Source organism: Flintibacter hominis, from assembly GCF_014287965.1.
Lineage (GTDB): Bacteria > Bacillota > Clostridia > Oscillospirales > Oscillospiraceae > Lawsonibacter > Lawsonibacter aceti.
Map to the genome: position 1 here is coordinate 399,069 of NZ_JACOPO010000001.1, position 114,602 is coordinate 513,670.

General features: G+C 53.0%; 108 protein-coding genes, 3 tRNA genes, 4 pseudogenes and 1 riboswitch (2 of these 116 cut by a window edge). Of the genes and pseudogenes, 83 read left to right on the top strand and 32 right to left on the bottom strand.

From position 1 onward, the window contains the following. Positions 1-14: the end of a hypothetical protein gene (locus H8S11_RS01885; protein WP_186851987.1), read on the top strand. It extends 157 nt beyond the left edge of the window; 14 of the gene's 171 nt are visible here — the last part of the coding sequence; its start codon lies beyond the left edge, outside the window; its stop codon occupies positions 12-14. Positions 15-109: 95 nt separating this feature from the next. On the opposite strand, the gene H8S11_RS01890 is transcribed toward H8S11_RS01885, so the two are convergent. Beyond that, on the bottom strand, positions 110-1,438 hold the full coding sequence (locus H8S11_RS01890) for a sodium-dependent transporter (RefSeq protein WP_147571411.1): 1,329 nt from the start codon (positions 1,436-1,438) through the stop codon (positions 110-112). Between the two features lie 124 nt (positions 1,439-1,562). Here H8S11_RS01890 and H8S11_RS01895 point away from each other — a divergent pair, with 124 nt between their 5' ends. The 9 genes from H8S11_RS01895 to H8S11_RS01935 all read left to right on the top strand — a co-directional run bounded on the left by H8S11_RS01895 (position 1,563) and on the right by H8S11_RS01935 (position 9,327). Next, a complete protein-coding gene (locus tag H8S11_RS01895) occupies positions 1,563-1,997 on the top strand; it encodes a DUF5655 domain-containing protein (RefSeq protein WP_147571410.1) in 435 nt (144 codons plus the stop codon). A 79-nt stretch (positions 1,998-2,076) separates the two neighbouring features. Beyond that, a complete protein-coding gene (locus H8S11_RS01900) occupies positions 2,077-3,459 on the top strand; it encodes a DUF512 domain-containing protein (protein ID WP_186851988.1) in 1,383 nt (460 codons plus the stop codon). Between the two features lie 172 nt (positions 3,460-3,631). Then, positions 3,632-4,957, top strand: a complete 1,326-nt coding sequence (der, locus tag H8S11_RS01905; protein WP_186851989.1) for a ribosome biogenesis GTPase Der — start codon at positions 3,632-3,634, stop codon at positions 4,955-4,957. 2 nt (positions 4,958-4,959) lie between these two features. Then, entirely contained in the window at positions 4,960-5,649 is a 690-nt protein-coding gene (locus H8S11_RS01910) for a glycerol-3-phosphate acyltransferase (protein WP_147571407.1), read from the top strand. A gap of 136 nt (positions 5,650-5,785) precedes the next feature. Then, positions 5,786-6,787, top strand: coding sequence for an NAD(P)H-dependent glycerol-3-phosphate dehydrogenase (locus H8S11_RS01915; protein ID WP_147571406.1), 1,002 nt, complete (start codon positions 5,786-5,788; stop codon positions 6,785-6,787). A 131-nt stretch (positions 6,788-6,918) separates the two neighbouring features. Continuing rightward, positions 6,919-7,314 carry a spore cortex-lytic protein gene (locus H8S11_RS01920; RefSeq protein ID WP_147571405.1) on the top strand — a complete coding sequence of 132 codons (396 nt, stop codon included), beginning with the start codon at positions 6,919-6,921 and terminating at the stop codon, positions 7,312-7,314. 9 nt (positions 7,315-7,323) lie between these two features. After that, complete coding sequence (locus H8S11_RS01925) at positions 7,324-8,571, top strand: peptidoglycan-binding protein (protein WP_147571404.1); 1,248 nt, start codon at positions 7,324-7,326, stop codon at positions 8,569-8,571. Then, complete coding sequence (locus H8S11_RS01930) at positions 8,568-9,137, top strand: peptidoglycan-binding domain-containing protein (protein ID WP_147571403.1); 570 nt, start codon at positions 8,568-8,570, stop codon at positions 9,135-9,137. Before H8S11_RS01925 ends, H8S11_RS01930 begins: the two co-directional genes overlap by 4 nt. A gap of 113 nt (positions 9,138-9,250) precedes the next feature. Beyond that, a tRNA-Pro gene (locus H8S11_RS01935) sits at positions 9,251-9,327 on the top strand. A 30-nt stretch (positions 9,328-9,357) separates the two neighbouring features. Here H8S11_RS01935 and H8S11_RS01940 read toward each other — a convergent pair. From H8S11_RS01940 to H8S11_RS01960, 6 genes and pseudogenes are all read right to left on the bottom strand, one after another. Further along, entirely contained in the window at positions 9,358-9,732 is a 375-nt protein-coding gene (locus tag H8S11_RS01940; protein ID WP_186851990.1) for a recombinase family protein, read from the bottom strand. Positions 9,733-9,746: 14 nt separating this feature from the next. Beyond that, positions 9,747-11,234, bottom strand: coding sequence for a recombinase family protein (locus H8S11_RS01945; RefSeq protein ID WP_243200888.1), 1,488 nt, complete (start codon positions 11,232-11,234; stop codon positions 9,747-9,749). Beyond that, a complete protein-coding gene (locus tag H8S11_RS13835; RefSeq protein ID WP_243200889.1) occupies positions 11,155-11,448 on the bottom strand; it encodes a recombinase family protein in 294 nt (97 codons plus the stop codon). The genes H8S11_RS01945 and H8S11_RS13835 overlap by 80 nt, the downstream gene beginning before the upstream one ends. Before the next feature lie 143 nt (positions 11,449-11,591). Further along, a pseudogene (locus H8S11_RS01950) lies at positions 11,592-13,250 on the bottom strand (VirD4-like conjugal transfer protein, CD1115 family); the annotation flags it as partial. Then, a complete protein-coding gene (locus tag H8S11_RS01955) occupies positions 13,247-13,735 on the bottom strand; it encodes a PcfB family protein (protein ID WP_186851991.1) in 489 nt (162 codons plus the stop codon). The pseudogene H8S11_RS01950 and the gene H8S11_RS01955, both read right to left, overlap by 4 nt. Positions 13,736-13,995: 260 nt before the next feature. Beyond that, positions 13,996-14,898 carry a DUF6017 domain-containing protein gene (locus tag H8S11_RS01960; protein WP_186852156.1) on the bottom strand — a complete coding sequence of 301 codons (903 nt, stop codon included), beginning with the start codon at positions 14,896-14,898 and terminating at the stop codon, positions 13,996-13,998. 423 nt (positions 14,899-15,321) lie between these two features. Here H8S11_RS01960 and H8S11_RS01965 point away from each other — a divergent pair, with 423 nt between their 5' ends. After that, positions 15,322-16,566, top strand: coding sequence for a hypothetical protein (locus H8S11_RS01965; protein WP_186851992.1), 1,245 nt, complete (start codon positions 15,322-15,324; stop codon positions 16,564-16,566). 2 nt (positions 16,567-16,568) lie between these two features. After that, complete coding sequence (locus tag H8S11_RS01970) at positions 16,569-17,123, top strand: hypothetical protein (RefSeq protein WP_186851993.1); 555 nt, start codon at positions 16,569-16,571, stop codon at positions 17,121-17,123. A gap of 81 nt (positions 17,124-17,204) precedes the next feature. On the opposite strand, the gene H8S11_RS01975 is transcribed toward H8S11_RS01970, so the two are convergent. After that, positions 17,205-17,399, bottom strand: coding sequence for a helix-turn-helix domain-containing protein (locus H8S11_RS01975; protein ID WP_186851994.1), 195 nt, complete (start codon positions 17,397-17,399; stop codon positions 17,205-17,207). Between the two features lie 899 nt (positions 17,400-18,298). Further along, positions 18,299-18,757 (bottom strand): GP88 family protein, encoded by a 459-nt coding sequence (locus H8S11_RS01980; protein ID WP_186851995.1) that lies wholly within the window; start codon positions 18,755-18,757, stop codon positions 18,299-18,301. 267 nt (positions 18,758-19,024) lie between these two features. Between H8S11_RS01980 and H8S11_RS01985 the strand changes: the two genes are divergently transcribed. Both H8S11_RS01985 and H8S11_RS01990 read left to right on the top strand, forming a co-directional pair. Next, a complete protein-coding gene (locus H8S11_RS01985) occupies positions 19,025-19,396 on the top strand; it encodes a nucleotide pyrophosphohydrolase (RefSeq protein WP_436233170.1) in 372 nt (123 codons plus the stop codon). Further along, positions 19,390-21,180: pseudogene (locus tag H8S11_RS01990) on the top strand (DNA/RNA helicase domain-containing protein). The gene H8S11_RS01985 and the pseudogene H8S11_RS01990 overlap by 7 nt, the downstream one beginning before the upstream one ends. Before the next feature lie 54 nt (positions 21,181-21,234). Here the strand turns inward: H8S11_RS01990 and H8S11_RS02000 are convergent. Then, positions 21,235-23,067 carry a DNA/RNA helicase domain-containing protein gene (locus H8S11_RS02000; RefSeq protein ID WP_186851998.1) on the bottom strand — a complete coding sequence of 611 codons (1,833 nt, stop codon included), beginning with the start codon at positions 23,065-23,067 and terminating at the stop codon, positions 21,235-21,237. Positions 23,068-23,176: 109 nt separating this feature from the next. Beyond that, positions 23,177-23,374 carry a helix-turn-helix domain-containing protein gene (locus H8S11_RS02005; protein ID WP_186851999.1) on the bottom strand — a complete coding sequence of 66 codons (198 nt, stop codon included), beginning with the start codon at positions 23,372-23,374 and terminating at the stop codon, positions 23,177-23,179. A 168-nt stretch (positions 23,375-23,542) separates the two neighbouring features. Here H8S11_RS02005 and H8S11_RS02010 point away from each other — a divergent pair, with 168 nt between their 5' ends. The 6 genes and pseudogenes from H8S11_RS02010 to H8S11_RS02035 all read left to right on the top strand — a co-directional run bounded on the left by H8S11_RS02010 (position 23,543) and on the right by H8S11_RS02035 (position 28,029). Next, positions 23,543-23,932 carry a hypothetical protein gene (locus tag H8S11_RS02010; protein ID WP_186852000.1) on the top strand — a complete coding sequence of 130 codons (390 nt, stop codon included), beginning with the start codon at positions 23,543-23,545 and terminating at the stop codon, positions 23,930-23,932. Between the two features lie 135 nt (positions 23,933-24,067). Beyond that, positions 24,068-24,319, top strand: a complete 252-nt coding sequence (locus H8S11_RS02015) for an SEL1-like repeat protein (protein WP_186852001.1) — start codon at positions 24,068-24,070, stop codon at positions 24,317-24,319. A 635-nt stretch (positions 24,320-24,954) separates the two neighbouring features. Beyond that, a complete protein-coding gene (locus tag H8S11_RS13840) occupies positions 24,955-25,194 on the top strand; it encodes a DUF3991 domain-containing protein (protein WP_243200912.1) in 240 nt (79 codons plus the stop codon). 755 nt (positions 25,195-25,949) lie between these two features. Next, a complete protein-coding gene (locus tag H8S11_RS02025) occupies positions 25,950-26,153 on the top strand; it encodes a hypothetical protein (RefSeq protein ID WP_186852002.1) in 204 nt (67 codons plus the stop codon). A 727-nt stretch (positions 26,154-26,880) separates the two neighbouring features. Further along, complete coding sequence (locus H8S11_RS02030) at positions 26,881-27,576, top strand: type IV secretory system conjugative DNA transfer family protein (RefSeq protein ID WP_186852003.1); 696 nt, start codon at positions 26,881-26,883, stop codon at positions 27,574-27,576. Positions 27,577-27,772: 196 nt separating this feature from the next. Continuing rightward, a pseudogene (locus H8S11_RS02035) lies at positions 27,773-28,029 on the top strand (helix-turn-helix domain-containing protein). A gap of 698 nt (positions 28,030-28,727) precedes the next feature. On the opposite strand, the gene H8S11_RS02040 reads toward H8S11_RS02035, so the two are convergent. Then, positions 28,728-29,516: an FCD domain-containing protein gene (locus H8S11_RS02040; RefSeq protein ID WP_186852004.1), complete on the bottom strand. Its 789-nt coding sequence runs from the start codon at positions 29,514-29,516 to the stop codon at positions 28,728-28,730. Positions 29,517-29,878: 362 nt separating this feature from the next. On the opposite strand from H8S11_RS02040, the gene H8S11_RS02045 reads away from it, so the two are divergent. The 12 genes from H8S11_RS02045 to H8S11_RS02100 all read left to right on the top strand — a co-directional run bounded on the left by H8S11_RS02045 (position 29,879) and on the right by H8S11_RS02100 (position 40,576). Then, entirely contained in the window at positions 29,879-30,895 is a 1,017-nt protein-coding gene (locus tag H8S11_RS02045) for an aspartate-semialdehyde dehydrogenase (protein ID WP_186852005.1), read from the top strand. Continuing rightward, on the top strand, positions 30,895-31,863 hold the full coding sequence (locus H8S11_RS02050) for an amino acid kinase family protein (RefSeq protein WP_186852006.1): 969 nt from the start codon (positions 30,895-30,897) through the stop codon (positions 31,861-31,863). The genes H8S11_RS02045 and H8S11_RS02050 overlap by 1 nt, the downstream gene beginning before the upstream one ends. 26 nt (positions 31,864-31,889) lie before the next feature. After that, positions 31,890-33,065, top strand: coding sequence for an NAD(P)/FAD-dependent oxidoreductase (locus tag H8S11_RS02055; protein ID WP_186852007.1), 1,176 nt, complete (start codon positions 31,890-31,892; stop codon positions 33,063-33,065). A gap of 14 nt (positions 33,066-33,079) precedes the next feature. Continuing rightward, a complete protein-coding gene (locus H8S11_RS02060) occupies positions 33,080-33,364 on the top strand; it encodes a (2Fe-2S)-binding protein (RefSeq protein WP_186852008.1) in 285 nt (94 codons plus the stop codon). A gap of 36 nt (positions 33,365-33,400) precedes the next feature. After that, positions 33,401-34,276 (top strand): 4-hydroxy-tetrahydrodipicolinate synthase, encoded by an 876-nt coding sequence (dapA, locus tag H8S11_RS02065; RefSeq protein WP_186852009.1) that lies wholly within the window; start codon positions 33,401-33,403, stop codon positions 34,274-34,276. A 13-nt stretch (positions 34,277-34,289) separates the two neighbouring features. Next, positions 34,290-34,619 (top strand): (2Fe-2S)-binding protein, encoded by a 330-nt coding sequence (locus H8S11_RS02070; RefSeq protein WP_186852010.1) that lies wholly within the window; start codon positions 34,290-34,292, stop codon positions 34,617-34,619. Continuing rightward, on the top strand, positions 34,612-35,712 hold the full coding sequence (locus H8S11_RS02075) for an NAD(P)/FAD-dependent oxidoreductase (RefSeq protein WP_186852011.1): 1,101 nt from the start codon (positions 34,612-34,614) through the stop codon (positions 35,710-35,712). The genes H8S11_RS02070 and H8S11_RS02075 overlap by 8 nt, the downstream gene beginning before the upstream one ends. A 98-nt stretch (positions 35,713-35,810) precedes the next feature. Then, the gene (locus tag H8S11_RS02080; protein WP_243200890.1) at positions 35,811-36,227 is read left to right on the top strand and encodes an NADH-quinone oxidoreductase subunit I; all 417 of its coding nucleotides are present in this window, start codon (positions 35,811-35,813) and stop codon (positions 36,225-36,227) included. 146 nt (positions 36,228-36,373) lie between these two features. Beyond that, entirely contained in the window at positions 36,374-36,874 is a 501-nt protein-coding gene (locus H8S11_RS02085; protein ID WP_186852013.1) for a flavin reductase, read from the top strand. 209 nt (positions 36,875-37,083) lie between these two features. Then, positions 37,084-38,433, top strand: a complete 1,350-nt coding sequence (locus tag H8S11_RS02090; protein WP_186852014.1) for a TRAP transporter large permease subunit — start codon at positions 37,084-37,086, stop codon at positions 38,431-38,433. Between the two features lie 72 nt (positions 38,434-38,505). Further along, on the top strand, positions 38,506-39,183 hold the full coding sequence (locus H8S11_RS02095) for an aspartate/glutamate racemase family protein (RefSeq protein ID WP_186852015.1): 678 nt from the start codon (positions 38,506-38,508) through the stop codon (positions 39,181-39,183). Between the two features lie 115 nt (positions 39,184-39,298). After that, positions 39,299-40,576, top strand: a complete 1,278-nt coding sequence (locus tag H8S11_RS02100; protein WP_186852016.1) for an aspartate aminotransferase type Ic — start codon at positions 39,299-39,301, stop codon at positions 40,574-40,576. Positions 40,577-41,503: 927 nt separating this feature from the next. On the opposite strand, the gene H8S11_RS02105 is transcribed toward H8S11_RS02100, so the two are convergent. Next, positions 41,504-42,271: an IclR family transcriptional regulator gene (locus H8S11_RS02105; protein ID WP_147572036.1), complete on the bottom strand. Its 768-nt coding sequence runs from the start codon at positions 42,269-42,271 to the stop codon at positions 41,504-41,506. A 380-nt stretch (positions 42,272-42,651) separates the two neighbouring features. Between H8S11_RS02105 and H8S11_RS02110 the strand changes: the two genes are divergently transcribed. The 6 genes from H8S11_RS02110 to H8S11_RS02135 all read left to right on the top strand — a co-directional run bounded on the left by H8S11_RS02110 (position 42,652) and on the right by H8S11_RS02135 (position 48,955). Further along, a complete protein-coding gene (locus H8S11_RS02110; RefSeq protein ID WP_147572037.1) occupies positions 42,652-43,149 on the top strand; it encodes a TRAP transporter small permease in 498 nt (165 codons plus the stop codon). After that, a complete protein-coding gene (locus H8S11_RS02115; RefSeq protein WP_147572038.1) occupies positions 43,146-44,450 on the top strand; it encodes a TRAP transporter large permease in 1,305 nt (434 codons plus the stop codon). The genes H8S11_RS02110 and H8S11_RS02115 overlap by 4 nt, the downstream gene beginning before the upstream one ends. A 47-nt stretch (positions 44,451-44,497) precedes the next feature. Further along, the gene (locus H8S11_RS02120; RefSeq protein WP_186852017.1) at positions 44,498-45,529 is read left to right on the top strand and encodes a TRAP transporter substrate-binding protein; all 1,032 of its coding nucleotides are present in this window, start codon (positions 44,498-44,500) and stop codon (positions 45,527-45,529) included. Between the two features lie 95 nt (positions 45,530-45,624). Further along, complete coding sequence (locus H8S11_RS02125) at positions 45,625-46,263, top strand: aspartate/glutamate racemase family protein (RefSeq protein ID WP_147572040.1); 639 nt, start codon at positions 45,625-45,627, stop codon at positions 46,261-46,263. 51 nt (positions 46,264-46,314) lie between these two features. Next, positions 46,315-47,751 (top strand): dihydroorotase, encoded by a 1,437-nt coding sequence (locus H8S11_RS02130; RefSeq protein ID WP_147572041.1) that lies wholly within the window; start codon positions 46,315-46,317, stop codon positions 47,749-47,751. 7 nt (positions 47,752-47,758) lie between these two features. Then, positions 47,759-48,955, top strand: coding sequence for a Zn-dependent hydrolase (locus H8S11_RS02135; protein WP_147572042.1), 1,197 nt, complete (start codon positions 47,759-47,761; stop codon positions 48,953-48,955). 569 nt (positions 48,956-49,524) lie between these two features. On the opposite strand, the gene H8S11_RS02140 is transcribed toward H8S11_RS02135, so the two are convergent. From H8S11_RS02140 to H8S11_RS02170, 7 genes are all read right to left on the bottom strand, one after another. Further along, positions 49,525-49,941: a sporulation initiation factor Spo0A C-terminal domain-containing protein gene (locus H8S11_RS02140; RefSeq protein WP_186852018.1), complete on the bottom strand. Its 417-nt coding sequence runs from the start codon at positions 49,939-49,941 to the stop codon at positions 49,525-49,527. A 146-nt stretch (positions 49,942-50,087) separates the two neighbouring features. Next, the gene (locus H8S11_RS02145; protein WP_186852019.1) at positions 50,088-50,516 is read right to left on the bottom strand and encodes a hypothetical protein; all 429 of its coding nucleotides are present in this window, start codon (positions 50,514-50,516) and stop codon (positions 50,088-50,090) included. 14 nt (positions 50,517-50,530) lie between these two features. Continuing rightward, positions 50,531-51,388, bottom strand: a complete 858-nt coding sequence (locus tag H8S11_RS02150) for a DUF4367 domain-containing protein (RefSeq protein WP_186852020.1) — start codon at positions 51,386-51,388, stop codon at positions 50,531-50,533. 79 nt (positions 51,389-51,467) lie between these two features. Beyond that, complete coding sequence (locus H8S11_RS02155; protein WP_186852021.1) at positions 51,468-52,004, bottom strand: RNA polymerase sigma factor; 537 nt, start codon at positions 52,002-52,004, stop codon at positions 51,468-51,470. Between the two features lie 22 nt (positions 52,005-52,026). Next, positions 52,027-52,365 carry a helix-turn-helix domain-containing protein gene (locus tag H8S11_RS02160; RefSeq protein WP_147572047.1) on the bottom strand — a complete coding sequence of 113 codons (339 nt, stop codon included), beginning with the start codon at positions 52,363-52,365 and terminating at the stop codon, positions 52,027-52,029. 415 nt (positions 52,366-52,780) lie between these two features. After that, positions 52,781-53,896, bottom strand: a complete 1,116-nt coding sequence (locus tag H8S11_RS02165) for a M20/M25/M40 family metallo-hydrolase (RefSeq protein WP_186852022.1) — start codon at positions 53,894-53,896, stop codon at positions 52,781-52,783. Between the two features lie 71 nt (positions 53,897-53,967). Then, positions 53,968-54,843: a DUF4397 domain-containing protein gene (locus H8S11_RS02170; protein ID WP_186852023.1), complete on the bottom strand. Its 876-nt coding sequence runs from the start codon at positions 54,841-54,843 to the stop codon at positions 53,968-53,970. Between the two features lie 467 nt (positions 54,844-55,310). On the opposite strand from H8S11_RS02170, the gene H8S11_RS02175 reads away from it, so the two are divergent. From H8S11_RS02175 to H8S11_RS02225, 11 genes are all read left to right on the top strand, one after another. Then, positions 55,311-56,096: a PhzF family phenazine biosynthesis protein gene (locus tag H8S11_RS02175; protein ID WP_186852024.1), complete on the top strand. Its 786-nt coding sequence runs from the start codon at positions 55,311-55,313 to the stop codon at positions 56,094-56,096. Beyond that, positions 56,096-56,527 (top strand): DUF3887 domain-containing protein, encoded by a 432-nt coding sequence (locus tag H8S11_RS02180; protein ID WP_147572051.1) that lies wholly within the window; start codon positions 56,096-56,098, stop codon positions 56,525-56,527. The genes H8S11_RS02175 and H8S11_RS02180 overlap by 1 nt, the downstream gene beginning before the upstream one ends. Positions 56,528-56,550: 23 nt before the next feature. Then, positions 56,551-59,235 (top strand): alanine--tRNA ligase, encoded by a 2,685-nt coding sequence (alaS, locus tag H8S11_RS02185; RefSeq protein ID WP_147572052.1) that lies wholly within the window; start codon positions 56,551-56,553, stop codon positions 59,233-59,235. Between the two features lie 3 nt (positions 59,236-59,238). After that, positions 59,239-59,781: a hypothetical protein gene (locus H8S11_RS02190; RefSeq protein WP_186852025.1), complete on the top strand. Its 543-nt coding sequence runs from the start codon at positions 59,239-59,241 to the stop codon at positions 59,779-59,781. A 393-nt stretch (positions 59,782-60,174) separates the two neighbouring features. Beyond that, positions 60,175-60,678 (top strand): RNA polymerase sigma factor, encoded by a 504-nt coding sequence (locus tag H8S11_RS02195; protein WP_262670378.1) that lies wholly within the window; start codon positions 60,175-60,177, stop codon positions 60,676-60,678. Next, positions 60,665-61,705 carry a hypothetical protein gene (locus H8S11_RS02200; RefSeq protein WP_186852026.1) on the top strand — a complete coding sequence of 347 codons (1,041 nt, stop codon included), beginning with the start codon at positions 60,665-60,667 and terminating at the stop codon, positions 61,703-61,705. The genes H8S11_RS02195 and H8S11_RS02200 overlap by 14 nt, the downstream gene beginning before the upstream one ends. A gap of 66 nt (positions 61,706-61,771) precedes the next feature. Then, positions 61,772-62,110, top strand: coding sequence for a histidine triad nucleotide-binding protein (locus H8S11_RS02205; protein ID WP_186852027.1), 339 nt, complete (start codon positions 61,772-61,774; stop codon positions 62,108-62,110). An 11-nt stretch (positions 62,111-62,121) separates the two neighbouring features. After that, positions 62,122-62,295, top strand: coding sequence for a DUF4250 domain-containing protein (locus tag H8S11_RS02210; protein WP_186852028.1), 174 nt, complete (start codon positions 62,122-62,124; stop codon positions 62,293-62,295). Between the two features lie 301 nt (positions 62,296-62,596). Further along, positions 62,597-63,532 carry a LysR family transcriptional regulator gene (locus tag H8S11_RS02215; RefSeq protein ID WP_147572059.1) on the top strand — a complete coding sequence of 312 codons (936 nt, stop codon included), beginning with the start codon at positions 62,597-62,599 and terminating at the stop codon, positions 63,530-63,532. A gap of 89 nt (positions 63,533-63,621) precedes the next feature. Next, a riboswitch (ZMP/ZTP riboswitch) is annotated at positions 63,622-63,713 on the top strand. A gap of 53 nt (positions 63,714-63,766) precedes the next feature. Beyond that, complete coding sequence (locus H8S11_RS02220; protein WP_186852029.1) at positions 63,767-65,431, top strand: formate--tetrahydrofolate ligase; 1,665 nt, start codon at positions 63,767-63,769, stop codon at positions 65,429-65,431. 10 nt (positions 65,432-65,441) lie between these two features. Then, entirely contained in the window at positions 65,442-66,263 is an 822-nt protein-coding gene (locus H8S11_RS02225) for a formate/nitrite transporter family protein (protein ID WP_147572061.1), read from the top strand. 147 nt (positions 66,264-66,410) lie between these two features. Here H8S11_RS02225 and H8S11_RS02230 read toward each other — a convergent pair whose 3' ends face one another. Together H8S11_RS02230 and H8S11_RS02235 are read right to left on the bottom strand one after the other, a co-directional pair. Then, the gene (locus H8S11_RS02230; RefSeq protein ID WP_186852030.1) at positions 66,411-66,773 is read right to left on the bottom strand and encodes a hypothetical protein; all 363 of its coding nucleotides are present in this window, start codon (positions 66,771-66,773) and stop codon (positions 66,411-66,413) included. 2 nt (positions 66,774-66,775) lie between these two features. Next, a complete protein-coding gene (locus H8S11_RS02235; protein ID WP_243200893.1) occupies positions 66,776-67,525 on the bottom strand; it encodes a helix-turn-helix domain-containing protein in 750 nt (249 codons plus the stop codon). A gap of 453 nt (positions 67,526-67,978) precedes the next feature. Here H8S11_RS02235 and epsC point away from each other — a divergent pair, with 453 nt between their 5' ends. From epsC to rbr, 3 genes are all read left to right on the top strand, one after another. Further along, positions 67,979-68,653 (top strand): serine O-acetyltransferase EpsC, encoded by a 675-nt coding sequence (gene epsC / locus H8S11_RS02240; RefSeq protein ID WP_147572071.1) that lies wholly within the window; start codon positions 67,979-67,981, stop codon positions 68,651-68,653. A 57-nt stretch (positions 68,654-68,710) separates the two neighbouring features. Continuing rightward, positions 68,711-70,156 (top strand): cysteine--tRNA ligase, encoded by a 1,446-nt coding sequence (gene cysS / locus H8S11_RS02245; RefSeq protein WP_186852031.1) that lies wholly within the window; start codon positions 68,711-68,713, stop codon positions 70,154-70,156. A 230-nt stretch (positions 70,157-70,386) separates the two neighbouring features. After that, the gene (gene rbr, locus H8S11_RS02250) at positions 70,387-70,923 is read left to right on the top strand and encodes a rubrerythrin (protein WP_147572073.1); all 537 of its coding nucleotides are present in this window, start codon (positions 70,387-70,389) and stop codon (positions 70,921-70,923) included. 48 nt (positions 70,924-70,971) lie between these two features. Here rbr and H8S11_RS02255 read toward each other — a convergent pair whose 3' ends face one another. Further along, positions 70,972-71,685 (bottom strand): coiled-coil domain-containing protein, encoded by a 714-nt coding sequence (locus H8S11_RS02255; RefSeq protein ID WP_186852032.1) that lies wholly within the window; start codon positions 71,683-71,685, stop codon positions 70,972-70,974. Positions 71,686-71,936: 251 nt separating this feature from the next. Between H8S11_RS02255 and H8S11_RS02260 the strand changes: the two genes are divergently transcribed. The 4 genes from H8S11_RS02260 (at position 71,937) to H8S11_RS02275 (ending at position 75,612) form a co-directional block, all read left to right on the top strand. Then, a complete protein-coding gene (locus H8S11_RS02260) occupies positions 71,937-72,806 on the top strand; it encodes a class I SAM-dependent methyltransferase (RefSeq protein ID WP_147572075.1) in 870 nt (289 codons plus the stop codon). Positions 72,807-72,953: 147 nt separating this feature from the next. Beyond that, positions 72,954-73,799 carry an energy-coupling factor transporter ATPase gene (locus H8S11_RS02265; RefSeq protein WP_147572076.1) on the top strand — a complete coding sequence of 282 codons (846 nt, stop codon included), beginning with the start codon at positions 72,954-72,956 and terminating at the stop codon, positions 73,797-73,799. 130 nt (positions 73,800-73,929) lie between these two features. Beyond that, the gene (locus tag H8S11_RS02270) at positions 73,930-74,802 is read left to right on the top strand and encodes an energy-coupling factor transporter ATPase (protein ID WP_186852033.1); all 873 of its coding nucleotides are present in this window, start codon (positions 73,930-73,932) and stop codon (positions 74,800-74,802) included. Beyond that, positions 74,803-75,612 (top strand): energy-coupling factor transporter transmembrane component T family protein, encoded by an 810-nt coding sequence (locus tag H8S11_RS02275; protein ID WP_186852034.1) that lies wholly within the window; start codon positions 74,803-74,805, stop codon positions 75,610-75,612. It begins immediately after the preceding gene. Here H8S11_RS02275 and H8S11_RS02280 read toward each other — a convergent pair. Then, positions 75,543-75,878 carry a hypothetical protein gene (locus tag H8S11_RS02280; RefSeq protein ID WP_186852035.1) on the bottom strand — a complete coding sequence of 112 codons (336 nt, stop codon included), beginning with the start codon at positions 75,876-75,878 and terminating at the stop codon, positions 75,543-75,545. The two genes, H8S11_RS02275 and H8S11_RS02280, sit on opposite strands and share 70 nt — an antisense overlap. Before the next feature lie 93 nt (positions 75,879-75,971). Here H8S11_RS02280 and H8S11_RS02285 point away from each other — a divergent pair, with 93 nt between their 5' ends. The 5 genes from H8S11_RS02285 (at position 75,972) to H8S11_RS02305 (ending at position 81,374) form a co-directional block, all read left to right on the top strand. Further along, positions 75,972-76,193, top strand: coding sequence for a helix-turn-helix domain-containing protein (locus H8S11_RS02285; RefSeq protein ID WP_147572080.1), 222 nt, complete (start codon positions 75,972-75,974; stop codon positions 76,191-76,193). A 41-nt stretch (positions 76,194-76,234) separates the two neighbouring features. Beyond that, a complete protein-coding gene (gene truA / locus H8S11_RS02290) occupies positions 76,235-76,987 on the top strand; it encodes a tRNA pseudouridine(38-40) synthase TruA (RefSeq protein ID WP_147572081.1) in 753 nt (250 codons plus the stop codon). Between the two features lie 42 nt (positions 76,988-77,029). After that, positions 77,030-78,199 carry a DUF5711 family protein gene (locus H8S11_RS02295; RefSeq protein ID WP_186852036.1) on the top strand — a complete coding sequence of 390 codons (1,170 nt, stop codon included), beginning with the start codon at positions 77,030-77,032 and terminating at the stop codon, positions 78,197-78,199. Between the two features lie 29 nt (positions 78,200-78,228). Continuing rightward, positions 78,229-78,924 carry a CvpA family protein gene (locus H8S11_RS02300; protein ID WP_186852037.1) on the top strand — a complete coding sequence of 232 codons (696 nt, stop codon included), beginning with the start codon at positions 78,229-78,231 and terminating at the stop codon, positions 78,922-78,924. A gap of 137 nt (positions 78,925-79,061) precedes the next feature. Then, positions 79,062-81,374, top strand: coding sequence for an ATP-dependent Clp protease ATP-binding subunit (locus H8S11_RS02305; RefSeq protein ID WP_186852038.1), 2,313 nt, complete (start codon positions 79,062-79,064; stop codon positions 81,372-81,374). Between the two features lie 74 nt (positions 81,375-81,448). Here the strand turns inward: H8S11_RS02305 and H8S11_RS02310 are convergent, their stop codons facing one another. Beyond that, complete coding sequence (locus H8S11_RS02310; RefSeq protein ID WP_186852039.1) at positions 81,449-82,990, bottom strand: copper amine oxidase N-terminal domain-containing protein; 1,542 nt, start codon at positions 82,988-82,990, stop codon at positions 81,449-81,451. Positions 82,991-83,228: 238 nt separating this feature from the next. On the opposite strand from H8S11_RS02310, the gene leuS reads away from it, so the two are divergent. The 6 genes from leuS to H8S11_RS02340 all read left to right on the top strand — a co-directional run bounded on the left by leuS (position 83,229) and on the right by H8S11_RS02340 (position 88,599). Beyond that, positions 83,229-85,652, top strand: coding sequence for a leucine--tRNA ligase (leuS, locus tag H8S11_RS02315; RefSeq protein ID WP_186852040.1), 2,424 nt, complete (start codon positions 83,229-83,231; stop codon positions 85,650-85,652). Between the two features lie 152 nt (positions 85,653-85,804). Further along, entirely contained in the window at positions 85,805-85,987 is a 183-nt protein-coding gene (gene rpsU, locus H8S11_RS02320) for a 30S ribosomal protein S21 (protein ID WP_023348912.1), read from the top strand. Positions 85,988-86,252: 265 nt separating this feature from the next. Next, positions 86,253-86,328: transfer RNA gene (locus H8S11_RS02325), tRNA-Ala, on the top strand. Between the two features lie 40 nt (positions 86,329-86,368). Next, positions 86,369-86,444 (top strand) — tRNA-Ala (locus H8S11_RS02330). Between the two features lie 430 nt (positions 86,445-86,874). Further along, positions 86,875-87,801, top strand: coding sequence for a nucleotidyltransferase family protein (locus H8S11_RS02335; RefSeq protein WP_186852041.1), 927 nt, complete (start codon positions 86,875-86,877; stop codon positions 87,799-87,801). A gap of 39 nt (positions 87,802-87,840) precedes the next feature. Next, entirely contained in the window at positions 87,841-88,599 is a 759-nt protein-coding gene (locus H8S11_RS02340; RefSeq protein ID WP_186852042.1) for a creatininase family protein, read from the top strand. A 114-nt stretch (positions 88,600-88,713) separates the two neighbouring features. Here the strand turns inward: H8S11_RS02340 and H8S11_RS02345 are convergent, their stop codons facing one another. Further along, positions 88,714-89,763 carry an aldose epimerase family protein gene (locus H8S11_RS02345; RefSeq protein ID WP_186852043.1) on the bottom strand — a complete coding sequence of 350 codons (1,050 nt, stop codon included), beginning with the start codon at positions 89,761-89,763 and terminating at the stop codon, positions 88,714-88,716. A 157-nt stretch (positions 89,764-89,920) separates the two neighbouring features. On the opposite strand from H8S11_RS02345, the gene H8S11_RS02350 reads away from it, so the two are divergent. The 13 genes and pseudogenes from H8S11_RS02350 (at position 89,921) to H8S11_RS02405 (ending at position 104,181) form a co-directional block, all read left to right on the top strand. Next, complete coding sequence (locus H8S11_RS02350) at positions 89,921-90,955, top strand: LacI family DNA-binding transcriptional regulator (protein WP_186852044.1); 1,035 nt, start codon at positions 89,921-89,923, stop codon at positions 90,953-90,955. 131 nt (positions 90,956-91,086) lie between these two features. Further along, the gene (locus H8S11_RS02355; RefSeq protein WP_186852045.1) at positions 91,087-92,388 is read left to right on the top strand and encodes a galactokinase; all 1,302 of its coding nucleotides are present in this window, start codon (positions 91,087-91,089) and stop codon (positions 92,386-92,388) included. Between the two features lie 26 nt (positions 92,389-92,414). Next, complete coding sequence (galE, locus tag H8S11_RS02360) at positions 92,415-93,404, top strand: UDP-glucose 4-epimerase GalE (protein WP_186852046.1); 990 nt, start codon at positions 92,415-92,417, stop codon at positions 93,402-93,404. 36 nt (positions 93,405-93,440) lie between these two features. Further along, positions 93,441-94,931 (top strand): UDP-glucose--hexose-1-phosphate uridylyltransferase, encoded by a 1,491-nt coding sequence (galT, locus tag H8S11_RS02365; RefSeq protein ID WP_186852047.1) that lies wholly within the window; start codon positions 93,441-93,443, stop codon positions 94,929-94,931. Positions 94,932-95,203: 272 nt separating this feature from the next. Continuing rightward, entirely contained in the window at positions 95,204-96,742 is a 1,539-nt protein-coding gene (locus H8S11_RS02370) for an amidohydrolase family protein (RefSeq protein WP_147572098.1), read from the top strand. 264 nt (positions 96,743-97,006) lie between these two features. After that, entirely contained in the window at positions 97,007-97,654 is a 648-nt protein-coding gene (locus H8S11_RS02375) for an aspartate/glutamate racemase family protein (RefSeq protein WP_243200915.1), read from the top strand. 261 nt (positions 97,655-97,915) lie between these two features. Next, positions 97,916-99,355: a sodium:solute symporter family protein gene (locus H8S11_RS02380; RefSeq protein WP_147572100.1), complete on the top strand. Its 1,440-nt coding sequence runs from the start codon at positions 97,916-97,918 to the stop codon at positions 99,353-99,355. 114 nt (positions 99,356-99,469) lie between these two features. Continuing rightward, the gene (locus H8S11_RS02385) at positions 99,470-100,663 is read left to right on the top strand and encodes a Zn-dependent hydrolase (protein ID WP_186852049.1); all 1,194 of its coding nucleotides are present in this window, start codon (positions 99,470-99,472) and stop codon (positions 100,661-100,663) included. Between the two features lie 23 nt (positions 100,664-100,686). Then, a complete protein-coding gene (allB, locus tag H8S11_RS02390) occupies positions 100,687-102,069 on the top strand; it encodes an allantoinase AllB (RefSeq protein ID WP_207721878.1) in 1,383 nt (460 codons plus the stop codon). Positions 102,070-102,225: 156 nt separating this feature from the next. Further along, entirely contained in the window at positions 102,226-102,996 is a 771-nt protein-coding gene (locus H8S11_RS02395; RefSeq protein WP_147572102.1) for an IclR family transcriptional regulator, read from the top strand. Positions 102,997-103,079: 83 nt separating this feature from the next. Then, complete coding sequence (locus H8S11_RS02400) at positions 103,080-103,328, top strand: TIGR04076 family protein (protein ID WP_147572103.1); 249 nt, start codon at positions 103,080-103,082, stop codon at positions 103,326-103,328. Positions 103,329-103,419: 91 nt separating this feature from the next. Next, positions 103,420-103,539, top strand: a pseudogene (locus H8S11_RS14150) (4Fe-4S binding protein); the annotation flags it as partial. Between the two features lie 3 nt (positions 103,540-103,542). Beyond that, positions 103,543-104,181: a nitroreductase family protein gene (locus tag H8S11_RS02405; RefSeq protein ID WP_240287246.1), complete on the top strand. Its 639-nt coding sequence runs from the start codon at positions 103,543-103,545 to the stop codon at positions 104,179-104,181. 260 nt (positions 104,182-104,441) lie between these two features. Here the strand turns inward: H8S11_RS02405 and H8S11_RS02410 are convergent, their stop codons facing one another. The 5 genes from H8S11_RS02410 to H8S11_RS02430 all read right to left on the bottom strand — a co-directional run bounded on the left by H8S11_RS02410 (position 104,442) and on the right by H8S11_RS02430 (position 109,759). Beyond that, the gene (locus H8S11_RS02410) at positions 104,442-105,995 is read right to left on the bottom strand and encodes a tripartite tricarboxylate transporter permease (protein ID WP_240287247.1); all 1,554 of its coding nucleotides are present in this window, start codon (positions 105,993-105,995) and stop codon (positions 104,442-104,444) included. A 12-nt stretch (positions 105,996-106,007) separates the two neighbouring features. Then, positions 106,008-106,442, bottom strand: a complete 435-nt coding sequence (locus H8S11_RS02415) for a tripartite tricarboxylate transporter TctB family protein (protein ID WP_186852051.1) — start codon at positions 106,440-106,442, stop codon at positions 106,008-106,010. A 116-nt stretch (positions 106,443-106,558) separates the two neighbouring features. Then, positions 106,559-107,599 carry a tripartite tricarboxylate transporter substrate binding protein gene (locus tag H8S11_RS02420; protein ID WP_186852052.1) on the bottom strand — a complete coding sequence of 347 codons (1,041 nt, stop codon included), beginning with the start codon at positions 107,597-107,599 and terminating at the stop codon, positions 106,559-106,561. Between the two features lie 419 nt (positions 107,600-108,018). After that, positions 108,019-108,693 (bottom strand): RraA family protein, encoded by a 675-nt coding sequence (locus H8S11_RS02425; protein WP_186852053.1) that lies wholly within the window; start codon positions 108,691-108,693, stop codon positions 108,019-108,021. A 46-nt stretch (positions 108,694-108,739) separates the two neighbouring features. Beyond that, the gene (locus H8S11_RS02430) at positions 108,740-109,759 is read right to left on the bottom strand and encodes a C-terminal binding protein (RefSeq protein ID WP_186852054.1); all 1,020 of its coding nucleotides are present in this window, start codon (positions 109,757-109,759) and stop codon (positions 108,740-108,742) included. A 179-nt stretch (positions 109,760-109,938) separates the two neighbouring features. On the opposite strand from H8S11_RS02430, the gene H8S11_RS02435 reads away from it, so the two are divergent. The 3 genes from H8S11_RS02435 (at position 109,939) to H8S11_RS02445 (ending at position 113,214) form a co-directional block, all read left to right on the top strand. Then, the gene (locus tag H8S11_RS02435; protein WP_186852055.1) at positions 109,939-110,868 is read left to right on the top strand and encodes a LysR family transcriptional regulator; all 930 of its coding nucleotides are present in this window, start codon (positions 109,939-109,941) and stop codon (positions 110,866-110,868) included. Positions 110,869-111,182: 314 nt separating this feature from the next. Further along, positions 111,183-112,040, top strand: a complete 858-nt coding sequence (locus tag H8S11_RS14155; RefSeq protein WP_186852056.1) for a MurR/RpiR family transcriptional regulator — start codon at positions 111,183-111,185, stop codon at positions 112,038-112,040. A gap of 226 nt (positions 112,041-112,266) precedes the next feature. Beyond that, positions 112,267-113,214, top strand: a complete 948-nt coding sequence (locus H8S11_RS02445) for a hydroxyacid dehydrogenase (RefSeq protein ID WP_186852057.1) — start codon at positions 112,267-112,269, stop codon at positions 113,212-113,214. A 958-nt stretch (positions 113,215-114,172) separates the two neighbouring features. On the opposite strand, the gene H8S11_RS02450 is transcribed toward H8S11_RS02445, so the two are convergent. Then, positions 114,173-114,602: the final stretch of a M20 metallopeptidase family protein gene (locus tag H8S11_RS02450; RefSeq protein WP_186852058.1), read on the bottom strand. 764 nt of this gene lie beyond the right edge of the window; only the last 430 of its 1,194 coding nucleotides appear in the window; the start codon falls outside the window, past its right edge; it ends in the stop codon at positions 114,173-114,175.

Genomic DNA, 114,602 nt, shown 5'->3' on the forward strand with positions numbered 1-114,602 from the left:
CTGTTGCTCGTTAAAGAAGCGGCCTCCACATTTGTTTTCCCCATTTGGTCAGAGAGCCGGGACACAAGCCTGTGTTCCGGCTCTCTGTATTTGTGAGTGGGGAGAGCGTTCAACCAATACTGCCGAAGACAGCCCCCAAAACCAGAACCAGCAGGGTAACGCCGCAGAACAGATATTTTGCCATTGGATAGAACCAGGACCCAAGAGGCTTGTGGCGGGCCAGGTTTACCTGCTTGAGTACATAGTCCTTGCCGCATATCCAGAAGAACATGACCGCGGCCAGCAGGGCGCCGATGGGGCAGATATAGATGGAGCACACGTCCATCCACTGGGAGACGATAGGGGCGATGAGCAGGCCCACTCCAATGCCGATGGCCCCGATGATGCCGACGGCAGCGGGCCTTGGCAGGTGGAACAGCTCCTGGAGGGTGGCGGTGGGGGCCTCAAACAGATTGACCAGAGAGGTCAGAGCAGCGAAAACCACCGCGACAAAGAATACCACCAGGATGACTGGCCCGCCGGGGATTCCGCGGATCACATTGGGGAGGTAGATGAACATTAGGCCCGGACCGCTCTCGTTGAGCTGCTGGCCCGCCACCGCCATTGCGGGAATGATGACCAGAGCGGCCAACAGGGCGGCACAGGTGTCAAAGAGGGCCACCATCTTGGCGTCAGAGGGGATGTCGGAGTCAGGGCTCAAGTAGGAGCCGTAGATCAGTGTTCCATTGCCGGCAATGGACAAGGAGAAAAATGCCTGGCCCAGGGCATAGACCCATACCCAGGGGTCCAGGAGCCCTTCAGGGCGGAGGACGAAGATGTACTGATAGCCGGCGGAGGAGCCGGGCAGAGTGACCAGGTAGACGGCCAGACCGATAAACAGTAGAAAGAACAGGGGCGTCATGACTTTATTGGCCTTCTCGATGCCCCGGCCCACGCCGAAGGCCATGATGGCGATGGTGACCGCCATGCCGGCGATCTGCCAGCCCAGGTTTCCAGAGGCGGTGGCGCCAAAATTGGCGCTGAAGGCGTCTACTCCGTCCAGGGCGGACAGAGCGCCGGTGATGGACTGGGCGGTGTACTTGAAGATCCAGCCGGTGACCACAGAGTAACCGATGGCCAGGGCCAGGGATCCCAGGACCGGGATAAGGCCCAGTAGCTTGCCAGGCTTATCGGTGCCGAAGCGCAGCTTGGTGGCCTCGCCAAAGGCGTGGACAGGACCGGACCGGGTGGCCCGGCCGAAGGCCATCTCCCCGATGACGCCGGTGGAGCCGATGATAACCACAAAGATCAGATAGGGGATCAGGAAGGTGGCTCCGCCGTATTTTGACACCCGAGCCGGAAAGAGCCAGATGTTGCCCATGCCGACCGCGGAGCCGATACAGGCCAGAATGAAGCCCCACTTAGAGCCCCAGGAATCTCGTTTCTTCTCATGTTTCATGGATGTTCGATCACGCCTCTCTCTTTTTGACAGGGAAGGTCCTGCGCAGATGTAAGCATACCATATTATAGGAAAAAAACAAAGGGGTGAATTTTCGTTGACAGAGGGGAGGGATTGGGATAGGATGGAAGTAAAAGGTGCCCAAATTGAGAGAACGGAGGATGGAGCGGTGAACGACCTCTCGGTGGACCTGTTTTTTATGAAACAGCCTGAGCTGCTGCCCCTCTATTTGGAGATTGAGAGGGCTGTCCGGGATAGGCTGGGTGACTTTGAAGTGGTGGTACAGAAGAGCCAGATCACCTGGAAAGGTCCAGGCTCTTTCGCCGCCCTATGGCTGCCCCGGTGGAAAAGGCCGGACGGGCGGATCTATGTGGGGCTGTCTTTTTTTCTGGAATTTCAGGTGGAAAGCCCCCGCATCCCCTACTCGACAGAGCCCTACCCCAACCGCTGGACCCACCACACCTCGGTGGCCGATCTTGGCGAGCTGGATGAGGAGCTAATGGGCTGGCTCTATCTGTCCAAGGAATTTTCCGGGCGCAGGCGGCGGAGAAAGAGCTGAAAATCTTGCAATACCGGGCAACCTATTGTAAAATGATTCGAACGCCCTACGATAGACCCCATAAGGAAGGTGAGCATCCATGAGCATGACGGCTGTGAAGTCAGTAGACCCTAGAAGTCCGGCCCACCGGGCGGGTATCCGGGTGGGCGAAACGCTGACCCACATCAACGGCCACATGATCGTGGACGTGCTGGACTATAAATTTTACAGCTATGATCCCAGGCTGGAAGTGACCCTCCGGGAGCGAGACGGCTCCACCCGCACCCTGCGGATCCGCAAGGGGGAGGGGGAGGACCTGGGGCTGGAATTTGAGACCTATCTGATGGACCGGGCCCGCTCCTGTGCCAACAACTGTATCTTCTGCTTTGTGGACCAGATGCCCCCTGGGATGCGACCCTCTCTCTATTTTAAGGACGACGATGCCCGGCTGTCCTTCCTGATGGGCAATTACCTCACCTTAACGAACCTGTCCCCTCGGGAGGTGCAGCGGATTATCGACCTGCGGATCTCCCCCATCAACGTGTCCGTCCACACCACAGACCGGGCGCTCCGGGCGGAGATGCTGAAGAACCGGCGGGCGGGGGAGAGCATCGATATCATGGAGCGGTTTGCCCAAAACCACATCACCATGAACTGCCAGATCGTATCCTGCCCCGGCATCAACGACGGCCCCGCTCTGGATAAGACATTGCATGACTTGGCGGGGATGTATCCGGCGGTGAACAGCATCTCGGTGGTCCCCGTAGGCGTGACGAAATACCGGGAGGGGCTGTATCCCCTGTCCATTTACAACACAGAGACCGCCGGAGCGGTCATCGACCAGGTGGAGGGCTTTGCCGCCCGCCATCTGGAGAGGGCGGGGACCAGGCTGGCGTGGTGCTCGGATGAGTTTTATCTCCTGGCTGGCCGGGAGCTCCCGCCGGAGGAGTATTTTGAGGAGTTTACCCAGCTGGACAACGGGGTGGGGATGCTCACCCTGCTCTCCCGGGAGTTTAGCCGGGCGCTGGACCTGATGGAGCCGGAGGAGATGGCGGGCGCCACCCCGTTTTCCATCGCCACCGGGGTGTCCGCCGCCCCATATTTGGAGAGATTGATTTCCCAGGCCAGGGAGAAATGTGGTACAATAGAGGGCAGGGTCTATCCCATCGTCAACCACTTCTTTGGAGAGACCATCACGGTGGCCGGACTGGTCACCGGAGGCGATCTGATCCATCAGCTCAAGGGGCGGGAGCTGGGAGAGCGCCTGCTGATCCCGGCCAATATGCTCCGCTCCGGGGAGCGGGTCTTTCTGGACGACGTGTCGGTGGACGATGTGGAGCGGGAACTTGGTGTTCCTGTTACGGCAGTGGAGCAGGACGGCTATGAGCTGTGCGACGCAATCTGCGGACTGGAGATTACCCCTATGGCCCAACGCCAGAGCCAGGAAGAAACAGAATACTATCAATACAATCAAAGAGTGTAGCGGGGAGCCGAATGTGGAAAGACCGGCATATTTCAGGCCGCCCCTCGCCGCCGCGAAGGCCGCTTCTCCCATAACGACGTCTGGGCATTTTTTGCTGCATTCTCTTGCGCCTCCTCCCCACATCAAACCCGATTTGCTGGGCTTTGATAGGGGCATATGAAAGGATGATTACATGAAACCTCTTGTTGCTATTGTAGGCAGACCAAATGTCGGTAAGTCCATGCTCTTTAACAAGTTGTGCGGCCAGCGGCTGTCTATCGTGGAGGACACCCCCGGCGTCACCCGGGACCGGCTGTACGCCCAGTGTGAGTGGAGAAATCGCACCTTTGATATTGTGGATACCGGCGGCATCGAGCCGGGCACCGACGACCAGATCCTGGCCTTCATGCGGGAGCAGGCGGAGATCGCCATCTCCACCGCCACGGTCATTGTCTTTGTGTGCGACATCAAGACCGGAATGACCGCCTCCGATCAGGAGGTGGCCAATATGCTCCTCCGATCGGGCAAGCCGGTGATCTTGGCAGTCAATAAGGCAGACCAGACCGGGCGGGAGAACCCGGATATCTATGAATTTTATAACCTTGGGCTGGGCGATCCCATTGCCGTGTCCGCCCTCCATGGCCACGGCACCGGCGATCTGCTGGACGCCTGCTTCCAGTTCTTCCCCGAGGAGGAGGACGAGGAGGAGGACGACGACGTCATCAAGGTGGCAGTTATCGGAAAGCCCAACGTGGGAAAATCCTCTCTGGTCAACCGCATTTTGGGAGAGGAGCGGGTCATTGTATCCAACGTGGCAGGCACCACCCGGGATGCTGTGGACAGCGCGTTTGAGAACCAGCACGGAAAATATCTCTTTATCGACACCGCCGGGATGCGGAAGAAGTCCAGGGTGGATGACCGGATCGAGAAGTTCTCCGTCCTGCGCTCCACCATGGCCATCGAGCGCAGCGATGTGTGCCTGATCATGATCGACGCCCAGGAGGGAGTCACTGAGCAGGATACCAAGGTGGCCGGATTGGCCCACGAGGCGGGTAAGGCGTGCATTATTGTGGTCAACAAGTGGGACGCCATCGAGAAGGACGGCAAGACCATGGACAAGATGCGTCAGGAGGTCATGCGGGACCTGTCTTATATGACCTACGCCCCTATTGTCTTTATTTCCGCATTGACCGGCCAGCGGGTGGACCGGCTCTTTGAGCTTATTAACTATGTCAACGACCAGTCCGCCATGCGCATCACCACTGGAATGCTCAACTCGGTCCTGGCCGACGCCACCGCCCGGGTCCAGCCTCCCACAGACAAGGGGCGGAGGTTGAAGATCTATTATATGACACAGGTGGGCATCCGTCCGCCCCACTTCGTCTGCTTCTGCAACGACGCCCGGCTGTTCCACTTCTCCTATCAGCGATATCTGGAAAATCAGATCCGCTCCACCTTCGGCCTGGAGGGCACCCCTGTCCGGCTGACCGTGCGGCAGCGCAGCGATAAGGAGGAGTGATAATGGGTTCCGCGATTTTATTTTTCCTCACCCGGATGGATTTTTGGATCGTGGCAGTCATCTCTTATTTCTGCGGCTGCTTCAATGGGGCGGTGATCGTATCCAAATATATCCTGCGGGACGACGTGCGAAACCACGGAAGCGGCAACGCGGGGCTGACCAATTTCTACCGTACCTTCGGCGGCCCATTGACCTTTGTGGTTATTCTCACCGATGTGCTAAAGGCAGTGGTGGCCATTCTGATCGCGGTTAAAATTGGCGGCGGATATGACCCGCGCATCATGCCGGACTTCCCTTTGGATGGTGCTACGGTCGCCTATTATGTAGTCCTGTTCAAGTATTGGGCGGGCCTGTTCTGCCTGTTGGGCCATATGTTTCCCTGTATGTTCCACTTCAAGGGGGGTAAGGGCATCCTGTCCGGAGGAACCATCGCCATCATGATCGACTGGCGGATCGCTCTGGTCGTGTGGGGCGGCTTTCTCATCCTGGCCGTCCTCACTCGATATGTGTCCCTGGGTTCGGTGTGGGCTGGGGCCTCCTTCCCTGTGGCCACTTGGTTTGTTTACCAAGACTGGGTCATCACCCTGTTGGGGCTGCTGCTCGGCGGGCTGGTGGTCTATATGCACCGGGCCAATATCAAGCGGCTGCTCTCCGGAACGGAAAATAAGTTTTCTCTGCGTAAAAAGAAATGATATGACCGCGGGGGCGGCCCCATGGAGCTGCCCGCCCGGGGGCGCATCGTGCTGTGCCCCTACGAAATGAGACCGTGAACTGGAGGGCCGTCGTGGACACTGGCCCCTACAATATTACATTGGGAGGTAAACTCTGATGAAGATCACCGTAGTAGGCAGCGGCGCCTGGGGGACTGCCCTGGCCCTGCTGTTACTGGAAAACGGAAACGATGTCACTCTCTGGTCTTATCACCAGGAGGAGTCTAACCGGATGCGGGACACCCATGAGAACCCCATGCTCAAGGGAGTGCCTCTGCCGGAGGAACTGAAACTGACCACCGACCTATCCTCGGTCAAGGGATGTGGTCTGGTGGTGCTGGCGACGCCCTCCTTCGCCGTTCGAGCCACCGCAGCCCAGCTGCGGGAGCTGGTGGACCCAGGGACCATTGTTGTATCAGTGTCCAAGGGGATTGAAAAGGATACCTCGCTCCGTCTGAGTCAGGTCATCGAGGAGGAGCTTCAGGGCAAATGCCCTGTGGTGGTGCTGTCTGGGCCCTCCCACGCGGAGGAGGTGGGGCGCCGTATCCCTACCGGCGTGGTGGCGGCGGCGGACGAGCTGTCTGTAGCCCAAAAGGTCCAGGACCTGTTCATGAACCCCCGCTTCCGTGTCTATACCAGCGATGATAAGGTGGGCACCGAAATCTGCGCCGCCCTGAAGAACGTCATCGCCCTGTGCGCTGGCTGCTGTGACGGGATGGGCTATGGGGACAACACCAAGGCCCTGCTTATGACAAGGGGACTGGCCGAGATGGCCCGGCTGGGCGTGGCCCTGGGGGGCAGAAAGGAGACGTTTACCGGCCTGGCTGGCGTAGGCGATCTCATCGTCACCTGTACCTCCATGCACTCCAGGAACCGCCGGTGCGGTATCCTGTTGGGCCAGGGCAAAGAGATTCATGAGGCCATGCAGGAGGTGGGCGCCGTGGTGGAGGGCTACTACGCTGCTGCTAATGCCCAGGCCCTGGCGGAAAAGGCCGGAGTGGAGATGCCGATTGCCCAAGCCGCCTATGAGGTGCTCTACCAGGGCCGAGATGTCCACGCGGTCATCACGGACCTGATGGGCCGCGCCAAGCGGTCCGAACTGGATGAGAGCTGGAGCTAAGATCAAAAGCTAAAAGCCGCCTGTTTTTATAACAGGCGGCTTTTTTTACCACCCCGAAGCACAACGACCTGTACGCCGACATAGTATGGGGAAAACAGAAGCGGGCAGAACCCGCGGACAGGAGGGCGCATATGGACGATATTGGTACATTGATTATCAGGGTTTATACCTCGCGGGCACAGATTCCAATTAGCGGAGCCACCGTGGTGGTCACCCATGAGGGGAAGGGGGGCAGGCGGGAGCTGCTCTCCCTCCAGGTCACGGACAGCAGCGGAGCCATTCTGCCGCTCCAGATATCGACTCCGCTGCTGGGAGAGAGTACCGCCCCGCATACAGATGGCCCCGTCCCATTTGCCATATGCAGCGTGTGGGCGGAGCATCCCGGATACGCTATGCTCCAGGTAGATGGAGTCCAGATATTCCCAGGGGTGGAAACGACCCAGGACATGGAGCTGATCCCGCTGGCCGAGGGCCAGTCCAGCCTCCAGGTAAGGGACCAGCGGGAGATCACCGCCCAGAGCCTGTGAGGTGGAACAATGCCGGTCATCATCACTCCTTATATCCCAACCAACATTACGGTCCATCTGGGGCTGCCCAGCCAGTGGGCGGAAAACATCACGGTCAGCTTCCCGGACTATGTGAAAAATGTGGCCTCCAGCGAGATATACCCTACCTGGGAGCTGTCGGCCATCCGGGCCAATGTGTTGGCAATCATCTCCTTTGCTCTCAACCGGGTGTACACGGAGTACTACCGTAGCCGGGGCTATGAGTTTGATATTACCTCCACCACCCAGTACGACCAGAAATTCATCCGGGGGCGCAACTTCTTTGACAGCATCAGCCGGGTAGTGGATGAGATCTTTAACGACTATATCCGCCGTCGGGGGTTTGTAGAGCCTTTGGCCGCCAAATTTTGCAATGGGACCACCAGCACCTGCGACGGACTGTCCCAATGGGGCAGCCAGGACATGGCGAAGCAGGGAGCAAACTCTATGGAGATCCTCTACCGCTACTACGGCGACGATATCGAACTGGTGGTGGAAGCGCCGATCCAGGATATGACTCGCTCCTATCCCGGCTACCCCCTGCGGTTGGGGTCAGCGGGGGAGGAGGTCGTAGCGATCCAGACCATGATTAACCGCATCTCGCAAAATTATCCCGCGATTCCCAAAATTAGGCCGGTTACCGGCGCTTTTAATGAGAAGACAGAGGAGGCCGTCAGAAAATTCCAGCGGATATTCAATTTAACCGCGGACGGAATCGTGGGAAAGGCAACCTGGTATAAAATGGTCTCTCTCTATGTGGGTGTCACCAAACTGGCTGAACTTATCAGCGAGGGCCAGACCTTTTATGGGATCGAGTTCCAGTTCCCTGGGACTCTGCGGGAGGGGGATACTGGTCCTGAGGTCCGAGTCCTGCAATATATGCTGGCCGTGATGGCGCAGTTCGACGAGGCGTTGCTGCCCATCGAGGTAGACGGGGACTTTGGACACAACACAACCCAGGCTGTCCGGCAATACCAGGGCCTGGTTGGGCTTACGATTGATGGGGTGGTTGGGGAGGTCACTTGGAACTCCATCTATGGCCACTTTGCTCTGGCGGACCAGTTCATGCGCCGGGATATGGTCCGTTTCCCCAGAACAGCCACTGAGATTATGCCGGCCTCGGTTATCAATGTAGGCTCGGATGCCAGCAGCTATGCCGACACCCCACGGGTCGGGCAATTTCCAGGGGAAACTGTGCGGTTTGGCCAGACGGACCGGAGAGGAGAGGTGTTGGTATGACACGAGATGAACTGGAGCGGGAATTGCTGGCACAGCCGGTCAGAAGTCTGCAGTATATGCTGCGGAGGCTGTCGCTGCAATATCCCTTCCTGCCTGAGATTGTGGCGGATGGTGTGTTTGGCGAACGGACTCTGGAGGCGGTGATGCTCTTTCAACGGGAGCTCCATCCTCCAGTGACCGGCATGGTGGACGAGGAAACTTGGAACGACATCCGGGAGCGGTGGATCCTTCTCGAGCGGAAGCTGGCAGAGCCCCGGCCGGTGCGCCTGTTCCCCGGACAGGAAGCCCGGGTCTATCCAGGAAATGAGCAGGAGTTCCTAATCATTCCACAGGCGATGCTCCGAATACTGGCCCGATATTTCGATGGGATTACGGCAGATCAGGCAGACGGGCTTCATGGGCCTGCTTCGGTGGCCAATACCCGCTGGCTCCAGAGGGCGGCGGGGCTAGAGGAGAGCGGGATCATGGACCGGCAGACCTGGGAATTGCTGGGCCGCCTGTACGAGATGTTTGTGGTCAAAGAGAGAAAACAGCAGGACAGCAGCCGCTATCAGGGCAGGGGGTGAGCTCCCTGCCCAAAAAATAAAATGAAAAAAGTTGAAAAAGGGGCTTGCTTTTTTTTCTCCGGTATGCTAATATATACAAGCTGTCTGACTGATGAAAATTCTGGCAGCTCTTTCCGGGTGTGGCGAAGTTTGGTATCGCGCTTGAATGGGGTTCAAGAGGCCCCGAGTTCGAATCTCGGCACTCGGACCATGCGGAGTGTCCTTATAGGATTTGAGTATCCTACAAAGGACACTCCGCATTTTTTATTGTTAAAATTGGGGCGGCACCGTTTTCATCGAACAGCAGCCAATCCCGGATGCACAGGAGCTTTACCTTGTGCCGGGTGAGCAGGTCAATGTAGCTTTTGGTCATGCCCCACTCCCGGCCTATCCGGGTCAAATTATGGACTAACTCCACATCTACCTTGCCAGCGACCACGGCATCGGTCACTTTCTGGAGCGCCGGGCGGTCTAATGTGAGCCCGCTGCCGTATTCGTCCGCAGCGCCGATGATGGTATATCCCGCCTGCTTTGCGTAGAGCTGGAGCAGAAACCGCTGGTGTTCCAATGCGAAAGAATCGTCATGGGCGACACGGCAATAGAGAAATGCCCTCATATCCCACACCACCTTTACACCGCCGGGGCGTAGCTTAATGCTACGCCTTTTCTCGTTTCCAGCAGAATATCCCGCTCGGGGATTTTCCGGCGATCCGGCACCTCAAAGGCACCGATGCAGTTGTAGTGGATCGTCACCCGCTGATTGGTAACACCGTCCTCCTTGACCGCAGGATAGGCCTCGATATATTCAATGAGTTCGGCAACCATGCGCTTGGTGATGGTGGTCGCGTCGGTGTAGCGGTGCACCGTTTCCAAGAAGGTGTCTACATCCATCCGCTTATCTTCTAGCTTTTTCAGCTCCAGCCGCAGCGCCTTGATTTTCTTGGCGTTTTCGCCTTGCTCCTGTTCGTACCGCTTGGACATTTTGGCGAACCGGGCATCGTCGATCTTGCCGGAAACATTGTCCTCATAGAGCCGTTCAAAGAGCATATCCAGCTCCCCGTCCCGGGCCAGCAGCCCGTCCAGCTCCCGCTTCTTGCGTAGCCGGTCATTTTCCGCTATCTTGGCGGAACGGCCCACCATCGCCTTGATAAAGTCGTTTTCGTACTCGTTGGCGAAGCAGGCCAGCCGGTGTACCTCGTAGAGCACGACCTGCTCCAAGAAGTCCAGCCGGATATAGTGGGTAGACGAGCATTTGCGGAGCCCGGAATTGTGGTTCTGGCAGCTAAAGAACTTAATATCGTGGTTGCCTTGGTTAAAATGGAAATTCAAATTGCCGCCGCACTCCGGGCATTTCAGATAGCCGGAAAAGACGCTGGGCTCTTGGGTAACAGTGGGGCGCTTGCGCCGTGTCCCGGCTTTTAACGCCTGTACCTTTTCCCAAGTTGGTCGGTCAATGATAGGCTCATGGACATTGAGGAAGATTGCCCGGTTCTCCTCCGGGTTCTCAATCCGGCGCTTCATTTTATAGGATTTGGAATAGCTTTTGAAGTTGATGACATCACCGCAGTATTCCTGCGTGGTCAAAATCTTCTTGATTGTGGTGTGTCCCCATTTTGTGGGCTCCACGGTACTTTTGGAGCCGCCTCTGCTTGTACCCCTGCTGCGCCAGTAGTAGGTCGGGTTGACGATCCCATCCGCACCGAGGGCGGCGGCGGTTTCAGCCAGCCCGTAACCGTCCAGCGCCATGCGGTAGATACGGCGTACCACCTCAGCGGCCTCCGGGTCAATCACCCAAAAACGGGGATCGTCCGGGTTCTTTATGTAACCGTAGGGCGGCGGTGAAAGCGGAATCCCAGCGTTGCCCTTCATCTTGTTGACGATCCGGCGCTTCTTGGAAATGTCTTTGGCGTAGTATTCATTCATAATGTTTTTGAACGGGGTGAAATCATCTTCGCCCTCGTCGCTGTCCACGCCATCGGAAACGGCCACCAGCCGCACATCATGGAGCGGGAAAAATTCCTCGGTGAGCTTGCCCACCTCAATGTAGTTCCGGCCCAGCCGGGAGAGGTCTTTCACAAACACCGCCGAGATGTACCCGGCCTCGATTGTGGCGATCATTTTCTGAAAGCCGGGGGCGCTTCATGGTAGTGCCGGTGATCCCGTCATCCACGAAAAAGATAGTGTCCGTGTAGCCCTTGTCCTTAGCGGCCTTTTGAAGTATTTTCTTTTGGTTCTGGATGCTGTTGGACTCGCTGTCCATATTATCGTCACGGCTCAGTCGGCAGTAGAGAGCGGCTGTGCCGGTAGAGATTTTCTTGCTTGACTGTTTCAAAATATCCTCCTTCCTGCAATCAAGCAAGAGGTTCTTATCTATGTATATTATACCTCTGCCGACTGCCCGTGTTAAGGATGTCGATGGAACAGTTAAGCTGGCTCCAAATCGGCCAGCATCAGCTTCAACAGGATGTCACGCATGGACTCGCCTTTGTCCTTGTAGATGGGGTGCTGCTTCAAATCGTACTTCTTGGAGTAGAACGGGGGCAGGCCCCGGAGCTGCAAGATGCACCTGTCGCCGGGCATGGTGGCAAGCTCGCTGGGGGTCATCAGCTCCCGGCCCAACCGCTGGTTGTTCTGGCTGTAACTTTCCGACTGGCCCCGTGTCCGCCCATCCGTCTGCATGGAGATCGTGGCCTTACCCAGCCAGTTTTCAGATATTTCTTTGATGGTGCTGGACTCACGGCCACCCAAAAACACCACGCTGTCCATGTTGCCGAGGATGGTTTCAGCGTTCTTGTCATAGATGGCCTTGCATTGGGCCAACTGCTGATAAAAGAGCGTCAGACTGACCTCCCGGGAGCGGATAACGGCCACCAGCTTTTCAAGGTTTGGCACCTGTCCCGTGTTGGCCGCCTCGTCCCACAGCACCCGCACATGATGGGGTAGGCAGCCTCCGTGAACATTGTCCGCCCGTTCACACAGGAGATTGAACATCTGCGAAAAGGCCAGCGCCACCAGAAAATTGTAGGTGCTGTCGGTGTCGCTGATACAGAAGAAAGTTGCCGTGCGCCTGTCGCCCATGCGGTCAAGCTCCAGCTCGTCATAGGACATGATCTCCCGGAGCTGGGGGATGTCAAAGGGGGCCAGCCGGGAGCCGCAGGAAATCAAAATGCTTTTTGCCGTTTTGCCGCTGGCCAACTTGTATTTCTTGTACTGTTTCACCGCAAAGCAATCCGGCTTGCGCTGCTCCAGCCCCTTGAACATATAGTCCACGGCGTTGAGAAAGTCCTCGTCATCCTCCTTTACTTCCATGCCGGAGATCATGTCAACCAGCGTATTCATGTTGCGCTCCTCCTCGGAGCCCTCAAAAATGATGTACCCCAGCAGGGCGCAATACAAAAGCGTTTCGGCCTTCGTCCAGAATGGATCGCCTTCTTTGCCCTCGCCCTTGGTGTTGGAGATCAGGGCGTTTACAAACTTCAAGATGTCCGCTTCATTTTTGATGTAGGCCAGCGGGTTATAGTGCATGGACTTTGAAAAATCTATGCTGTTGAACACCTTGATCTTGTACCCCCGCTGCTGGAGAAAGTGGCCTACTTGCCCGAGAACACCTCCTTTCGGATCTACACAGACATACGAGGAATGAGCTTGGAGCAGCTGGGGCGTGAGCCAGAAGCGGGTTTTGCCGGAGCCGGACGAGCCGATGACACAGGCGTTGAGGTTGCGGGCGTTGGCCGGATTTTTGGGCCGGGTATTGATGGTGAGCAGCTCCGTCCCGGTGAGAATGACATTGTTTTCAAACTTGGGATCGACAAAGGGCTTGATGTCCTTTTCCGTTCCCCACCGGGCGCTGCCGTACTCGATGCCCTTGCGGTATTTGCGGGCGTTCTTGCCTTTGGCATACACCGCCAGCCGAACAATGACCGCCCCGGCGATACCTGCCAGCAGGTCCAGCGGATGCAGGCTTGGTGTCGCATAAGAAAACGCCGCTGTAAAGCCCTGGCTTAAATTCAGGAACTTTTCAGAGGCGTCAAGGCCGGGCGCAAGGCGCACCGCCTGGCAGAGCTTATCAAAGAGATAGACGAACAGCAAATACGGGAGGTTGAGGAGCAGTTTCTTTTTCCAGTCAACCGTCATAATTCCACACCCCGGTCTCTGGTCTTGACCTTCTCCCGCTGGCGGTGCTGGGCTTTGGCCTGCTGCTTTGCCTGCTCCAGTTCCTTGCGGATGGAGGGCTTTTTCTCTTTCTCCAGGTTCTTTGCGGAGAACTCCCGGAAGGCCGCCGTGATGACGTCGGCATCCCGGCCCTTGAAGAACACCAGATAGCGGGGTATCTCTCCGCTGGTGTCCTTTTTCAGCGCGAAGTCAATGCCGTACTTCTTGGCGGTGGCGGAAAAAGCCCGGATGTTTTGGTCGGTGATCTCGATGTTGGAAACGCCGGTGTTGTGCTTCATAAGCTGCCGGATGGTCTGCTTGCCGTGGTGCAGCTTCGTCTTGTGGCCGGTCACTCCTTTCTGCATCTCGTCCAGCACCTTTTTCATAGCCTGTTGCAGCATCCCGGCTGATAGCTTGGTGGCCTCCACACAGAGGGCAACGGTGCGCTGGGTGACTTCTTCCTGCATATAATCACTTCCTCTCAGTTTGAAAAATGTTCTCAGTATGTTATGATTAAAACATACTGGAGAAAAAGGGGGTGATGCTTTATGTCAACTACGGGTTCACGTCTGGAAGTATTAAGTACGCTTGCCGGATTCATCAGCTCGTACCTCGCTCTCATGCGAGGTGTAGTACAGCAACGCAGAGCAAAGCATCATTTTTTCTGTTTGTCAGCATTTAATTGCTGTTGAATATGAACCCCAATTCCTTCAGCAGAACTGGCAGCTCATTGAGCTGCCAGTTTGTTTTTTCCGCCATATAGGTCGTGGTTTACCAGGGACGCATAGTAGCTGTTGATGGTGGCCGGGGCGTTATACAGGGCAGCCAGCAGATATTTCTTGATGTTGCGGACATAGGTGGTGTTCTCCCGCATCCGGTCCAGCACATACTCGATGTGGGAACTATTCAGCTTCAGGAACCGGGATTTGACCACCTCCGCCGGATAGTCGTCCCCGGCAATGCGGATCGTCTCCCTGCGGGAACATACAGTATCCACCATGAGCTCCACCAACTCATTCAGCATATCCCGATCCAGCCGGTCATCCCGGCATAGATAGTCATACTCGATATTCTCCAAAATCAGCTCCCGATAACTCTCTCGCTCCCGCATCCAGTCCCGTCCGGTCCGTTTGACCCCTGCGGGGGCTTGGGGGCTTGATTGGATAGGATTTGATCCTTCCGTACTTGGTGAATCAGTATTTTGTTCTTCAGGATTTCTTTTCTCTTTATTTAATTGCGGCCGGTTTTCCAGACATGGGTTATCCATATCCGGGTTTTCCGTATCTGGACAAGCCGTATCCGGCTCGTCCTCACACGGCTGGCCCGTGTCCGGGGGATGGGGTGTCTCGTAGATGACATACTCTACATCCACGATCTTGCCCTTGCTGTCTCGCAGCCGATTGCGGATTATGTACCCGGCCCGTTCCAGCTCCTTTAGGGCTGATCCAATGCTGTCCGTTCCTTCCTTGCAGATTTTGGCCAGGCCCCTGGTGGTGTAGTTCCAGTCCTCCGGCAAGGACAGCATCATGGAGAGCAGCCCTTTGGATTTTAAGGACAGTCCCGCGTTCCGCAGGTGGTGGTTGGACATCACCGTGTAGTCGCGGGTTTTCTCAATGCGAAATACCGCCATCATATCACCTTCTTTCGACGGTTAGGAAAAGTGTTTGTTTTCGGGGAAAATACGGCCTCTACGCCGCCCGGATAACCCGGAGGGGAAAACCTATGGGCGGTGACCTTTGGGCTGACTGTAGAGGAAAAAACATGGGATTTTCGACTCCTTTCAGGGCAGTGTTGATTGGTTAGTATATTAGGTTGTTTATGATCACTAATAAAACAAACTTTAATAATAAAGATGCTATAGAAATATACCTATAGCATCTTTGCTCTATATATTTAAAGCAATCCACAGAGTACTATGTTGCTTCGGTTTGAAAACGATGATATGATATATAATAACTATAGAATATAATTGGTTGAGTACATTTGACGGTTCTTTTTCGTAAAATTAGCAAACACTCGACTTAACATTTTAATAGGATTAGGAGTTTTAAAAATGAATATTAAATATCCACCTAAACCATCAACTATTAAGGAAAGTATAAAAACAGCGGTAGAAAATTTTTGTAAAACATTTCATCCGATCGAACAAGATATATATATTTTCCAGGATGAAATTACAAAGGCTCTGTTTTGCGAATGTCACATTATGGCAAGTTCTGTCGTTTCATTAGGCACTATTGATGTTCCTCTAGATGCCGAAAATCAATCTGAATACAGAGCAAATCGTGATGTAGTTGAGGATAATGCGGCATTTCTTCAAATGAAAGATGATGCACTAAATAAAAGAAGTTTTAGTAATATTGTTGCTGAATACGATACTACATTTGACAAAGAACATCCTTTAAAAATAATTGGAGGTCAGCATCGGTTTATAGCTATATCTGAGGCTCTAGAAAAAGGAATTGATCAAATTCACGGGGTAAAGGTATATTTTGGTCTTAATACTAATCAACGTCTTGATGTCCAGCTTATTTCAAACACAAATATTGCTGTTTCTACAGATCTCCTAGATAGAATGTTAGAAACAGTAAAAGGTCCCCAACTTAGAATGTGGTGTCAAAAAGCAGGGCTATTAAACGAGCATGAAGACTTTGCGGATAAAAAACAACGCGGAAGCCGCATTACTGTTCGTAGTGCCAGAACATTTATCATGAGTTACTATGAAGGAACAAAAATAACCTCCCGGGATTTTTCTAATAAAAGGACAACACCGATATTAGCAAAAACAGGTGGAGTAGACGATGAATGGGAGCATTTAAAAAGCATTCATCCTGAGATGTGGGAAGATAAGAAACTGCTAGCAGCCGGAAAAGCATTCTCTGAATTGGTTCAAAAACAGAAATCCGTTTTTACAAAAGAAGATGGGAAAATTTCAAATCGTGACTATGCCGATAAAGCTTCAAGTTATGCTATTGTTGCTGCTTGGGCATTTGTTGCAGGTGTTCTAAGTGACAATAAAACTCGGCTGGACCGGCATTACGCTCTTTCTAAGGTCGAAAAGACTGATCCTCTCAATGCCAAAGTTCTCGCGCGTGCAAAACACAAAACTGATCCAGACAATTACAGGGGTTTAGGTACACGAACAGATGCAAAAGAACGAGGCCGTTTAGCTGAATTGTTTTTTTTGCAAGCTGAAAAAGGAAGCGGAATTACAAAAGAACTGGCAGATGCTGCTATTAAAAAGTACTATGCTAAGCAAGCACTGCTAGAGGCTCAAGAGGCAGAGAGCAAGGTGTAATTATGACCGATTTTGATTCATTTTCAGACCAATTATTGGAAGAATCAAAGGCACTTCTGGAAAAAGCTAAAACAGATGAGCCTTTTACTCAAAGCGCGTATTTACATTCAAGTCTCTTGCTAGCTATAAGTGCCCTAGAGGCTTGTATCAACTCTATTGTTGAAGAAATACTAATTGAACCTTATAGGACACGATACACGGTATATGAGCAGGCATTGTTACTTGAAAAAGACGTTAGATTTGATCGCGGAGAATATATCCTTAGCAATGGATTGAAAATTTCCCGTATTACTGATCGAATCGAGTTCCTTTATTATAAATATACCGGCAAAAAACTAGATAGAACTTATCCCTGGTATGCAACTCTAAAGCAAAGCATTGATTTGCGAAATAAACTTGTTCATCCGAAGGAGAACATACAGCTTACAATAAAACAAGTTGAAATGTCTATTTTATCAGTAGTCAACACAATAGATGAACTGTATAAAGCAGTTTATCAACGCAAATTTCCTGCCGTTGATAGAGGCATTGCATCTAAATATACTATTGGCGACTAGTAGAATCGGGCGTTCAAATACTACTAATAAAAATGGCTATAGAAGATTCTATAGCCATTTTCTTTAATCAGCTACTTTATTCTATACATCCTCCATCTTCAACCAATCCTCAAAGGACTTTCTGGAGATGCGGATCATGTTGCCGATGCGGATCGTCTTGAACAATCCGGAGTTGGCGAGTTTATAGGCCGAAGCGCGGCCGATACCGAGAATGGCTGCGATGTCATTCACGGTGTATGTTCTGCTTTGGGGCGTTCCTTTTTCGTTGGTGCTCATAAAATGATCCTCCCTGCTAATAGCATTTTGAAATGGCCCCTGGAAGCCCTCTGTCACAAGGGGTTCCTGCTAATACCTTGCTAATACGACATTTGAAAAGCCGTTGTAAGGCAGCATATTTCAGGGGAATTTGTGCAAATTGACCTGCCTCCAAGCAGCACAATTTACGAAGAAACAACACGGGAAGATATGATATGAACAATTTACGAAATGGTACGCCGTACTCCTAACGGCTTCGAACGATTAACGGTCTCTTTATCTAAAGTACTTTAGTCCTCTCCTTTTTCCACAGTAACGTAAAGCACTGTATTTTACTAAAGCATCCCTGCAGTACGATATAGAATCTGCATACACAGCTCTTTAACATCGCACATATTTTATAGACAGTAGGTTCAATTTCCGAATTCTTGTCTGCATAATGAGTGCACAACACAAATAGAAGCGCGTGGCATATTGATGGCCATACGCTTCTATTTGATCTTTATTCATTCATGATTGGCTATAGGCACGCAGCATTACAGAGCTGATATTTCCTGCCCGAAGACTCTTTTGCTTTCAGCACAAACGATACGGGTTTTCCTTATCTTGCTACAGCGGCAATGTCACAGTCATCTAAATAGCATTTCATTCCACATTCATTACAAGTTCTTCCCTCATGCAATCTGCATATTTTCAGAGTTTCTGTCTCCTGTGGCAAGTCATCTTCTTTTTCGTACACGGTGTAATATCGCAAACCTTGTTTACGCAAAGCTTTTGCAATTTTCATTTTTCGAGGCTGCTCCAATGTGCTTTTGTAAACCTTTCCGCCATAGTTGTGAATTCGCATTACGCTATACATAAACTTGATATTAATATCCTGTAGATTACAGTCGTTCTTTACCAGGAATTGGTTTAGAATTTCAATGCTTTAGGGTATAAGCCATAAAATGGACATGCTTTTGATTCTGAAAGTGGTTGGCGATTGTGACCCATTTCTCTAGATAATCCACACTGTAAAAGTCCCCACTCTCATGGATTCGGTAGATAATTTGTATGCCCTGGGTACGATTCATATTCATATAGTATTGAATCGCACCCTGAATCTGTTTTTGCACCTTATCTACTAAGTCATCACATCGTGTGGCCTGGCAATTTTTTTCTCTTCCGCTATACACAATTTTTTCGCGTCCTTTTTGCCTTCGGTAGGCGTAGCAAATCTCTTTACAGATTTCCGGAGCTTCAACGCAAATATTAGGGCATGCCTTATTAATATTTCCTTGATTATTACGAACCGAGATTGCCGGTATGTTAAAAATGCGAACAGCATAAAGCGGAGTACTCGGTAGGAATTGGTTCCCATTAGCAAAAAAGCCAGCCATTATACAGATTCCCATCCTTACAGTTTGTACAAATACTTTTAATACTAATGATAGCTTGACTATGCTCACCATCCGTTTGTCGTACTAATTATAGCATAAAAGGATTCCGGCTCAAAACGATTTTCACAGGCTGTCTGTTCTCGTTTCAAGCGTGGATGTGGTCCACGGCTTGCCGCATTCCAAGAGCATATTCCAGTGACTATGAGATCGAGGTTGCGACATATTGATGCCAGCAGGAATTCATGATACCATATCCATATATATTTTGTGATCGAGGTGAGGGCCATGTCGCCGGAAACTATTCAGATGATTCTTGATTTCAGAGACCGTCGAAATTGGAAACAGTTTCACAATCCCAAGGATCTGGCACTGTCCATTTCTCTGGAAGCCGCAGAGCTTTTGGAGATCTTTCAATGGAGCGGTTCTGATTTGGAGTGCACAAGTAAGCGCAATCAGATTGCAGAAGAACTCGCAGATGTGATTAACTACTGTGTCCTGATGGCTGACCGGTGTGGTTTGGATTTGGACGAAATCGTGCAGAAAAAAGTTCAAATCAATGAGAAAAAGTACCCAGTGGATAAAGCATACGGGAAGAGCGGCAAGTATACAGAATACCAGAAGGGAGACGAGAAATGCTGATTTATGTCTGCACAAAAGCACAATTTCTGAAAGATGTTTCCAGCGGCAGGATTGTTTCCATTCTCGAAGAGGCCTTCCGAAGAAAAGGGCTGCTTCATGACAATGACCGGGAATCCACCGCCTGGGAAAACTCACTTTCCGCTGTGGCCAATGTTTTGAATACCAAAGAGCTCCCCAATGATTTGCAGATTGCAGTAGAATATCAGATTCCCCAAACATCCAAGCGAGTCGATCTGGTGATTGCCGGAGAAGATATAGAAAGCCGGCCTCATTTGATTTTAGTGGAACTGAAACAGTGGACAGAAGCATTGGAGACAAGGCAGCTGGGGATTGTAAAAGCCTTTACAGGCGGACAGATTCGAGCTGTAGCGCATCCCTCTTACCAGGCATTCTCGTACGCCAAGACGTTGGAGAATTTCAATACAGCCATTCAGGAGCACCAGATTGGACTTCATCCATGTGCTTATCTGCATAACTACAGTCCTTCTAAGCGGGAGCAAATTTTTGCCTCGCAATATCAGGAAGTTCTTGATGCTGCACCTGTTTTCATCAAACGGGAAGAAACAAAATTCAGAAAATATCTTCTCCAATGGGTTCAGCGGCCCCCCAGAGAAGATATCCTTAAAACAGTAGATCAGGGAGAGATCCGGCCATCCAAAGCGCTGCAGGACGACCAGAAACGTACGATCATCATTGAGGGCGGCCCTGGTACCGGAAAAAGTGTGGTAGCCGTCCGGCTTCTGGTGGAGCTGATTTCAAGGCGAGGTCGGAACGCTCAGTATGTGACGAAGAATGCGGCTCCTCGAAATGTGTATTTCAAGGAATTGCGCCAGGAGCAGTATACGCTGGAGTATATCAAAAATTTGTTCAAAGGTTCGGGAAGCTACGTAAATTGCCCCAAGAATGCCTTTGACTGCCTGATTGCGGACGAGGCACATCGTCTGAATGAAAAATCCGGGATGTACCGGAGCAAGGGAGAAAACCAGATTAAGGAGATTATTGCAGCTGCTAAAGTCAGTGTTTTTTTCATTGACGAGGATCAAATCGTTACCACCAGCGACATTGGCTCTGTAGATGAAATCAAAAAGTGGGCTCGTAAATGCGGAAGCCAACTGTTTCGTCTGGAAGGTGGAGAGGATACACTGAAGTTGACCTCTCAGTTCCGCTGCAACGGAAGCGAGGGCTACATTTCATTCCTCAACGATGTGCTGGAGATTTCCTCCACCGCTAACTATGACGGATTTGATGGGGACTATGAGATCCGTGTTTATGAGGACGTCTGCCAGATGCGGGAAGATCTTCGACAGAAAAATTTGATCAACAATAAAGCACGGATGGTGGCCGGATACTGCTATCCCTGGCCCAGCAAGAATTCCAATGATCCCTCCATCTATGATATTGAACTGGAAGGCGCCTTTCGTGCCCGTTGGAATTTTAACTCCACAGATACCTGGGCCATTGATTCTGATTCCTTTGATTAGGTAGGGTGTATCCACACCGCCCAAGGCCTAGAGTTTGACTATGTGGGTGTGATTATCGGGCTGGATCTTCGGTACGAAAACGGGCATGTGATTACAGATCCATCCAAGAGAGCCAAGAGTGATCAGAGTTTGAGAGGTTTGAAAAAACGTCCCAATCCAGAGCTTGCAGACAGGATCGTACGAAATACCTACAAAGTCCTCTTGACCAGGGGGCAGAAGGGCTGTTATATCTACTGCCAGGACCCTGCTTTGCGGGACTATATGAAAAAACGGATAGAGAAAATGAATCTTCCGGAAGCCTGATATAAAAGAGGAGCAGGAACTGCTGCGCAGTTTCTGCTCCTCTTTTATATTGCTTTAGAAATCCAGAACCTTTCGGACATGATCCCGTGTCACTGGGTCCCGGAACCAAATATGGACGCTGCTCTTAGCTCGGGTAAGCAGCACCCGGTATGTATTCAGCACCAGTTCCACGATCTCCTGCTCACTGGCCTGACTGCTTCGGATCGCAGTCACAAATGCTGTATCACAGTTTCTGCTCAGATCGATGCACCAATCGTGGATATCTTCATCCCAGCGGAGGTCATCCCACCAGATCACACCAGTATCGTCAAATTCCAGGCCCTGTGCCGTGTAGATACAGCCTACCTGGTCCAGATATTCCTCTTTTTCTCCTACATACCATCGGTACTGTTCTTCTTTTGGCTGTGGATTCCATGGTTTCTTGAAATCTCCTGCAGCTTGTCTGATATGAATATCCTTTATTCTTGTATCAAAGCTCCACTTCCAGCAGAAGGGCGCATACCATTTCACATGGCGGCCCGCTGACCACAGGTCATGGAGGTATCTGTCCAGATCGTTCAGATCCTCCCAGCAACGCAGCTCCAGCGCAGACTGCCGCTTCAACGGCTGCTTCTGGCGGTCATAAAAGAGCTTATCCAGGTCGGAGACATAGCTGCCCAGGTACCCCGCCCGCTTTTGAGATGCCAAAGAGTAGGTGGCGCAGGAAATGCCGTGCGCCTGAGCAAACCGCCGAAAAGCATCCGCCGTCCCCTCTTCCGTTATACGGATCCGCTGCCGGTCGTCCTGCAGTACCACCACCATATTGGCCTTTTGAAACAGGCTGGTCATCGTGGATTCCAGCTGTTCAATCCGATGAGCCTCATCTACAACAACCAGATCCCGTCCCGGCGGGACCGCATCCAGATAGGCGGGCGGCACACCTGAGGCGCCCGCAATGACCAGAGAGAGTGTACGGCTTCTGGGCAGCGCAAAGATGCAGCCGCCCCGGTTCTGCCAGGAAGGGCCGAATTTCTGACAGTAGGCATAAATGGCGTGCAATCCCACCACGGTTTTCCCAGTACCAGGCGGGCCCGAGATGATCATCAGATGCTTGCCGAACTGCGGACTATGGAGCTGATCGATCATACCGCAGATCTTGCGGTTGACCTCGATCTGGTCATCCAGCATGGCTGCGTTTTCTTTTTTCTCCAATACTTTCCTTAAATCCTGAAAGCCGATCTGCCCCAGCACATAGGTGCCGGTAAGAAACTGTTCCACCACCTCCGGCTTCGGCTCGGAAGAGAACAAGCTTCTCAAGTCCGCAGCCAGCAACGCCTCTTCCCCTTTGGTGTAGGTTTCATGCCGCAGTGGCTCATATGCCTGATAACTGCCCTGGAAGAGCTGCTCCTTATCCTTAAAATTATGGAGGAATTGACGGCATCGCACATCCATCTTCCCATCTGCCACATTACTGTGGTTCATCCGCAGATGCTTGGCGTAGGTCAGCGTCTGCTGGACAGGATGGAGCCTTTCCTCAAAACGGTTTTCCGCTCGGGACAGACAGATAGAGACACTGCTCTCCCGCCCTGCCGCATTTTCTTCTATAGCGCTCCACTGCTTGAGTTCGATGATCAGCACCAGCGGCTTTCCCGTTGTTTTCCCTTCCCCCAGGAGCACGGCGTCGATGCGGCTGCCAATTGGGGTCTGATATTCCAAAACCAATGTCAACGCATCCAGTCCTGCCTGATGCAGAACCTTGACCAAAATCGGAATTGAGTTCTCCCAGGATCTGTATTCTGATTCGGAAGGGTTCCCCTGGGATTCTCGTAGATGGTCGGCAATTTCCTTCCCGCTCATCGAATAGAGCACCCCTACGGTGCTGATATAACTTCCATCTGTTCTGTCCATAACACCCCTCCTTCTGACTGGATCGCTGTTTTTTTGATTATATCACGAATGTTTAGTGGATGCATCCCGCATTCTTTTATAGCACTCCTAGTTCTATTTTTGGAGGAAGTTATAAGTCAAATTGATTCAGCCACTCGTCGAAGGACTTTCTGGAGATCCGGATGGCTGTGCCAATGCGTACGCTTTTGAAGTACCCTTTCTTGACCAGGGTATAGGTAGATGACCGCCCGATATGGAGGACCGTTGCAATCTCTTCCACCGTATAGGCGCGGGTCTGGGGCTGCAATTCTTTCTCTTTTTGTTCCATGATTTTACCTCCTGATATGTCGCCGGATGGGCCGTTTTGATGCCGTTATGCCGGGCAGCAAATCCTCCTTCCTGCTAATTTCTTGCTAATACGACTTTTGAAAAGCGGTTAAAAGCAGGGGATTATAGGGACAATTTGCGATTAGGTGTATCCGCCGTACAGCATGATATGAAACGAGAAGAAACTGTAGAGGAAGTAGAGAAGAACACAGAATGGGAACGCCATACTCCCCGGCTTCCCCTCTCCCGGCAGAAAGAATTCAAGCAGATTCGAAACACGGTGATCGAGGAGACGCTGCGGCTGAACGATGATGCCGCTGCCTTTGACCCAACGGTGCCAGAGGAGTTTCTGTCTGAGCAGAACATACCGGAAGCTAATCCGGTCGGGGAGGCATCCCCAGAATCTGAGTTGCCTGTGGAGACGGGAGATATCGGAGAGGACTCGGGAGAGACCCTAAAGCACAGAGGCAGGCCCAAGCTCTCCAGCGCTATAGACGGAACAGTACCAGGAGGCACGCCGGTTTTTGTTCGGCGGAGAGGGACAGCCCCCGGATTTTGACCGGACCTTTTGCTTATTCCTGAAAGAGGCCCAAATGGGCAATACCATTTCCATGCATGATCTGCGCCGGATGTTTGAGGACGGGCTGGGCCGGGAGAAAGACAGGAGCAGGACTACAAGTACGCCCAATACTCTTTGGCCAGCCTGTACGCACGGGGACAGGGAGTGGAACAGAAAAATCAGACAGTATGCCTGCGCTACAAAAAGGCAGCGGAACAGGACGACAATCCTGCCGCCTGTGTGCTGGCGAAAGACGCTTCTGACGCGGCGAGATGGTTGAAACGGTCGACAGAGGCCGGGAACCAGCTTGCCCAATACCGGCTGGGCAGGCTTCGCTTCAGGGTGAGAATGTCCCCAGAGAGAACGCAGAACCAGTCCGCTGGCTGACCGCCTCTGCGGAGCAGGGGAACCAATACGCACAGTATGCCCTCGGCAAGCTCTATCTGATGGGAAAGGAGGTGACTCGGCGAAGGCCGCCGCCTGCTGGTTTGCTCTTTCTGTAGCTCAGGGAAACGAATATGCCCAATATTTCCTGGACACATGGATGACGGGCCATCCATACTCTCCTGCGCCACCCGGTTCCTGCACCACCTGAGCGGAATATTCTAGGAACAGACTCAAGAGGGCCCGTCAGGGCACCCACGCTTACGGACTGCAAGCTCAGGCAGCAAATCCGGGAAAACAAAATGACCATGGGGCACAAGCCCGATGACCATGAGGACGCTGAGATCAGCATAAGGTGATGCCTCCTTATCCCAACCTTGAAAATCTTGGGAGGTGACCAACTGTATGACCTATATCCGTTTTACCGAAGAACAAAAGTATCGTGCCAGTTCTGTGGACCTGGGGGAGTTTCTGCGGCGGCAAGGCCAAGCCTATGAACCGGCACCCAGGAAGAGAGAAGAACCAAAAAAGGAATTCATCCAACCGCCAGCTGGTCGGAAGATGCGGCGTCTGTACGCCTATTTCCTGAAAAAGCGCCTCATTGACCGGGAGGTACTCAAATCTTTGCCTGGGTCGGACTGGTCAATGAGGACGAAAAATATCACAACGCCGTGTTCACCGGAAAGGACGAATACGGCGTTGGCCGTCGTACCCAAAAGCGGAGTACTAACGACAACGGCAAGACCTTTCACATCAATGTGAAGGGTAGCGATTCCCGATACGGCTTCCTCTGGAACGGGACCAGAGACCGGATTTATGTGTTTGAGACACCCATCGATCCGCTCTCCTTTTTGACCCTGTATCCAAACGACTGGTAGCAACACAGCCATGTGGCCCTGTGTGGTGTGGGAGAACAGGCGATGCTCTGAATGCTGGAGCAGGCGCCGGAAATACGGCGTCCTATCCTTTGACTGGATCATGATGCGGCTGGCATTGAGGCCGAGGGGTGCCTGACGGAGATCCTGCCGGTCGGGGGTATCAGGCGGCCGTCCTTCAGCGGGCATGCAAGGATTGAAATGAGGATCTCAAAGCCGGACATGATTTGGAGGCCCAGGGTGCGGAGGAACATCCCCAGCTGATAGTGGTGCTGGAGACCTACGAACGGATATGCACACTCGGGCAGGAGGTGAAGCTGGACCGCCTGAAGCTTGAAGTTCCAAGCTTGCTTGAACAGTACCGTTCCCGCCTGCGGATGGGGCGGTTTGATTAGGCTATAGGCTGCATGGAACGGGCGTCTGCGCTGGCTCTTGCGGTATGTAGCAGGGAACTGGGGCAGATGGGTCGAGCAGTGGAAGTATATAATTTGGACATAGAACTGTGCGGGCGCATCCCCGCCCCCATCAGAACTGCGGTGCGCTGCAAAACCGTCATAGAGAGCTTGCAGTCCAAGTCTGGAGTGTTCTCGACATGGCGGAAGCAACGGGGATTCGTACACAGGAGGTACGGAAACGCTGGTTGACAGATGGCTGAATCTGGCGACGTCCTTTGCCAAGGTCCCCGTTCAATATTGAAGCACAGCAACTGAAACAGTAAGAACCACAAAAGGCTCCGCAAATGGAAATGGGGTGAATCTATGACAACACAATTGATCCCGCTGATCCTGCTGGGCGGTGAAGCTTCCCAGCTCATCGGGGCGACGGTGCCCGCTGGGCTACCAGGCAGGAACTCCGCAAGACCTACCGGCATATCCTGTTTCAGCCGGTTCACTGGCGCCAGGGCAAAGACCTGCCCACTGCTCAGGGGCTGGTTCTGGGATGTGTGGGCGGCAGAGATTTGAAGAGACACGGAAAACGGGTAGAAAAGGAACACTCCCTTCGGAAAGGAACAGAAGCTCTGCCGAGGAAGAAGCCGAAGTGGAAACGGACAAGCAAACCACTCCAGGCCATCGTGGATACTGACGACATCCATTGCCTCATGATCGGCGCCAGTGGCGTGGGTAAGACCGCCTTCTTCCTATATCCCAATCGCGAATACAACTGCACTAGCGGTATGAGCTTTCTGGCGCTGGATACTAAGGGGGATTTGGCCCGCAATTATGGGACCATTGCCCCCAATGCTACGGCTATCAGGTGGCGGTTATCGATCTGCGTAATCCCACACAATCGGGCGGCTGCAATCTGCCGACCCTCATTAACCACTATATGGACGTCTGCCGTAAGGAGGGAAAAACTTGGCTACATACGCCAAGGCGGAGAAGTACGCCAAGATTCTAGAAAAGGTCATCATCAACCCAGAGGGGACGCCTCCAACTATGGGTAGAATGCCTGCTTTTACGATGCGGTGGAGGGGTTGCTTACCACTGTCATCCTTCTGCTAGCGGAGTATCTGCCGCCAACAGAAAAAGACCTGCGGGGGAGGAGGCACATCGTCAGCGTGTTCAAGCTGGTGCGGGATCTACTGTCCCCCAGCAAGACCAAGGGGAAAACATCCTCATGGATAAACTGCCGGACACCCACAAAGCCAGGTAGTTTGCCGGAGCGGCCCCGACCACTGCGGAGCGGTCCATGAATTGCGTCATGTCTACCGTCCTCTCCCGTCTCAACGCCTTCCTGGACTTGGAGCTGGAGCAGGTCCTCTGTTTTGGCAGCGTCATCAACACCGAAGATTTCGCCTCGAAGAAGTCTGCCATCTTTTTGATTCTTCCGGAAGAAAATCCCAGCAAAAATTTTATGACGGACCTCATGATCCAGACGCTCTCCCGTGAGCCGTTCTCTGTGGAGGACGAAAATATCAGGAAGCTGAAAAACCGGGTGGTCCTCTTCTGCGATGAGCTGGGTACTATGCCCACCTTTGACATTCTGCCCCTGTTCTGCGCGGGACGATTCTGGAAGCTGACTCTTGTCCCCATCATCCAGTCCCTCGCACAGATGGAAAAAACTATGGTCGTGAAGGGACAGAGATCATTCAGGACAACGTGTAGGATACGATTTTCGGCGGTTTCGTCCCCAACTTCCAGACAAGCCGAGGTACTGTCCAAGGCGCTGGGCAGCCGCACCGTTATGAGCGGGTACATTAGAAAGGGGAAAAGTGACCCGAGGCAGATGATTCAGATGATGGAGCGTCCCCTTATGACTCCTGATGAAATGAAGTCCATCCCCAAGGGCCGCTTCATCGTCATGAAAGCCAGCACTCACCTCATGAGAACCCGTCTGCGTCTGCCCCTGGAATGGGGGAAGCTATACAGCATCCCTGAGAAGTAGCCCGTCCCGTTGCTTATGCCAACAAGAAGGAGCTGGAGCTTGCCATCATGCGCCGACATCATGTGCGGATGCCTAAGGCAGGCGATGCGGCGCTGGGAGCCAGCAAAGCGGCTGCCACACGAGGACATCAGGCCGATTCTTTAGCAGACCATCACAGCGAGGAGACACCTAAATAGGCAGAAAAGCCTATGTCCGTATGGCTTATTTTCAGAACATCTACCATTCCGACCTGAGCCACAGGGCCAGAGCGGTCTATATGTATCTCAAAGATCACGCCGACAGTGAGGACCGGCGCTGACCGGGGGATCCGGACCATAGACGCTGAACTGGGTCTTTCCCGCTCCACGGTCAAGCGGACACTGGACAATCTCTACAAGAGCTGGATTGATTGCCAGAGAGCTGCGCTGGCGGGAGAATGGGAGCCTCAGCTCCAATCTATATCGGCTACTGTGAACAGAAAAAAGTCCACCACCAGAGGGGGACTTCGCCCTGGCGGTGGACCGAGGGCGGGTTCATGGTGAACCTGCCAGAACGTCCAACTCTAAGGGGAGACTAAGACAGAGAAAAACTTAAAAATGGTACCCATAAAAAGGACGGCACTCTGACAAAAGAGCAAATACTGTAGACACTGCCTTGACAAAGGTCGAAATCATCGTACAAAATAGGACGGAGGCCATGGGGATGGGTGGAAAATAACTGCTAAATTTGTTCCAAGCGGTATTCGTCTGGAGAAATATAAGCCCTAAGAAAGAATCCAAATATGTTGGAAGTAAACAGATTTGATACCTAGCACCTTGTGCTGAACTTCACAAAATCAGTGGAACCTGTTTTAAACGGGACGGGTGTCCGAAATTTTCAAAGGCATCGCCAGAAACACAAGAAAACTGGGCTAAAAAAATTATACATTATGTTATTAAATCCAAAGGTGTAAATGTTGATTGTTTCTATATAGCAAACCTTCTTTATCTGTAAACAAGCGGATAGAGCGTATCGTACAAGATTTAGATTTAAGCCTCATGGCCTGGATTCTGATCCATACGAGCATCACAATTTTCTCATCATTTTTAGATGATGATTGCATGGCCGCAATTGTTACAAGCGGAGCAGAAACTGCCGATGCTATGGTGATCTATCTAACATCCGTGTTTTACTTAGTCAATATGAGGAGTAGAAAGTGTATTGATCAACGTTGGAGTATCCCCCAGTTCACTATCTTTCTGTTCTGTTGAAAAATGATCCCAATATGTATTTAATCCCTCAATCATACTCTCAATGTGCTGTACCATTACATTTTCCGCACGTACGGAGTCGTGGGCTTTGAGTGCATTCAAAATGTCTTGGTGTGTGGTGGAATAATCAAATTTTTTTCGAATATTGGCAAAAGTAGATGTTTGCTGCCCATAGGGAAAAAGCATGGAGTATAGGCTGGCCAGAATCTCATTGCGGGAAGCATAGGCGATTCCTGTGTGGAATTCTACATCGCCCTGCGCGATATACTCCAGGTTCTCGCTGTGGTGTGCAACATTATCCAAGATGGATTGCAGCCGGTTAAGTTCTATATCCGTGATATTTTTTGCTGCGAGCCGGGCTGTTTCCCGTTCAATTGCCCGACGGGCCTGAAGAACAGATATGAAATTGGCTAAATCCTGTTTCATAACCACAGATTCTAGGACCTGTTTTTGGTTATTCATATGGTCCGAAAAATAAAAAGAGCTGAGTTTTTTTCTGCCTGCATCCGTAATCGAACGTCCGGTATTGGTGACCTTTTCAAGATATCCAGCACATTCCAATGAATTGAGTAGACGGCCCACTGTAGCTGAGCTGGTATAGATCCCCTTTTCTTTCAAACGCTCTGATAGTGCCCAGGAACCCATAGGACCAGGGGATTTATCTATGATTTCTAAGATGGCAACCATCTTATCGTTCAAAGTGTAATCCAAACTAGTATCTCCTCTCAATCTTCTTACTGATTAAATATAATGAGCCTGGTATCTACATTGTACTTTGTATTTCTTGCTTTGGAGCCCATCACGAAAACTGCATATGCGTATTGATTTAAAAGTATAACATAGAAAATGCGGTTTTTCTATGTTTTATATTTAGAAAGACTTTTGGCAAAAGAGAGAATTTTGTTGGCTTTTTTTGTTTGTTATGCTTAATCTTATCGGGGAATCTAAAAAATTTTTCGGAGCTATTGATAAAATAGATTAAATCATATATAATCACTAATCATAAGATGAGTAGTTAATTGGAAAGCAAATAAAAAGTTAATAGAATTTGACTAAAAGGAGTGCAACCAATTATGAAAGAATACTGTGTAGCGGTTACTGGCGCACTGGGTGCAGTCGGTCAGGAGATGCTGAGCATCCTGGAGAGCAGACAGTTCCCCATCAAGAAGCTCAAACTTCTGGATATTGCAGAGAATGTCGGAAAGACCGTTAAGTTCTGCGGAAAAGAGGTTTCTGTCGAGCTTTCAGAACCCAATGCATTTAAAGAAGTGGATATCGCACTGTTTGCCGTCTCCGACAACGTCAGCAAAAAACTGGCCCCTGAGGCTGTGAAAAACGGCGCTATCGTGATCGATAATTCCTCTACTTGGCGAATGGATCCAGAAGTTCCTCTGGTTGTTCCTGAGGTCAACCCGGAGGTACTCCGCCAGCATAAGGGTATCATTGCCAACCCGAATTGCTCCACGATTATTGCGATGGTACCTCTGAAGCCGTTGCATGAGTTTGCGGGACTAAAGCGGATCATCGCTTCTACTTATCAAGCTGTTTCCGGCGCCGGAATTGCGGGCATTGGCGAGTTGAAGGACCAGAGCCGTAACGTTCTGGACAACAAGCCAATCGCACCCAAGGTCTTTGCACACCAGATTGCCTTTAATCTCATTCCTCATATCGACTATTTTGAGGAGAATGCATATACTCACGAAGAAATGAAGATGTTTCGAGAAGGCCGAAAGATCCTGGGGCTTCCTGAACTGATGGTAAACTGCACCTGTGCGCGTGTCCCTGTGGTCCGTAGCCACTCTGAGTCTATCACTATCGAAACTGAGCGTCCTATTACTCCGGATCAGGCCCGCGAAGTTCTGAATAAGGCACCTGGTCTGAAAGTAGTGGACCGCCCAGAGAATAACGAATACCCCATGCCGGTAGATACCGCTAATCAGGACCTGATTTTTGTAGGACGCATCCGTGAGGATATCTCCAGTACGGGGAATGGTCTTACCTTCTGGTGCTGTGGAGATCAAGTGAGAAAAGGGGCCGCCTTGAATGCCGTCCAAATCGCTGAGACCATAATCAAAATGGAGTTGATTTGATGAAACCCATAGTCGTCTTAAAATTTGGAGGTACCTCCGTGGCCGCGGAAGCAGGTCGGCGTGCTGCGGCCAGACATATCGGTGAACTGCGCCGCCAGGGCTGCGATACAGTAGTCGTCGTTTCTGCTATGGGACGCCGCGGAGATCCCTATGCTACGGATACTCTGTTGGATCTAATGGACCGACAGCGTGCCCCTGTACATACCCAGGATATGCTGGCAAGCTGTGGAGAGACCATTTCCGCCTGCATATTCGCCCAAACATTAGAAGAACTTGAGATCCCTGCATGGCCAATGAACGCCTTTACTGCGAATATTTGGAGTGGTAGTGAGTATGGATCTGCCGAAATTTCAGGTATGGATACCAGAAAAGTCATGGATATTCTGCAAAAAGGCCGCGTTCCGGTTATTACCGGCTTCCAAGGCGTTTCCCCAGGCAATGAGATTACCACATTAGGACGCGGGGGAAGCGATACCTCTGCTGTAGCGATTGGGGGCTTTTTAAAGGCTAGGGAGGTCCAGATTTATACAGATGTTCCTGGTGTGGCTGTGACGGATCCCAGAATAATTAACGATGTTCGGTATTTGCCGGAAATCAGTTATGAGGACTGCCTCCTGCTAGCTGAGTGCGGATCTAAGGTGGTCCATCCCCGAGCGGTCCGGGTTGCTAAGGAAAAGAGAATCACACTTTGGGTGAAGTCCACATTCAATAATCAGGCGGGAACTCGCATTGGGCCTGTTCAAAAGCCGATTACTGGCCTCATCGGGATCGCAGGTGCTGATCGCGGCGATGGCGAAAGAATCATTAGTTATCTCTCACGCGGCGTAGAAGTTTCCTGTATCATACCGGAGCACTGTACATTTATTTCAGAGAAAGAGACAGCAGATGGTGGCCGTTTAGTGCAGTTTAGTACAGATGAAGCTAGGGCCCAGGATGTAATCCGTGCGATCTATCAAAATTATACATGATATGATTTGGAGTAGGAGGAGATACAGTGAACATTAAAAAAGATGTCTGCGTGATTGGAGGCGGGTTGATGGGCTTAAGTACAGCCTATTACCTGTCAAAAGCCGGGAGATCTGTTGTTGTCCTTGAGAAAAAGGAGATTGGAGCAGGCGCATCGGGCGCCTGCGACGATATGATCCTTCTTCAGTCAAAGAAGCCTGGCATCGCGCTTACTTTGGCTATGGAGAGTCTGGAAATGTACCGTGGTTTGTCCGATGAGTTGGAATATGACCTGGGATTTCAGAGCCGGGGCGGAACAGTTTTGATTGAGGATGATCGTCAGTTGCGGGTTATGGAGGACTACGTAAAGCAGCAGCAGAGCTATGGTCTGAAGGTCGATATCATTGACAAAAAGACACTAAAGACCTACCAGCCCCATGTACGTGCTGATATTGTTGCCTCTACATATAGTGCGGAGGACTCGCAGGTAGATCCGCTTCGTATGATGCGGGCGCTGGTCTATCAGGCTGGCCGACGAGGGGTAGAGATTTTGAGAGGCCAGGAGGTCACTGCCTTGGATAATAAGGGCGGCCACTGGTGTGTCTCTACAGGAGCGGGCGAAACAGTTGAGTGTGACGCTGTGGTAAATGCCGCGGGGGCCTGGGCCAGTCAGATTGGTGCCCTTGTAGGAATCAATGTCCCTATCCGTCCCCGGAAAGGCCAGCTTGCTATTACAGAACAGATTCCTGCCCTTGGCAAGACCAACGTCTGGACTTCGTCTTACATTGCCTCCAAGATTGATAAGTCCCTGATGCCAGACCGCGGCCCCTATGCCAAAGAAATCGGTCTTGGTTTCTCCTTTACCCAGACACATGAAGGCAACTACCTCATTGGCAGCACCCGTGAGGATGCTGGATACGACAAAACAACCTCTGTCCGGGCAATCGCAACCATTATCCAACAGGCAAAAGAGTACTTCCCTGTGCTAAATAACGTAAATATTATTCGGACCATAGCTGGCTTCCGGCCTTATAGCGCAGACGGCAATTCCATTGTTGGCCCAGTCGACGGCCTACCAGGATTCTTTATTGTCGCTGGCCATGAGGGCGACGGTGTGGCTCTGACTCCAATTATGGGTAAGACCATGGCTGATATGGTGCTTGGTCGAAATCAGGATGCTCGTTTTGACCAGCTAAATCTGCGGCGGTTTGGCAAAGAAAGCTAAAGGAGGATACAATAATGGATAGCAAAGACGAGATCATCTGTCGGTGCCAAGAGGTCACCCGTGGTGAGATCGAGAGGGCCATTGAGATGGGTGCTACCACCATGAACGAGTTGAAGCGTTTCACCCATGCGGGTATGGGACTGTGCCAAGGACGTACTTGCCGGAGGCTGGTAGAGCGGATCTTGGCAGAAAAAACAGGAAAGCCGCTCTCTGAGATCGAGCCGTCTACCTACCGCTCGCCAGTCCGTCCGGTAAAATCGGAAATCTTTACCACCGATGACAGTGCGCCCTCTAAATAAGGTACAGCTAAGAATAATAAAGGAGTGTAATTGAGAATGAATGATTGGGGAAGATTGATTACTGCAATGGCGACTCCGATGAAGGAGGACCATAAGATCGATTTTGATGCGACTGCCAGATTGGCCCGTCAGTTGGTAAAAGAGGGTACTACTGCTATTTTGGTCGCTGGAACTACCGGGGAGGGTCCCACTGTCACTGCTGATGAAAAGATGGAGCTGTTTCGTCTGGTCAAGAAGGAAACCAATGTTCCTGTTATTGCTGGCGTAGGGACCAATAATACTACGACAACAATCGAGAACTGCCTTGCCGCGGAGGCTTGCGGTGTAGATGGCCTTCTGGTCGTCGTACCCTTCTACAATAAGCCAAATCAGGCGTCTCTGTATGCTCATTTTCAGGCGGTGGAGCAGACCGTACACAGCCCCATTATGCTCTACAATGTCCCTGGACGTACTGGTACCAACATGAGCGCCGAGACCACAATCAGACTTTCCAAGCTCCCGAAGATCACCGCGGTCAAAGAGGCGTCTGGAAACCTTAGCCAGATGACAGAGATTCTGTGCGGCGTGGATCCGGAGTTCCGCGTTTATACCGGAGAAGATGCCCAGACGCTCGCCTCCCTGAGCATTGGCGCGTACGGTGTCGTGAGTGTGGCCTCTCAGATAGCCGGTCCCCAGATGGATGAGATGATTAAAAGCTATCTGAAGGGCGATGTGGAAAAAGCTGCTGCCCTACATCAGAAGCTGTATCCTCTGTTTAACGACCTATTTATGACTGCTAACCCGATCCCCGTAAAAGCCGCTTTGAACCTTCGCGGGTTTGGTAGCTCCCAGCTTCGTCTCCCCTTGACCGCCGCTTCCAGCGAAGTAATCGCCACAATGAAGAAGGATATGAAGAACCTGGGCGTTCTGTAAGGAGGTATGTCCAATGAAGAGGGTTACAGAGCATCCAATTCTGGGAAATGCGCCAGAACGAAAAACAGTTCATATCTATGTTGATGGAACGCCTTATGAGGCTCAGGAAGGAGAAATGATTGCCGCTGCTTTACTGGCATTGGGGATCTCTACGTTCCGTTATACCGAGCATAACCACAAGCCACGGGGCATTTACTGCGGAATTGGCAGATGCACCGACTGTATTATGACAGTAGATGGTGTCCCTAACGTCCGAACCTGTATTACCCCGGTTCATGATGGTATGCATATCCAAACACAGATTGGGAACGGAAAGTGGCAGGAGGGGAACAGCAATGATTGATAGGAGACTTGTTGTGATCGGTGCCGGCCCTGCTGGACTCTCTGCGGCAATCGAAGCAGCTAAAACAGGTTGCCCGGTTTTGCTAATCGACGAAAATGCGCGTCCCGGCGGTCAGCTTTTCAAGCAGATTCATAAGTTCTTTGGCTCTCGGGCTCACCATGCTGGGACCCGTGGCTACTACATCGGCACCGAACTGTTGGAAGAAACCCAGAAGCTGGGCATCGAAGTCTGGCTGAACAGTGAGGTGTGCGGCATCGAAAACGGCAATGAGATCTGGATCGTCCGGGATAAGAAAAAAAATGTGCGCGTTCGGGCAGAAAAAATCATTATTGCTACTGGTGCGACAGAAAACGCTGTTACCTTCCCTGGCTGGGATATTCCTGGTGTAATGGGAGCAGGAGCCGCTCAAACGATGATCAATGTAAATCGAGTGCTGCCCGGTGAGAAGATCATTATGGTAGGATCGGGCAATGTGGGCGTTATTGTTTCCTATCAGCTACTCCAGGCTGGGGCTGATGTGGTCGCTATTGTTGAAGCTGCGCCAAAGCTGGGGGGGTATGGCGTTCATACTGCCAAGGTCTGCCGTGCAGGCGTCCCCTTCTACACTTCCACTACAATTAAAGAGGCCTTCGGTGATAAACGCGTTGAGCGCGTTGAGCTGGTGGATTTGGATGACCATTTCCAGCAGATTCCTGGGACTGAAAGAATGCTGGAAGCGGACACAGTATGTCTGGCCACTGGGCTGACCCCCTTGACAGAGTTGGCATGGATCGCGGGGTGCCAATTTGATTTTGTGCCTGCGCTGGGCGGAAATCTTCCTATCCATAACAAAGAAATGCGTACTACAATGGAAAATATCTATGTGGCGGGCGATATCGCTGGCGTAGAGGAGGCCAGTACTGCTATGGAGGAAGGAAAACTAGCGGGTATTAATGCAGCCGCCGCATTGGGATATCTCAGTGCTGATGAGGCGGTGAAGCGGTCTGATGCCGTTTGGAACAGCCTGGATGCGCTCCGATGCGGCTATTTTGGCCAGCGCCGCAAAGATTCCAAAGACTACATGTTGAAAAAGGGAACTGAGGTGATTGGATGAATTGCAATGGTTGTAAAAAGTGTGGCCTGAAACTGACCGGGGCACCTTCTCTGGAGGAATTGAAAGTTGCAGGGCGGTTTCCCTCTGAGGAGGAGCGCATGAAGGGACCTTTGGCTGTAATCGAGTGTATTGAAGAAATTCCCTGTAATCCCTGTGAATCTGCTTGTCCTCAAGACGCGATCCATGTAGGCAATCCCATTACAAATTTGCCTGCTATCGACTATGATAAGTGCATTGGATGCGGGATATGTATCGCATGCTGCCCTGGGCTTGCTATTTGTGTCAGAGACTATACCTACAGTAGCAGCGAGGCCACCATTTCTTTCCCCTATGAGTATCTGCCTATCCCAGAAAAGGGGCAGGCGGTTAAGATGGTGGACCGTCAGGGCCAGGTCGTGTGCGACGGAATCATCCTTCGGGTGAACAATGCACCTGCCAATCACAGCACCGCTGTTGTTACTGCTGTATTTCCTAAGGAGTACTATGAGCAGGTTATCTCTATCCGTCGGCTTTAAGCTCTTATGGGACCTGTGGGTCCACAAGTAAGTGTTGCAAATGGAACTTCAGGTGTAGCCAGAACAGCAAAATTCCTATCCCCGTTTGATCTTAATGCGCGGATAGGAATTTTATTTAATCTTAACCAAGCAAAAGGAGTCTAAACATGAGAAAAATTCGTCCTGAAGAACTGACACAAAACGTCTTTGGTTTAATTGGCGATACTTGGATGCTGGTGAGCGCCGCCAGGGACGGCGTAGCGAACACGATGACTGCATCCTGGGGCGGTCTCGGTGTGCTCTTTGGGAAAAAAGTTGCTTTTCTCTTCATTCGGCCCCAGAGATATACCAAAGAGTTTATTGATGCTTCCGAAACTCTTTCATTGACATTTTTGAATGATTCATGGAAAAAAGAACTCTCCTACATCGGAAGCGTCTCCGGTAGACAAGAAGATAAGATTGCCAACACTGGCTTAGAGTTACTCTGGAAAGATGGGACACCCTATTTTGCACAAGGAAAGCTTATACTGTTCTGTAGAAAACTATATGCTCAGGAGATGGATCCCAAATGTTTTTTGGATAGTGATATCCTCAAAAGATGGTATGCTAACCACGATTTTCACACTGCTTATGTCGTTGAGATAGAGCAGGCGTTCATGTCAGAGTAGTCTGCAACCATAAGGCCCAAATAGCAACAGTACTTTTTACATTTTAACAGTTCTCCTTTGTCTATTGCCCAGAAATCATAGATGCCTTTCTTTTGCGCTTTCATTGTAGGATAGCAGATAATCCAGCAGAGAAAAACAAGGCAACCAACCCCGAACACAAAACACCATTATAATACCAATAGACTATTATTGATTTGGAGGAGGAAACTGTGTATACCGTAATTATTCCTATTATAATCCTGTTCGGCATCATCTTTATCAAAAAAATTCCAGTCATCGGCGGTAGTATTCCAATCGGACTGGCCGTCACAGGCATGGTTGCAATGCTCATTGCTGGTATATTTAACCCCATAGATTGGCTCAATTATTTTGTTGATGGTTTGAACCGCCAATCTTGGGTCATCTTTATTATTCTGATTGGCGGTTTCTACGCAGAGATGTCCATGCGTATCGGTACTCTGGACACCGTCTTGGACGTCTGCCGTTCTGCGTTTGGCAAACGGCCCAAAGGACTAGTTGTATGTATTATTATAGTCCTTACCTTTGCTGGCTCCCTTATCGGTGACGCTACCGCTGCCGGCACAGTGATAGGTATTATGATTATCGCATCTCTGGACGACCTGGGCCTAAAGATTGAGCAGACGGTATGTATCGTGGTTTGCGGTGCCTGCTTGGGTTCCATTATGCCCCCGGTTACCCAGTCTATCTTCTTGGCGTCCTCTCATGTCGGCGCCGATCCTGTTGAGGTTTCCAAGTATGCATACTTCACGGTCGGTTTCGGTGTAATCCTGATGTGTATCTACTTCTCTACCTTTGTGAAGATCAAGGTGCTTCCCGAACATCTAATTCCAAAGGAGAAAGCCAGCGAAATTCTGAAAAAGCGATGGAAGACACTGATTCCCCTGATGGTCTTGATTACACTGGTTGTGCTTCGTACCGGCTTTAAGATCGACATCGCCACCATGATTCTGGGTCCCATACTGCCTTGGCTCAGCCAGCTTCCTGTGGTCTGTGGCCTTTCAAACCTGATGGTGCTAAATATCCTAATGGCGGCCATTGTAGGACTGTTCTATAAGCCCGTCCATAAGAACTTGCCCGATGTTGCCAAAAAAGCATTCAAGATTGTTCTACCCAATATCGCCGTTCAAATGGCGGCCGCTTTGATGATTGGCGCTTTCTACAATGCAGGACAGATTGCCATCCTGACTGATTTTGCCTCTGGTCTAAACAGTCACATCATTAAGATCGGTGGTGGCCTTGCCTTGATGTTGGTCGGTATGCTAACAGGATCCCAGACCACGGCTCAAAACACTATCTTTGTACTGATGGCCCCTGTACTATTGGCCTCTGGCACCTCTCCAGTTATGCTGGCGTTAGCGGGAGCCCACTTGGCTATGGCTGGACAGGGTATGCCTCCTGCTGACTTGGCCATCTTTGTCCAGTGCGGTCTGGCCGAAGGAATTACCAAGAAGAAGGCCGATCCTATTCGGGCCATGTGTTACGCACTTCCGCAGAATCTTTATTTTGCGGCAGTCGGCTTTGCTTGCCTGTACCTCTAAATACCTGGATCTCCCAGGGACGGTAGCGGTGACACCCCAGACCTATTATCTTTTTGTAATTGGAGGCGGACTATGTCGCAGGAACTTGGTATTTTAATGCTGGACACCCATTTCCCGAGAATCAACGGAGATATTGGCAACCCTGCTACCTTTTCCTTTCCAATTCGGAAAAAGATCGTATGCGGAGCTACTCCTGCTAATATCTGCCTATCCACTGACCTTAGCCTGTTGACCCCTTTTATCCAGGCAGCTCAAGAGTTAGAGCGTGAGGGTGTCCGGGCTATCACTACAAGTTGTGGTTTTCTTGCCATCTTTCAAAAGGAATTGGCTGCGAGCGTTTCAATCCCTCTGTTTACCTCAAGCCTGATGAACGCATCGTTCATATATCCTATGTTGAATTACAATCAGAAGGTCGGCATTATTACTATCAATGAGAAGAATTTAACAGAAAAGCACCTAAATGGAGTCGGGATCGACCATATCCCAAAAGTCATATGGGGCGTTTCTGAAACCGACTTCGGAAAAGTTTTTACCGACTCCCCTGATGCGGTCCCTTTCGACTATGATGCGTTAGAACAGATCATGGTGAACGCTGCGGTCGGTTTTCAGACCGCCCATCCGGAGATTGGTGCAATCGTTTTAGAATGTACTAATATGCCACCCTTTGCCAAGGCCATAGAGATGGCGACTCATCTTCCGGTCTATAGTATAGTCTCTTTAGCGAACTATGTGATGAGCGGTGTGTCCTGACTAGTTGTATCTTTACATCACGGCAATGGTGCTTAAGAGGGTGGATATGACCACTCAATATCCACCCTCTTTACCAAGATTATATCAAACATATTTTAAGAGAGGATGTGTCTTTATGATTCCCTATCCCCAGATGTCCAGTGAGGAACGCGAGGCGGAATACCAGCACCTTTTGGCTCAATTTGAGGATCTGAAGGCTCAGAACTTAAAGCTAAATATGGCCCGTGGGAAGCCGGGCGAAGACCAGTTGAATCTGACCCGGGGCATTTTTGATATAATGAGAAGCCCGGAGGACTATCTGTCCGACGGCATTGAGGTGCGTAACTACGGTGAAATGACCGGCCTACCTGCCGCAAAGCGGCTTTTTGCCGAAGTGCTGGGTTGCAGAGAAGATCAAGTCTTTGTAGGCGGAAATGCCAGTCTGCAGCTTATGTATGATACTGTAGCCAAAGGCTATACCCACGGCCTGCTCCACTCCTCCCGCCCGTGGTGCAAAGAGGAGAAATTGAAATGGTTATGTCCTGCTCCCGGTTACGACCGTCATTTCAAAATTACAGAGTCCTTTGGATTTGAACTGATCACTGTTCCTATGACTGACAATGGACCGGATATGGACATGGTGGAAAACGCTGTAAAGGACCCAGCAGTCAAAGGCATGTGGACGGTGCCTAAATATTCAAACCCGGATGGCATAGTCTACTCCGAAGAGACCATTCGGTGTATCGCATCTCTGAAGCCTGCGGCGCCCGACTTCCTGCTGATGTGGGACAATGCTTACTGCATCCATGACCTGGAAGATGGTTGTGAGACATTGCCGGATATATTGACTCTATGCGCCTCGTATGGCAATCCCGACATGGTATTCGAGTTTGCCTCTACCTCCAAGATCACTCTGCCGGGTGCGGGAATCTCTTGCTTTGCCTGCTCGGAAGATAATATGACCTATATGAAGAAACTGCTTGATGCCCAGGTCATCAGCTATGATAAAGTGAATCAGCAACGCCATGTGCTGTATTTGAAGGACAAAGCGCACATGATAGAACTGATGCGCAAACATGCAGAGATATTGCGGCCGAAGTTTCAGTGTGTATTGGATGCCTTGAATCAGGAGATTGCTCCCTTGAACATCGCATCCTGGCGGCACCCTAAAGGTGGTTACTTCGTGTCGCTGAATGCCATGCCTGGTACTGCAAAAAGGACATTAGTACTGTGCAAAGAGGCAGGTGTTACTATGACTAATGCGGGTGCCACCTTCCCCTATGGAAAAGACCCCCAGGATAGCAACATCCGTATTGCCCCCTCCTTCCCCTCGGTAAATGAGTTGAAGAAAGCAGTTTCAGTACTGTGTGTTTGCTTAAAGCTATCGGCATTGGAAAAGTTGAATAAGCAATGAACATTTAATTAGTATTGTATTGGCTCCCGTTTGTAGTGTTGCAGTAATGAACTAGATTCAGATAATAGTGGGAACTACTACCCGTCAAGAATATAGTGAAAAATATAAGATTATACGGACAACAGTCAAGTGTTATTGGTCAAATTTGGTGTAACGAGGCACCTGCAGAATTCAAAATAGAAGCGGGGGGTCCCAGCAGGGATTTCCTGCCTCTTTTTTTGTTCGACTGTTTGCCAAGATTTTCTCCATCAAAATATGGGGGGAGATTTAGAAGGCATTCGAATTTTTCCGGAATTTTCTCTGCCGATTTTTGCATTTCTCAAAGTGGACAGAAAATTTTGGCAAAATTTCTTTTCCTGCCGCTAAATCGAACTGGAGGGTGTTCTCAGCTTAGGACTGGCCCGCATCCTTTGGGAGCTCCAGGTCGGAGCTTTCATCACCTAACTCGCGGGCTTCACCTCAATCAGATAAGCGAAAAAGATTGGCGTTGTTGATGGCTGTCTGTACAAGCGGCCCCTCCTCCCGCAAATACCAGGAGAGAGAATCTCCAATCCACAGGTTGGCTCCGTAACTCCGCCTGAGATGGCAAACTTATCTGGGTCGCATGTCGTGTAGAGTTCTTGTTATCATTCCAGAGATACTTGTTTATACGAAGCCTTACATTTATGAAAGGAACATAATGAATATGACAAAAAGTGGGCTGACCAAGGCTGGGCCTCGATTTGGGTTTTGGTGAAAGCCACTGCATCTTTTTTGTTACCACATTACAAGTTAAAAGCAAAGATGTGTTTCAAATAAGTGTCAGTCAGTAGTATATCTTAAAGAATTGTTATTTCTTGTAAAGATATACTCTATCAAATAAGGGCAGGAGTGAAGGCTCCTGCCCTTGCTTATATACCCAATCTTATATGGCAGTCATCGACTCAATTATGAGAAGTCTATCTCTTCTGCGAGCCTGTGGGTGGACTGCCGCAAACTTTCAAGCATTTTGGACAGTCCCTTCTGCGACATGCGGTTTTCCTCACCTAGAAGGGCAAGGGAGTAGCGGACTTGCCCTTCACGGTCAAAAATTGGTACTGCGACAGATGTAATGCCTGGGTCCTGTTCCGAGGTGGTGGAACAGAACCCATCTTCTCGGATCTGTTGGAGTGTCTGCTCCAGGTGCTTACGCTCCTCCTGGTCCTCCACCGAGTCGGAAAAATGGTGATCCAGTATCCTGCGTGCTTTCTCCTTTGGGAAAAAGGCTAACAACGTCTTTCCAGTGGAGCCTTTGAACAGATTTGAGGCCCGCCCAACTCGAGAGTGGACCCTGAGCATATTGTTAGATTGCACCTTTTCCATGCACACTGCTACATCATCGATCAAACCTGTGAGAACCACATCCTCATTGTATTCATCCCGTAGATCTCGCATCTCTTGAAGAATCAGATCGTCAACCGAGGTGCTATGCGTCATGGCGGATGCCAGTGTGATCAACTTGGAGCTAAGCCTATATTTTCCATTGGGGGCTTCCTGGCGTAGCCAGCCTTGATGCTCCAGCGTTTTTACCACTCGAAACACTGTGGTTTTATGCAGGTCAAGCTCCTTGCTAATTTCAGCTAAGCCAAGATATTCAACGTCTAGCTTATTATATAGCTCCAGGATGTTGGTAGCCCGAATAATAGAGTTGATATATCCGACGCCGTTCTCCGACATAGTTTTACTCCTTCCTCATTCCATCCATTTATGAAATACTATTATTATATCATGCAAAAAACAATTAGCAAATATAAACTTGTTTTTTCGCTCTTATGACTATAACCTTGCTCCTGCCAGATTTTCCTTCCGATTCTGGCTCTTTTTTAAAATTTTGCTATTTTTGTTCACTATTTTATGAAAGAATTATTTTGATTTCCCTAATTTACATAATGTTGATTGAGTTAATATTAGTTGATTTATACTAAATGATAAGATTTTTTGGCGGCGTATGCGTGTAAATTCTCTTGACTGCTCTTATTACCTTGTAGTATAATTTATTTACAATAAAGAATTGCATTTCTTTATTGTGTCTATTATATCAAAGGGAGGAACTGTAAATGAGAGTCCTGCGTTGGATGGACAAGCACTTTGAGGAAGTGCTTATGTCTGTCACCCTCATCGGAGTCGTGGTCTTTATGGCGGTCCACGTTTTTTTCCGGTATGTGTTAAAAAGCCCTTTGTCGTGGACAGAAGAGTGTACCCGGTATCTATTTATCTGGTTTACCTTCAGCGGCATAGGCTACGGCATCAAAAATGCTTCCCACATTCGCGTCAACATTATCGAAAGCTTCTGGCCCCAAGTAACCCGAGTGTTCGTCTGGATTCAGGATATAGTTACGCTGAGTTTCTTGGTGTATATGATCCCCGCTGGTCTGGGTGCGCTGGATTACTTCTACTCCAATGGGATCACTTCCCCTGGTATGCGGATGCCTTCTTGGATTTTGTATTTTTCCCTATTCTTCGGCCTGATTATGGGTGTAATTCGAATGATCCAGCGGATTATCCTCCGGGTGACGAAGCGCGATATCACTGATAAGGAGGCTGATGCGACGTGATTGGTATTATTTTTCTTGTCTTTGTAGTATTTCTGGCTCTAGGCGTACCCATCGCTTTCAGCGTGGGCTGGACCTCCCTTGTCCCATATCTGATGGACTCCGGTTTTACCGCGGATTCAGAATTCGTGTTCCGGACCATGGTCAACGGCTTAGACTCCTATGTGTTGCTGGCCATCCCCCTGTTTATGCTTTCATCTAGTATCATGGCCGCCAGCGGTATGTCTGACCGTCTATTCAACTTTTTCGCCTACTTCTTTGGGGAGCGTCCCGCCGGAATGCCCATCGCTGTGGTGATTACCTGCCTGTTTTACGGCGCTATTTGCGGTTCAGGCCCCGCCACCGTGGCCGCTATTGGCACCATGTGTATCCCCCTGCTTGTCCGTCTGGGCTATGACAAAGACTTTGTCACAGCCATGACCGCAGTATCAGGCGGACTGGGCGTCATCATTCCTCCCAGTATTCCATACATCACCTATGGCTTAGCTACGGGGGCCTCAGTGGGCGACCTGTTTATTGCTGGTTTTGCCCCCGGCATCCTCATTGCCATATGCCTGATTGCGTACGTGATGTATTACATTCGCCACCACGACACCTCCGGCCTGCGTATTAAGGAGGAGGCTGATGCGCTGAAAGCCATGGGCTTTGGGAAAGTATTTCGCCGGGGCTTCTTCGCTCTGTTTGCCCCCGTTATCATCCTGGGCGGCATCTATACTGGTATCTGCTCTCCCACCGAGGCTGCCTGCATTTCCGTGGTATACGCATTGTTGGTCGGTGTGTTTGCTTACCGCACCATCCGCTTCAAGGAGCTGGTAAGCTGCCTAATTGACACCGCCAAGACCGCTACTCCTGTTATGTTGATTCTGTGTTGTTGCACCGTGTTTGGTCGCATCCTGAATATCCTGAACGTGCCCCAAACCCTGGCTGAGATTGTCACCAGCAATATCGACTCCAAGATCCTAGTTTTGCTGGCCATTAATATATTCCTATTGTTTACCGGCATGGTCATGGATACGGTGCCTGCCATTCTGATCCTGGCCCCCATCTTCTGGCCTATTGTGCAGTCCTACGGCGTAGGTGCTGTCCACTTTGGTATTATCATGTCTGTCAACCTGGCCATCGGCTTTGTCACACCCCCTATCGGTACGAATCTGTTTGTGGCCCAGTCCCTGACCGGGACCCCAATCGCCCGTATCGCCAAAAATGCGTTGCCCTTTATAGGAATGTTCCTGATTGCACTGATGTTGATTACCTATATCCCGCAAATCAGCGAATTTCTGCCCGCTCTGCTCTCAACTAAGTGATTCCCCGCAGTATTTTGCGGTGAATAGAAATTGAAAGGAGAATATATATGCGAAAGAAATTATTGGCTCTGTCTCTTGCGTTTGGTGTTACCTTGTCCCTGGCCGCCTGTGGAGGTAACAACAACAACTCATCCAATTCTGGAGGCAACGTCAGCGGAAATGCCGGTGGCAATGGTGAAAAGATTACTATTAATATCGGCCATGGTGGTGCCGAGTCTACTGCCCAGCAGGTAGGATGCCTAGCGATGGAAGAGTATCTTGAGAACACGGGTCGCTTCACTGTCAACGTGTATCCCAATAACTCCATGGGCAGCGACGACGAGCTGTGTCAGATGGTGCAGAATGGTTCTATTGAGATGTGTCTGGCCAACTCCGTTATCGTTAACTATGTTCCTGATACTGCTGTTTACGATATGTACTTCACCTTCGACGATATTGATGCAGTAAAGGATAAGTATTCCAACAACGGCGAGTTTATTAAGACCATTGGTGAGAAGTATACTGACGTAGGTATTCACCTGGCAGGCTTTAGTATCCATGGCTTCCGTGATGTTACCGCTAACAAGGCTATTACTTCTCCGGAGGATCTGGCCGGACTGACCTTCCGCGTGCAGCAAAATGAGTACCACATCTTGGGCTGGGAGTCCTTAGGGGCCACCCCCACCCCCTTTGCCTTCAATGAGCTGTACACCGCTTTGCAGCAAGGTACCGTGGACGCTCAGGAGAATCCAATCGAGCTGATTTACTCCCAGAAGTTCTATGAGCAGCAGTCCTATATTACGCTGACTAACCATCAGCAGCAGGTCCAGCAGTGGCTGGTGAACGACGCCCTTTATCAGAGCTTGTCCGAGGAAGACCGTACTCTGTTGGATGAAGGTATCCAGGCTGGCTGTGATGCCGCTACTGAGTATGCCCTGTCCCAGGAGGCTGAGTGGACACAGGAGATTCAGGATTACGGCTGTACTATCGTGGAACTAACCGACGAGCAGCGCCAAGCTTTTGTTGATCGCATCCAACCCCAGTGGGATGCTATTAAGGCAACTGTTGACCCCGCCGTTTATGAGGCTTATCTTGCCTGAGTCTCGCCCCATATGATTACCGATGCAGGGCCTGATTTGCGGACCACCGGAAATCAGGCCCCGCATTTCAAAAATGGAAAGGAAGGGATTATGTCATGCGCATTCTAATCATCAACCCGAACAGCGATGAGAATACTGACCGTCTGATGGCGGAGAAAGCAAAGAACCTGGCGCTTCCCGGAGTAGAAGTAGACGTTACTCATGTCACCCGGGCGCCCAAGTTAGTCGCTTCCTATGAGGACCAGGCCATTTCTGGCGAGGAGATGATGGAGATCGTCCGCGGCCGTGGCCAGGACTATGACGCTTTCGTAGTAGCCTGTCATTCCGACCCCAATTTAGATTTGGTCCGGGAAATTACTGATAAACCGGTAGTTGGTATTGCCGAGGCGTCCATCAAGATCGGTGCCGCCATGGGCAACGGCTACGCCGTCATTTCGCCCGGACCCAAGTCCATCTCTAAGAAGATTGCCTTGGCTCGCAAGTACCACTGCGACGATTTATTGCGCACTATTAAGGTTTCTCGTAGCGATGACAAAGAGGATCTACTGAAGGCTGCACAGGAGGCCCGCAAGGAGTTTGGTGTAGACGTGATTGTGTTGGGCTGTGCCAATTACACCACAGCTGATGGCTATATCGAGCGTGAGCTGGGCTGCCCCGTATTGGACGGTGTAGCGTGTGCCCTATTTCTGGCGGCCGGGCTAGTTAGCTATCAAAAGTGCAAGCGCAAATTTTGAAGATTTCGAAACATCCTATTGTGACTCAATTTTTATGAGGAGGAAAGAGTTATGCTGGATTTAGTAGTTAAGAATGGTAAGGTGTATGTGGATGGTAGCTTCCGGGAGTGTGATGTGGGCATCAAGGACGGGAAGTTTGTTCTCGTTGGTATGTCCGGCACCCTGCCAGAGGCACAACGCACCATTGATGCGACGGGCAAGTATGTAATTCCCGGCGGTATCGATACCCATGTCCATTACCGTGACCCCGGGCACTGGGAGCGTGAAACCTTTGAGGTTGGATCTCGGGCGGCTGCGGCTGGCGGCTGTACCACCTTCTTTGAGCACCCTATTTCTATGCCCCCCCAGTGGAAGGCTGAGATTCTTCAGAATCGTCTGGATATTTGTACTGGTAAGGACTCTCCAGCTAATGATCGCCATGAAAAGGGTGTATGCGTAGACTTCTGTTTCTATGGTGCCGCAGGTGGTCAGCACCCCGAAGCTATTGAACCTTTGTCCCATGCCGGTATCGTCGCCTATAAGACCTTTCTGCACGACGCCCCCGAAGGCCGTGAGCAGGAGTTTGAGGGCCTGACCAGCGCGAATAATGATCAGCTCTACCGGGTGCTCCAGGAGGTTAAGAAGACCGGTCTGCCCCTGGCTGCTCATGCCGAGGACAACGAGTTGGTCACTGGATTTATCAAGCACCTGCGCGAAGAGGGATGCCAGGGCGAGAATATTGCTCACTGCTTGTCCCGGCCTCCCATTGTGGAGATTGAGGCCATATCCAAGATGCTAAAGTTTGCCAAGGATGTGGGCTGCCCCATCGAACTGGTCCATGTATCTTCTTGGGAGGCTATGGAGCTGGCTAAGCAGGCCAAGGCCGAGGGTCAAAAGGTATTTGTAGAGACCTGCCCCCACTACTTGCTATTGGACGAGAGCTATGTGGAAAAGTTCGGTGCCTACGCTAAATGCAACCCTGCCCTGCGTAAGAAGGAAGAAGTAGAGAAGTTGTGGGACTACGTCCTAGACGGCACTGTAGACTTCATTGGCAGCGATCACAGCCCCTATCTGGTTTCTGAGAAAGATAAGCTGGATAAGAACGGTAACAAGGACATCTTTCTTTCCCCTGCCGGTTTCCCGGGCATCGACCTGCGCCTGCCTCTGATGCTCACCGAGGCCAAGAAGGGCCGCGTGTCCATGGAACGGGTGGTGGAGCTGCTGTGTGTCAACCCCGCTAAGTGCTTCAACATCTATCCTCAGAAAGGTACTATCTCCGCTGGAGCCGATGCTGACTTGGTTATTGTAGATATGGGGCATGAGCATACTTTCCAGGCCAAGGACAGCTACTCTCAGGCGCGGGACACTATGAAGGTGTTCGAGGGCTGGAGGCTAGGCTGCTCTGTGGATTATACCGTGGTTCGCGGACGTGTAGTGGTGGAGAATGGCGTGGTGGACGAAAGTGCCGCTGGCTGGGGCCAAATGGTAACTCCTAACAAGAAAGGATGAGCTTGTAATGGGCCGACTCAACAACATACTTATGGAGGCTGGTGGGATTGGTCGCAATGAGGACGGTTCCATTACCCGCCTAGGTTTCTCCGAAGATTATTTCCAGGCCCTGGAGCTTATCAAGAAGCATATGGAGTCCCTTGGCATGAAAACTGAGGTGGATCCAGTGGGCAACCTCCATGGTATTCTGCCTGGTAAGGATCCATCCCTAAAGTCTATCGTCTTGGGCTCACACCTAGATACTGTCATCAAAGGCGGCGTGTTCGACGGAATGCTGGGCGTCGCTGGCGCAGTAGAGTGTGTCTATCGCTTAAAGGAACAGGATATTATCCTGGACCATACTCTGGAGATTTGGGGCTTCAACATGGAAGAGTCAAGTATCCTGGGTGGTACCTTTGGCAGCCGCGCTATTACCGGGATGTTGGATCCGGATCAGCCTGGCTATGCCGAAAAGCTCGCCACTTTTGACCGTACTCCGGACGACGTCCGCACTGCCAAAAAGGACATCAGCAAATATGACTGCTATCTCGAGTATCACATTGAGCAGGGCGACAAACTGGACAGCGCTGATATAGACGTTGGCGTGGTCAACGGCATTGTCAGCGTTATCCGCTACCAAGTTACGGCTAACGGTGTGAGCAACCATGCGGGGACCACCATGATGCCCAATCGCAAGGATGCCCTGGTGGGTATGTCCAAACTGATTGTGGCAGCGGATGCTCGCGCCCGGGAGTTAGATGATACCCTGGTCTTTACCGTAGGCAAGATGTCTGTGGCTCCTGGTCAGGAGAATGTCATCCCAAATGAGGTAGTGGCTACCTTTGAGATGCGACATATGGATAAATCTGTTACCGACCAGTTCTTCGCCGACATTCAAGCCGCGGCCAAGGAGATACCGAACTGCACCTTTACCTTCAAGAACACTGTGGCTAAGTACTCCACTCCTTGCGATCCTAAGCTGGTCCGAATCATTGATCAAGTTTGCTCTGAGCTGAACATCAGCCATATGATTATGCCTAGCGGAGCTGGACATGACGCCAATCCAATGGCTCACGAGGGCGTGCCTATTGGAATGATTTTTGTCCCTAGTGTTAATGGCATTAGCCATCACGGTAAGGAATGGACTGAGCCCCATCACGTCGACTTGGGTGCCGAGGTCCTCTTCAAAACTGTGCTTACTCTGGATAAGACGGACCGCAAATAATTGCGGCCCCTCAAACGAAGAGAAGCGGACGGAATGCAATGCATCCCGCCCGCTTCTCTTCGTTTTTAAAGATGTAACCAAATTTAAGTAAATTATTTGACATTGTTTCAATCGAGTAGGAGCCTTTTTGTAGTACGGAATCCAGGCTTCCTGATATAGACCAGCCTATGACATTAGCTGAGTACAAAAAACAAAATTTAGTGTAAGGCGTGCTGTTCTTCAAACTTCGAACTGCTGTTGATGTTCATTCAAACAGGTTCAATCAAGATTTTTAAACAGAAAAGGCATAAGCATGAATTCACTTAAATCGAAAAATTGGAACCGGTGTGTTTTGACTTCGATTTTTTCCCGTTGGCCGCTTACTCTTGGTGTTTTAATGAATGAGACCACTGTGCCGGGCTTGAATTTGGTACTGAGCATGGAGCTGGAAACCCGAAGTGGCCGTTGCGATACCTTATAAAAATAGCCACACCTTATTGGGGTGGCTATTTTTATAAGAACCGTAGAGCCTGAAAACACCTGTGGGCGATGCAGTCGTACCCGTGTGATCCTATACCGCTTTTTGATCCTTACTTGTCCTCAGATGAAATCTCCTTATCTTCTTGGGGGCGGCTTAAAAAGCTGGATAAAATATCGATAAATTCACAGTTGCTGGGCCGCTTTTCCAGATGGATTCCCGCGATGTGATCCAATAGACGGTGATCCGCCTGACCCCATACGGCCCGAATTACGTTGCGTGTGGCCAACTCGATGCTATCACGGGTGGTATGAAAGTGGCGGGCGGTTTCTGGATACAGACGCTTTGTGATCAAACTGAGCCGGCTGGGGTCCTCTACGACTTGGTTCACCATGTAGCACACATACTGAAAGCCGGTCAACTTTCTGGTAACACCTAACCGTCTCAAGAGCGCCTCTATATCCAGAGCTTTTCTGTCGAATTGATCCTGCGGCAGCTCGTCCTCAGGGACCAAAAAATAGATTTTCATACTCATCTTCCTTTCAAAAGTATTGCAAGGGGAAAATCAAGGGAGGCCGGGGCCAGGTGGGCGGGAGAAAGGGACCCCGGCCCTGTGGCTGCACAAGAAAAGACCAGGACGGATAGAACCCGCCCTGGTCTTTTATAAGATGGCCTTTATTCCCCTGTCACATAAGTGGTTTCCGATCTTGTGTCCCGGCCGAGGCTGTTTTCAGAAAAGATGGTGGCGACGACCTTATACTCGACACCGGCGGTGCCGTTGCAGAAAATCACATTCGAATGAACAAAGTGATCGCTTACACTCATCCCCTCGTCGTCCTCCACCCAGGCCTCCACGAGCCGCCATCTGGAGTCTTGTCTGGCGTAGACATAGATGCTCTCGCACCCCAGCTTGTCTACAATATCAGTTCCGGTGACAGAGAATTCTACATTGATTCTTCCTGAATCGGTAGTTACCTCAATATAATATGCAGAGATTTGTGCACTAGCTCTTGCTTCAGAAATCTTTGCAGCAAATACTGTGGTGCTTAGAACCATCAGGCAACAGACCATTGCGACCAAATTGCGAAAATGCTTACGCTTCAAAGTTACCACTCCTCTTAAATTGAAGTTATGACTTCTTCAAGAGCAGAGATCGGTAAATCACTAAATATACAATACTCTAAGCCATCTAAGTTCCAGGTGACTGAGTTAGTCATGATATTGCTGAAGAAATAGTACTGAACTCCATTGTATACGGAAGTCTTCACCAACTTGGCAGTTTTTTCATATTTTGATTTTGCTTGCCCCTCCATCTCCGTGATTTCAAAAATTATGCGATTATCTTCATCTTTGTAGATGACAGAAAACTTTGAAAGTCCTGAGGCAGAAGATGTAAATAGCTGTGACTTCACAGCTTCAAACCCATCCGGAATCACAGGGATGACAGGTGTTAAACCCTTTTCTCCGACCAGGTCCTGGAACACGGCAAATTCCTCCGGTACTGGATCTGGGTCCGCGGATGACACGGAGGATGATCCGTCCTCCATGACCCGGAACGAAAACTGCTCGGTGGTCCAATGGGCGACCAGCTGGAACAGGTTGGCATCTCCCAGTACAGGGATGCAGGTCAGCGCGACCAGCACAGCCACCACGGCGGCAGCGAGTAAAGTACGACGGACCTTCCGACGACGACTCTTGATGTGGAAGGGGAGCTCGTGGCCGGGACCAGTTGTCCGCTCTGGGATAGGGTAAAGAGGCTCGTTCAAACCTTTATATAGCTTCTCAAAATCCGCCCTGGCTCTCGCCCGGTCGGAGGAGCTGCTGTCACTTTCTTCTTGTTCTCTCTCTAAAATCACCTCCAGCACATGGTCTATCAGCTCGGGATCGCTCTCAACGTCAGAGAGGTCTGCCCGCAAAATGGATTCAAGCTCTGCGGTGGTCAACTGGTCCAGTTTGGCATACTTCTTATTTGCCATGCTCTGAACCCCCTTCCAAAATATAATTCCAGGAAAATGGAAAAACGGACAGGAATTTCCAAAAAATTTTCAAAAATTTTTAGTCCCGCTGCTCCAGCAGGCGTTTCTTTAATTTCTGCCTGGTCCGTTGAACCCGTTTTTGACAGACGCCAATGGTTAAGCCGATTTCCTCAGATATTTTCTTATATGGAACGCCGTCTAACGCTACCCGCTTGAATATATGTAAATCTTTTGCCGGCAGCGCCTCCGAGATTTTTCGATTGAGTTTCTCCAGACTGTCTGGATCTTCCTCTATCTTTTCAAACTCGTCTGGAGCGGAAATGGGCGGAATCGCGTCCGAATCCAGGGACACATATTGCTTCAGGTCCCTGGCCCTCTCCCTCAATTTATGGAGCGATTTATATTTTACTGCCTTTTGCAGCCAGAACTCCGGCTTTTCATGGGCCATCACCTCATCGATGTGCAGATACAGCTCCAAGAAGGCATCCTGCACAACTTCTTCCGCCAGTTCTGGATTTGACAGGAGGATCAGGGCGTATCGCTTCATCTTGCTAAACCGTTCCTCGTATAGGCAGTTGAAAAACGCTTCTTGACTTGATGCGTCTCTGTGGCCCATGCGCGTGCACTCCCATCCCTGTTTATAGATCCTCTTTGTCAAACTGATCGATACATACCCGCACCAGCTGCTCTACTCCACTGATAAATTCGGGGGATTTATTAGAAAGCATCTTTATGATGTTTTGAGAAGAAACGTTGTGGTGTTCCTGGTACACCAGGGCGTCAAACCCAACCTGGAGCGCGTCCGCGATGGCGTACAGAGTTTTTAATTTCATCATCTTTTCGCCGCGTTCGACCCGGGAGATAAACGCAGTCCCGACCCCGGCCTGTTCTGCCAACTGACCCTGTGTCAGGTTAGCTCTCTCCCGGTATCTTCGGATATTATCTCCGATCACTACAGCTAAGGTGGCATCATCCATACTGATTCCTCCATTCGGTAAAATTATATTTCCCAAATGAAAGGAAGTAAAAGCACCAATAGGTATATAATATTTTACCATTTCAGGAAATGCAAGAGAATTTCATCTTCTTGGGAAACCACATTTGGAACATGGAGCACAATAGGAGGATGGTTGAGAAATGCCGCCGCTCAACTGGGAAAGAGGCGCTGCCCTGGGCCACCAGACCTGGTAGAAATGTGCCGTACATACAAGAAGCCCCGGCCTTTAGGCCGGGGCTTCTTGCTGTGTGTTGTGTAAGGAGAGGGAGAAATGGGAGTAACTTGATCTCTTATCTGATCACGGCCTCATCATACAATACAATTAAGGCAAAACCGTGACTTTGCTGTGAATTTTTTGTGAACATTGGGATGGAACCGCCAAAAATCGACAGTTTTTAAGGCGCTTCATCTGTGATGAGGGAGAGTACCAGGGAAGCGGTATCTACCAGCTTTTGGACGCTGATTTCCTCCTGAGTAGTGTGGACCTTAGACATCCCTACCCCCAGTACCAGAGCTTTGATACCGTGGGCGTTCATATTGTTGGCATCGCTGCCGCCTCCGGTGGCGGACAGGGAGGGAGTTAACCCCACCCGCTCACAGGCGGCCATCACTGCCCGGAGGAAGGAGTCCTCGCTGGGGATGGAGAAGGGGGAGTAGGCCTTGCTCATCTGAAGATCCAACGCCGCCCCGTATTTTTCACAGGCATGACGGAGACACTGAGCCATGTGCTCCGCCTGCCGTTCCAACTTTTCCGCGTCACGGCTGCGGGCCTCCGCCGCCAGGTCCAGCACCTCTGGGACGATGTTGGTGGCATACTGGGAAGAAACAGAGCCGATGTTAGCCGTGGTCTCCTGGTCCACCCGCAGCAGACGCATTTGGGAGATGGCCTCCGCCGCCACCTGAATGGCACTGATCCCTTCCTCCGGGGCGACGCCCGCATGGGCGCGGCAGCCGGTGATCCGCGCGGTGATCTGGTACTGGCCGGGGGCACTGGTAATGATACGTCCGGCGTCCCCATCGCTATCCAGTACCACCGCTTGTTTGGCCAGGATGCGGCTATCATCCAGATGGCGAGAGCCACGCAGGCCGATCTCCTCACACACGGTAAAGACCGCCTGGACTGGAGGGTGGGGGAGCCGCTGTTCTACCAGGGAGCGCAGGGCCTCTACGATAGCGGCCACGCCCGCCTTGTCGTCGCTGCCCAGCACTGTGTCTCCTTTGGAGCGGATCACCCCGTTCTCCAGCACCGGCTCCACTCCCGTGCCAGGAATTACTGTGTCCAGGTGGGCGGACAGAAGGATGGGCTGACCGGGAGCGGTCCCAGGCAGGGTGCAGTACAGATTGCCGGTGTCGCTTCCGGTCTGGGCCTGGGTATCATCCAGATCCACTTGACAGCCGATGGCCTGAAGGTCCTCTGCCACGCGGGCGGCAATAGCGCCCTCATGAGTGCTCTCGCTGTCGATGCGTACATAGTCCAAAAAGGTATCCAAAAGACGGTCCCTGTTGATCATATAGCTGGCCTCCTTATGATAGTGCGGCCATTTTAACACGGAGGGGGAGTAAAATCAACCGCGGGACGGCACTAGCGGTCGGTGACTACCATAGTCTGGATATCCCGCTTCCCAGTGCCGCTGCTCAACAGGAACACGGTATAGTTGGTATTTTTCTCCACCTCCAGGTTCAGGGAAACAATGGTGTCGGGCAGGTCGGGAGTACCCAGGAAGGCACTGTCTAGAGTCTCAATGTCCATCCAGGAGGGCATGGGGGAACGGTCAGTCTCGGCAAAAAGGAACTGATAAGTCCCTGGCCGGACGCGCTTGAAAATGGTGGTCTCCTTGAAACGGACATCAGCATAGACCACCCGGCCGTCCTTCAACAGCACATCAACCGGGGGGCTGTTCAGAGCCAGATTGCTTACCCGGAAATTGGAAGCGCAGTTGCCCTGAAGGCAGCATTGGTCAGAGATCTGGAGCAGGTCCAGCCCACTAGGGGTATTGATGACAGCGATGGTGGACAGACTGCCTGGGGGAAGCGGCATGGTCTTGCGGAGATAGGTGTAGCCGTCGAGACCGGATACAGTGATAGTCTGATAGCCACCAGGGGCTTGGACATAGGAGGATACCGAGGCGTAACCCAACCGGGTGACCACCCGGACGCGGTTGATCTGGATGCGGATAGGGGTGTAGCCGAAGGCGGCATTGAGAAAACGGACTCTGGATAATGGGAGCCAGATAGGGGGGCGGACGGAGGAGCCGCCGTTGACTGGCCCGCCTTCTCCCGGATTTGGGAGGGGAATGACCGGGATATTCCCGGTGCTGCCATCATAGACCGGTCCGCCTTCTCCCGGATTGGGCAGAGGAATGACCGGGGTATTTCCAGAATTACCATCATAGACTGGTCCACCCTCACCCGGATTGGGCAAAGGGATCACCGGGGTGTTGTCGTTAATTCGTTCCATATGGATAAGGCAGGTCAGGGAGAGCCTGGCCTTTCTCCTTTCTGAGTTATTTTGTCTGGACAGCCCCAAACGTAAGCAGGGGGCACCCCATGCTATGCCAGATGGAGGAAGCCTGTTCAGAGAACGCGGGAGGAAAGGAGGTAGAAAAAGGGGAAGGACAGATGAAAAAGTAGGCCAAACACCTTGACAATGGGAAAAAACATGGTAGAATAGTCCCGGAAATGTGTTGATGAAGCCAAGTACAGCGGGGTGTCTTTAGCGAGAGGGGACAGTGAAAGCCCTCGGCTGAAAGCTGTACGAGCCACTTCTGAGCAGCCCGTGAGGAGCGGGACGGCCCATCCCCGTGAGCGGATGACTGAGATGTCCGGCTGACGTGCCGCGCCGGATAATCAGGGTGGTACCGTGGAAGGATGCTTTCCGCCCCTGACTGCTGTCAGGGGCGTTTTTTATTTCGAAAGGGGTATAAAATGCGGCAATATATTGTAGGTGCCTTTGCGGATCGGGTTTTTGAGGGCAATCCGGCAGCAGTATGTGTGCTGGACCGCTGGCCGGAAGAGGACCGGATGATGCGGATTACCCGGGAAAACAATCTCTCTGAAACTGCCTTTGCCGTCCCGGAAGGGGAGGGATACCGGCTGCGCTGGTTTACCCCCAGCGGGGAAATTGACCTGTGCGGCCACGCCACTCTGGCTGCGGCCTTCGTGATCACGGAATTTATCTCTCCGGGTCTGGATGTCGTCCTCTTTGACACCCTCAGCGGGCGGCTGACGGTAAGAAAGCGGGGCGAGCTGCTGGAGATGGATTTCCCGGCCTATCAGCTCAAGCGCCTGGAGGTGACCGACCAGATCACCGAGGCGTTGGGGGCCAGACCCAGCGAGGTCTGGAGGGCCCGTGACCTGCTGTGTGTCTTTGAGGACCCGGAGACCGTCATCCGCCTTGAGCCAGACCAGGAGAAGCTGAAGGAGCTGAAGGGGGCTCTGATGCAGGTTACCGCTCCGGGGAGCGGGGAGTTTGACTGTGTGTCACGGTCCTTCGCCCCCAAAATGGGGGTGCCAGAGGACCCGGTGTGCGGCTCTGGCCACTGCCACATCATCCCCTACTGGGCTGCCCGGACGGGACGGAGGGAGTTTACCGCCCGCCAGGCGTCTCCGCGAGGCGGAACCCTCTACTGCCGCTTGGAGGGGGACCGGGTTATCCTGGCCGGCCGGGCAGCTCTCTATGCCAGGTGTGAACTGATGTTGGAGGACTGCTGATGAAAAGAAGAACGACAGGCCTGCTGGCCGCGGCGCTGCTAGCCGTCCTGCTGCTGGCCGGCTGCGGCACCCGCCCCCTGCCCAGCGGCATGGAGGAGGAAGCGGTGGGACAGGCGGGCCAGGAGATTGTGGAGATGCTGGTCGCACGGGACTATCAAGGAGTGGTTGACGCCTTCCGGCCGGACATAGCCGAGGAGCTGGGCGTCACCGCGGATACAATCCAGTCCGAGATGGACAAGGTTTCGGAAGCCGGACCCTATGTGGAAACCATAAAGCGGATGGCGGTGGGCGGAAAGAACAAAGACTATGGAGAGGACTATGCGGTGGCGGTGATCTACTGTGAGCATGAGGAGAAAAACATCGCCTATCAGCTCTCCTTTGACACCGATCTGAACTTGATCGGCATATATGCGGAAGTGAAAAAGAAATAAGATGATATACGGAGGTAATTCCTATGCATGATCCAAAGCCTTTCGGACTGAACGAGCTGCGCGAGATGTTCCTGTCCTTTTTTGAGAGCAAGGGCCATCTGCGTCTGCCCAGCTTTTCCCTGATCCCTCAGAATGACGCGTCCCTGCTGCTGATTAACAGCGGCATGGCCCCCATGAAGCCCTGGTTCACTGGGGAGCAGGAGCCCCCTCGCCATCGTGTCTGCACCTGCCAGAAGTGCATCCGCACCGGAGACATTGAGAACATCGGCAAAACTGCCCGCCACGGCACCTACTTTGAGATGCTGGGCAATTTCTCCTTTGGGGACTACTTCAAAAAGGACGCCATCCACTGGGGCTGGGAGTTTTTGACCAGCCCGGAGTGGGTGGGCCTGGACCCGGACCGGCTGTACCCCTCTGTCTTTGAGGGGAACGAGACCACCCCCGCCGATGACGAGGCATTCCGTATCTGGAACGAAGAGATCGGCATTCCCGCCGACCGCATCTTCAAATTCGGCAAAGCGGACAACTTCTGGGAGCATGGCTCCGGCCCCTGTGGTCCCTGCTCGGAGATCTACTACGACCGGGGCCCAGAGTGGGGCTGTGGCAAGCCCGGCTGCACTGTGGGCTGTGACTGTGACCGCTATATTGAGGTTTGGAATATCGTCTTTTCCCAGTTTGACAACGACGGTGAGGGTCACTATACTGAGCTGAAGCAGAAGAACATCGATACCGGCATGGGCCTGGAGCGGCTGGCCTGCGTCTGCCAGAAAGTGCCCTCCCTCTTCGATGTGGACACCGTCATGAACATCACCCACAAGGTATCCGAAATCACCGGCGCCCACTATGGCGAGACCCCTGCCAAGGATGTCTCCCTGCGGGTCATCACCGACCACATCCGCTCCGCTACCTTCATGATCTGTGACGGCGTGCTTCCCTCCAACGAGGGTCGGGGCTATGTCCTGCGCCGCCTGCTCCGCCGGGCTGCCCGCCACGGCAAGCTGCTGGGCGTCAACGAGCCCTTCCTTTACAAGGTGTGCGACACCGTCATCCACGAGAACGAGGGCCATTACCCCGAACTGCGGGAGCGGCAGGACTATATCACAAAGGTCATCCGGGTGGAGGAGGAGAACTTCGCCAAGACCATCGACGGCGGCCTGAAGATTTTTAACGAGATGCTCAAGGGGCACCAGGAGAAGCGGGAAAAGACCTTTTCCGGCGCCGACGCTTTCAAGTTATATGATACCTACGGCTTCCCTATCGACCTGACGCTGGAGATGGTGGAGGAGCAGGGCATGACCTTGGACCAGGACGCCTTCCACCAGCTCATGGAGGAGCAGCGCCAGCGGGCCCGGAAGGCCCGGGAGGCTCTGGGCGATTTGGGCTGGGCCGGCGTGGAATTTGGTAAGGATGTGCCAGAGACCCAGTTTGTGGGCTACGGGTGTGATACCGTGCTGGATGCCAAGGTGGTGGCCATTGTGGCCGAGGGCCAGCAGCGGGATGAGATCATCGGCGGTGGCGAGGCCATTGTGGTGCTGGACAAAACGCCCTTCTACGCCGAGATGGGCGGCCAGGTGGCCGACCATGGAGTGATCGCCTGTGAGAGCGGGCGTGGGATGTTGTTTGAGGTCCATGACGTGCAGAAGAACAAGGGCGGCAAGTATATGCACTATGGCCGGCTGATGGAGGGAACCCTGAAGGTGGGCGACACGGTTCGGGCCCAGATCGATCTGGACCGCCGTCGGGCCGTCATGCGGGCCCACTCCGCCACCCACTTGCTGGATAAGGCCCTGCGCGCTGTTCTGGGCGATCACGTCCACCAGGCAGGCTCTCTAGTGGAGGCCGACCGGCTGCGTTTTGACTTCACCCACTTCTCCGCCATGACGGCAGAGGAGTTGGCCAAGGTCAGCGCCATGGTGAATGAGGCTGTGCTGGCCGGCTATGACATTGTGACCGAAGAGCTGCCCATTGAACAGGCCAAGCAGAAGGGGGCTATCGCCCTCTTTGGAGAGAAATATGGTGACGTGGTCCGAGTCGTGGACATGGGCCAAGGCTACTCCGTGGAGTTCTGCGGCGGTACTCACCTGGATAACACCGCCAAGGTGGGGGTGTTCCACATCTCCAGCGAGTTCTCTGTGGCCTCCGGCGTCCGCCGCATCGAGGCTACTACCGGTATGGCTTCTTTAGAGGTAATGAACCGCAATCAGGAGCTGCTCTTCCAGGCTGCTGCAGCCCTGAAGGCTAAACCCGGTGAGTTGCGGGAGAAGGCGGAGGCTGCCATGGGCGAGATTCGCCAGCTCCACCAGGCAGTGGAGAAGTTCAAGGCCCGTGAAGCGGTCAGCGAGGCCGAGCGATTCCTTTTCGCTGCCCATGAGGTAGGGGGCCTGAAGGTGCTTACCGCCACGGTGCCGGACGCGGATGCCGACCGTCTGCGCAAAATGGGGGACTTTTTGAAGGACAAGGAGCCCAACGTTGTGGCCGTCCTGGCCGCCATCAATGGGGAGAAGATTACCTTCTTGGCCGCCTGTGGCAAGGAGGCCGTCCAGAAGGGAGTCAAGGCCGGAGAGATCGTCAAGCAGGTGTCCGCCATCGCCGGCGGCTCCGGCGGCGGCAAGCCTGACTCCGCAATGGGCGGCGGCAAAGACCCGCTGATGGTGGACAACGCCCTCGCTATGGTGGATAACGTGGTATCCATGAAGCTGGGGCTGTGAGCCATGACCCGCGACGATCTCAAGCGCTTTTGCGCTCTGGATATTGACTTTGAAAGTATTGGCTTGATGGAGCCTGGACTTTCCTTGGAGCCTTATTTCTGTACTCCGATGAATGCCGAGCCGGTAGGGAGGCTGGGCTGCGACGGTATCCATTTTGTCCTTCTGCCCGGGGATGAGCGGGTGTTTTGCGTGGACCCCGCTATGGGGGAGCCGGGGACCTATGTCCTGCCAGTAGCGACAGATTTTCGGGAATTTTTGTCCTTTGTCCTCTACTGCCGGGATGCCAACCCCCTCTCCCAGATCTGGTGGCTGACGGAAGAACGGTTCCGGGAACTGTTGGAGGAGGACAAGAGGGCTGTCTGGCCTGGGTGTGAGACATTTTTTGCTGGGAAACAGACAGCCCTGGAGAGGATAGCAAGGGCCTTTGACCTGGCTCCCGCTGCTCCGTATCAGCAGGTCAAGGCCCTTCAGGCCGCCTTTGATCCCACGATTATGAAATTTTCCAACGAATACTATGATGTGCTGGGACTGGAGTATCCAGAGTGACAGGACAGGGATAAGGAAACGGGCTTTGCAGGGACAAGATCTTCCAGCATCGAAGTTCTATCTGCCTTCCTGATTTTGACTTTTTATGCTAACAGATACCGTGCGGCACGGTTAACTGGACCGTTGCCGCACGGCTCTTTTATCTTTCACTTTGATTTAAATCTAATTTTGACTGTTTTTTTAGTAGGCTGGAAAAGGCGGCGCCCCGGCTCTGAGTGGAATAGATGAAAACCGCGGCTGGGACGGGGAGGCCCTGTGTACTTGAAGCAAAAGCGGTAAACGGACCCCATCTTCAAAAGGGACGGCCCTTGGGCCGTCCCTTAAAATTTTTTGGGAGATTCTCAACATTTTCCCCAGCCAGATTGTGTGATAAGCAGAGAGACAAAAAGGGAGGTGTCCTATTTGGAACATAGCCAGAGCGGGGAGAAGATGGCCGCCCTCTACCGCCGATATGTGACCATGGTCTATCAGATCTGTCTGATGCTGATGAAAAATGTACCCGACGCAGAGGACGCCACCCAGACAGTCTTTCGAAAAGCGATGGAGCATGAGGGCCTCTTCCGTGATCCGGAGCATGAAAAGGCCTGGCTTATCGTTACCGCCCGGAACGAGTGCAAAAACCAGCTCAAGCACTGGTGGAGGACAAAGAGGGCGGGAGAAGAGATACTTCAGAACCTGACCTGGGAGCAGCCGTCGGACGGGGAGCTGTGGGATCTGATCCTTACCCTACCGGAGAAATACCGGATGGTGCTGTATCTCCACTACTACCAGGGTTACACCGCGCTGGAAACAGCGGAGATCTTGGGGAAGAACCCATCCACCATTCGTACCTGGCTGGTTCAGGCGAGATGGAAACTGAAAGAAATTTTGGAGGTGGAAGAGTATGGACGAGGATAAGCTCAAGCGGGTGTTTGACCAGATAAAACCCACTCAAGAGCAGGAACGGGTTATGCTGGACCGCCTCCTGACAGAGCAGAAGGAGGTCAAACCTGTGAGTCGAATGAAGAAGATGCCCGCTGTACTGGCGGCCGCCGCCGTGCTCCTGCTGGCCTGTGCCTTTACAGTGGCTACGGGGTTGGATCAGAAACTTGCGGCGCTGTTTGGGGCAGGGGAGCAGGAGGTAAGGCTGATCAAAGACGGTGTGGTGCAGGTGGATCAAAGACACACCTATGAAAATGGATGGACGGTTGAAGTGGAACAAATGCTGGTGGACCGGTATACCTTGGCGGTCCTACTGGACGTGATTGCCCCAGAGGAGACTGCCTTATGGGGAGAGGACTATTCTGTTCTGGCAACTTCCGATATTGAGCCTGAGTCGGAAGAGAATGGCGTGGGCGGCTGGGTGTCCGGCTCCATTGTTTTACCAGATGATGATCCGGGTGACCATCACATCTCGATTTTGTGGTATCGGGGACCGACCACCTATCTTCAGGCAGATGCTCAGACATTTCTGGGTGGGGAATTTACGATTACTCCGTTGCGCCTGGTTGAAAAGACCACCTTTGAGAACTTGGCTGACTTTTCTCAGGAGCGGCATGACTTTTGTGTGAAACTGCCTGACCAGGACAGCGGACGACAATATGAGGCCGGGCTTCCCATTCAGGTGGGAGAAGACAATATGGTCCTGCAGTCGCTGTATGTTTCGCCCATCAGTGTTGCCTTTATGATTCAAGGAGAGGAAAACGATTTCCGTATGTGGGGGCCAGCGGCGTTTTCCGAAATACAAAGTACTACCGTTCTGAATCTGTTGGACGGCCAAACCGCATCTGTGGGCCGCGCAGTGAGCCAGAGCTATAATCCAGATACCGGGATGGGCGAATTTGTGTTCCAACTGAATCAAATTGTGGACCCGGATGAGGTGACATCCCTTACCATCTTAGGCCAGACCTTCTCTCTGGGAGGGCTGCTCCCGGTGGAGGAATAAAAACCTTGGCAATTCTGGCAAAAGGGGGTACAATGGTCTTACTAACAAACAAAGGAGGGTTTCCCAATGTCTGACTGTCTGTTTTGTAAGATCGCGGAGGGGCAGATCCCGTCCAACAAAGTCTACGAGGACGAGGTATGCTTTGCCTTCCATGACATCGATCCCCAGGCGCCCACCCACTTTTTGGTTATCCCCAAGGCCCATATCGGATCTGTGGCCGAGGTGACAGAGGACAACGCCGACGTAGTGGCCCATATTTTCGCAGTCATCTCCAAAGTAACCAAGGAGCTGGGCCTGGACAGCTACCGTGTGGTGTCCAATATTGGGGAGCAGGCGGGCCAGTCTGTCCCCCATCTCCATTTCCATGTTCTGTCTGGCCGGGATATGACCTGGCCTCCAGGCTGAGGGAGAAGGGGATGGTACCGAATGATCCCGCCATCCTCCTCAGCTTCTTGAATACCCGGCTTAGGGATGACGGCTGCACCCTGGAGGAGCTGTGCGCGCAGCTGGATGTAGAGCAGAGCGGGGTGGAGGATAAGCTGGCTGCCATAGGCTACACCTACCATAGAGAGCGCAACCAATTCCTTTGATAGAGGAGGTCGGAAAAAGGGGTTGACAAGAGAGTTAGAATATGCTAACATATACGTGGTTAGAGAGAGCTAACTCTCATCCTCCTTACACCTCCCTACTTTCACTTTTCCTGACTGAGGGCGCGCTCTGACCACCAGACGCTTGGGCGGGGCAGGCAATACCGCCGGGCAGACCGGGGCCGTGGATCATTCCACGGCTCCGGTTTTTCTTTCTGTATCAGAAAAAGGAAGATACCCCTTTCCATACTGGGTGAACTGTGATATAATCCTCATAGCTTTTTAGTTATGGGGTGTGCTGTTTATGTTCGTCAAGAATCCGGAATATTTTATGGCCATCGTCAAGGAGCGGAGCATCTCCAAAGCGGCGGAGCGGCTCTATCTCTCCCAACCCTATCTCAGCCAGTATCTGGCCAAGCTGGAGTCCAATCTGGGGGCCGTGTTGCTGGACCGTTCCCACTCGCCCCTGAAGCTGACGCCGGCAGGGGAGGTGTTCCATGCCTATCTGGAGCGCCAGAGTTATTTGGACCGGCAGCTGGTCAGCGACCTGCGGGATCTGCAGAACGAGAAGCGGCCTGTCCTCCACATCGGCGTATCCCCTTGGCGCGGCTCCACCCTTCTGCCCGATGTGTTGCCCCTGTTCACCAAGCAATACTCCGACGTCCAGGTGGTCCTCCATGAGGCGCCGGTGCCCGAACTGGGGGATTTGGCGGCGGGCAGTGTCACGGACTTCTGCATCATGCACATCCCTGGGGATCTGACGGAGCTGACCTATGAACTGGTCATGCGGGAGCATATCTTCCTTTTGGCCCACCGGGACCACCCCCTGGTCCGAGGGCTCACCAGTACCTACGACGACCCCATACCCTTCCCCGACCTGCGGCAGCTGGAGCGGGAGCGTATCGTGATGCTGCCTCCGGACTGGCGGCTGTCCAAGCTGCTCCACAATACTTTCTCCGTCCATAACGTGGAGCCCCAGAATATTCTGGTGACCACCAACAATACCACAGCCATCAATCTGGTGGCGGAAAACATGGGCTTCGCCTTTTTACAGGAGAGCGGCATCTCTCGCACCCCATATCTGGACCGGCTGGCCTGCTTTACCATCGGAGAGCCGCCACTGACCTGCCCCATGGCGGTGGTCTACAAGAAAAATGGATTCCTGTCACCGGCGGCCAGAACGTTTATCGACCTGATCAAGGAGTATTACAGCCGCTTTGACCGTCCCGCCAACCTTTGAACAAATATCGGGCCTGATTTTCAGCAAAAGGGACGGAGAGAAACCACACCGCCCCCCTTGACGAGGGAGGAGGCCTATGCTAAACTGAATCCAAGCCCTGCGACTGACGGAAGTGGAGTGACCACGTGGAACAGGGCCCGGCGTGTGAAACGCCATATTGCCGACCGTCTGGGCGCACTATTGCTTAGTGCGCCCTTTTATTTTTGCGGGCGCAACAGGAAGGAGTTATGGAAGATGAAGACTGACATCGAGATCGCCCAGGCCGCGGAGATGCTTCCAATTGGCCAGGTGGCCCACAAGGCGGGGGTCAGCGAGGAACTGCTGGAATACTATGGGCGCTATAAGGCTAAAATCGACATCACCCCCCTGCGGGACAAGGCCCGGAAGGGCAAGCTGATCCTGGTCACCGCTATCAATCCGACCCCCGCCGGAGAGGGCAAGACCACCACCTCCGTTGGGCTGGCTGACGCGCTGAAAAAGCTGGACAAGAACGTAATCCTGGCCCTGCGGGAGCCCTCCCTTGGCCCTGTGTTCGGCGTCAAGGGCGGCGCCGCCGGTGGTGGTTACGCCCAGGTGGTGCCTATGGAGGATATCAACCTCCACTTCACCGGCGACTTCCACGCCATCGGAGCGGCCAATAACCTTCTGGCCGCCATGTTGGACAACCATATCCAGCAGGGTAACGAGCTGGGCATCGACGTGAAGAAGATCACCTGGCGCCGCTGTGTGGATATGAACGACCGGCAGTTGCGAAATATCGTGGACGGTCTGGGCGGCCGGATGCAGGGTGTCCCGCGAGAGGACGGCTTTGATATCACGGTGGCCAGCGAGATCATGGCGGTCCTGTGTCTGGCTACCGGCCTGAAGGATTTGAAGGAGCGGCTGGCTCGTATCATCGTGGGCTACACCTATGACGACCGGCCGGTGACCGCCGCCGACCTGAAGGCCCAGGGAGCCATGGCCGCCCTGCTGAAGGACGCCATCAAGCCCAATCTGGTCCAGACGCTGGAGAACACTCCCGCCTTTGTCCACGGCGGCCCCTTTGCCAACATCGCCCACGGCTGCAACTCCGTCTCCGCCACTGACACCGCCCTGAAGCTGGCCGACTATGTGGTCACCGAGGCGGGCTTCGGAGCTGACCTGGGTGCGGAGAAGTTTCTGGACATCAAATGCCGGGCCGCCGGACTGACCCCGGACGCGGTGGTCATCGTGGCCACGGTTAAGGCGCTGAAGTACAACGGCGGTGTGCCCAAGGCCCAGTTGGGAGAGGAAAACCTGGAGGCGTTGGAGCGGGGCCTGCCCAACCTGCTCAAGCATGTGGAGAATATCACCCAGGTCTTCGGTTTGCCCTGTGTGGTGGCCATCAACCGCTTTGTCAACGACACCGACAGAGAACTGGACCTGATCCGCTCCAAGTGTAAAGAACTGGGGGTCAATGTGGCCTTGTCCGAAGTGTGGGGCAGAGGGGGCGAGGGCGGTATCCAACTGGCCCAGGAGGTGCTCCGCCTGTGTGAGCAGCCCAAGAAGTTTACCTACGCCTATGAGTTAGATCAGCCTTTAAAGAGCAAGATCGAGGCTGTGGTGAAAAAGATATATGGGGGCGTGGGCGTGAGCTATTCCGCTGCCGCATCCAAGGAGCTGGAGCGGCTGGAGAGGATGGGCATGGGCGGCCTGCCCGTGTGCATGGCCAAGACCCAGTATTCCCTCACCGATGACCAGACCAAGCTGGGCCGCCCCGAGGGCTTTACCATTACGGTGTCCAAGGTGAAGGTGTCCGCGGGTGCCGGCTTTGTGGTGGTCCAGACTGGGGATATTATGACTATGCCCGGCCTGCCCAAGGTACCCTCCGCGGAAAAGATCGACGTGGATGAGAACGGAGTAATCTCCGGCCTGTTCTGAGGGGGGGCACATGGATAACCATTTCAATTCCCCCGCCCAGGTGACGGCACTCTACGCCGCCGCTGGGGCGGAGAAGGCCGGAAAGCCAGCCTCTGTCCTGATCCTGCTGGGCATCCTGGCTGGGGCCTTGATCGCCATGGGCAGCGCCGCCACTAACACGGCCTCCTATGGCATCCAGGGCACCTGGACCGCCCGGACGGTGTGTGGCCTGCTGTTCCCCTTCGGGCTGGGAATGGTGGTAGCCACCGGGGCGGAGCTCTTTACCGGCAACTGCCTGATCACCATTTCTCTGCTGGACGGGCGCTGCTCCTGGCGGGGGATGTTGCGGAATTGGAGCATCGTCTACCTGTCTAATTTTGCCGGAGCCCTGCTGGTGGCGGCGGGCTGCGCCTGGTTCGGTCAGCTCGACTACTCCGGCGGGCAGTTGGCCCTGTTCACAATGAGAATGGCGGCCGCCAAGTGTGCCATCCCCTTCCAGAATGGGGTGGTGCTGGGCTTCTTCTGTAACCTTCTGGTCTGCCTGGGCGTGGTCATGGCCATGTCGGGCAGGGACACAGCCAGCCGCCTGATGGGGGCATTTCTTCCGGTATGTTACTTTGTCCTGTGCGGCTTTGAGCACTGCGTTGCCAATATGTACTATATTGCCGCTGGCCTTATGGCCAAGATGGTCCCGGCCTATGCCCAGCTGGCGGCGGAGGCGGGGCTGGACCTGTCTGGATTGACAGTGGGGGGATTCCTGCTGGGAAACCTGCTCCCCGTCACGATTGGGAACGTCCTTGGCGGCGCGGGGCTGGGCGGCCTGCTGTGGTATTGCTACCGCCCGAAAAGCTGACGGCCTATTGGCATAGAAAACGGCTGTGGGAGATGATCGAGAGACCATCTCCCACAGCCGTTTTTTCGACCGGGCGTGGTCAGCCGGTTTTTTGAACTTTCACAGGTGCTTAGACGACCCTTTCTTCAGAATAAGCCCGGAGGACCGCTATCGACAGGCCCGTTCTCTGGCGGTTAAGTAGAGCAGTCCGCCCGCCTGATAGGCGACGAAGTCCCAGGGGTCGAAGACTGCCCCCGCTTTCCAAAGTGGGGCGAGAACCTCCCACACCAGCCCGCAGGCCAAAAGCAGGGGGACCGCGTGCTTTACCGAGCGAAGGGGGGCTAGCCTGCCCCAGCGCAAAAGGTAGTCAGCCCAGGCGCATATGGCTCCCCCGGCAAACAGGTCGTTGGCATAGCAGGACAGGAACCATCCTAAGTGTCCGTCTGAGTTGGGAATAAGAAAACACCGGTTGACGATATAAAATACTAGGGCCCCGCCGCACACCCGCAGGTCAAATGTTCGAATATCCAAGGTCAGAGGAAGCTGAGGAGCAGCACGGTTACTATTAAGCCTAAGATAACGGCACCCACTGCGGCACCGAAAGACAGGGGCTCCCGGCGGGGCTCCTCACGGCTGGAAAGGTCATCCACAGGGGATCTCTTGCTCAACTGCTCTAGGTCGCTGCCCGCGTCGGAGGGATAGGAGCGAAGGTCCGCAAAGTGGTGCAGCAGCTTCAGGGCCCGCTGGACCGTGGTATAACTGGCGTTTGTAATCAATATGACCGGCGGGAACAGGAGCATATTCTCGACAGAGTGGGAGGAAAGAACGCCCGCCTCCGCATCTCGCAAGATGGCGTCCGGTAGGACAGCGGAATAGGTCTCATCTTGCAGCACCTCCCGATAAAACTGGGCTAAACGGTCCCGGACCATTTTAGAATCCGTGATATGATTGATGACAAGGGTGTACGTCCCATCTTCCAGACGTTCTGCAAGAGACCGGCCACAGTTGGGACAGAACCGGTCCAGACCGGTGACAATGGCCTGACAACCGGGGCAGCGCGCGGGGGTCCTCTCCAGGGCGCTCTCCTCTCCAAGAAGTAGCCAGTCGGAGGACACGCCAAACAGACGGCACATCTCTGCCAAATAGGCCACATCTGGGTTTGTCTGTCCGCTCTCCCATTTGCTTACCGCCTGCCGGGAGACGCCTAGCTTTTCTCCCAACTGCTCCTGGGATAATCCGGCCTGCTTCCGGGCCAGGGCGATCCGTTCATACAGTTCCATCATGGTCCTCCCACCTTTCTGATCCTGCATCCAAGATACCCCAAATCCCACGATATGACAAGAAAAATAAGCTGGAAATTTGTCAACTTGAAGTTGACAGGCGGCTGGAGGGGGAAAAACAGAGAAAAAGGCGGGGCTATACTTGACACCTCCCAGGAAGGATGCTAATATAATGACTTGTAACAAGCGCGAGGAACGGAAAGAGTAGCGTCCCGGCCAACGGACAGAGAGGGCCCTTCACCGGCTGAAAGGGGGCCCACAGCGGCAGACGTGAAGTGCGTCCGGGAGCGCGGGGCGTAATGGCCTCCGGTTCGGCCCCGATAGCGGCCGGTCAAGTGAGAAATGAGAGTGGAACCGCGAGTTATCGCCTCTTATGCCAAAATGGGCATAAGAGGTTTTCTTTTTGTCCTGCCCAGCGAGGGGCAGGATTACCGCAAAACAAGGAAGGAGGAGCCTATGTTCAGATCCCTCATGGAAACCTTGGAGGCGTATCAGCGCCGTGACCCGGCCGCGCACTCCAAATTGGAGATATTTTTGCTCTATCAAGGGGTGCATGCCCTGTTGTATCACCGGCTTGCCCATTGGTTATACTGTCATAATCTGAAATTTTTGGCCAGGGCAGTCTCCCAGTGGAGCCGGTTCTGGACCGGTATTGAGATCCATCCTGGGGCCAAGATCGGCCGCCGTCTGGTCATGGACCATGGTATGGGCATCGTCATCGGAGAAACCGCCGAGGTGGGGGACGACTGCCTGCTCTACCATGGAGTCACGCTGGGGGGGACCGGTAAGGATCAGGGCAAGCGCCACCCCACCATTGGCAATAATGTCCTAGTCAGCTGCGGGGCCAAGGTGCTGGGTCCCATCAAGGTGGGCGACAACTCCCGGATCGCGGCTAACGCCGTGGTCCTGTCCGAGGTGCCGGAGGACGCTACTGCTGTGGGTATCCCGGCCCAGATCGTCCGCATCGCCGGACGCACCACCCGATACGCGGATGAAGTGGACCAGACCAGCGTGGAAAATCCCACGCTGGAGCGTTTGGAGGCCCTGTCCTCCAGACTGGAATTTATCGAAAAGCTGCTGGATGAGCGATACGAGATTATTAGGGAACAGGGAGAGCGGGAGACGGTCTGACCGGCCGCCTGCGCTCTGAGGACAAGAGAAAGAGACTAGATAAAAAGGAGAGGTACCATGTATCTGTATAATTCCGCGACCCATAAGAAAGAGGAATTTCAAACTCATACTCCCGGACATGTAGAGATGTATACCTGCGGTCCCACAGTATACCACTTTGCCCACATTGGCAACCTGCGCTCCTATATCATGGAGGATGTGCTGGAAAAATTCCTGCGCTACGATGGGTACGAGGTCAATCGGGTCATGAACATCACCGATGTGGGCCATCTGGCCTCTGACGCTGACACCGGCGAGGATAAGATGCTCAAGGGCGCCAAACGGGAGCACAAGTCAGTCATGGAGATTGCCAAGTTCTATACTGACGCCTTTTTCAACGACTGTGAAAAGCTGAATATCAAGCGGCCCGACGTGGTGGAGCCCGCCACCAACTGCATTGAGGACTATATCCGGATCGTATCCGGCCTGATCGAAAAGGGGTACGCCTACCTGGCTGGAGGAAACGTTTATTTTGACTCCTCCAAGCTGGACCGCTATTATGTGTTCAACGACCACGATGAGGAGGACCTGGCGGTAGGCGTCCGGGAGGGCGTGGAGGAGGACTCCAACAAGCGGAATAAAAACGACTTCGTCCTCTGGTTCACCAAGAGCAAATTCGAGGACCAGGCCCTGAAGTGGGATTCCCCCTGGGGGGTGGGCTATCCCGGATGGCATATCGAATGTACCGGTATCTCCCTCAAGCACAACGGAGAGTATTTGGACCTGCACTGTGGCGGGATCGACAATGCCTTCCCCCACCACACCAACGAGATTGCCCAGTCGGAGAGCTACCTGGGTCACCCCTGGTGTAAGCAGTGGTTCCATGTCCACCATTTAAATACAAACAGCGGAAAAATGTCCAAGTCCAAGGGGGAGTTCCTCACTGTGTCCTTACTGGAGGAGAAGGGCTATGACCCTCTGGCCTATCGGTTCTTCTGCCTCCAGTCCCATTACCGCAAGGGCTTGGTCTTTTCCTGGGAAAATCTGGATAACGCCGCTGGGGCTTACCAAAAGCTGATTGCCAAGATCGCGGCCATCGACCCCAAGGACGGTGTGGTGGACGAGGACCTCTTGGGTGAGTATCAGATGAAATTCCGTCAGCAGGTGGGCAATGACCTGAACACATCCATGGGAGTCACCGCCCTGTATGACGCCCTGAAGGCCAAGACTAACGGGGCCACCAAGCTGGCCATCCTGAACAGCTTTGACCAGGTTTTGTCCCTGTCGTTGCTGGAAAAGGCGGAGAAGGTGCGGAAGGAGCAGGCGGCTCAGAAGTCCCAGTCTGCCGGCGGCTATACCGTCACCGGCGAAGGGGACCCGGCCGTCGATGCTCTGGTGCTGGCACGGGGCGAGGCCAAAAAGGCAAAGAATTTTGCCGAAGCCGACCGCATCCGGGATGAACTGAAGGCGATGGGCATCGAGGTCACCGACGTGCCCGGAGGCGCGTCCTGGAAGCGGGTATAACAGGGAGATGCCGGGGGCGGCCATCCTGCAAAGGAATGGCCGCCCCCGGCTGATCGATTTCTGCCTGTTTTATGGTACAGGTTCCACGCCTTTTTCCAGGGGAGCGTGAGAAAAAATTGAGGAAAATTTTTGCTTTTCCCATTGACATTTTCGCGCCGGTTTGCTATATTAAAACTAAGTTATTGAGAATAATTCTCATTTAACAAATACAGGAAAGTGAGGTAATTATCATGCCTGAGCTGAAGGGAAGCAAGACCGAAGCCAATCTGTGGACCGCGTTTGCCGGCGAGTCCCAGGCCCGCAACAAGTATACTTATTTCGCCTCCAAGGCCAAGAAGGACGGCTATGTCCAGATCTCCAAGATCTTTGAAGAGACCGCCGCCAACGAGAAGGAGCACGCTGAGATCTGGTTTAAGCTGCTGGAGGGCATTGGAACTACCGCGGAGAATCTAAAGGCTGCCGCCGAGGGTGAGAATTACGAGTGGACCGATATGTACGCCACCATGGCCAAGGAGGCCAAGGAGGAAGGCTTCGACCATATCGCTTTCTTGTTTGAGGAGGTCGCCAAGATCGAGAAGGAGCACGAGGAACGCTACCTGAAGCTGCTGGCCAACGTGGAGGGCGGCATTGTCTTCTCCCGCGATGGCGACATGATTTGGCAGTGCTCCAACTGTGGCCACATCCATGTGGGCAAGCAGGCCCCCGAGGTATGCCCCGTCTGCGCCCATCCCAGGGATTATTTCCAGCTGAAGGCTGAAAACTATTGATGGAAACAGAAAAAGCAGGACCGCCACCGGCGGTCCTGCTTTTTTCAGTCAGCTTTCGGGGATGGGCATGGGAGCCTTCACCTTGGTGAGGTCGCTGTCCGCATAAGCTTGGGCCAGAGAATCCAGGGCCACATCCTGGGCTTCCAGGAGGACGCCCACCTCTTTCAAGGCGGCGCCAGCCTTGTCCAGCTGGTCGGCAGCATGAGAAACAGTGGACTCCACCTGGGTACGAAGAACATCGTATTCCTGCTCCACTCGCTGCATCCAACGCTCCATCTGACGGCGGAGCTGACGGGCCTGCTCCTCCGCCTGCTCCTGGACGGTCTGGGCCCGTCGGTGGGCCTCCAGCTCTACGCCGGCGGTCCGCTCCTTCAGGGCGGCGTAAGCTTCGGCATCCGGTTCCAAGGCGGCGATCCTGGTTTGGGCCTGGGCCAGTGAGTTCTCTAGCTGGGCCAGCCGGTCGCTTAACTGGCTGCGCTCGGTACGGCTGGTGGACAGGGCCACATTGGTCTGCTCCAGTTGACCGGAGAGGGCGTCCTTCTCCTCCTGGAGCCGCTGGTTGGCCTGCTGGAGCTGGAGGATCTGTTGGCTTTGTTCCTCAATCTGGCGAAGGGCAGACTCGGCGGCCTGACGCTGCTGTTCCAACTGCTGCTCCAGGGCCTCGCGCTGTTGAGCGGCTTCCCTGGCGGTATTTTCTAAATAGGTCAGGACGTCCTGGCGGTTAAAGCCGCCGAAGGCAGCACCTCGAAAGGGATGGTCCATGGATAGCACCTCTCTGAAACGCGGAACAAACCGCGGTTTTTGTCATTTTCCCAGATATCTTACCACAGGTCGGGAATAATTACAATCCTTTCTCTGGCCCCAGCAGGGGAAAGGAAGGTTTTTCTGCCCTTTCGACAGGGAATCAGTCATAATTCATTGACTGGAACGGTCTGGAATGATATACTAACTTAGTTTTCCAATCGTTTTGCCCCTGTATATCAGGAGGATCGAACAGGTGAGGTGTGCCATATATGTGGGCGTCCGACAACTGGAAGGATTATGAGCTGATCGACTGTGGCCGGGGAGAAAAGCTGGAGCGGTGGGGGGACCAGCTGTTGGTCCGCCCCGACCCCCAGGCCATCTGGAACACGCCCCGGACCCACCGGGGTTGGAAAGTGAATGCCGGCCGATATGCCCGCTCCTCCACGGGGGGAGGACAGTGGCAGAATAAGTCCATGCCGGAGCGGTGGACGGTATCCTATGGGGACCTGACCTTTAACATCAAGCCCATGAACTTCAAGCACACCGGCCTGTTTCCAGAGCAGGCGGTCAACTGGGACTTTGCCCGGGAACAGATTCAAAAGGCCGGCCGGCCTATTTCGGTGCTTAACCTGTTTGCCTATACCGGAGGGGCCACCGTGGCCTGCGCCGCGGCCGGAGCCAGCGTCTGTCATGTAGACGCAGCCAAGGGTATGGTCCAGTGGGCACGGGAGAACGCCAGGGCCTCCGGCTTGGAGGAAGCGCCCATCCGCTGGATTGTGGATGACTGTGCCAAGTTCGTGGAACGGGAGATACGCCGGGGACGGAGGTACGATGCCATCATCATGGACCCGCCCAGCTATGGTCGGGGCCCCACCGGAGAGGTGTGGAAGCTGGAGGAAAACCTGTTTCCATTCGTGGAGCTGGTATCTGGAGTGCTGTCCGACGACCCGCTGTTCGTTATTTTGAACTCCTACACCACCGGGCTGGCGCCCAGCGTGGTGACCTATATCCTGGAGACCATCCTCTCCAAACGCTTCGGCGGCCACACTACCAGTGACGAGCTGGGGCTGCCCGTCACCGAAAGCGGGCTGGTCCTCCCCTGTGGGGCCACGGGGCGTTGGGTCAAGCATGAGGCGTGAAGTGTTGAGAGGGAAGAGATCAGGGCGAGTCCCGGCCGTGTGGTGGAACAACAATAGGACGAAAGGCGGAGTGAAACCGCACGGATATGCGTCTATATCCCCACTCTTTGCTCTCTGCTCTCAACTCTATCCAGAAAGGGCTATCATATGAGCAACACCATCATCAAAACTGAAGACCTCCGTTTCTCCTACCCGGCGGCCGAGGGGGTGTCCCCAGTGGTGCTGGACGGCGTAGATCTGGCCATCAAGGAAGGCTCCTTTGTAGCCGTCCTGGGGCACAACGGGAGCGGAAAATCCACCTTGGCCAAGCATATGAACGCTATCCTGCTGCCCAGCGGAGGCAAGGTGTACGTGGACGGCATTGACACTACGGATGAGGACAGGCTGCTGGACGTCCGCCGCGCGGTGGGTATGGTGTTTCAGAACCCGGACAACCAGATCGTCGCCAATGTGGTGGAGGAGGATGTGGCCTTTGCACCTGAAAATCTGGGCGTCCCCCCGGAAGAGATCCGCAAGCGGGTGGATGAGGCCCTGAAGGCGGTAAATATGTATGAGTTCCGGGAGCACGCTCCCCATTTGCTGTCCGGAGGGCAGAAGCAGCGGATCGCCATCGCCGGAGTCATCGCCATGGAGCCGCGGTGCGTCGTGCTGGACGAGCCCACCGCCATGTTGGACCCCACCGGACGGGCCGATGTGCTCCGCACCATCAAGGCGCTGAACCAGGAGCGGGGAGTTACGGTGGTCCTTATCACCCACCACATGGACGAGGCCGCACAGGCTGACCGATTGGTGGTTATGTCTAAGGGCCGTGTGGTGGCCGACGGAGTGCCCAAGGAGGTTTTTTCCCATGTGGAGGAGCTGAAGGCGGTAGGGCTCACGGTCCCCCAGACCACCCAGCTTCTCTGGGAGCTGAGGCAGGAGGGAATCAGCGTCCCTCTGGACGCCCTCTCAGACGAGGAGTGTGCCGCGGCCCTGTGGTCCGTGCTGTCGTAAGCGGGAACTGATATGTTATTGTTGGGGACGGGCTCTGCCGCGCTCCCATGTGCCTTCCCTTGGGGGAGAGTTTTTTGGACGCGACTCCATCACTGGGGCGTGTACCACTGATACAAGGATGGAACCTCTCATGGACCCTATCATTGAAACGAAACAACTGACCCACACCTACTCCGCCGGCACACCCTTTGAGCGTACCGCACTGGAGAAGGTGGATTTTCAGGCTTATCCCGGAGAGTATCTGGGCATTATTGGCCACACAGGCTCGGGGAAGTCAACCCTGATCCAGCATCTGAACGGCCTGCTCAAGCCCACATCGGGCCAGGTACTCCTCCAGGGCACTGACATCTGGACCGACCCCCAGACCACCCGAAAAAGCCGGTTCCAGGTAGGGCTGGTCTTTCAGTACCCGGAGTACCAGCTCTTTGAGGAAACAGTCTATAAGGACATCTCCTTCGGTCCGAAAAATATGGGGCTGGACGAGGTGGAGATCGACCGCCGGGTGCGGTCCGCCGCCTATTTTGTGGGCCTGCGGGACGACCAGCTGGAGAAATCTCCCTTTGAACTGTCCGGCGGCCAGAAGCGCCGGGTAGCCATCGCCGGAGTTATCGCCATGGAGCCCAAGGTGCTCATTTTAGACGAGCCCACCGCCGGACTAGACCCGGAGGGAGTGGAATCCATCCTGCAAAATATCCGGGACTACCACCAGGCCCACAACGCCACCATTATCCTGGTGTCCCACTCCATGGAGGACATGGCCCGCACTGTGGACCGGCTGGTGGTCATCGACGACGGGACCATCCCCTTCCAGGGTACCCCCCGTGAGGTGTTTCAGCACGGGGACGAGCTGGAACAGATGGGGCTGGGCGTCCCCCAGATGACCAGGGTGTTCCACCGGCTTCGGGCCCTGGGGGTGGACATCGACCCCTCGGTGTTCACGGTGGAGCAGGCCAAGGCCGCCATTTTGGCCAAGCTGGGCCGCAATGAGAAGGGGGTGGGCTGAATGGCGCTGAAGGATATCACCCTGGGACAGTATTTTCCAGGTAACTCCCTGGTCCACAAGCTGGACCCCCGTACCAAGCTGATCGCTGTGGTGATCTATATCGTGGCCCTGTTTCTGGCTAAGTGGTTTGTCACCTATGCCATCATGTTCTGCCTGCTGGCTTTGTCCATCGCCGTATCCAAGGTCCCAGTGCGCTCCATCCTTCGGGGGATGAAGCCAGTGCTGTTCATTGCCATTTTTACGGCCATCCTCAACCTATTCTACACCCCCGGCACCCATGTGCTGGTAAAGATATGGGTACTGACCATCACCATGGAGGGGGTGTTCCAGGCCTTCTTTATGGTGGTCCGCATCATGATGCTTATTGCTGGCACCTTTCTGTTGACCTACACCACCTCGCCCATCCTGCTCACGGACGGGTTGGAGTCCCTGATGAATCCCTTGAAGAAGATCCGGGTCCCCGTCCATGAGCTGTCCATGATGATGTCTATTGCCCTGCGGTTTATCCCAACTCTGATCGAGGAAACGGACAAGATCATGTCCGCCCAGCGGGCCAGGGGAGCCGATTTTGAGAGCGGGAACCTGATCCAGCGGGCCAAGGCCCTGATCCCGCTGCTGGTCCCCCTGTTTATCTCCGCCTTCCGCCGGGCGGATGAGCTGGCGGTGGCGATGGAGTGCCGCTGCTACCACGGGGGAGAGGGGCGCACCCGCCTGCGCCAGCTGAAGTATCAGGCCAGGGACTATATGGTGCTGGCCTTTTTCCTGGCCGTGGCCGTGGGAGTGGGCGTGCTGGCGCATATTGGGCTTTGATCATCCGGCTCCAGGGCGGAGAGCAGCTCCCGCCGCAGGCCCAAACCGAACAGGTAGTAGGCACGCGCCTCATAGGCCAGTTGGGCGTTCATAGCCGCCTCAAAGGGGAGATAACATTCCGGCCCTACCAGCCGGCTGATTTGGTCAGCCTGGCTGGCAAAATCTGCCTCTGCCGTCTGGTAACCAGGGACGGTTCGGCAGAACTTTGCCACTTCCCCGGCAAGCCCAGGGTTGTCTTGAAAGAGTTTATACAGTATCATGTTCATAATTGATTACCCCCCCCCCTGAATCTCACGGTTTTTCCGTGTATTATATAGTATAGCACGAAAATTCCGTGTGTCAAGAGAAAAGGATGTATTATGGCAACATTTGCAGAACGTATCAAGGAACTACGGAACGAGCAGCATCTGACTCAAAACCAGCTTGCTGATATTTGCGGGGTCAAATACCGAACCTATCAGGATTATGAGTATGGAAAGTGCCACCCTACCGCCCTTGGTCTGGTGTTTCTGGCCGACTACTTCAACGTCAGCCTGGACTACCTGATGGGCCGGACGGAGCGGCGGGAGATCAACCAATAGGGGCCGACCCCGCTTCTTACCAACCCGAACCGAGGTGTTACATGGAACGCAATATTGCCTTAAAGCTGATGTATAACGGTACGGCCTATCACGGCTGGCAGGTTCAGAAAAACGCTGTGTCCGTGGCCGAAACCCTGGAAAAGGCCCTGTCCACTGTGGTCTGCCATCCAGTGAAATGCACCGGGGCGGGCCGTACCGACGCGGGCGTCCACGCTGAGGTCTATGTGGCCAACTTCCGCACCACCTCCACGATTCCCTGCGACCGGATCCCTCTGGCGGTCAACACCCGGCTGCCCAACGATATTGTGGTGGTCAAGGCCACCCAAGTGCCCGATTCTTTCAACGCCATCGGTTCCTGCCAGAAAAAGGAGTATACCTACCGCCTGTATAACTCCCGGCTGGGCAACCCCTTCTATGTGGACCGGGCCTGGTTCTATCCGAAGCGCTTGGATGAGTCCGTGATGAGGCGGGCGGCCAGCCAGTTCGTGGGCACTCACGACTTCCGGGCGGTCCGGTCCGTGGGCACCGAAACCAGGACCACTGTGCGCACGGTGTACTATTTCGACGTTTCCCGCCAGGGGGAACTGATAGAGTGTAAGGTGTGCGCCAACGGCTTTCTATACAACATGGTCCGGGCGATGGTAGGCACCATCGTCTATGCTGCCGAGGGCAAGCTGGCTCCAGAGGACATCCCGGCCATTTTGGATTCGGGCAACCGCACCTTGGCTGGCCCCACGGTCCCGCCGGGGGGGCTGTATATGACTAGGCTGTGGTATGAGGAAGATGTGCTGTGACTAGGGGAGCACCCCTACTAAAGAGAAGCAAGGACGAATAGAATGGAAGGAAAACAGCCGGCCAAGAAGGCGAAAAAACCGAATATCCTGTTTCGGCTGCTGGCCCTGTTGGTGACGGCGGCCCTGGTGCTGGGCGCCCTGGCTCTGGTCGTGTACCGGGACCGCTTCAACCTGGACGCGGTGAAGCGGTGGCTGGCCTACCGCTCTATTCAAACCAGCGATACCGGCGAGGCGGTCCCCTTCACCCACGCCGGCGGGGACAAGATGTCACTGGCGTATCTGGAAAATGGTATTCTAATGTCCTCCGCCGCCGGGGCCCACTACTACTCCTTCTCTGGCCGCCAGTACGCCGAGGAAGTGCTGTCAATGGACAACCCGGTGCTGTCCGCCTCCTCCAAGGCGGGGGTAGTGTATGACACCGGGGGGCAGTCCCTGTTCCTCTTCCGGGGGACGGAGGAGGTCTTTGACCTGTCCCTAGAGGGGGACGGCGACCTGCTGTCCGCCCGGGCCAACGACAGCGGCTGGCTGGCGGTCACCGCCCAGCGGAGCGGGTACAAGGGGGCGGTCACAGTCTACGACGCCTCTGGAAGCGAAGTAATCCAGATCAGCCTGTCCTCCACCTTTGTGGTGGACGCTGCCCTGTCTCCCGACTGTAAGACCGTGGCGGTGATCACAATGGACCAGGAGGGCGGCACCTTCCTTAGTCAGGTGCTCTTTTTCCCCGTGGACCAGAAGGAGCCCAAGGCCCAGGTCAGCCTGGGCAGTGTGACAGTGCTGGATCTGGACTATGAGGACGGCCTTCTCTGGGTGCTGGGGGAGGACAGAGTCATGACACTGTCTGACGATGGAAAATCTGCCAACAGTTATCCCTTTGGGCGGTCTTATCTGAAGGGCTGCGACTTTGGAGGGGAGGGCTTCGCGCTGCTCCTGCTGGGCCGATACCGGGCAGGCAGCGCGAACCAGGTCATGACCATCGATCCGGAGGGAGAGGTGAGGAGCAGCATGGAGCTGCGGAGCCAGGTATTGGACTTTGACAGCGCTGGCGGTTACTGTTCCCTGCTCACCGGCAGCCGACTGACCATTTACACGCCGGAGCTGGTGGAATACGCCCGACTGGGAGACACCCAGGGGGCACGATATACCGCCCTGTCCTCCAACGGCTCTGCCCTGCTGGCCGACGACCAGCTGGCCTGGCTCTATATCCCAAGCTGATCTCTCCCCGTTTTCCCATGGAGGTTTTTATGAATTATCTGATTTTTGACGTGATTATCGCCTTGATTCTCCTTTTTGCCCTGTGGCGGGGGTACAGCCGGGGTTTTATCCTGACATTGTGCGGCTTTTTGGCTATCTTTGTGGCCTTTATCGGAGCCACAGTTATCTCGGACAACTTGGCCAGGCCGGTGGCAGACGCCATACGGCCCGCCATCGAGCGCCAGATCCAGGGGACGCTGGAGCAGTCCCTTCAAGTGGAGGACTCCCTCGCCTCTACCGGGGGAGAAGCGCCGGCACTGGAGGAGCTGCCCATCTCAGAGGTGCTGGAAGCGCTTCAGGAGTCCGCGCTCTACCGCGGCTTGGCACAGGCATTCCAGGAGGCCGTGGACAACGGAGTGGCTCAGGTGACCACCAGCGCGGCTAAGGCACTGGCGGAATACGCCGCCGTCCAACTGGCCAGAATGGTTCTCTTCCTGCTGGCGTTTGTTGCTGTTCTCATCGCCTGGTTCCTGTTGAGCCATGCCTTGGACCTGGCCTTCCGGCTGCCCGTCCTGTCCGCCTTAAACCATTGGAGCGGGGCGGCCCTGGGGCTGCTCAAGGGCGGGGCGTTGATTTTCATCGCCTGCTGGCTGCTCCGAAACAGCCTGATCCCCCCTGAGGCGATACAGAATACCTATCTGCTGAACTTTTTTTGTACCTTTGACCCCCTATCCCTACTTGCCTGAATTTCTCAGGGGGCAGTTCATGACAAGTTCATATTTCTGCTGTATGATATGCCCTGTGTGGTTATGACCACCCAAAAGGCCGGGCGGAGACCCGGAGCGCTGATCTGATTTTATCTCCTGAAAGGAGTTTTGACACCATGCAGCCTACAATGTGCAGCCGCTGCGGCAAGAACGTGGCGGTCATCTTTATCACCAAACTGGAGGGCGGCACCTCGAAGAACGAGGGGCTGTGCCTCAAATGTGCCAGGGAGCTGGGCATAAAACCCATTGACGACATCATAAAGCGGATGGGCATCAGCGACGAGGACTTGGAAAACCTGACCTCCGAAATGATGTCCGCCTTCGGTGGAGCCGAGGGGATGGAGGGCCTGATGAACCAGCCCAAGGAGGAGGGGGATGAGGAGGACGACGGACGCACCGCCACCTTCCCCTTCCTGAACCAGCTCTTTGGAGGTGGGGCAACCCCAGCGCCCCAGCAGCCCAGTGAGGGGGGCGGTGCGTCCCCCCGGCCGGAGAAGAACGGCGCCCCCAAGCAGCCTAAGCGAAAATTTTTGGACAGCTACTGCATCTCCCTAACCCAAAAGGCCAAGGAGGGCAAGCTGGATAAGCTGATCGGCCGGGACCGGGAGCTCCAGCGGGTCATTCAGATCCTGAACCGCCGGCAAAAGAACAATCCCTGTCTCATCGGTGAGCCAGGCGTGGGCAAGACCGCTATCGCTGAGGGGCTGGCCCAGAGGATATACAAGAAGGAGGTCCCCTACAAGCTGGCGGATAAGGAGGTCTACCTCCTGGACCTGACCGCCCTGGTGGCGGGCACCCAGTTCCGGGGCCAGTTTGAGAGCCGGATGAAGGGACTCATCGAGGAGATCCGCAAGCTGGGCAACATCATCCTGGTCATCGACGAGGTTCATACTATCGTAGGGGCCGGGGACGCCGAGGGGTCCATGAATGCCGCAAACATTCTGAAGCCCGCCCTCTCCCGTGGGGAGCTCCAGGTCATCGGTGCCACCACCCTCAATGAGTACCGCAAACACATCGAGAAGGATACCGCCCTGGAGCGGCGTTTCCAACCCGTCGTTGTGGAGGAGCCCTCCATCGAGGACAGCGTGAAGATCATTGAGGGTATCGCCCCCTACTACGAGGCATTCCACCAGGTCACGGTCTCCAAGGAGATGTGCCGCCAGGCTGTGCTGATGAGCGAGCGGTATATCACTGACCGCTATCTCCCTGACAAGGCCATCGACCTGATCGACGAGGCCTGTTCCAACGTGAATCTGGAGAATAAGGCCCTGGCCCGTCTGGCCGATGTGGAGAAAGAACTGGCCGATCTGTCCAAGGAGCGGGAGGTTATGATGGCCGCCGCCACGGAGGAGGCCTATGAGCGGCTGGCAACCATCAAAAGCATGGAGCTGCGCCTGGAGGAAGAGAAGCGGGGGCTGGAGGAGAAGGCCCATCCCGCCCTAGACCAAGAGCACTTGGCCAACGTCATTGAGCTGTGGACCAACATCCCTGCCAGCCGCATCCAGGAGCAGGAGTACCAGCGCCTGGCCAAGCTGGAGGAGCGGCTGGAGAGCCACATTATCGGACAGGACGAGGCGGTGAAGGCGGTGGCCGCAGCCATCCGCCGGGGCCGGGTGGGCATCAGCCCCAAGCACAAGCCGGTATCCTTTATCTTTGTAGGTTCCACCGGCGTGGGCAAGACCGAGCTGGTCAAGCAGCTGGCCGCGGACCTGTTCGATACCCCTGAATCCCTGATCCGGCTGGATATGTCCGAGTTTATGGAGAAGCACGCCGTGTCCCGCATCATTGGATCCCCTCCGGGCTATGTAGGTTATGACGAGGCGGGCCAGCTGACAGAGAAGATCCGCCGCAAGCCCTACTCTGTGGTCCTCTTCGACGAGATCGAGAAGGCACACCCAGATGTGCTCAACATCCTGCTTCAGATTTTGGACGATGGCCGTATCACTGACGCCCACGGCCGGACGGTGAACTTTGAGAACACGGTGATCGTCATGACCTCCAATGCCGGGAGCAATACCAAGGTGGGCTCCGTGGGCTTTGGCCGTACCGCCAATGAGCAGGGGAGGGAGCGGGCCATGAAGGCCCTCCAGGACTTCCTGCGCCCTGAGTTTATCAACCGGATTGACGAGATCGTCTACTTCAATCAGCTCACGGAGGAGAACTTCAGGTCCATCGCCGTCCTGATGCTCAAGGAGCTGGCAACTGCGATGGCGGAGAAGGGCATCTCTTTCTCCTGGGAGGAGTCCCTGCTGGACTATCTGGTTAAGAAGTCCTATTCCGCCGTCTATGGAGCCCGGAACCTTCGCCGGGTCATCCAGAAGGAGCTGGAGGATGCCATCGCGGTCCGCTTGATCGAGGGATATCAGCACCCCGTTTCCCAGATGAAAGCCTTGGTGGAGGATGACACCATCCATCTACTGGCCATGTGAGAGAAGGCAAAGAGGAACAGCCCCCGGAAACCATAAGGTTTCCGGGGGCTGTTTGTTGAGCGTGTGGGCAGTGATTAAGCGGCAGTGCCATCAGGAACTTCCACATGGTCGTCAGGGGACATTAGCTGGAACATATCCAGGACGGTGGCGTCCGCGGGGGGCTGGGTGCTGGGCTTGGCGCTTGTGGACTGATAAGCGCCGTCCATTTCCATGTGCATAGAAACCTCGCTAGAGAGAATTCCGGGCAGCGTAGAGATAGAAGGATCTTCCCCAGTGGGGAGAGAGGAGGACTGAGTCAGGTCAATGGACATCTCCATTTTACTGTTCCGCATGGAGACGCCAATCTCCATCTCGCCGAAGGAGGGGTCAACGGCAGTCAACTCCATTGCGTATCCGTTGACTCTGGAGCCGGTGGTATACAGAGTGAAGGTGCCAGTGACACCGTCCTCCGCTAAAAATTGGTTCACATAGGAGGAACCGGACCGCTTAAAATGGCTGTCGCCACAGATGGAGTTATACAGGTCCAGGTAGTCAGAGGTGGTAAGATAGCTGGTCAAAGGAGCGGTCCGCAGGACGGTTTCCAACTGCTCAGTAAAGCTGGCGTCCAGGCTGGCGTTGGACAGAGCCAGCAGGTCAGCATAAGTGAAGCCGGTGAGAGCGGCGCTCTGGTCGTAAAAGGACTTCATATCCAGCTTGTACCAGGTATCGTCCGAGGCACCCTCCCCAAGGATAAATTGGTTCAGGGCGGCGCAGTTGAGATAGAGGGCCCCCTGTTCCATATCACCCCGCATAGCGAAGTCAATGGTAAGGGGGAAGGGGAGCTCACCGGTGCTGTCCAACAGCTCCGTGGCGTCTACCCCATTGAGAGAGGCGGCGTAATCCAGTACCATCTGAGTATCGAACTGGAAGGCGGTGGACCCGGCGATAATCATGTCATAATCTCCGTCGGCAAGGAACTGGATATCCATATCCTGCTCGCCGTCGGAGGTGGAAACAGAGATGTCCATGGCGTATTCGCCGCCGACCTTCTGGTTCTTCTGGGCAAAGGTCCGGCTGTAATCTAGGTATTTGTCCATCAGCTCATAGGTTTCTGTGTTGGCCGCCAGGATGGCGTCCACGTCGTCAATGATGACGGTACCGTTGGAGCCGTCCCAGCCTACATTGTAGCCCAAGGCGTCAGCGATCAGCCCGACAGGAACATAAGTGCGGTCCGTGGCGGGATCCACATAGGGGGCTACATCCATAGGGATATTCTGCCCATCTGGCGCTTCCTCTGTGTACAAGGTGATGGAGGGTTCTCCGATGGTCAGGCTGATGCGCTGTCCATCCCTGCTGGCGGTGACGGTGCCAGTAGAGCCGTCCCATGTGATGCCGGTATAGCCCAGTGCCTCAAAGGTGGCCGCGAAGGGCAGGAAGGAGCGGTCACTCTTCAACTTGGGTACCGCGTCAGGGAAGGTAAGAGACTCCCCGTTGACCAGAACATAGAAGTCGCCCTGGCGGGTGGAAACGGTGTCGGGGAACGTCTGGAGAATGTCAGGTTCAGCGGCAAAAGCGGGGGCGCTTACTGCTAGCGCCAAAAACGCGGCGCAGAGTAAGGGACGAAACAGTTTTTTCATTTTTAAATCTCCTTTCAAATAGTGAATTTTCGCAACAAACGATAGAAAAAAGCAAACAGCTATCTAAAATAAATTATACCATGATAAGCGAAAGAATCAATCAAAAAATAATTATAAAAATGAATGCTCTTTTTCTCCACGACCCTTGCAAACAGAGGCGCTATCATATATAATATTACGGAATCGTTTTAACTTTAGGCCAAAACCCGGCTAAGAAATACAGGAGAGCGTGATAACTTTGAAGTACGATTTTACCGAGATCGAGAAAAAGTGGCAGACCAAGTGGAAGGACGAAAAGACCTTTGCCTGCCAGACTGGCGATACCACCAAGCCTAAGTTCTACGGCCTGGTTGAGTTCCCCTATCCCTCTGGCAACGGGCTGCATGTGGGACATGCCCGACCCTACACCGCCATGGACGTAATAGCCCGGAAAAAGCGGATGGACGGCTACAACGTGCTGTTCCCCATCGGCTTTGACGCCTTCGGCTTGCCGACTGAGAACTACGCCATTAAGAACCACATTCACCCCGCTAAGGTGACGAAGGACAATATCGCCAACTTCACCAAGCAGCTGCATATGTTGGGCTACTCCTTTGATTGGGACCGGGTGGTGGACACCACCGACCCCAGCTACTATAAGTGGACCCAGTGGATCTTTCTCCAGCTCTACAAGCACGGCCTGGCCTATAAAACCACTATGCCGGTAAACTGGTGCACCTCCTGCAAGTGCGTGCTGGCTAACGAGGAGGTGGTGGAAGGCGTCTGTGAGCGGTGCGGTTCGCCTGTCATCCGCAAGGAGAAGAGCCAGTGGATGCTGAAGATCACCGCCTACGCCCAGCGGCTCATCGATGACCTGGACGATCTGGACTTCATCGAGCGGGTGAAGATCCAGCAGAAGAACTGGATCGGCCGCTCCACCGGCGCCGAGGTTACCTTTAAGGCTACCACCGGGGACGACATCGTAGTGTATACCACCCGCCCGGATACCCTGTTTGGAGCCACCTACATGGTCCTCTCGCCGGAGCACGAGCTGGTGAAGAAGTGGATGCCCCTGCTGGCCAACGCCCAGGAGGTCCAGGACTATCAGAAGGCCGCCGCTTCCAAGTCCGACCTGGAGCGCACCGAGCTGAACAAGGAGAAGACTGGCGTCAAGCTGGACGGCGTGCGGGGCGTAAACCCGGTCAACGGCAGGGAGATCCCCATTTTCATCTCCGACTACGTCCTGGCCACCTACGGCACCGGCGCCATCATGGCCGTTCCTGCCCACGACGACCGGGACTGGGAGTTTGCCAAGAAGTTCGGCTGTGAGATCATCGAGGTGGTGTCCGGCGGCGAGGACGTGCAGAAGGCCGCCTTTACCGCCAAGGATGAGACCGGCATCTTGGTCAACTCCGACTTCCTCAACGGCCTGACTGTGAAGGACGCCATCCCTGTTATCACCAAGTGGCTGGAGGACAAGGGCATCGGCCATGCCCAGGTGAACTACAAGCTGCGGGACTGGGTGTTCTCCCGCCAGCGGTACTGGGGCGAGCCCATCCCCATGGTTTGGTGTGACAAGTGCGGCTGGCAGCCCATCCCCGAAGACCAGCTGCCTCTGCTCCTGCCCGAAGTGGAGAGCTATGAGCCTACCGACGACGGCGAAAGCCCCATCAGCAAGATGACCGACTGGGTGAACACTACCTGTCCCTGCTGCGGCGGCCCCGCCAAACGGGAGACCGACACCATGCCCCAGTGGGCGGGTTCCAGTTGGTACTTCCTGCGGTATATGGACCCCCACAACGATAAGGCATTAGCCTCCAAGGAGGCACTGGACTACTGGTCCCCGGTGGACTGGTACAACGGCGGTATGGAGCACACCACTCTCCACCTGCTGTACAGCCGCTTTTGGCACAAGTTCCTCTATGACATCGGCGTTGTGCCCACCAAGGAGCCCTATCAGAAGCGCACCTCCCACGGCATGATTTTGGGCGAGGGGGGCGAGAAAATGTCCAAGTCCCGGGGCAACGTGGTCAATCCCAACGACATCATTGATATGTACGGCGCTGACACCATGCGTACCTATATCATGTTCATCGGCGACTTCGAGAAGGCCGCCGCTTGGTCCGCCAATGCGGTGAAGGGGTGCAAGCGTTTCCTGGACCGGGTGTGGAACCTGGCTACCGAGCAGGAGCATGTGGGAGATGCGTATTCCCAGGCCAACGAGCTGGCGGTCCACAAGGCGATCAAGAAGGTGTCCGAGGACATCGAGGCCATGAAGTTCAATACCGCTATCGCGGCTCTCATGTCCCTGGTCAACGACTTTTACGCCAACGGTGCCAGCCGGGGCGACATGAAGGCACTGCTGCTGATGCTGTCCCCCTTCGCCCCACATATGTGCGAGGAGCTGTGGGAGATGGCGGGCTACGGGGGCCAGGTATGTCTCCAGCCATGGCCCGTGTATGACGAAAGCAAGACCGTCACCGCCACCGTTCAAATGGCCGTCCAGGTCAGCGGAAAGGTGAAGGCCAACATCGTAGTGTCCGCCGACGCCTCTGACGAGGACATTGTGGCGGCCGCCCTGGCTGAACCTAAGATTGTCAAGCTGGCCGAGGGTATGACTTTGGTAAAGAGTATTGTGGTCAAGGGCAAATTGGTTAGTCTGATTTTTAAGCCCCAGGCTTGACCATCCTGCTATGGTCAAAAGGTTTACAGCCCGTTCATAATTGGCCCTTGACATCTGGCCGTGGAACGAATATAATACTACTGTTAAAGCCATAAAAATGGCCCTTACGCGAGCAGGGGACGCCCCGCCGCGCCGGAGGGAGGGAAATATAAATGTCGGAAGTCCGTGTGAGAGAGAATGAATCTCTGGAGAGCGCCCTGAAGCGCTTTAAGCGTAGCTGCGCCAAGTCTGGCGTGCTGGCCGAGGTTCGTAAGCGCGAGCACTACGAGAGCCCCAGCGTCAAGCGCCGCAAGAAGTCTGAGGCCGCCCGTAAGAATCGCAAGAAGTTCTATTAAGCAGTTAAACCGCCGCAGTATTTACTGCGGCGGTTTTTATTGCAGCCCGAAAACTCCCGTCTGTGCCGGGGGAATCATGATTCAGAGCGGTGTGGGAATATGGAAGGGTATGTGACTCTCTCCATCTGACGTGGGACAGGACATCTGGACTAGGACAGACAAAAAAGTTGAAAAAAGTTTGAATTTTGCGTTGACAAACCAACGCCTTTCTGGTAAGATATCACTTGCGCTGAACAGGGACACTTGACCTGTAAGGCTTTTATTTGGGGGTATAGCTCAGCTGGGAGAGCGCTTGAATGGCATTCAAGAGGTCAGCGGTTCGATCCCGCTTATCTCCACCACTTACAACTCAATATTGGTAGACAAGCAGTTCTCCTATACGGGGGTATAGCTCAGCTGGGAGAGCGCTTGAATGGCATTCAAGAGGTCAGCGGTTCGATCCCGCTTATCTCCACCATCTCAAGGAGAGCTGCTTTCAAAAATCCGTTTCCGAAAGGAAATGGATTTTTGTTTTATAGGGAACTTTCCCCGACAAACAGTTCTGTTTCATTGGAACACCCGCTCCAGATGCCTACCAATGCGGCTCGATATTTCATCTGGGATCGTTGCCCGCTATTTCTACAAAAGCGTACAGTCAACACCTGCTTCCAAGAGCGGCCAATGAGGACTACAGATGGTCAGATAGAGGCTTAATTCGCCATATTCGTGCTGGCCGAGTTCGCTCTGTGCCTGCCTATATTCTCTGATTTTTACGGGAAAAGGCTTGACTTAAAAATTCTATCGTGTAAAGTAAGTGATGATCCTCTTTTGACTGTAAAAGTCTAGGGGTGGGGCAACTTTACATAGGGCCCCGATCCGATCTATGAAAGACACAGGAGGCATATAAAATGAACAGACCCGTTTTGGTGGTCATGGCCGCCGGTATGGGCAGCCGATACGGCGGCCTGAAGCAGGTGGATCCTGTTGGAAGCCATGGCCAGCTCATCATCGACTACTCCATCTATGATGCCCGGCGGGCAGGCTTTGAGACAGTTATTTTTGTGATCAAGCACGAAATCGAGGACACCTTTAAAACAGCCATCGGCAACCGGCTGTCCAGGGTCATCGATGTGAAATACGCCTATCAGCAGCTGGATGACATACCAAAGGGCTACTCTGTTCCGGAAGGCCGGATAAAGCCCTGGGGCACTGCCCACGCCATTCTGGCGGCACGCAACCTGATTGACGGCCCTTTCGCGGTGGTTAACGCCGATGACTACTACGGCCCAGAGGGCTTTCAGGCCATCTACGACTATCTGGAGCGCAATCCGGACCAGCCCGGCCGCTATGAATACGCCATGGTGGGCTACCGCTTGGGCAACACAGTCACGGAGCACGGCCATGTGGCCCGTGGGGTGTGTGAGGAGGACCAGGACAACTATCTGATCCGCGTTACGGAGCGCACCCATATCGAAAAAGAGGGGACAGACGCCCGCTTTACCGAGGATGGAGGACAGACCTGGACCCATCTGCCTGGAGACGCCATCGTGTCCATGAACCTCTGGGGCTTCAGCCAGAGCTTCCTTCGGGAGGCCGAGGCCCACTTCCCCGCCTTTCTAGACCGGGCACTGGCGGAGGAGCCCCAAAAGGGGGAGTATTTCTTGCCCAGTGTAGTTACCCAACTGCTGGAGGAGGGTAAAGCCAGGGTGAAGGTACTGCGCTCTGAGGACAGGTGGTATGGCGTGACCTACCAGGCGGATAAGCCGGCTGTGGTAGCTGCGGTCGCCAGGATGACGGCCGAGGGGCTTTACCCCGAGTCGCTGTGGGAAAGGTGAGCCGGGAAGGCCTTGCCAGATAGAGAAAGGAGGGATACTATGTTGATTCGATGGACTGAACTCTCCTACCCGGATCTGGGGGCTTATCGGGATCAGGCGGCAGTAATGATAAACTTCGCGTCTACAGAGCAGCACTCGCTCCATCTGCCCGTGGGGACAGACGCCTTTCTGGGGGCAGCTGTGACCGAACGGGCTGCGGAGCTGTGCCATAGACCGGTCCTGCTCCTGCCCCAAGTATGCTTTGGATACTCCCCGCACCACCGCTTTGCCCCCGGCTATGTGACAATGCCTCAGCATCTGCTGAAGGAGTATGCGGTTTCTATCTGTGAGAACGTGATAGCGAATGGTTTTTCCCAGATGTTCTTAGTGAACTCCCACGGGGGAAATCAGGTCTATCTGTCCGCCGCTGTCAATGAGATAGGTGAGAAGCACGGGACGGAGTTTCAGCTACGGGAACTGCAGTATTGGGATGTGGCGCGCGAGCGAATCAGCGCCATTCGGGAATCGGAGCTGGGGGGCATGGGCCATGCGGGCGAATTTGAGACGTCTATGATGATGTATCTTCGCCCTGACCTGGTCCAGGAGGAGAAAATCGTCCCCTGTGGACCTGTGGCCGAGCGCCCCTGGTTTCAAAAGGACCTCTTGGGCAGCAAGGCATATCAGAGATTCCATCGTTTTGATGAAGACAACCGAGAGGGGCATATTGGCCAGCCTCAGTTGGCTACAGCCCAGAAGGGCAAAGCCTTTTTTGAGTCAGTGACGGAGGAACTGGCCAGATTCCTGGACTATTTTGACTAGGAAGGAGAGGGAGACCCGATCCGAATTTTGGAAAACGGTTTCCGAACCTGAGATTTCAATCAAAAAGAAGAAAAAGCCGCCTATGCAGTGAGCGTAGGCGGCTTTCTAATCCTATCAATCTTCTGTGGAGAAGCAGAAGCGGGTGATATGGTCATAGTGCTCTCCGGCCCGCAAAATGGCGGAGGGAAAGGCGGGCTGGTTGGGGGAGTCGGGGAAAAACTGGGTCTCCAGACAAAAGGCGTGACGGGGGGCGTACACCGCCCCCTCTTTCCCACGGCGGCCCGCTTCCAGGAAATTAGCGGTGTAGAACTGGAGACCCGGCAGGGTGGTATCCACTTGGAGGGCGATGCCGCTGGCCGCCGAACGGGCCCAGGCAGCGGGGCGGAGCAGCCCGAAAGGTCCATCCACCACATAGTTATGGTCATAGCCACTGCCCCACTCCAACTGCTGGAAGGGGTCCTCAATGTGGGCTCCAATGGGGGTAGGGGAGCGTAGGTCCATCGGGGTGCCCTCCACCGGCTGAATAGAGCCAAAGGGGATACTGGTCTGGTCAGCGGGAGTATAGGACCCGGCGTAGAGTCGGATCTCCTGGTTCAATACCGGGCCAGAGCCCTGGCCATCCAGGTTGAAATAGCTGTGGTTGGTCAGATTACAGGGGGTGTCTTGGTCACTGCAGGCCTGATAGTGGATGGATAGGGTAGAGCGGTCCAGTTGGTAGGTGACCCGGACTTCCAGAGAACCGGGATAGCCCTCCTCGCCGTCCGGGCTGGACAGGGACAGAACCGCACGGCTTCCGGTCAGCTCCTCCACAGTCCATACCTTATAGGAGAAACCCTGGAGACCACCATGCAGGTGGTTGGGGCCATTGTTGACTGCCAGGGTATATTCCCGGCCATTCAGGGAAAACCTGCCTCCAGCGATGCGGTTGGCAAAGCGGCCCACGACCGCCCCCAGATAGCCGTCCTGGTCCTGATACTCCTTGAGAGTCTCGTACCCCAGGACCACGTCCACAGGCCTTCCGGTCCGGTCCGGTACCCAGAGGGCACGTAAGGCGGCGCCAAAGGTAATGATCTGACAGGACAGAGTGCCGTTGTCCAGCGTGAGCAACTCCACCGGCTGTCCGTGGTGGGTGGTGCCAAAGGGCTGACGGCTGGCAGTGGTCATAGATAGGCCCCCTTTTGATACTGTGACCTTTATAGGTTAGATGTGACACCAGTGTAGCAGAGTTTTAGGAAAAAGGCAAAGAAAAGGGGCTGTGAGTCTTGATAAAATTTTCCGAATGTGCTATTTTATTTTTAGTAAAATTTTGTGGAGGACTGCTATGGCGACCCTGAAAGAACTTGCCGACCGGACGGGCTATTCTCCGGCTACCATCTCCCGGATCCTGTCGGGGGACCCCTCCTTGTCCGTTACAGCTGAGGCCAGGAGAAAGGTGCTGGAGGAGGCGGGACGGCTAAACTACACCGCGACCCGAAGCCGCCGGGGAAGGAGCCCGAAGGGGTTGCTCCGGGTTGGAGTGGCGGAGATGCTCACCCCGGTCCAGCAGCTGGACGACCCTTATTACCTCTATCTTAGTAATTTCCTCCGCCAGAATTGCCTGGATAGGAAATATACCTGCATTCCGTTGGAGAGCAGGGGAGAGGGATTTTTGGCTCCGGAGGAGAAACTGGACGGTGTTGTGGCCATCGGCCTGTTTACCCCAGCACAGATCGACTCTCTGGCGGCCCTGTCCCCCAATCTGGTTTTTTTGGACTCATCTCCCTTTGAGAGCCGGTTTGATTCGGTAGTGCTGGGCTATGAGCTAGGGATATCCCTGGCCCTGGACCACCTGACTGAGCTGGGCCACACTAGGATCGGCTTTATCGGACCGGTATATAAATTGGATGACCGCCGCCAGCGGGCGCTGGAGGTCCGTCGCCAGCTGTTTGAGAGGCAGGCAGAACAGAGAGGGCTGCTGGATCTGGGCCTGATGCTGGACTGCCCCATGGAGGCCCAGGCCGCCGCCAGGGCGGTGGGGGAGCTTTTATCCTCTGGAGCGGCCCTCCCTACCGCTTTCTTGTGCGCCAACGAGGAGGGCGCTGTGGGCGCCCTCCTGGCTTTGCGGGAGGCAGGTCTGTCTGTTCCAGGCGACCTGTCGGTTGTGTCCTTCAATGATACGCCCCGTTCTGCCCTTGTGGACCCGCCCCTCACCTCTGTGTCCACCCATGTAGAGGAGATGGCACGAGCGGCCCTGCGCCTGCTGGGGGAGAGGGCGTCCATCGGAGGGCGGGAGCCCATCCGCACCCTGCCGCTGAAGCTGGTTGTGCCGCCCACTCTAACTGTGCGGGAGAGCACCGGACCAGTCAGACGACTGTGAAAACCACTAGAAAAAGGCCCTTATTTCTGTATACTGTTCCAAAGTTTTTTAATGGAAAAAATTGTGGTTGAATTTTTAGTAAAAATTTAATATACTTGACCTATCAAAAAAGAGAATGAGGTGACCTCTCGATGAACAGCTGTGCCAAGCTGCTCCAAGAACTGACCGCCGGCACCCACGACGAGGTGCTGGCCGCCCTCTACGCCCTGGATGGGACACAGGCAAGTCTGGACAGGGCCCAGGAACGGGCCGCCCAGGTGGTCCGTTCCTTTGCGGAGATTTTTACCCCTGAGGAACATGCTTCGGTGGCTCTGTTCAGCGGCCCCGGCCGCACCGAGATCGGCGGCAACCATACCGACCACCAGCACGGCCATGTGCTGTGCGGCAGTGTGGACTTGGATATGTTGGCCTGTGCCGCCCCCAACGGGAAGGAGGTCATCCGTATTCACTCCCAGGGCTATCCCACCCTGGAGGTGGAGTTGAGCAGCCTGCTGCCCAGGGAGCGGGAACGGAATACCTCCGCGGCCCTGGTCCGAGGGGTGGCTGCCAAGGCTGCGGAGTTGGGTTACCCGCTGTCCGGCTTTGACGCCTATGTGACCTCAAATGTGCTGTCCGGATCTGGACTGTCCTCCTCCGCCGCCTATGAGGTGCTGGTGGGCAATATCCTGAACCACTTTTGCTGCGGTGGGGCGCTGGACCCCATTCAGATCGCCAAGATTGGCCAGTACGCGGAGAACGTGTATTTTGGCAAGCCCTGCGGCCTGATGGACCAGATGGGCTCCTCGGTGGGCGGGGCCGTGGCCATCGACTTTGCCGATCCGTCCGCTCCGTTAGTCAAGAAGGTGAAATATGACTTTACCCGGTCCGGCCACGCCCTGTGCATCGTGGACACCGGCTCCAGTCATGGCGACCTGACCGATGACTACGCTGACATTACGCGGGAGATGGGCGCCGTGGCGGCCCACTTCAACAAGCGGTTCCTGCGGGATGTTCCTGAGGCCGACTTCCGCGCCGCCATCCCCTCCCTGCGGGTCCGCTGTGGAGACCGGGCAGTCCTCCGGGCCATCCATTACTACGAGGATGACCGTAGGGCAGTCCAGGAGGGCGAGGCCCTGGAGCGGGGAGATTTCGCCAGGTTCCTGGAGCTGGTCAACGCCTCCGGCCTCTCCTCGGCAGTCCATCTGCAGAATACCTGGTCTATATCAGATCCGAGTCAGCAGGCCATCCCTCTGGCCCTGGCCGCCGGTCAAGAACTGCTGGAGGGCACTGGAGCCATCCGGGTCCATGGCGGTGGTTTTGCCGGCACCATCCAGGCCTTCGTCCCCAACGACAGGCTGGAGGCCTTCCGGTCCGGTATGGAGGCCCTGCTGGGCCGCGGCAAGTGTCACATCCTCCACATCCGTCCCCAGGGCGGAACTGTGGTGATTGGTTGAATTTAAGAAAGGCAGGTCTTTATATTATGGCGATTTTAGTACTGGGTGGAGCTGGCTATATCGGCTCCCACACTGTGTATGAGCTGATCGACGCTGGCCGGGACGTGGTGGTGGCGGACAACCTGCTCACCGGCTTCCGGGCCGCCGTACACCCCAAGGCCCGGTTCTATGAGCTGGACATCCGGGACCGGAAGGCCGTGGACGCTCTTTTTGAGAAGGAGACCATTGAGGGAGTTATTCACTTCGCCGCCTCCTCCCAGGTTGGGGAGTCCATGGTGGACCCGCTGAAGTATTATGACAACAACCTCTGGGGCACCACCGTCCTGCTCCAGTCCATGGTGGCCCATGGGGTGGATAAGATCGTCTTTTCCTCCACCGCCGCCACCTATGGTGAGCCGGAGCGGGTGCCCATCCTGGAGAGCGACCGGACCGAACCCACCAACTGCTACGGTGAGACCAAGCTGGCCATGGAGCGCATGATGTCCTGGACCAGCCGGGCCCACGGCCTGAGGTATGTGGCCCTGCGGTACTTCAACGCCTGCGGTGCCCATCCCTCCGGAGCCATCGGCGAAGCCCACGACCCTGAGACACACCTCATCCCCCTGATTCTCCAGGTGCCCAACGGGGAGCGGGAGAAGATTTCTGTCTTTGGCGATGACTACCCCACCCGGGACGGGACCTGCGTACGGGACTATATCCATGTCACTGATCTTGCCCAGGCACATATCCTGGCGCTGGATTATCTGCTGGCCGGTGGAGAGAACAACGTGTTCAACCTGGGAAACGGAGTGGGCTTTACCGTCAAGGAGGTCATCGATGTGACCCGTAAAGTGACCGGCCACCCCATCCCAGCCGAGATTTGCCCCCGGCGGGCGGGCGACCCGGCCCAGCTTGTGGCGTCTTCGGAGAAGGCCAAGACTGTCCTGGGCTGGAAGCCCCAGTACGCGGAGCTGGACACCATCGTGTCCTCCGCCTGGACTTGGCATAAAAATCATCCCAACGGCTATCAGGGCTGAGGAGCACCACAGAAAATAGAGTATGAGGTGAGGAACATGATCGACGCCGCTGTTTCCAAACTGGCTGTCTATGCCCTGCGCACTGGGCTGATCGAAGAGAGCGAGTACCTCTGGGCGGTAAACACGATTTTGGATACGCTCAAGCTGGACAGCTACACCGACCCTGGACAGGAGTGGGGAGAAATCGAGCTGGCTCCCGTGCTGGAGGAGCTGCTGGACGACGCATACGCCAGGGGCGTACTGACAGAGAACTCTGTTGTCTACCGGGATCTGTTTGACACTGAGCTTATGGGGCGGCTCACCCCCCGGCCTGCTCAGGTCATCAGCAAGTTCCAGGCGCTGTACCGTGAGGCTCCCCAAAAGGCCACTGACTGGTATTACGAGCTGAGTCAGGACACCAACTATATCCGGCGGGACCGCATCGCGAAGGATATGCAGTGGAAGACGGACACAGAATACGGCCAGCTGGACATCACCATTAACCTGTCCAAGCCGGAGAAGGATCCAAAGGCCATCGCGGCTGCCCGGGATCTACCCGCTTCCAACTATCCCCGCTGTCAGCTATGCGCCGAAAACGAGGGCTATGCTGGCCGGGTGAACCATCCGGCCCGGCAGAACCACCGCATCATTCCCATCACCATTAATGATTCTCCTTGGTTTTTGCAGTACTCCCCCTATGTGTACTACAATGAGCACTGCATCTGCCTGAACAGCGTCCACACACCCATGAAGATCGATAGGGCCTGCTTTGGAAAGCTGCTGGACTTCGTCCGGCAGTTCCCCCACTACTTCGTGGGCTCCAACGCCGACCTGCCCATTGTGGGCGGCTCTATCCTGGCGCATGACCACTTCCAGGGTGGGCGCTATACCTTTGCTATGGAGAAGGCACCCGTGGAAACGCCCTTCGCCTTCCCGGGTTTTGAGGATGTGAAGGCCGGCATCGTCAAATGGCCCATGTCCGTGGTTCGTCTTGCCTGTCAGGACAGCGGACGTCTGGTGGAGCTGGCGGACAGGATACTCACAGCTTGGCGGGGATATACCGACGAGGCGGCCGCTATTTTGGCCGAGACGGAGGGTGTTCCCCACAATACGATTACGCCTATCGCCAGGATGCGGGACGGGAAATATGAGCTGGATCTGGTGCTGCGGAACAATCTGACTACAGAGGAACATCCCCTGGGGCTGTATCACCCCCACGCCGAGCTTCACCACATCAAGAAGGAGAATATCGGCCTGATCGAGGTAATGGGGCTGGCAGTCCTTCCCGCCCGGCTGAAGGAGGAGCTTGCGGCCGTAGCCGACAGCTTGGTCTCCGGCTCGGATCTGCGGGCCAGCGCGCTGACAGAAAAGCACGCGGATTGGGCGGAGAGATTCCAGACAAAATATACTATCACACGGGAAAATGCTCTGGACATTGTCCAGAGGGAGACCGGACTGGTCTTTGCCCAGGTACTGGAGCATGCCGGAGTGTATAAGCGGTCCAACGAGGGCAGAGAGGCTTTCTTAAGATTCCTGAAGACCATCTGAACAAATGAATCGATATGGGCCCACAGCAGAGATAGCTGTGGGCCCTGTTTTTATTTTTAGATATCCTGGCGCCCAAGCTGCTATATCTCTAATTTGCACTTCACTCCTGTTCACAATTTTGAAACTTAAAGCCTCCTAAATGGAAATTATTGGTGTTTAAAAGAAAATCTAACTTAAAATCCATTGACAAATTTATAAAAAATGGCTATTATAGACATATACATGAAATATGTTCTGATATTGTGAATTTTCAAAGGACAGGAGGAGCTGTTATGCTGGTAAGAGGAAAATATGTCCTTACGGATGGAGCAAACGGCAAATCTGTATTTCAAGAGGATGCCGCTGTCCTAATTTGTCAGGATACGATTCGGGAGATTGGCCCTTATGAAGACCTGCACCGGAGGTATCCTCAGGAGGATGTAGCTGGGGACGGCACCCAGATCCTCATGCCGGGTCTGATTGACGCCCATACCCATGGCGCCGGCCTGTCCTATGTACAGAGGGGCGTCACGCTGGACTACCTGGAGAACGCCCTTTTGAAATTTGCCACAGCCTTTCAGCTCCAGCCTGAAACCACGGCTATGCTCAACGCGGTGCGTCATATCCAAAATGGCTGCACAACCCTGCACCATAACGAGAGTGGGGCGGCGCTGGACCCTCATCTGAAAGAGACGTGTGCCAGAAAGATAGAAGGGTATCAAACGACTGGTATCCGACTGGGTTTTTCCCCCGGTGTGCGAAATAAGAACGTGCTAGCCTACGACGACCGGGAATTTCTAAAGACACTGCCGCCCGACCTGCGGCAAGAGGCCGAGCCCATGGTATATATCGATCAGGAGCGGGCGGTCGATGAGTATATGGAGGCCTTTGAGGATCTATATTCGAAGTATAATAGCGCAAAGACCCGGATCTTTTTTGGGCCAAATTGGGTCCAGGGGTCTACGGATGAGTTCTTAAGGCGTGTAAAGGAGCGGGCAGACCAGCTTCATAAGATACCCATCCACCTCCACTGTTTGCAGACCCCGGTCCAAAAGGCCTTTGGCCTGCGCAAATATGGAAAATCACTGGTAGGGCATCTAGATGATCTGGGACTGGTGGACTCCAACCTGGTGCTGGGCCACGCTGTCTACCTGAGTGAAGAGGATATTGCTCTGTTGGCGGAAAAAGACGCCTTTGTCACCCACCACGCCAGCTGTAATTTGATCATGCGGGATGGAATCGCGCCGGTCTATTATATGCTGAAGGCCGGGATGAATGTGGCCATGGGGATGGATGAGAAGGGGATCAACGATGACGAAGACCCCTTCATGGAGATGAGGATGATCTATTTCCTCCACCGACACGCTGGTATTTCCCTCACAGAGTGTCCGGCATTGAGCCCTTATGAGGTCCTGCGGCTGGCCACGGTGAACGGGGCTAGGCCCACTGGCTTTGCCGGAGAGATCGGGGCCCTGCGTCCAGGTATGAAGGCCGATATGATTCTTGTGAATACTCAGGAGATTCTGAATGCGCCCTGTATGCTGCCTGGCTTCGATATGGGAGAGGTAGTGCTGCGCCGCGGACTGGGGCGCTATACGGATACGGTGATCGTAGGCGGAGAGAAGATTATGGAGCACCGCAAGCTGCTGAAGATTGATCTGGAGGCCCTCTATCAGGAGGTGCGGGAGCAGGTGAGCCATGGACGCACTCAGGCCCAGTTGGACCGGGAGGCCTTTTTGGAGCGTATTAGGCCCTATTACCAGGCTTGGTACAACAGCTGGCTGGAGAATGTGGAGCTAGATCCATTTTATCACTTCAACAGCCGGAATTGACTGCTACGAGGAAACGATCCTGTGTTTAGGAGGAACCGGTAAAACAACCGCAAAACAAGTCAGGGGCCCCTGACTTGTGCTCTATTCATAATAGAGCACAATATCCTGCGACATTTGTCATGATACAGCAGGACAAGACATATTTATCATCAAGATATATTTGGAACAATGACGGAACGCCTATGGGTCCCAGAGTGGATTATGCCGTCAACTTAAAGAAATGTGTTTCAATATTGTGTAAATTGAATTGGAAAGGTGAAAGCGATGAGAGTGTTGATCATCAATCCAAATAGCGACCAGGAAACGGCAGATGTGTTATCCAAAACGGCACAGTCGTTTTTGGAGGACCGGGGAGAGTTCGACGTGGTGTCCATGAGAACAGCCCCCAAATTGGTGGTCACCTATGAGGACCAGGCGGCCTCTGCCATGGAACTGATCGCCACGGTACGGGCGGGGAGAGAGCGATATGATGCCTTTATCCTGGCCTGCCATGCCGACCCAAATCTGGACCTGGTACGGGAAGTAGCCGGTGGCAAGCCCGTCTTTGGCATTGCCGAAGCATCGATGAGGATGGCGGCTATGCTGCATGGCGGATATGCGGTGATTACTCCGTCTGAGAAGATCATTCCCAAAAAATTCGCCCTCGCCCGAAAATACCACTGTGAAGAAGAACTGAGGACTGTGGTGGTCAGCGGAGGGAACGAGAAGGAGCACCTGCTGGATGCAGGGAGAAAAGCTCTGCAGGTCCCAGGAGTTAACGCCATCGTGCTGGGCTGTGCCAATTATAGCGGCCTGGACAGCGCCCTGGAGCAAGAGCTGAATGTACCAGTTTTTGACGGTCTGATATGGGCCCTGATCCTTGCGGATGGAGCGGTTCATAACAAGGAGTATCAGAGAAAGACTCTGGGATAGGCCGAGTGGGGCAGCTCGTTTGGAGAGGAGGGCATAGAGTTCAAAGGAATGAGCACCCCGGTTTGCTTGAGAAAGGAGGACATAAGATAACGCAAAAGCCCATTTCCCGGTATTTTAGCCTGTAATCAGTATCAAACAGAAAGGATGAAGAAACATGGGAGTTTCTGGAAGCTGCATATTCCTCTGGGCTGTTTATCTCTTTTTTGGGATTTTCCCCTTGGTCTATGTTTCCATAAAGGATAAGAAAGGGGGTAAGAAGGGATGAATAACAACACGATTTACTTAGCGGTCACAGTTGCGTTCATGATTGGCTTGGCCATCATTGGTATCATGATCTCCAGAGGTGTAAAAAGCTCCGAGGACTGGATGGTAGCTGGTAAGTCCCTTGGTAAGATCCCCATGGCCGGCACTTATTTTGCCACCATTGTTTCGGCCACCTCCATTATGTCCTATATGGGCTATTATTACTTGAATGGTTGGCCCGGCTGGTGGAATGCCGCCGGAACCCTGATGACCTCCTTCCTGGCCTGTATTTACTTTGCCAGAAAGGTCCGTCAGAGTGAATGCAATACTCTGCCTGAGTTTATTGAGAAGCGGTACAGCCGGGCCTTTTCTATTCCGGCCTCCCTGCTGGTCGTGCTGTGTTGTACTGCCCTGTTGGCCAATCAGGTCACTGGCGCTGTCATCCTGCTCCAGTCCTTTGTTGATTGGAGCACCATTACCTGCTGCGTTATTCTGCTGCTGGTCTTTATCGTCTTTACCTGTATCGGCGGTATGAAGGCTGTGGCTTGGACGGATACGGTCTGCGCGCTGGTCATCATCGTGGGCGTGTGGATCATCGCGGGAGAATTCCTGTTCCGTGTGGGCGGCTTTACCGCCATGAACGAGGGCATTGCTGCCGTTGACCCGGAGTTTGTCCAGGGCTTCAGTGTCTCTATCCCGCCCATGACCGCCCTGTCTTGGGTCATTACCTGGGGTATCTGCAACTTTGGCGCTCCCCAGTTCGTGGCTCGCTTCATGTCGGCTGAGTCTCCTGAGGTTGCCTCCAAGTCCCAGGGCATCACCGGCATCGGCCTGCTGCTGTTCTATGTGCCTCTGGCTATCATCGGTCTGTGCGGCATCCTGATCCATCCCGGCATTGAGAAGCAGGACGCGGTGTTCACCACCCTGATTATGTCCGAGGTGACTCCTCTGATGGGCGCTGTGATGTTGGCTGCTGTGGTCGCCGCCATCATTTCTACCGCTGACTCTCTGTTGCTGCTAGTAGCTACCACCTTTACCCACGACTTCTACTGCAAGGTTAAGAGCAACGTGACGGATAAGGAGGAGCTGCTGGTGTCCCGTGTGTCCACCATCGTGTTCGGTGTGGGCAGCGTGGTATTGACCTTCTTCATCAATGATACCATCCAGACCTTCCAGGCGAAGGCCGTTACCCTGATGGGTTCCGCCCTGGCAGTCACCACTATGGTGGGCGTCGCCTATAAGAAGGCGAACAAGATCAGCGCCATGATCGCCGCGGTTTGTGGCTTTGTCACCGCAGTTATCTGGTACGCGCTGAACCAGCCCTTTGGCATCATGCCCGCTCTGCCGGCTTGCGCCGTCTGCTTCGTGGTCATCATGGTCGCCTCCTGGATTACGCCTGCCAGCGCAAATGATACAGCCGACAAGGAAGTAATGGAGAACCTGTTTGGCAAACAGTAATTTTTGAAATCAGACACCGGGATATCTCCAGAGATATCCCGGTGCTGAGAGAAACCATCTTAGGGGAACTGGACCTGGGATGAAGGATATATGTTAGACGAGGTGACAGTGATCATGAGTCGGTTAAACGATATGCTCCAGGAGATCGGGGGGATCGGCCGGAATGAGGACGGTTCTATCACGAGGCTTGGCGCGTCAGAGGGGTATTTCCAGGCCCTGGAGCAGGTCAAAATGAGGATGGAGGCCCTGGGGATGAAAGCGGAGCAGGATCCGGTTGGAAATCTGCATGGCATCCTCCCTGGCACTGACCCGGAGGCCAAGTCCATTGTACTCGGATCTCATCTGGATACGGTGATCAAGGGCGGCGTCTTTGACGGTATGCTGGGCGTTACTGGCGCGCTGGAGGTGGTTTACCGCTTGAAGGAGCAGGGCCGGGCATTGAAGCATCCGCTGGAGATCTGGGGCTTTAACCTGGAGGAATCCAGCCCTCTGGGGGGCACTTTTGGAAGCCGCTGTGTGGCTGGTATGGTGGATGCGGAGGCTCCCGGCTATGCTGAACGGCTGGCCAAGTATGGAATGAAACCGGAAAATGTCCGAGCTGCCAAAAAGGACTTGGATAAATATGGGTGTTATTTGGAGTACCACATTGAGCAGGGTGACAAGCTGGACAGCGCCGGGCTGGATATTGGCGTCGTGAGCGGGATCGTCAGCGTTGTCCGCTATGAGGTGACCGCCCACGGGATCAGTAACCATGCCGGCACGACGATGATGCCCAGCCGCAAGGATGCGCTGGTAGGGATGTCCAAGCTCATTGTGGGGGCCGATGCCCGCGCCAGAGAGCTGGATGATACCCTGGTGTTCACCGTAGGAAAGCTCTCTGTTGCCCCAGGGCAGGAGAATGTTATTCCCAACGAGGTAGTCGCAACCTTTGAGATGCGGCACATGGACAAGGCGGTCACAGATCAGTTCTATGCAGATATCCAGGCGATGGCCAAGGAGATATCCAACTGTGAGTTTACTTTTGTGAACACTGTGGCAAAGTACTCCACTCCCTGTGACCCGGCCCTGATTGATACGATAGACCATGTTTGTACCCGCTTGAATATCAGCCATATCATCATGCCCAGCGGCGCCGGCCATGACGCAAATCCCATGGCGCACGAAGGGGTCCCCATTGGGATGGTGTTCGTGCCCAGTGTAAAGGGGATTAGCCACCATGGAGACGAATGGACGGATCCGAAGCACATCGATCTGGGCGCGGACGTCCTGTATGAAACCGTGTTAGCTCTGGATAAAACAGATCTTTGAGAAATTGGAAAGGAAGGATAACTATGCTGGATCTTTTGGTCAAAAATGGCCTCACCTATGTAGATGGAGTATTCAAAAAGTGCGACGTAGGTGTCAAGGATGGTAAGATTGCCTGTGTGGCTGAGTGCGGCATCCTGGGTGAGGCGAAGCGCGTCATTGAAGCGGAGGGGAAGTATGTGATCCCCGGTGGCATTGACACCCATGTTCACATCCGCAGCCCAGGACATGATGACCGGGAGGACTTTTACACCGGCACCATGAGCGCGGCACAGGGCGGCTGCACCACCATCCTGGAGCACCCCATTTCCACGCCTCCTCAGTACAACAAGGAAATCCTGGATAACCGCAAGAATATCGCCCGAGACAAATGTGTGGTGGACTACGCCTTTTACGGCGCGGCTGGCGGAGAGTTCCCCGAGGAGATCACCGAGATCGCCAAGGAGGGCATCGTGGCCTATAAATCCTTCCTCCACCAGGCGCCTGAGGGCCGTGAGAAAGAATTCGTGGGCCTGACGATGGCCAACGACGCTGAGATTCTGGTGGGTATGCGTGAAATCGCAAAGACCGGACTCATGATGGCCTCCCATGCGGAGAATAATGACCTGATTACCTATAACATCGCCAAGATGCGGGCCGAAGGGCACACCAAGCCTCTTGACCACTGTAAGTCCCGTCCTCCCATCACGGAGTATTCCACCGTAGCAAAGCTCATCATGTTTGCCAAGGAGACAGGATGCACGCTGGAGCTGGCCCATATGTCCACAGTGGAGTCCATGGAGCTGGCCAGAAAGGCTCGCTTTGAGGGACAGAAGGTCTTTGTGGAGACCTGCCCCCACTACCTGCTGTTGGATGAGACCGCGTTGGAGAAGTATGGTCCCTTTGCCCGCTGCAACCCCCCGCTGCGTCCCAAGGAGACCGTGGAGAAGCTGTGGGACTATGTAAACGATGGCACCATCGACTTTATTGGCAGTGACCACGGCCCCTTCCTGCTCTCGGAGAAAGAGCAGGGGAACGAGGACATCTTTAAGGCATTCTGCGGTGCCCCCGGCGTGGACCTGCGTCTGCCGCTGATGCTGGATGCCGCCGCCCGTGGAAAGACCACCATCGAGCGTGTGGTGGAGCTGCTGTGCGTCAATCCCGCTCGGTGCTTTAATATCTATCCCCAGAAGGGGACCATTAGTGCCGGCGCGGATGCTGACTTGGTGGTATTTGACATGAACGACACTACCGTGGTGGACCGGAACAAGAGTTACAGCAAAGCCCGTGAGACCGCCCGCATCTTTGACGGCTGGGAGTTGGGCTGCAAGCTGAACTATACGGTGGTGCGGGGCCGCGTTCTGATGGAGGACGGCGTCGTGGATCCAGATTGCGCCGGATACGGTCAGTTGGTTACTCCCCAGAAATAACTTATTCTCTCTTTCCTGCTCAAAGAGCCCCCGGCTACTGCTCGGGGGCTCTCTGCATCCTGCCGGTTCATGTTGAAATCCGGAGAGAAACAGGATATAATCCAAAGCGGTATCCTATCAATGGATATTCACATGAAATGAAAAAGAGGGGCGGAAATGAAGGAAAGTCTGAAGGAAAGTGAGTATATCAATTCCATTGTCCGGGCGACAGAAATTTTGAATCTATATCGGGTCAAAGATGTCAAATATCTTGGTGTGACCGACATCAGCCAGGAGTTAGGACTGCATAAGACCTCGGTGTTTCGTATCGTCAAAACGCTGGAACATACAGGGTGGCTAGTCCAAGACGCGCCAAATGGGAAATATCGGATTGGCGCGAAGCTGATCGTCCTCTCGGCTGTTTCCCGTCAGCAGTTTTCTATTGACGACATGATCTATCGTGAGATGCAGCTGCTGGGGCAGCGGTTTAACGAGGATATTGTCCTGACCGGCCTGGTAGACGGCTATCAGGCGGTCTGTATCACAAAAATAAAATCCAACAATGCGCTCCAGATATCTTCCAACGTAGGGTATGCCATCGGAATGACCAAAGGTTCCACCGGGAAAGTCCTGCTGGCCTATCTCCCTAAGGAGATGCAGGAAAAGGCAATTCAGTTGGACAGCCCTGACATCACAGAGGAAGGCCGGGAGGCACTCTTTAAGACATTGGAGAAGATTAGGGAAACCGGATACTGTGTATCTACTTCCGAGCGGGACGAGGGAGTTTCCTCTATTTCCATGCCGCTGTTTGGGCGGGACGGACGCATCATTTACTCTTTGGGCATCGTAGGGGAGGAGCATCGCATGACCAATAAGGGCCGTGAACAGATGCGCCGCGCCCTGCAAGCGTCGATAGAGAGGATCCAAGAGGTGCTGTCTATCGTATAAAGGACCTATCGGCTTTACTTAGCCTCAGGACGGCCCATACCCATTTTCCCGGCTCAGGGCCAGAACACAAAAGGAGGATCGCCATGGAAGACCATAAAACAAAGATTGTGGTATTGGAGAGCGGCTGCCCCCACTATCAGGCGGGGGATGAGATCTATTTCAGCGGCGCATTTATTGAAAAGGAAAAGAGCGCGGAACTGTGCGCTGTGGCTTTAAACGCCGTTTATCCGTTTGTATATGCCGCCCGCCGGGGCGGAAGTGTAAAGCCGACGCCGGTTCAGTGTCCCGACTGCGGCGAAAGCGTCGTATTCCAAGTGATGCGCCTGGATTGAGATCCGCTGTGCAGAAATGACTGAAAAGAGGAAAACAATGGGAAACAGAGCAGCTGATAGAACATACGAAATACAGTGCCCCTCCTGCGGAATGTGTTATAGAGAATGTGTACTACAAGCGGATGCCATCACGCAAACAGAATATGGGGTAAAGATTGATTTGGACAGATGCAGCCGCTGCGGTCATTGTGCGGCGGTCTGTCCCACCGGCTGTATGGAACATCCATATGCGCCCCTGCAGACGGAACAGCCTCTGGTCCTGCCCCCGGAAGAGGCTCTGGCTTTCCTTCGGACACCCAGGTCAGTGCGCCGATATCGGTCTGATCTGGTCCCTAAAGATGTCATAGAGAGACTTCTCAATGCCGGACGCTATCCTCAGACCGCGAAGAATGCGCAGGGGATCAGCTATTTGGTGGTGAGCGGACGGGAAAAAGTGGTACAGATCAATCAACTATACTGTGAGATCGCAAGAACTTTGCCGGAGGACTTTCCACTGCGAAGCCGTGTCATGCGCCCTGTACTGGTCCAGGAGGAGAAAAAGACAGACGCGCTTTTTTACGGCGCGCCTCAGCTGATATTTACTCTGGCAGATATGGACCACGAGCGATGGAAGGAGAACAGCCAGTTTTCTCTTACATTTCTGTCGCTCATGGCACCCTCGCTTGGGTTGGGCACCTGCTGGTGTGGGCAGATGGGCCTGCTGACCGCTCAAATGGAGTATATGAAGCGGTTTGGAGCGCTGATAGGACTGCCGGAAGGAAAACGAATCTGTGGATGCATGATCTTCGGATACCCTGATGTGAAGTTCAGACGGCTTGTGGCCAGGGATCCTCTGGAAGTTTTTTGGCGATAGTAGAGACTGAAGCGCTACAGCTCCGCGACATATCCTGATTAATAATTGGAGATGGATGGAACAAAACCCTGATGCGTAAAAGAAGTGTGCCGCCTGTTTTCACAGGCGGCACACTCTTTGCTTTCGTCAGCCCTATATGCTTATACCTTCTTGGTATATAGTTATATATATTCAGAGGTTGACATGTAAAAGCCGATGTTCTATAAGAAAAATATTGTTGCGAATGCTTCTGCTATCCTGTATCTGGTTATCGCAGAGAATCAATCTTCATGAGCGGTGTCAGCTAAAACGTCTGGATCAGAAGGGGCGGCCTTCTTATTGATAATTTTCATCAATACAGGGCTGAACAATGCTACAAGAATCAACACGACCAAAACCATGGAAATTGGTCTTGTCAAAAAGTATTGGAATAGCCCTGTACGCTTCGTGATGACCAATGTCTGTCTCCAATTGCTTTCAGCTATTGGCCCTAGGATCATAGCCAGAACTACAGGTGCCGTAGCAAATCCGTACTTGCGCATGAAATAGCCGATAAAACCAAAAATCAACATAATCCACACATCAAAAATGCTCTGTTGGACAGCGTAGGAGCCCACAGTGGACAATGCGATAATCAGCGGCGCCAATATCGTCATCTTTACAGTAGAAATTTTAACTACCTGTTTACATACTAGCAATCCGGCAACGCCCATTAAAATATTTGCGATTGCAAATGCTAAGATAATACAATAGACGATAGGACCGGTAGTGGCATCAGTAAAAAGCTTATAGCCGGGATTCAATCCCTTAATCATCAATCCGCCCAGCATGATAGCTGCCACGCCAGAACCGGGGATTCCCAAGGTCAAGAGAGGAATCAGGGCACCTCCGGTGACTGCGTTATTGGCGGTTTCAGATGCTGCAATACCGACAAGCGAGCCATGTCCAAACTGTTCAGGATTCTTCGAGGAGTTCTTTGCGGTGTTGTAAGAAATCCAAGAGCCGATATCGCCGCCAGCACCAGGCAAAATTCCAACAAGAATGCCAATAATAGAGCTTTGTGCAATCGTGGGAAGTAACGGCTTGAATTCGCGCCAAGGTAATAGCGGGCTGCCAGACAAATTCTTGGCATTCTCATCCAGAACGGTAGATTTTCCTTTTACTACATCTTCTATCGAAAACATGACTTGGCTGATGGAAAACAGGCCTATCATAGCGGGGACTAAGTTAATACCTGCTTGAAGCTCTAAAAAACCGAAGCAATATCTGGGGGCCGATGTTTGGATATCCAGGCCCACGCAGCCAATAATCAATCCGAGGCAACCGGAGAGCAACCCTTTCATCATGTTATCGCCGGCCAAAGACCCAATAATGGTAAGACCGAATACCCCAATCAGAAAGTACTCCAGGCTGCTGAATTTCAAGGCGACTTGGGAAAGAGCCGGCGCAATGAACAGCAATGCAATTGCGGAAATTGTTCCTCCAATCATCGAACAGATGGTGGAGGTGCCAATTGCCTTGAGTCCTTTGCCCTGGCGGGTAAGCGCGAATCCATCTGCTGCGGTGGCTGCTGATGCAGGAGTGCCAGGGGTGTGGAGCAGACATGCGGTAATAGAACCGCCATAAATTGCGGAGGTATAAACCGCAACCAACAAAGTGATGCCTGCCTCGCCACTCATACCGAAGGTTACGGGAATCAACAACGCCACTGCCATAGAGGCAGACAATCCAGGCATAGCGCCAATAAACATACCGCCTAATGTGCCGGCGATAATTGCAACGATTACGTCGGGCTGTGTGAGCATAGCGGCACCTTGCGCCATTAAGTTAAACATATGCTTGCCCCCTTACTTCAACAGAGGTACTTTCAGTACCACTACAAACAAAACGTAAATAAAAACTAAATAAACGGCGTCTATTGTTAAAATCAACCAAAGCGGCTTGACTTTCTCAATTAGCATAAATACGAGGATCAAAATCGCCGTTGCAATAAAATAGTTCGTAAAGCTAAATAGGACGCAATATAATACGACACCCAAAAACATCAGAATGGGGACTTTGATTTCAGAGATAGAAGTGTATCCCTCGTTGGAAGGATTCTTTTTTAATTGCCTTACCGTGCGGACTAAAAGAGCTGTATTACATATCAGAGCCACTGACAAAATCAGCCGCGGCATAGTTTCGGCACCGCTCTTCATAGTAAAGGTCTGCATGAAACAAAACAACATGAATGCGTAAATCAAAATACAGGCAAAAATGTCCTGCTTTGCCTTTCTGTTCACCAAGGATCTCCTCCCCTTTGCGGATATAAGACACAAAGCCAGCGTCCCCCAGGCGGATGCGCCTGGGGGGACGCCGCCTATTATTATGTGATATCTGTCATGTTATGAAGCGCGGATTAGGCACCCCAGATCTCTCGGGCAGTGTTCTGCATTTCGGTCAGGTAGTTTAGATACTCCTCGCCTTCCTTGAAATCAGTGGTGGTGTAAATATCAGACAGCTGCTTAATCATATCAGGATCCTGAACCGCCTGCTTAACTGCGTCAGCTAGAACGACTTTAATATCCTCGGGCACATCCTTCAACATAGCATATCCGCGGCTGGAGCAGCCAGTAATGTCGGTTCCAGTCAGCTCCTTGTAAGTAGGAACGTCGGGCAAATTGGGGTCGCGCTCGTCAGCAAATACGCACAGAACTTTATACTGACCATCCAGATGACCGGCGGCCATTTCGGAAACATTACCCATTACAAAGTCGGTGGTACCGTTCAGCAAGAAGGTAATATTGTCACCAGAGCCTTCAGAAGCAATAATGTCTACTTCAACACCAAGGTCATTCGCCACCAGCATATCAGTAGTAGAATCGTCAGAGGTAATACCCATACCGGATGCGGAGGTAATCATTACACCTTCCTGTTTCCAGTAGTTTGCAAAGCTCTCCCAGTCAGAGTAACGATCATCATCTACTCGGATGGCCATACAGCTTGAGTCGGTAACCTGGTTGCAAATTAACTCGAAGTCATTATGATCATACTTCATCGTGTTATTCACATCGTATTTACCGGCAGTTACATTGGGGCTGTTGATGAGGAAAAAGCTATATCCATCGGGGTCGGTACTCTCCAGCATTTGATTCCATAGCACCCAACCAGAGGCGCCCGTAACATTTTCGACGGTACAGGTAGTACCGAGAATCTCACCGACCTTAACCGCCATCAGACGGCACAGGGTGTCGGAGCTGCCGCCGGCAGAATAGCCACAGTACAGTGTAATATTTTTATTTCCTGGGTAGGTTCCGGTTTGAGAAGGGGCCTGTGCTGATGTAGACGTACCACCGTCAGCGGATGTAGAGGGCGTCTTGGTGTTGTTGTTTCCGCAAGCGCTTAAGGTCATTACCAGAGCCAAGGACAACGCGGTAATGGATGCAAGTTTCTTTTTCATAATCTATTCTCCTTTTCATCCTAATTTTTATTTGTACGGGGGTGGGTTCCCGAACAAATCGACAATACCTTACACTGGAGACTAAATACAAGGAAACTATCACTACAATTTGAAGTATAGCCTCTACATTTACTTCATTCAATCGGAAAATATTTATAGAAAAGAAGGGCCGTTTTTATCTATTTTTCCGATTCTTAAAGGGGGAATGAAAAATTTCTTCATTTATAAGGTAATTTAATGTAGTGAATGAAGTGACTGTTACCCCTGTGAAACAAAAGATTTTCATAAAGACACATTCGTGATAGATTACAGAGAAGGTTTCGAGTTGTTCATGAGTTGGAACAATTTAAACGATATCCGCGCTAACTGTTCTAATTCTCGGTTGGATTTGTTTCTAGATGCATTGAATAGAAAAAAACTTAAAAATCACACCCGATTTCTTTTAACTTTTCATCTACCCAAGGGCGAATATATTCGCCTTTATGGATAATATTTTCCATAATTTTTGCTTCCTTTTCCATCGTCTTGCAGGTAGCGGCGGCCAGTGCTTCAGCGTCTACAGGATCGATAATAACAATACCATCTCCATCTCCGACAATAATATCTCCTGGTTTTACTGTTTTCCCTCCAATAACAATAGGAACATTGATTTCTCCAGGTCCATTCTTGTAAGGCCCATTGGGGGTTACACCTTTTGCATAGACAGCAAAATCTGTCAGTGTGCTAATTCCATCAAGATCGCGGATCGCCCCATCACAGACAATACCGGCGATCCCCCGAACTCGGCAATAGCTGACCATTAGTTCACCGAAAATGGCACGGTCTACACTACCGCCAGCGTCGATCATGATGACATCCCCAGGCAAAGCCATATCCATAGCTTTGTGGAACATGAGGTTGTCTCCCTGCGGCATACGGATTGTAAAGGCTGTGCCCAGTAAAGGGCTCCGGTTCATGGGACGAATTGCCGCGTCTACCGCTGCAATTCGTCCCATATTATCATCGATGTTGGCCACTGGCATCTCTCGGAACAGTTCTACCAGTTTTTTATCAGGCCGGTTGATTTCATATACAATTTTGTTTCCTATACTCATTTTGCTCTCCTTTACCCTATTTGTACCAATTAGCCTTCGGTTCGTTTCAAATAAACTTAAGTCCTAAATCTTTGTCTAAAACTGCGCGATTGGCTACATAGCGACGAGGCAGCTTTCCTACCGTGAGGGCGTCAGGCAACAGTTGGCATACCATGGTAATTTGCGTCTTTTTTGCTCCCACACCATATGATCCGCTATGGGGGCTCAAAATTACATTGTCCATTTTAAGCAACGGATCATTTGCTTCTATCGGCTCTTTTTCCACGGTATCCAAGCCGGCATAAAGGATTTCACCGTTTTGTAAGGCCCATGCAAGTGCTTTCTGATCAATCACTGGGCCGCGAGACGTATTGATAATCATAGCTGTATTTTTCATTTTGCGGAATGCGTCTTCGCTAAAAATATGGGTTGTTTCAGGAGTAAGATTAACATGTATCGATATGATATCACTGTCCGTGAGCAGTTCATCAAAAGATACAAACTTCACATGTGGATACTGGCGCTTAACTTCGTCTGTAATATAGGGGTCACATGTAATAATTTTTGTACCAAATCCATTGTAGAAGATATCATGCAAGTGGCGGGCGGCCCCACCAAACCCGAAAAGCCCTAAGGTCATCTCTCGAACATCCCCAGGGAGTAAGTATTGACACTTAGGCCAACCACCCTTGCGAATTTCGCGGTCATAGTAATTGGTATTACGGATTAATCCCATAATCATAGCCGTGGCTAAATCTGCAAGCTCTTTAGCACAAAAACCAGGCAGATTTAAAACGACGATACCCAGTTCTGCAGCTGCGTTCAAATCAATGGAATTGACGCCTACACCAAAACGTTGTACATATTTTAGTTGTGGTAACGCTTCCATAACTTTGCGTGTAATGGGGGGATTTCCGGTCGCTAAAATTGCAATTGCTCCTTGACAGCCACTGATAATTTCTTCTTCTGTAATAAAGTGTTGTGTATCCAGTTTTAAACCTGCCTGGGCATAAGCTGCTCGTACTTTCTCCAATTCTTCGGACGATACACTGCCATAGTCTTTATCTACGACTACTGCTCTTTCCATATATCTCCCTTCCTTTTGACCCAAATGATTTTGACTTTATGCTTCGGTTTATGTATATTGCACAATTTGATTTGGCTTAATGATAGCATATCATTGACGAGAAGTACAATTCAATATATAATATAATCAACATTCCTTTTATGTCATATAGACTCCGGGAGAATCTGAAGGTAAGAGCTATGTTGTATAAAAATTACGATTATTTTCTGACTATTGCGAAGCTTGGCAGTTTAACAAAGGCTGCTGAAGCACTATATGTTACTCAACCATCTCTTAGCAAATATTTAAGTCGCCTTGAAGAAAGCCTCAATATTCAACTATTTGATCGATCTTCCTCCCCGCTTTCATTGACCTATGCCGGGAAATTATATCTTGACTATGTCAATAAAATGGCCGACCTGAATCGTCAGCTTCAGGATGATTTTGATAAAATACGCAATGATGAGAAGGGAGAATTTACATTTGGTATTACAAGCTGGAGGAGCAGTATTATGCTCCCCACTCTTCTGCCGCTGTTTCGGAGTCGGTATCCACATATAAAAATTAATGTTGTGGAGGGCAAAAGCTACACATTTGAAAGCGCTATGCTGAACAACCAGGTGGATTTTTGCCTGATGAGTGTACCATCTAACTTTAGTTTCCCTGCTACTTATGAAAGTCTTGGGATGGAGAAGATTTATCTGGCCGGAAATCGACGGCACTTACTTGTCCAACATGCGTTGCAGCAGCCGGCAGGCCCTGATGGTATACACAATTTTGACGTTTCTTTACTGAATGGCGAACAATTTATTAATCTAAAGCCAGGTCAGCTGCTCTGCCGTTTAAACCAGCGATTTTTTAATCAACATGATGTGCATCCTAGAGAGATCTGGAGTACAGAAAATATCGTGACCGCACTGAATCTAGTTAATTGTACAGAATATTTTACATCTATCCCTGCGCTATGTACCAAGATGGAGCATTTGCCTGAAAATGTCGTCCTCTTTGAGTTCGGAACGCCTCCTCTTGAGTGGGAAATTGCCATTGTCTATCCTAAAAACTCACATATTACACGTACTATGAGATTATTTATAGATACAATCAAAGAATTATATAGCTATCCAGCTTGATCGATTAAGGAGTGTAATACAGTATGAAATTAATTATAGGCGATAAAAGAGGCGAAAAAGCGCAAAACCACAACCACTCAAGTGGCAGTCAGGATTAAACTGTCTGGAAGTAATCGATCAGTCATAGCTCTAACGCTGCGAATGAGAGACTGGTTAGCGGAGTTCCTAAGAGGGGCACAATGGCCTTTAGGGGATAACACCAGGCCGGGATTTTCTCATTCTAACAGCTTTGGTATCAGATGTGAAAAAGGAACGGATAACGGCCGTAGCTCAATCCTGTAAAACCACCTTGATTGTAATAGGGGGATCTTCGGGTGAACACTTCTTTTGTTCGGCGCATTCAACAAGCCCGACTTACTCATGGACAGTTAAAAATTGCGGACTATTTTTTAAAACATCAAAATCGAATTTGCACAATGAGCAGCTTGGCGGTTGCACGTGAAGTAGGAGTAAGCGACGCCTCTATTATTCGTTTCTCACGAGCAATTGGCTACAAAGGTTTTGCGGATTTAAAAAATGATTTGCATAGCAATTTGACACAAGAGCTTTCGCAGATAAATCTAGGTAAATATCCGCCAGACAAGCGCCTGGATGTGCAAGTGAAAAAGTATGAATATTTAAATCGTCCCGCTGAACTGCTCCATCTTTTGCTAAATAATGTGGAACAGTCCCTTCGACAAAATGACTTTCAACAATATGAGCGGGCGGTAAATCTTTTGTCTAGTGCTCGAAGGCATCTGGTGCTTGGACTACATGGGTGCCAGGGGATTGCACTCTATTTTGCACGGGCGCTTAGTTTTTTGATGGACGATGTACGGACTATAACTGCTGGTTCCAGTGATGATGCTGCATTGCTTCAAAACTTGTGTCAAAATGATGTAGCGCTTGCGATCAGTTTTGCCCGATACTATAAAAGTGATTTTATATTGGCTAATTTAATCAAAAGTCAGGGGATTTCTTTGATTACCCTTACTGATAGTACCGCATCTCCCTTGGCTCAGGTTGCCGACGTTGTCCTATTAGTAGAAACAAAACATATGAGTTTCCTAAATTCCGCTGCTGGGTCAATTAGTGTTTTAGAATATTTATTGGCTATGCTTTGTTGGAGAGAGCCTCAGAAATATCAAATGCATATGGAGGAGCGTGAAAAATTTACTGCCCCCTTCTTGTAATGACGATCTTGTCATCCACTACAAAATCTATTCTTTTTTGTCACTTTTTTTGCCTTGTATAGCGGACTAAACGACAAGTTATCCAAAAAGCATAGAGAAATTTTAGAAAAAGTCTGCCATTGAATGTTGTGTGTGTAGTGCCTATAATCAAGTTTGTAGTATATACTACTTTCTGCGTTCTTGCCTATAACCACAACCCTTAAAAGAAAGGCAGGCAAATAATCATATGACACATCGGGTTTTAATTTCTGAAACTGTCGCTCAGGAAGGAATTGACTATCTAGAGGAACATGGGTATCAGGTTAAGCGTGGACATGGAATTGATCACTTATCATTGTTAGAGGATATTCAGGATTGTGATGCTGTACTTGTCCGAGTAGCTATCATTGACCAGGAGATTATAGAAAAAAATCCTCAACTGAAAGTGATCGCAAAACATGGCGCGGGCTACGATAATATTGATGTCGGAGCCGCGGAAAAGCAAGGAGTTCGAGTTGTTTTTGCGCCAAATGCCAATTCCCTATCTGTCGCTGAACATACCATGGCGCTTCTCCTTGCCTGCGCAAAAAAAATTCCTTATTTTTCTCGTGAATATGCGAATGGAAATCCTCAGGTACGTGATCTCTATCCAAATGATGAGATTCATGGCAAGTGCCTAGGGTTACTTGGCCTTGGTAGAATTGGAATGGCAGTGGCCAATATGGCGATACATGGCTTTGGTATGCGTGTTATTGCATATGACCCATTTTTAGCTGAAAATAGAGACATTGGTGAGGTAAAGCTGGTACATAATCGGGATGAATTGTTGGCACAGGCGGACTATGTCAGTGTCCACATCCCGGCGACGCCAGAAAATATTAAGAGTATCAGTAATCATGAATTCCAGATCATGAAGCCTACGGCAGTTTTAATTAATGCCGCCCGTGGAAAAATCGTAGATGAAACGGCACTGGAAAGGGCTATTCGAAATAAGGAAATTGCAGGCGCCGGTTTGGATGTGAGTGACCCGGAGCCAGCTGTGCCTGATAATCCGCTTTTCCATATGGATGAGGTAATTATGACTCCTCATTGTGCAGGCACAACGCATGAGGCTATGGTCCGTATGGTGCTTGATGCTGCAAAAGGGATCGACGAAGTATTTTCCGGCAGGGAACCTACTTACAAGATTATATAATACTTTATGAAAAGGCCCTCTCATGCGGTGTTGTTGTCCCGTTTTGAGAGGGCCTTGTTGTACAGATGTTTCGTCCTATTGCCCGGACTGATAAAAGATAGTCATATGTTTCCCATATAATATTGGGGGGAAATTTTTACTAAAATAACTGCGATAAGATTGGCAAGAGAAACCTTCTGATCTACGAGGAATATCTAAATAGAGTCCTTCGTATCCCAAGTATCTGGCGTTCATGGACAAGGCTTATGCGGCTGAAGGAAATGAAGATGAAGAATTTCTTAAATAATGTAACTAATAATGCCGGTTACAACTTTTCTGAAATAACTTTAGAACTCTTTTCATCAAAAATATTTTAACCCGGACAAAGGCTGTCTGGGTTTTCTATTATTCTCCAATATAGAGTGGAAAAGAATGTCTCGTAAGCAAGGGCAGTCATGAACTTTTCATAGACCGGGGAGATCGTTTCAGTTGGTACGGCGGATAAACGACGGTTGGTTACAAAGACAATATTCCGAACTGGTGTATACGTTGAATATGGTATGCCACGGCACTACACCGAGCAAATACTGTGGCAGTCACCTAATAACCACTTACCTATCGGCTTGGAAGTGAGGCGTGTATCGTCTCCTGGATCCAGGCATACATCAGCGGAAGGTGGTTTTCAGAGGTGCGGATGTTCATACGGAAGGTCGTGGTTCATAATCAGAACATGAGGTGAGGGAAGTATTCTCGACAGACAGGGGAGATCATGATAAGGATAATTGGGTTCATTGGCACAATTGAAGAAAACATGGAGTAGGGTAGAACTTCATAGATGAAAAAGCCCCCGTCAGATACTGCTTCTGCAGTATCTGACGGGGGCTGGGCAGTTCGAAGCTCACTTGTCAAAGATGTCTTGCAGGGGAGGAGTTTTTAAGTGTTTATGGCGTCGCGGTGACGACACGCTATACACCTGATATTATCGGGCGTCCTTACTGTGACGGTCCAGGATATACTGGACCATAACGGCAATACCGTAGGGGATGGCCTCATCGTTAAAGTTAAAGGCCCCATTGTGCAAAGCTGTGTACTCAGTGCCATCGGGCCAGCCGATCCCCAGCCGGAAGAAAGCGCCCTTACCCACTGCGCTTACTAAATTGGAGAAGTCCTCAGACCCCATGACTGGGCCATCCAAGGGCTTGACGTGGGACTGACCCAGGGCTTTGACCATAGCCTTCTCTAGATTCTGAGTCACGCCGGGATCGTTGTATAGGGCGGGAACGCCGCGGGTATACTCGATCTCAGCCCGACAGCCTAGTGCCTGGGCGGCCCCCTCGACAGTACGTCGGATTTTGGACTCCAGTTCATCCCGAACGCCGGGGTCCAGGCAGCGGACCGTACCGCCGAAC

Excerpts from the sequence above, each read along its gene's own strand:
- H8S11_RS02025 (WP_186852002.1), top strand. The coding sequence starts at position 25,950 with ATGACAACACAATTGATCCCGCTGATCCTGCTGGGCGGTGAAGCTTCC.
- H8S11_RS02075 (WP_186852011.1), top strand. The coding sequence starts at position 34,612 with ATGATTGATAGGAGACTTGTTGTGATCGGTGCCGGCCCTGCTGGACTC.
- H8S11_RS01945 (WP_243200888.1), bottom strand. The coding sequence starts at position 11,234 with ATGATCGCCACAATCGAGGCCGGGTACATCTCGGCGGTGTTTGTGAAA.
- H8S11_RS02370 (WP_147572098.1), top strand. The coding sequence starts at position 95,204 with ATGCTGGTAAGAGGAAAATATGTCCTTACGGATGGAGCAAACGGCAAA.
- H8S11_RS02380 (WP_147572100.1), top strand. The coding sequence starts at position 97,916 with ATGAATAACAACACGATTTACTTAGCGGTCACAGTTGCGTTCATGATT.
- H8S11_RS02435 (WP_186852055.1), top strand. The coding sequence starts at position 109,939 with ATGTTGTATAAAAATTACGATTATTTTCTGACTATTGCGAAGCTTGGC.
- H8S11_RS02160 (WP_147572047.1), bottom strand. The coding sequence starts at position 52,365 with ATGGATGATGCCACCTTAGCTGTAGTGATCGGAGATAATATCCGAAGA.
- H8S11_RS02420 (WP_186852052.1), bottom strand. The coding sequence starts at position 107,599 with ATGAAAAAGAAACTTGCATCCATTACCGCGTTGTCCTTGGCTCTGGTA.
- H8S11_RS01910 (WP_147571407.1), top strand. The coding sequence starts at position 4,960 with ATGGGTTCCGCGATTTTATTTTTCCTCACCCGGATGGATTTTTGGATC.
- H8S11_RS02190 (WP_186852025.1), top strand. The coding sequence starts at position 59,239 with ATGACCCGCGACGATCTCAAGCGCTTTTGCGCTCTGGATATTGACTTT.
- H8S11_RS02335 (WP_186852041.1), top strand. The coding sequence starts at position 86,875 with ATGAACAGACCCGTTTTGGTGGTCATGGCCGCCGGTATGGGCAGCCGA.
- H8S11_RS02135 (WP_147572042.1), top strand. The coding sequence starts at position 47,759 with ATGGGCCGACTCAACAACATACTTATGGAGGCTGGTGGGATTGGTCGC.
- H8S11_RS02130 (WP_147572041.1), top strand. The coding sequence starts at position 46,315 with ATGCTGGATTTAGTAGTTAAGAATGGTAAGGTGTATGTGGATGGTAGC.
- H8S11_RS02410 (WP_240287247.1), bottom strand. The coding sequence starts at position 105,995 with ATGTTTAACTTAATGGCGCAAGGTGCCGCTATGCTCACACAGCCCGAC.
- H8S11_RS02200 (WP_186852026.1), top strand. The coding sequence starts at position 60,665 with ATGGACGAGGATAAGCTCAAGCGGGTGTTTGACCAGATAAAACCCACT.
- H8S11_RS02425 (WP_186852053.1), bottom strand. The coding sequence starts at position 108,693 with ATGAGTATAGGAAACAAAATTGTATATGAAATCAACCGGCCTGATAAA.
- H8S11_RS02225 (WP_147572061.1), top strand. The coding sequence starts at position 65,442 with ATGGATAACCATTTCAATTCCCCCGCCCAGGTGACGGCACTCTACGCC.
- H8S11_RS02375 (WP_243200915.1), top strand. The coding sequence starts at position 97,007 with ATGAGAGTGTTGATCATCAATCCAAATAGCGACCAGGAAACGGCAGAT.
- H8S11_RS02310 (WP_186852039.1), bottom strand. The coding sequence starts at position 82,990 with ATGAAAAAACTGTTTCGTCCCTTACTCTGCGCCGCGTTTTTGGCGCTA.
- H8S11_RS02045 (WP_186852005.1), top strand. The coding sequence starts at position 29,879 with ATGAAAGAATACTGTGTAGCGGTTACTGGCGCACTGGGTGCAGTCGGT.
- H8S11_RS02295 (WP_186852036.1), top strand. The coding sequence starts at position 77,030 with ATGGAAGGAAAACAGCCGGCCAAGAAGGCGAAAAAACCGAATATCCTG.
- H8S11_RS02140 (WP_186852018.1), bottom strand. The coding sequence starts at position 49,941 with ATGAAAATCTATTTTTTGGTCCCTGAGGACGAGCTGCCGCAGGATCAA.
- H8S11_RS02270 (WP_186852033.1), top strand. The coding sequence starts at position 73,930 with ATGGACCCTATCATTGAAACGAAACAACTGACCCACACCTACTCCGCC.
- H8S11_RS01900 (WP_186851988.1), top strand. The coding sequence starts at position 2,077 with ATGAGCATGACGGCTGTGAAGTCAGTAGACCCTAGAAGTCCGGCCCAC.
- H8S11_RS02005 (WP_186851999.1), bottom strand. The coding sequence starts at position 23,374 with ATGGAACAAAAAGAGAAAGAATTGCAGCCCCAGACCCGCGCCTATACG.
- H8S11_RS02340 (WP_186852042.1), top strand. The coding sequence starts at position 87,841 with ATGTTGATTCGATGGACTGAACTCTCCTACCCGGATCTGGGGGCTTAT.
- H8S11_RS01930 (WP_147571403.1), top strand. The coding sequence starts at position 8,568 with ATGACACGAGATGAACTGGAGCGGGAATTGCTGGCACAGCCGGTCAGA.
- H8S11_RS02110 (WP_147572037.1), top strand. The coding sequence starts at position 42,652 with ATGAGAGTCCTGCGTTGGATGGACAAGCACTTTGAGGAAGTGCTTATG.
- H8S11_RS02125 (WP_147572040.1), top strand. The coding sequence starts at position 45,625 with ATGCGCATTCTAATCATCAACCCGAACAGCGATGAGAATACTGACCGT.
- H8S11_RS02285 (WP_147572080.1), top strand. The coding sequence starts at position 75,972 with ATGGCAACATTTGCAGAACGTATCAAGGAACTACGGAACGAGCAGCAT.
- H8S11_RS02430 (WP_186852054.1), bottom strand. The coding sequence starts at position 109,759 with ATGGAAAGAGCAGTAGTCGTAGATAAAGACTATGGCAGTGTATCGTCC.
- H8S11_RS02445 (WP_186852057.1), top strand. The coding sequence starts at position 112,267 with ATGACACATCGGGTTTTAATTTCTGAAACTGTCGCTCAGGAAGGAATT.
- H8S11_RS01915 (WP_147571406.1), top strand. The coding sequence starts at position 5,786 with ATGAAGATCACCGTAGTAGGCAGCGGCGCCTGGGGGACTGCCCTGGCC.
- H8S11_RS02060 (WP_186852008.1), top strand. The coding sequence starts at position 33,080 with ATGGATAGCAAAGACGAGATCATCTGTCGGTGCCAAGAGGTCACCCGT.
- H8S11_RS02255 (WP_186852032.1), bottom strand. The coding sequence starts at position 71,685 with ATGGACCATCCCTTTCGAGGTGCTGCCTTCGGCGGCTTTAACCGCCAG.
- epsC (WP_147572071.1), top strand. The coding sequence starts at position 67,979 with ATGTTCAGATCCCTCATGGAAACCTTGGAGGCGTATCAGCGCCGTGAC.
- H8S11_RS02400 (WP_147572103.1), top strand. The coding sequence starts at position 103,080 with ATGGAAGACCATAAAACAAAGATTGTGGTATTGGAGAGCGGCTGCCCC.
- H8S11_RS02000 (WP_186851998.1), bottom strand. The coding sequence starts at position 23,067 with ATGGACAGAACAGATGGAAGTTATATCAGCACCGTAGGGGTGCTCTAT.
- H8S11_RS02170 (WP_186852023.1), bottom strand. The coding sequence starts at position 54,843 with ATGGAACGAATTAACGACAACACCCCGGTGATCCCTTTGCCCAATCCG.
- H8S11_RS02105 (WP_147572036.1), bottom strand. The coding sequence starts at position 42,271 with ATGTCGGAGAACGGCGTCGGATATATCAACTCTATTATTCGGGCTACC.
- H8S11_RS02100 (WP_186852016.1), top strand. The coding sequence starts at position 39,299 with ATGATTCCCTATCCCCAGATGTCCAGTGAGGAACGCGAGGCGGAATAC.
- H8S11_RS02350 (WP_186852044.1), top strand. The coding sequence starts at position 89,921 with ATGGCGACCCTGAAAGAACTTGCCGACCGGACGGGCTATTCTCCGGCT.
- H8S11_RS01940 (WP_186851990.1), bottom strand. The coding sequence starts at position 9,732 with ATGAGGGCATTTCTCTATTGCCGTGTCGCCCATGACGATTCTTTCGCA.
- galT (WP_186852047.1), top strand. The coding sequence starts at position 93,441 with ATGATCGACGCCGCTGTTTCCAAACTGGCTGTCTATGCCCTGCGCACT.
- allB (WP_207721878.1), top strand. The coding sequence starts at position 100,687 with ATGCTGGATCTTTTGGTCAAAAATGGCCTCACCTATGTAGATGGAGTA.
- H8S11_RS02260 (WP_147572075.1), top strand. The coding sequence starts at position 71,937 with ATGTGGGCGTCCGACAACTGGAAGGATTATGAGCTGATCGACTGTGGC.
- H8S11_RS02175 (WP_186852024.1), top strand. The coding sequence starts at position 55,311 with ATGCGGCAATATATTGTAGGTGCCTTTGCGGATCGGGTTTTTGAGGGC.
- H8S11_RS02085 (WP_186852013.1), top strand. The coding sequence starts at position 36,374 with ATGAGAAAAATTCGTCCTGAAGAACTGACACAAAACGTCTTTGGTTTA.
- H8S11_RS01975 (WP_186851994.1), bottom strand. The coding sequence starts at position 17,399 with ATGAGCACCAACGAAAAAGGAACGCCCCAAAGCAGAACATACACCGTG.
- H8S11_RS01965 (WP_186851992.1), top strand. The coding sequence starts at position 15,322 with ATGAATATTAAATATCCACCTAAACCATCAACTATTAAGGAAAGTATA.
- H8S11_RS02395 (WP_147572102.1), top strand. The coding sequence starts at position 102,226 with ATGAAGGAAAGTCTGAAGGAAAGTGAGTATATCAATTCCATTGTCCGG.
- H8S11_RS02355 (WP_186852045.1), top strand. The coding sequence starts at position 91,087 with ATGAACAGCTGTGCCAAGCTGCTCCAAGAACTGACCGCCGGCACCCAC.
- H8S11_RS02120 (WP_186852017.1), top strand. The coding sequence starts at position 44,498 with ATGCGAAAGAAATTATTGGCTCTGTCTCTTGCGTTTGGTGTTACCTTG.
- H8S11_RS02210 (WP_186852028.1), top strand. The coding sequence starts at position 62,122 with ATGGTACCGAATGATCCCGCCATCCTCCTCAGCTTCTTGAATACCCGG.
- H8S11_RS02265 (WP_147572076.1), top strand. The coding sequence starts at position 72,954 with ATGAGCAACACCATCATCAAAACTGAAGACCTCCGTTTCTCCTACCCG.
- H8S11_RS02150 (WP_186852020.1), bottom strand. The coding sequence starts at position 51,388 with ATGGCAAATAAGAAGTATGCCAAACTGGACCAGTTGACCACCGCAGAG.
- H8S11_RS02235 (WP_243200893.1), bottom strand. The coding sequence starts at position 67,525 with ATGATGGAACTGTATGAACGGATCGCCCTGGCCCGGAAGCAGGCCGGA.
- H8S11_RS02220 (WP_186852029.1), top strand. The coding sequence starts at position 63,767 with ATGAAGACTGACATCGAGATCGCCCAGGCCGCGGAGATGCTTCCAATT.
- alaS (WP_147572052.1), top strand. The coding sequence starts at position 56,551 with ATGCATGATCCAAAGCCTTTCGGACTGAACGAGCTGCGCGAGATGTTC.
- H8S11_RS02205 (WP_186852027.1), top strand. The coding sequence starts at position 61,772 with ATGTCTGACTGTCTGTTTTGTAAGATCGCGGAGGGGCAGATCCCGTCC.
- H8S11_RS02280 (WP_186852035.1), bottom strand. The coding sequence starts at position 75,878 with ATGAACATGATACTGTATAAACTCTTTCAAGACAACCCTGGGCTTGCC.
- H8S11_RS02155 (WP_186852021.1), bottom strand. The coding sequence starts at position 52,004 with ATGGGCCACAGAGACGCATCAAGTCAAGAAGCGTTTTTCAACTGCCTA.
- H8S11_RS02180 (WP_147572051.1), top strand. The coding sequence starts at position 56,096 with ATGAAAAGAAGAACGACAGGCCTGCTGGCCGCGGCGCTGCTAGCCGTC.
- H8S11_RS02345 (WP_186852043.1), bottom strand. The coding sequence starts at position 89,763 with ATGACCACTGCCAGCCGTCAGCCCTTTGGCACCACCCACCACGGACAG.
- truA (WP_147572081.1), top strand. The coding sequence starts at position 76,235 with ATGGAACGCAATATTGCCTTAAAGCTGATGTATAACGGTACGGCCTAT.
- cysS (WP_186852031.1), top strand. The coding sequence starts at position 68,711 with ATGTATCTGTATAATTCCGCGACCCATAAGAAAGAGGAATTTCAAACT.
- dapA (WP_186852009.1), top strand. The coding sequence starts at position 33,401 with ATGAATGATTGGGGAAGATTGATTACTGCAATGGCGACTCCGATGAAG.
- H8S11_RS01970 (WP_186851993.1), top strand. The coding sequence starts at position 16,569 with ATGACCGATTTTGATTCATTTTCAGACCAATTATTGGAAGAATCAAAG.
- rpsU (WP_023348912.1), top strand. The coding sequence starts at position 85,805 with ATGTCGGAAGTCCGTGTGAGAGAGAATGAATCTCTGGAGAGCGCCCTG.
- H8S11_RS02165 (WP_186852022.1), bottom strand. The coding sequence starts at position 53,896 with ATGATCAACAGGGACCGTCTTTTGGATACCTTTTTGGACTATGTACGC.
- H8S11_RS02305 (WP_186852038.1), top strand. The coding sequence starts at position 79,062 with ATGCAGCCTACAATGTGCAGCCGCTGCGGCAAGAACGTGGCGGTCATC.
- H8S11_RS01890 (WP_147571411.1), bottom strand. The coding sequence starts at position 1,438 with ATGAAACATGAGAAGAAACGAGATTCCTGGGGCTCTAAGTGGGGCTTC.
- H8S11_RS02080 (WP_243200890.1), top strand. The coding sequence starts at position 35,811 with ATGAAGGGACCTTTGGCTGTAATCGAGTGTATTGAAGAAATTCCCTGT.
- H8S11_RS02405 (WP_240287246.1), top strand. The coding sequence starts at position 103,543 with ATGGAACATCCATATGCGCCCCTGCAGACGGAACAGCCTCTGGTCCTG.
- H8S11_RS01925 (WP_147571404.1), top strand. The coding sequence starts at position 7,324 with ATGCCGGTCATCATCACTCCTTATATCCCAACCAACATTACGGTCCAT.
- der (WP_186851989.1), top strand. The coding sequence starts at position 3,632 with ATGAAACCTCTTGTTGCTATTGTAGGCAGACCAAATGTCGGTAAGTCC.
- H8S11_RS01980 (WP_186851995.1), bottom strand. The coding sequence starts at position 18,757 with ATGGCTGGCTTTTTTGCTAATGGGAACCAATTCCTACCGAGTACTCCG.
- H8S11_RS02030 (WP_186852003.1), top strand. The coding sequence starts at position 26,881 with ATGAATTGCGTCATGTCTACCGTCCTCTCCCGTCTCAACGCCTTCCTG.
- H8S11_RS01920 (WP_147571405.1), top strand. The coding sequence starts at position 6,919 with ATGGACGATATTGGTACATTGATTATCAGGGTTTATACCTCGCGGGCA.
- rbr (WP_147572073.1), top strand. The coding sequence starts at position 70,387 with ATGCCTGAGCTGAAGGGAAGCAAGACCGAAGCCAATCTGTGGACCGCG.
- H8S11_RS01955 (WP_186851991.1), bottom strand. The coding sequence starts at position 13,735 with ATGCAGGAAGAAGTCACCCAGCGCACCGTTGCCCTCTGTGTGGAGGCC.
- H8S11_RS01895 (WP_147571410.1), top strand. The coding sequence starts at position 1,563 with ATGGAAGTAAAAGGTGCCCAAATTGAGAGAACGGAGGATGGAGCGGTG.
- H8S11_RS02050 (WP_186852006.1), top strand. The coding sequence starts at position 30,895 with ATGAAACCCATAGTCGTCTTAAAATTTGGAGGTACCTCCGTGGCCGCG.
- galE (WP_186852046.1), top strand. The coding sequence starts at position 92,415 with ATGGCGATTTTAGTACTGGGTGGAGCTGGCTATATCGGCTCCCACACT.
- H8S11_RS02095 (WP_186852015.1), top strand. The coding sequence starts at position 38,506 with ATGTCGCAGGAACTTGGTATTTTAATGCTGGACACCCATTTCCCGAGA.
- H8S11_RS02275 (WP_186852034.1), top strand. The coding sequence starts at position 74,803 with ATGGCGCTGAAGGATATCACCCTGGGACAGTATTTTCCAGGTAACTCC.
- H8S11_RS02070 (WP_186852010.1), top strand. The coding sequence starts at position 34,290 with ATGAAGAGGGTTACAGAGCATCCAATTCTGGGAAATGCGCCAGAACGA.
- H8S11_RS02385 (WP_186852049.1), top strand. The coding sequence starts at position 99,470 with ATGAGTCGGTTAAACGATATGCTCCAGGAGATCGGGGGGATCGGCCGG.
- H8S11_RS02300 (WP_186852037.1), top strand. The coding sequence starts at position 78,229 with ATGAATTATCTGATTTTTGACGTGATTATCGCCTTGATTCTCCTTTTT.
- H8S11_RS02215 (WP_147572059.1), top strand. The coding sequence starts at position 62,597 with ATGTTCGTCAAGAATCCGGAATATTTTATGGCCATCGTCAAGGAGCGG.
- H8S11_RS02010 (WP_186852000.1), top strand. The coding sequence starts at position 23,543 with ATGAAACGAGAAGAAACTGTAGAGGAAGTAGAGAAGAACACAGAATGG.
- H8S11_RS01960 (WP_186852156.1), bottom strand. The coding sequence starts at position 14,898 with ATGGCGGTATTTCGCATTGAGAAAACCCGCGACTACACGGTGATGTCC.